Source organism: Devosia subaequoris, assembly GCF_014197055.1.
Classification (GTDB): Bacteria; Pseudomonadota; Alphaproteobacteria; order Rhizobiales; family Devosiaceae; genus Devosia; species Devosia subaequoris.
Window position 1 is genome coordinate 113,675 of record NZ_JACIEW010000007.1, and the last position, 111,144, is coordinate 224,818.

The window sequence follows — 111,144 nt, forward strand, 5'->3', positions numbered from 1 at the left end:
CGCCTCGATAAGATCTGCCCGTGAAGAAATCAGGGGCGAGGGGGTGTCGGCACCGGCCATATGGTCCTCATGTTCGAGGGTCTAAACTGGGGCGCGAACATAGCGAGAGCAAGACGGAAAGCAATCGCCTTTTATCGCCAATCACCGATGATCGCCTGTATGACTGCCAATCCGGCCACGGCCGCCGTGTCGGCGCGCAGGATTCTGGGCCCAAGGCTGATGGGAACAACGAAAGTCAGGGCGCGCAATTTTTCTCGCTCTGCATCTGAAAATCCACCCTCAGGTCCTATGATTAGTCCAATGCGTTGCCCGCGTAGCTGTTCCAACGCGGACACCGGTGAGGAGGAGGCCTCGCCTTCATCGGCAAACACCAGTTTGCGGTCGCCGTGAGTTTCAACCCAGCCATCGAGCAGGACATCGAGATCAATGGCAGGCGCAATCTGCGGCACGTTGAGGACTTCACATTGCTCGGCCGCCTCGACGGCATTGGCAGAAAGGCGCTCTGGCTTGAGGCGATGAAGTTGGGTGAATTGGGTCATCACCGGCTGAATAGTGCCGACGCCCAACTCGACCGCCTTCTGGACCATGTAATCCAGCCGCTCGCTTTTGAGCGGGGCAAAACCGTACCAGAGGTCGGATGGCGGGGTTTGTGGGACGATCTGCTCGACGATTTCCAGCGCGACTGATTTTTTCGAATCGCTGGTGAGCTTGCAAAGCCAGGCGCCGTCCCGGCCATTGAACAGTACGACCGCGTCGCCCACCGTTCTGCGGAGGACCGCAGCTAGGTAGAGCGACTGATCTTTGCTGAGGGTCAGTTGCGTCCCGGCAACCAGATCGGCTTCGACGAAAAGGCGCGGGAGACTGGCGTGACTGCGGGGCATGAATGGTCGCTGGTTAATTCCGCCGCCCAACATAGTTGTTGTGGGCGGACCAGCAACCCCCTCATCCGGCCTCCGGGCCACCTTCGCCCTGATTGGGGAGAAGGATAAAAGCGAACTCGGTCCACTTCGTCTCCCCGTCGGGCAGAGGGTTGATCGGTCGAAGGTCGAGTCGGGTGAGGGGTGGCTCCACCAAGAGACAGGGGTTATGAGGGGTAAAATGACACCAATAGGTGGACGCATGAATACCCCCAATTCCACCGGCACCGTTGCCGACGCGCAAAAGGACAACTGGCTCGATCGCCATGCGCCAGAATCAATGAAGCCCTATGGGCGGCTGGCTCGGTGGGACCGGCCTATCGGATTTTACCTGTTGTTCTGGCCCTGCGCCTGGGGCATTGGCCTCGCTGCGCTTTTTCAACCGGCCCTCGGGTTCGGCTGGTGGGCGGCTATTCTGATGTTTCTTGGCGCCATTCTGATGCGCGGGGCGGGGTGTACCTTTAACGACATTGTCGATCGCGATATCGATATGAAGGTTGCGCGCACGCGGTCTCGCCCGATACCTTCGGGCCAGGTCTCGTCCCGCGAGGCATTTTATTTTCTGGTGGCTCAGGCGCTGCTGGCCTCGGCGATCCTGTTTCAGTTCAACCGCTTCACGGTTTACGCGGCCATTGCTTCGCTGGTGCTGGTGGCGATTTACCCCTTCATGAAACGGATCACGTGGTGGCCGCAGCTTTTCCTCGGTCTCGCCTTTTCCTATGGGGCGCTGGTGGGTTGGTCGAGCCAGACCGGGGGGCTGAGCTGGGCGCCAGTGGTGCTTTATGCTGGCACCATTCTCTGGGTCATCGGCTATGACACCATCTATGCGCTTCAGGATATCGAGGATGATGCGCTGGTCGGCGTCAAATCCACCGCGCGTCTATTCGGCGATAATGTGCGCCCGGCCGTGGCGGTGCTTTATGCCGGCGCCTTCCTGCTCTGGAACGTCGCTTCGCTGATGGCGGGTGGCGGGGTGATCTTTGCGGCACTCTCACTGGTGGCCGCGGGGCTGCTGGCCTGGCAGCTCTGGACGCTGGACAAGGATGTCGAGCGCAACCCGTTCAACCGCTTTTACAACAACCATTATGTGGGCATGGCGCTGACCTTGGCGCTGCTGGCCGAATGGGTCTGGTAACTGCCATTAAAAAAGCCGAAAGGGCCGACCGCACCACCGGTCGACCCTTTTCGGCTTGCTTTGGAGAGCAATAGACTTAGCGCGCGTCAGCCTGGCCGGGCTTGCGGCGATTGAGAAAACGGGGCCGGCGCGAGGCATCGGCGGCAAGCTTGCGGCGCGGGGTCGTATCGCCCAGCATGACGCCATCGACCTGCTGGCTATAGGGCATGTAGGCGCCATCTCCGGCCTTGATGAACAGCGGCAGGCGGAGCTTCTTGCCCCAGTTCTGCCATTCGGCCACGACGTTGTGATTGCCCTCTTCTTCGAACACCTTGTAGTTCAACTCGGCGTCGGAATGGACCAGTTCGATCGAGCTGGTCAGCATACCGTCTTCGGAGATGGCGGTGGCTACAGCCACGCCGATGAACTCGGTGACGGGCACCTTGATTTTGATCGCCACGCCGCTCTGCTCGAGCATCTTGCGAACGGTAACGGTTTTGACCGGGTCCTTGGGACCGTTGTCGTTGGCCGCCATGAAGCGGCGCTCGGCTACGGCCGGGCGGCCAAAGGCCAGAACCACTGATGTGCCTTCCATCGCAACGCCATGAACCATTTTTGATGCCTTCCTGTAACTTCGAGAGCTTGTTTTTGTGCTCCGTTTGTAGGGCCAATCTAGCGCAGCCCCTTACCCACGGCCTTAATCCGTTGGGTTAAATTTATGTTGTTTTCCCGGAGGGTTAGCAGGGTATTGCACCTAGTCAGACCCGGTTAACCCAGCCTCTTGCGCTCCTGTTTACCCTGCCACATTTGCCACTGGACGACGCGCCCTTGTGGAAAAGCGCCGCCAAGCCTAAAAGGCCCGCACAATGCCGGCTTTCGCTCCACCTTATGAAGATGATCTCGAACTGCTCCGCTCAACGGCGGTGGCAGCGGGCATCATCGCCTCGAGTTATTTCAGGCGCGATATCAAGTCCTGGACCAAGGATAATGCCTCGCCGGTCAGCGAAGCCGACATCGTGGTTGATCGGTTCCTCGCGGCGAACCTGCTCCAGGCTCGGCCCGATTACGGCTGGCTGAGCGAAGAGACCGTTGATAATCCGTCCCGCCTGGACTGCGACCGGGTGTTTGTCGTCGATCCTATTGACGGCACCCGTGCCTTCCTGCGCGGCGAGGATTACTGGACTGTCTCACTGGCGGTAGTGGAGAACGGAGTTCCGGTTGCCGGCGTGATCTATGCGCCGGCGCGCGACGAGCTCTATGAGGCCAATAAGGGCGGAGGCGCACGGCTCAATGGTAAACCCTTGACCCGAACCCGCCGAGCCGGGACGCCGCCGCTGATCCCCGCACCCGGTGCCGTACACCAGGAATTACAGGCCGCCGGTCTCGACTATGCACGCGGGCCCGCTTTTCCCTCGCTGGCCTATCGGCTGGTGCAAGTGGCCACCGGCAGGCTCGATGCGGCGGTTGCCCGACGCGGCTCGCAGGATTGGGATATTGCCGGAGCGGCGGTCATCTTGAGCGAATGCGGTCTCGACTTCGCCGATGTCTGCATCGGGTTCCCACAATTGAACAAACGAGATGTGCGTCACGGGGCGCTTGCGGCCCTGGGCGACATCAGCCTAAAACCCCTCGTGCATGCTGCGCTGATCAAGGTGTATGGTTGCCCCCAAGCCCATGACGGCGCCGAAACTGCCGAAAAGCAATTGCCTCAAACGCGGGACTGACCGATGGCTGAAACGACCGAAAAGCAACTGTTGCACCTGGTGATTGGTGGCGAACTCGCCAGCACCGACGGCATTACCTTTGCCGATCTCGATCAAGTCGACATCGTGGGCGTCTATCCCAACTACGCCGCGGCCGAAAAAGTCTGGCGCGCCAAGGCGCAGCAGACTGTCGACAGCGCCCAGACCCGCTACTTCATCGTGCATCTGCACCGCCTGCTGGACCCCGATAGCGACAAAGCCGGGGCCTGAACTTGAAGCTTGATCCCTGGTCCGCCATTGGCGGACTAGCCCTTGTCGCCGGGCTCGGCTTCATGGGTACGGCGCCCTTTATTGCGGACTATGTGGTCATCGTCTGCGGATTGGTCGGGCTCGGCCTTGCCGCATTCGCCCGTAGCATGGCCCCCGTGGCGCCGTCGGCCTTGATGATCTATGCCGCATTGGTGTTGTTGGCAGCGACATTGCCCTTCGTCTATCGCTCCAGCATGGACTTGCTGCCGTTGGCGGCGTGTCTGCCAATGCTGGCGGCGCCGGGCATCGCAGCGCTGCTGGAGCGGAGGCAGGCAGACCTCGACAGGTTCGGCGCACACATCCTTCCGCTTTTGAGCCTCTTCGGCGTGAGCAGCGCGGTCGGCATGGGCCTATGGGAAGCGATGTCCACGGGCACGGCACGCGCCGGCGTTGGCAATAATCCTATCCACTTCGGCGGCATCACCACGATATTGGGCTTCCTGGCCCTTGTCGGCATGGTGTCCAACGCGGCGCGCTGGCGGGTGATCTATCTTGCTGGGCCGGCACTGGCCATGGTGGGCGTAGTGCTGTCCGGCTCGAGGGGGCCGCTACTCGCCTGGCTGGCGCTGGCTGTGGTCAGCCTGCCAATCCTGCTGATCGGCTTCAAAAGCTGGCGCCTCGCACTCGCGACCATTGCAGTTACGGTCGTGGGCGGAGTGTTGTTCGTTGTTCTGGCAGCGGATAGCTTGCTGGTTCAGCGACTGTTGACGGTGCCATCCACTCTGGCGGCGGCCTTTTCTGCAGAAGATCCGGTCGCGGCCCTGCTGGGGTTCATGACCGCCAACGACCCATATCGCACGGCTCTCTATGATGCGGGCTGGCAGGCGCTGCAATCCTCACCCATTATAGGGATCGGCTATGGGCAAATGATGCCGCTGGTGCGCGAACTCTATCCGGATATGATCTCGCTCCATACCCTTGAGAACCTCCATAGCGACATCGCGGACTTCGCTGCCTTGGGGGGCGCCATGGGCACTCTGGCCTATGTCCTGCTGTTGCTTTCGCCGGCAGCCGCCCTAAGGAGCTTGCGCCTGCGCGATTATCCGGGATTGTGGCTCACCGCTGTGGTGCTGATCGTCGGCTATGCCACGCTGGGTCTGACCAATGCCATGTTCGGCGTGTTGCCGCAGACCGCCTTATTCGCCGTAGCGCTGAGTGGCTTGATGGCGCTGAGCCATCGGGCGAAGGTCAGGAATCAAGTGCTGCCAGAACCTCGTCAATAGCACCCGGTCCGCCGATGCGCTGACGCCCAATGGTGCCGAGCCGTTCCCGTTCATCAGGGGAATTGATGAGCCTCCCGAGCGCCTTGGCAACCGCCTCGGCATCCCCCGGTACGGCGATGCGCGCCTCGCCGTAAAGGCGCTGTTCGTCTTCGAACCGGGACTGCCGGTCTTTCGGGCTGGTCATGTAGATGGCCGGCTTGCCCAGGCCCAGCGCCTGCGTCGTTGCGGTGCCTGCCTGCGATAGGACAATGTCCGAAACGGCGAGTGCATTGCCCATGGCCCGGCCGCGCAGTAGATGCACGGTGATCTTGCCATCCGAGAGGCTGCCCAGATCGTCGCCCTCGGCGCTGAGCAAATTGGTTCGGCTCAGGCCACTGGCTTCGGCCAGATCGGATACTGGTATTTCTCCGGCCACGGCTAGAAAGGCATCAGGGCGTTGCTCGGCCGGCAAGCGGCGCATCGCGTCCACCTGGCGGGCGAAATTCGTTGGTGTTTCACCCCGGCTGCCGGGCAGCAGTGTCACCGCGAGCGGCTGGCTGCGGCGGCTCTGGGCGTCGTAGTCACCAAAAGGGATGGTATCCATCATCAGATTGCCGGGCGCCGTCGCGTCAACGCCCGCTTGACGCAGCAGTTCCGCCAGATTGTCCGCCCGGCAGAAGACCCTTCGGCAGGTCCGGGCGATCACATGCTTCTCCAGGCCCGAATAGAGCCGGGCCGCGCCGGTCTTGTAGCAGTCCACATAATAGAGGCCGCGATGGCCGGTGATCCAGCCCAGCAAGGGCACGATGGCGTCACCCACCACCAGAATGCGGTCATAGCGATTGCGGATCGAGCGCATATAACGCAGCGCCGGGGGAATGGTGGCCAACCCGCCCTTGGTCAGGTCGCGGCGCAATGACCCCTTGGCCGTTCGCGCACCACCCGATGCAAGCCGGGCCCGCGGCCCCACGACCGGGCAGATGCCGGCATAGGCATTGCCGCTCCCCAGCACTGGCCAGGCTTCGACCAGATATCTATCGGTGAGATGCTTGGCAATCGCAGATGCGATCCAGTCCTCGCCGTGTCCATTCGAGATGATCAAGAAGCGCTGACGCGGCGCCGACCCGACCACTCCTAATGGCCCCGGCCGAAGCGTTCCAAGGCCGTATTGGCCGCAACAGCGTCCACATAGGGCTCCTGCCGGTCCACACTCCAATAGAACAATTCATCGAGCGGAATCGGCTTGCCGGTGGTGGCGCAGCGCACGAAGCTGCCGGGCTTGAGTACGACATAGTCGCCATCGAGATAGCGCAAGCTCGCTTCTGCGGGCGCAAACCCCTTGTCGAAAATATTCATGGTCTCATACCTCGGCTGTCAGGCTTCTATACCGAACCGAAATGCGCATCAAAAGAGGCTTTCCTGTGAACCATCGTCCGGACCGGGCCGGGTGGGTTTGCGACGGATGACGGGCGCCCCGGCCACAACAACCCCAACCTCGCCATCGGCAAAGCTCAGGTTGAGCGCTTCTCCGGGGCGGGCGTTCGCCCGAGTGGTGACGACAGCGCCGGTCTCGTCCTGTACCAGTGCATACCCGCGCGCCAAGACATTTCGATAACTCAGGGTTTCCAAAAGCTTGCCCAATTGCTCCCACTGCACGCGGCGCGCCTGTGCAGTTTGCGTCGCGGCGGCATCCAATCGGGCGACGAGCGGAGACAACCGTCCCTGAGCATGGCGCAATTCGGCACGCAGTGGTTTGTCGGAAAGTCCAGGCAACAGACGCGCTAAGGCCGTCTGCTTGCGCTCGAGTGCGGTGGCGGTGGCCGTGGGCAATTGGCGGGCGCACGGGTTCAGCCGCAACCGTGCCCGCTCCACAGTCTTGCTCAGTCCGGTTTCGCCATAGCGCTGCAGGACGGTGAGACGCTCGCCCAGTTCGGCATGCCGCTGGCGCACCAAGCGCGGCTGAACCGAGCTCGCAAGATTTGAGAAACGGATGCGCCGGGCCTGTACGAAGTGTCGGAGAGCGCCCGAGAGCTGGCTGCTGGCGAGGTCCAGGCTTTGCCGATGCGTTGAGACCAGATCGGCTGGGCGTGGCAGCCCGGCCGCGGCGGCGCGTAGCCGGTCCTTGAGGCTGGCCAATTCCCGCCGCATGGCCTGCCGCTGGCGCAGGCCGTGGTCATCGACATAAGCGATGAGTTCCGCGCGCACCGGTACCGACGCTTCGGCGGCGGCGGTGGGTGTGGGCGCGCGCATGTCCGAGGCGTAGTCAACGAGCGTGGTATCCGTCTCGTGTCCAACCGCCGTGATGACCGGGATCTCCGAGCCGGCCACGGCGCGAACTACGGCTTCTTCGTTGAAGCCCCAGAGATCCTCGATGGATCCGCCGCCGCGCGCCACGATCAACAGATCGGGCCGTGGTATCTGCCCTGCGGGCAAGAACGCGTTGAAGCCTTCGATCGCGTTCACCACCTCGGGGGCGCAGGTGTCGCCCTGCACGCGTACCGGCCAGACCAGGACATGGCTCGGGAAACGATCGTCAAGCCGATGCAGGATGTCGCGGATCACTGCGCCGGTAGGAGATGTGATGACGCCTATGACCCTGGGAAGATAAGGCAGGGGGCGCTTGCGCTCGCGGGCGAACAGCCCCTCGGCGAGCAGCTTCTTGCGGCGCTCTTCAAGCAGTGCCATTAGCGCGCCGGCGCCAGCCGGCTCGATGTTTTCGATGACGATCTGGTATTTCGATGAGCGCGGAAAGGTGGTCAACCGCCCGGTCGCAATGACCTCCAGCCCTTCCTCAGGCTTGAAGGCAAGGCGCGCATAATTGCCCTTCCAGACCACGGCGTCGATGGAAGCGGTATCGTCCTTGAGGGTGAAATAGGCATGGCCCGAGGAGTGCTGCCCGCGAAAGCCGGAAATCTCACCGCGCACCCGCACATGGCCGAATTCGTCCTCGACCGTGCGTTTGACCGCCTGGGCGATTTCGGAAACGGTGAATTCGGCGGCGTTGGTCAGAAGCTGGGACATATGCTTCTGGTGCGACAAAGCCGGGAATGGGTCAAGCCGCTACTCGGCGGCTTCCACCTGGACAACGCCATCCAGATTACCCATGGACTGGACGATGTGATTGGCCAGCGCGTCATAAATGCCGCCATAGGCATGGCTGGCGCGGGTAAGGGCGATCTGCGCGTCGGCCAGCCGTGGCAGGCCATATTCTTCGCCGATCACCCGCATGCCGGGCTGCAATGCGCTTTCGGGCAAAAAGCCGATGGCCAGGTCCGACAGAACCGCTGAGGAAATAGCGGTCGCGTTGGACGAGGTGTAAGCGACGCGATAATCCATCCCGCTGCGGTCGAGCTGTTCCATGGCGTCCTTGCGCCAGATGCAGCAATTGGGACCGCAGGCGATGGCCAGCGGCTCGCTGGCCAAAGCGCGGCCGCCATGGCTGGACACCCAGAACATCTTTTCGGTGCGGAACAGATCGCCGAAATTGTGATCGGTGCCCTGGGTGAAGACGATGAGATCGTATCGCCCCGCTTTCATGCCTTCGAGCAATTGCTCGGACGCCATGCAGGCCACATCTACCGCAATGCGCGGGTGGGTGCGCTGGAAACTGGAGAGAATGACCGGCAGCAGGCGCACGGCATAATCATCCGGTACACCGAACCGAATCGACCCGGCCAGGTCGCTGTCATTGAAGTGGTCGAGAATTTCAGCGTTGGTGCGCAGCATTTTGCGCGCCCGCTCATAAAGGACCTCGCCGTGATGGGTGAGGCTGACACTGCGCCCGTCACGGGTGAGCAGGGTCTGGCCCAGCCGCTCTTCGAGGCGCTTGATCTGCATCGACACGGCTGACTGGGTTTTGTTTACCCGACGCGCCGCTTCCGTGAAGCTGCCGCAATCGGCAATCGCGCAGAAACTCTGCAACTGGTCGAGGTCAAGAGGGGCAGCCATCGTTCCATCACCCAAATTGATCGAGAGGATGAAATCTATTTGTTGGACGAATGGAAGTCCAGAGCCTTATCTAGGGACCATCGATACACCGTCGTGTCGACGCCCGCCGGCCTCCCTCCGGCGGCCAGTCCTGTCCATTGGAGAAAAAGATGGCTCTCTCGCTTCCCGGCGAGCGGTCAGTTGTGGCCGGCTCGCACGTCAATCCTGTACGTGGCCTGTTCACCTGGTTCGCCCAGGCCAAGGCCGCCCGTGCCCGCCGCAAGGCGCTCCGGGAATTGCTGTCGCTCGATGCAGCGCTTCTCAAGGACCTTGGTGTGAGTCGCGCCGATGTGCTCGATGCCATGACACCTCGGGACGGCCGGACCGCCGGCATGGTCCTCAATGCAGCCAGGGCGCGCAACGCCCGCGGCTGAGGTAGAGAATTCGCGGCCGACATGCCGGTCGCACCCTGCGTTGGGATGAACACTTTTGCCTGTGCGCGTCCCATCTCCCGGGCCGGTTTTCCCACCGGTCCCGTTTCCTGAAGACTTGCCGGGCCATGCATTGGCATGTGCCCGGTTTTTTTCAGATGAACCGAACGCCGATCTCGGTTTCGCTGTGCCAGGCCAGTTCACAATCGAGCCTTCGCCCATCGGTCATGGCCAGGACGAAGCGATGTGGTACGCCAAAGGCGCTCGTCACGGTCAGTTTGGCGCCCGTATCAGAGAGATTGCGGATCACGCAGTCAAAGGTCGACCGACCGTCATTGAAGACGATCTTGCCGCTTTTAAGGGTTCGATGCCGCTGTGCTGAACGCTCGTCTTCACTCACTTAATAATGCCTCCGCGATCAGGGCAAGGCTTCAAAGCCCTCGGAGAACCCGTCTAGGGAAACCGGAATGCCGACGCCTTCCTCTGGGGTCTTGAAGACGACGAAGATCGCATCGCTTCCCTCGGAGAGCACCTTGATGATCTCATCATCAAGCTCGACTTCCGCGATACAGCCATTGGGCAGGCAGCGCACGAAGGCAACTCGCCCCATATCGGTGCCATCGACATTGAGGCCCAGGCCATTGGGTAGCAGCACGCCCAGCGGCGCCAACACGCGTAGCAGCCGCGCTTCACGATCTGCCGTGCGCAGGACGATGACCGAGAGGCCCACATTGGGCTGATCTTCGGCCAGCACATTCTGAATGATGGCACATTGTTCAAAACTGGCGCCCGGCGGCGTGTCGCAGCTCATCTGCCAGTCGCCATATTCCGCGCGTACCGTGCCCTGAGCCAGGGTGGGCGCCGCCAGAAATGCCATTGCACATGCACCGATTACACCAAACCGCTTTGCCCAGACCATCACTTCTTCCAACTCTCCCGTCGAATCGACGTTTTGCGCGTGGGGTCAGCCTGTTTCCGACACGCACTCGAAGCTGTCAACCAAACCCCTGCTGTCCGGCCCCTTTTGGGTAGAAACTGCGGCGCACATGAGGCGAGCGGGGCGCCGACCGGCACCAATATGCCGCAGCGTGTACCCCGATGCACAGAATAGACTCGGGGTAAGCAATGTGATTTAGGTCAAGCACGAGTTTTTGCGCTCCGAAGTTGAGTCGGGGCGGCGTTCGCTATGCCGCTATTCAACCAATCCTGCTTCGGTGCACGCCGCCAGAACGTGTCGATAGGGGGTATATGGTGACCGGACAGTTCTTCAGGAAGATGGGTGCCGCGATCGCGGCCGCGACGGCTCTGGTGCCGGCTGCGGTATCAGCCCAGGATGCTGCGGTTTTGACCCAGAATGATGCCGGCGGATACGCTGAGCCGGGCCAGTTCCACCTGCAGGAATCGGTGACGCCGATCATGGACTCCATCGTTGCCTTCCACGATGGCATCCTGATGTGGACCATTGCGCTGATCGTGCTTTTCGTTCTCGCGCTTTTGGTGGTCATCGTGGTGCGGTTCAATGCCAAGGCCAATCCAGTGCCGGCGCGCTTCACCCACAACACGCTGATCGAAGTGATCTGGACGGTCGTGCCGATCCTGATCCTGGTGGTGATTGCCATTCCGTCCTTCGGTGTCTTGTCCGACCAGATGACCGTGCCCGATGGTGAGCGCAAATATTTGGGCGCCAATATCTTCTCGCTCGGCGAGGTCGAGGTTCCGGAAGCTACCATCACCATCAAGGCTTCCGGTGAGCAGTGGTACTGGAATTACGAATATGTGGATCAGGGCGTTGCCTTTGACTCCAATATTCTTTCCGAAGCAGAGATTGCCGAGTTCAAACCCGGCCAGCCGCGTCTTCTGGCTGTGAACAACGAGTTGGTCGTGCCTGTCGACACCACCGTGCGCCTGCAGGTGACATCCAGCCCGACCGGTGTGATCCACGCCTTTGCGGTGCCTTCCTTCGGCATCAAGGTCGACGCTGTTCCGGGTCGCCTCAACGAAACCTGGTTCAACGCGCGCGAAACCGGCATCTACTACGGTCAGTGTTCCGAGCTTTGCGGCAAGGACCACGCCTATATGCCGATTGCGGTGCGTGTGGTGAGTGCTGAAGAATACGAAGCCTTCATCACCGCGTTCGCCGAAAGTCGCAACTATGCCGAAGCAGCGTCGCTGCTTCCGGCTCTCTAAGCGAAGGGTCAGAGGACAAGACAATGGCAAATACCGCTAACCTCGAAGCCCATGCCACCGGGCATGACCACGCCAGCCACGACCATCATACCCCCACGGGCTGGCGGCGCTGGGTCTATTCGACCAACCACAAGGACATCGGGATCATGTATCTCGTGTTCTCGATCATTGCCGGTGTGATCGGCGGCCTGCTCTCGGGCGCCATGCGCCTGGAGTTGCAGGAGCCGGGCATTCAGATCTTCCACGGTCTGGCCGCCATGTCCTACGGTCTTGAGGGTGATGCCGCTCTGGATGCGGGCAAACACATGTTCAACGTGTTTGTATCCGCCCACGCCCTGATCATGGTGTTCTTCACCGTGATGCCCGCGACCATGGGTGGCTTTGCCAACTATTTTGCGCCGCTGATGGTGGGTGCCCCCGATACAGCCTTCCCCCGCATCAACAATGTGGCCTTCTGGCTGTTGCCGCCGGCACTGCTGTTGACCGTGATGTCGATGTTCTTCGAAGGCCCGGCCGGCGCGCTTGGCTTTGGTGGCGGTTGGACGGCTTATCCGCCTCTCTCCACGAGCGGTCATCCGGGTCCTGCAACCGACTTCGTGATCTTCTCGCTGCACGTGGCGGGTGTGAGCTCGATCCTGGGCGCGATCAACCTGATCACCACGATCCTGAACATGCGTGCCCCGGGCATGACGCTGCACAAGATGCCGCTGTTTGCCTGGTCCGTTCTGGTGACCGCCTTCCTGCTGCTGCTGGCCCTGCCGGTGCTGGCCGGCGCCATCACCATGATGCTGACCGACCGCAATTTCGGCACGACCTTCTTCAATCCCGATGGCGGTGGTGATCCGATCCTCTACCAGCACCTGTTCTGGTTCTTCGGTCACCCTGAAGTTTACATCATGATCCTGCCGGGCTTCGGCATTGTCAGCCACATCGTGGCGACGTTCTCCCGCAAGCCCGTGTTTGGTTACATGGCCATGGCCTACGCCATGGTGGCCATCGGCTTTGTCGGCTTCGTTGTGTGGGCGCACCACATGTACACCACCGGCCTGAGCCTCGACGTTCAGCGCTACTTCGTGGCCGCCACCATGGTGATTGCGGTGCCCACGGGCGTGAAGATCTTCTCCTGGATCGCCACCATGTGGGGCGGCTCGATTACGTTCCGCATTCCCATGCTCTGGGCCATCGGCTTCATCTTCCTGTTCACCGTTGGTGGTGTGACTGGTGTGGTGCTGGCCAATGCCGGTGCCGACCGAGCGCTCCACGACACCTATTACGTGGTTGCCCACTTCCACTACGTGCTTTCGCTCGGTGCCGTGTTCTCGATCTTCGCCGGCTGGTACTACTGGTACCCTAAGATGTTCGGCTACATGTACAACGAGTTCCTGGGCAAGCTGCACTTCTGGGTCATGTTCGCTGGTGTGAACCTGATCTTCTTCCCGCAGCACTTCCTGGGTCTGGCGGGCATGCCGCGCCGCTACATCGACTACCCCGATGCCTTCGCGCTGTGGAACCGCGTCTCCTCCATCGGCTACTATGTGACCTTCGTGGCGATGATCATCTTCTTCTATGCCACTTGGGAAGCCAGCCGGAAGAAGCGTCCTGCCGGTGACAATCCCTGGGGCGATGGCGCGACCACGCTGGAATGGACCCTGAGCTCGCCTCCGCCGTTCCACCAGTTCTCGACGCTGCCCAAGATCGAGAGCAAGGACGCGCACTAGGCGCTCCGGACTGACGCCAATTGCGGATCGCGCCTCCGGTGCGATCCGTTCACCAAGGAAAGACCTGTGGCCTATATCGACAACAGCAGTGATGTACCCGCCGTCGCCGGCGGTGCGCGCGTCGAGGATTACCTCGCGCTGCTGAAGCCACGCGTCATGTCGCTGGTGGTGTTCACCGCACTGGTGGGCATGCTGGTCGCGCCCGGCGGGGTTAATCCATTTGTAGGCCTTGTCGCCATCGTCTGCATTGCCATTGGGGCAGGGGCCTCGGGTGCCCTCAACATGTGGTATGACGCTGATATCGACGCCGTGATGAGCCGTACCCAGAACCGCCCGATTCCGGCCGGCCGCATGACCGGCGGCGAAGCACTGGCCTTTGGCCTGATCCTTTCAGTATTCTCGGTAACTCTGCTGGGCCTGGCGACCAATTGGGTTGCCGGCGGTTTTCTTGCCTTCACCATTTTCTTCTATGCCGTGATCTACACGATGTGGCTCAAGCGCTCGACGCCGCAGAACATCGTCATTGGTGGCGCCGCGGGGGCCTTTCCGCCAATGGTCGGCTGGGCCGCGGTTACCGGCACGCTGAGCTGGGAGAGCTTTGCGCTCTTTCTCATCATTTTCCTCTGGACCCCGCCGCATTTCTGGGCGCTGGCGCTCTACAAGCAGGGCGATTATGGCGCCGCAGGCATCCCCATGATGCCAAATGTCGCTGGCGAAAAGTCCACCAAGTGGCAGATTTTTGGTTATTCCATCGCTCTGGCCGCCTCCAGCGTCCTGCCAAACCTGCTCGGTTTTTCGGGCTGGATCTACGGCGCGGTGGCGACTGTTTCCGGTCTGAGCTTTATCTGGCTGACGCTGCGACTGCTCCGCGCACCTGACAATGTCACCATGCGCCGCACTGCCCGAACCGTGTTCACCTTTTCCCTGAGCTACCTCTTCGTGCTGTTCCTGGCGCTGCTGACTGACAATATCGCCCTGCGGCTGGGAGTAATCTGATCATGGCTGAACAAACTGGATCCAAGCTCGCCCCCAATGGCATGACCGCCGAGCAGGAAGCAGCCTTCCGCAAGCAGCGTCGCCGCCGCTCGCTGGCCCTGGCCGGCGCCCTGGCCCTGTTTGCGCTGACCTTTTATGTGCTGACCGTCATCAAGATGGGTCCGGCACTGTTCGACCGGGGAATGTGATGGCCGATACGACCGCGTCCTATCATCATGCAGACCCGGACAAGCGCAACAAGCGCGTGGCCGTCATGCTGGCCGGCGTGGCGGCGGGCATGGTGGGACTGGCTTTCGCTTCGGTGCCGCTCTACCAGATATTCTGCCAGGTTACCGGCTTTGGCGGGACCACCCAGGTGGCCTCGGATAACCCCAAGGGCGTGATCGCCCGCGACATGAAGGTGCGGTTCGACGTCAATATCGATCACGCGCTGAATTGGACCGTGACCCCGGCAGCGCCGATTACCGACCAGATCGGACGCGTCGATACGGTCAACTACATCGCCACCAACCATTCCGACAAACCGGTCACCGGACAGGCGATTTTCAATGTGGTGCCCGAAAAAGCGGGCTACTACTTCAACAAGATCGAGTGCTTCTGCTTCACCGAACAGACGCTTCAGCCCGGTGAAACGGTGGAAATGCCCATCGTGTTTTTCGTCGATCCTGATATCGATGAAAACCGCGAACTCGACACCATCAAAGAGATCACACTCTCTTATACGTTCTACGCTTCAGACAGTGAGGGAAGCTGACCATGGCTGCCATTGAGAAGAACCATGACTATCACATGGTCGAACCCAGCCCCTGGCCGTTCGTAATTTCGATCTCGGTCTTCGTGATGATGATCGGTGCCATCGCCTGGATGCAGGACTGGACACCGTGGCTGTTCTTCATCGGCCTGGCCGGCGTGCTCTACACCTTCTACGCCTGGTGGGCAGACGTGGTGAAGGAAGCCAATAACGGCGTCGACCACACCCCGGTCGTACAGATGCACCACCGCTATGGCATGATGCTGTTCATCGCCTCGGAAGTCATGTTCTTCGTGGCCTGGTTCTGGGCTTATTTCGACGGCTTCTTCCGTCTCGATGACATCGAGCAATATGCCCGCGTTGCCGCCACTGGTGGGCACTGGCCCCCGATGGGTGTGGAACTGTTCGACCCGTTCCACCTGCCGCTGTTCAATACGCTGATCCTGCTCACTTCAGGTACCACCGTTACCTGGGCGCACCATGCGCTGCTAGAGAATGACCGCAAGGGCCTGCGCTGGGGCCTCGTGCTGACCGTTGCCTTGGGCATTCTGTTTTCCTTCGTGCAGTATCTCGAATACAGCCACGCCGCCTTCTCGTTCTCGGGCAACTACTACGGCGCGACCTTCTTCATGGCGACCGGCTTCCACGGCTTCCACGTGCTGATCGGGACGGTCTTCCTGGCCGTCTGCCTGATCCGCGCCGAAATGGGCCAATTTACCCCAGAACGTCACCTCGGCTTCGAATTCGCCGCCTGGTACTGGCACTTTGTGGACGTGGTCTGGCTGTTCCTGTTCGCCTCCGTCTATGTCTGGGGCGCCTGGGGCGTTGCCCTGAGCCACTAGGGCCCGTCGTATGATGACAAAGGGGCGCGGCATGGCTGCGCCCTTTTTCTTTGGAGACCCGCAATGAGCAAAGCTGAAGCGACGCGCCGACCGGGGCTACGCGGGACCGATTGGCTGTTTACCGCGCTGATGCTGGTGCTGGCTGTTATCTGCCTGTTCCTGGGCAATTGGCAGATGGCGCGGTTGTCCGAGAAGGAAGCCCTTGTGGCCGCGGTCGACCAGCGGCTGACCTCCGAACCGGTCCCTGCGCCGGAAGCCGCAGAGTGGCCGGTTCTGGATATGGAGCAGTGGAATTTCCAACCCGTCACTCTTACTGGCAGCTATCGCTACACGCAAACGGTGACGGTGTTCACCAGCCTCGCCAATGCGCGCGGCCGCTTTTCCGGACCTGGCTATTGGGTGGTCACGCCCTTCGAACTGGACACAGGTGGGACGGTCTTCGTCAATCGCGGCTTCGTGCCCCAGGAATTCCAAGAGCAGGCCGCCTTGGGCGACCTGCATGGCGACGATCCGGGCAGCGTGACTATCGCGGGCCTGTTCCGGCCCGGCGAGGCTGTCGGCTTCATGGCGCCGGAGCCCAACATGTCCGACCGCATCGAATGGATGCGCAATCCAGAGCGGCTGGCGGCCATGGTCGATCCCGCCCTGGCCCCGATCGCCCCCTACTATGTTGATTTGCTGGCCGCCGGCGCGGGCGATCTTCCCCAGGGTGGGGAGACTGTCGTGAGCTTTACCAATAATCATTTCGGCTATGCGCTGACCTGGTACGGTTTTGCCATTGTCGCGATTGTGATGCTCGGTTTCTGGCTGTGGCGGCAACGTCGAACGCCGGACCGTCCCGCTTGATGCCGGCCAAACCTTGCAGCTACGGTCTGGTTTGACTAGGTTGCGACAATTCTAGAAGGGCTCTTCCCCCCGATGCAGTTTGTTTCCACGCGCGGCCAAGCGCCGGCGCTCGGCTTCTCCGACGCAGTTCTTGCCGGTCTTGCCGCTGATGGCGGCCTTTATGTTCCGGCTAGCTGGCCCCAGATCGGCGCCGATGAGATCGCCGATTTTGCCGGTAAGCCCTATGCCGACGTCGCCTATGCTGTCATCTCGCGCTTTACTGGCGACGAAATTCCGGCCGACAAACTCAAGGCCATCATCGACGCCGCCTATGCCAGCTTTCGCCATCCTTCGGTTGCGCCGCTGGTCGAATTGGAACCCGGTCATTTCGTGCTTGAGCTGTTCCATGGGCCGACGCTGGCCTTCAAGGACGTGGCTATGCAGTTCCTCAGCCGGGTGATGGACCACATCCTGGCCGAACGGGGGCTGCGCGCCACTATTGTTGGGGCCACTTCGGGCGATACTGGTTCGGCCGCCATCGAGGCCTTCCGCGGGCGCGACACCACCGACATCTTCATCCTGCACCCCAAGGGGCGCACCTCTGAGGTGCAGCGCCGGCAGATGACCACGGTGCTGGACGACAATGTCCACAATATTGCGCTCGAGGGCACGTTTGACGACTGCCAGGACGCGGTAAAGGCCATGTTCAACAATCACGCCTTCCGCGACCGGGTGCGCCTGTCCGGCGTCAATTCGATCAACTGGGGCCGGATCGTCGCGCAGATCGTCTATTATTTCACGGCGGCCGTTTCCCTTGGCGCGCCGCAGCGCAAGGTCAGCTTCACCGTCCCAACCGGCAATTTCGGCGACATTTTTGCTGGCTATTGCGCACGGCAGATGGGGTTGCCGATCGAGAAGCTGGTGATTGCCACCAACGCCAATGATATCCTGAAACGCACGCTCGACAGCGGGCGCTACGAGATGGCAGGCGTTGCGCCCACCATCAGCCCTTCGATGGATATCCAGATCTCGTCCAATTTCGAGCGCCTGCTGTTTGAAAGCGTGGGGCGCGAAGCAGATCAGGTGAATCGCATGATGGCCGGGCTCAAGCAGTCGCGCGGCTTCGATCTGCCCGAAACGGCTCTTGCCGCCATTCGCCGCGACTTTGCCGCCGGCAAGACTGACGAGATCGCAACCCGCAAGGTGATTGCTGACACCCATAAGGCTTCGGCCTATCTGCTCGATCCGCATACGGCGGTCGGAGTCGGGGTAGCGCGCGATCAGGCGCAAAGCCAAGTTCCCATGATCACGCTGGCAACAGCGCATCCGGCCAAGTTTCCCGCCGCGGTAGCTGAGGCATCGGGCATCGAGCCTGCTCTGCCCGACTGGCTGGGCGATCTCTACGAACGGCCCGAACGGGTCACGGTGCTGGACAATGACCAGCGCCAGATTGAAGACTTCATCGCGGCCCGCAGCCGCGCCTGAACGACACGGAAGAGCCGCGGTCGTTTGGCCGCCGGTTCAGGAGGACCAGTGTGAGCGTACGATCGACGACCCTCAAAAACGGCATGGTGGTGCTCACCGATAATATGCCCCACCTCGAAAGTGCCTCCCTGGGCGTCTGGGTAAAGGCCGGGGCGCGGTCCGAGCGCAAAACCGAGCATGGCATCTCGCATCTGCTCGAACACATGGCCTTCAAGGGTACCGGCTCTCGGACCTCGCTCGAAATCGCCGAAGCGATCGAAAATGTGGGTGGTGATCTCAACGCTGCGACCTCCATCGAGCATACCGGCTACTTTGCCCGCGTTCTCAAAGACGACGTCGTCCTGGCCGCCGATATCCTGGCGGACATTCTGCAGAATTCGACCCTCGACGAGGGCGAGCTGGCGCGCGAAAAGCAGGTGATCGTGCAGGAGATCGGGGCGGCACGCGACAATCCGGACGATCACGTGTTCGACCTGTTCCAGGAAGCGGCATATCCTACTCAGCCCATCGGCCGCACAATTCTGGGCACGGTGGATTCGGTCCGCCAGTTCAATCCTGACACCATCCGCAAATATATGCGCCGCAACTATGTGGGGGACCGCATGGTGATTGCGGCTGCCGGCAATGTCGATCACGACGGTCTTGTACGGGTGGCCGAGCAACGCTTCGCGGAACTGGTTCCCAATGGCGCCCCCGATCCGCAGCGAGCCGAGTATCAGGGTGGTGAGGAACGACTGATCTCAGACCACGAGCAGGCCCACATCGTTCTCGGCTTTGAGGGGCGTGCGTATAATTCGGACGGGTTTTATGCCGCACAGGTGCTGGCCTCCATCCTTGGCGGGGGCATGAGCTCGCGCCTGTTCCAGGAAATCCGCGAAAGGCGGGGCCTTTGCTATTCTGTCTACTCCTTCCACTGGGCCTTTGCCGATAGCGGCGTGTTCGGCGTTGCGGCAGCCACGGGAGAGGATGAGGTGGCTGAACTCATGCCGGTGGTGACCGACGAATTGCGCCGGGCCACCGAGACCATCAGCGATGAGGAAGTGGTGCGCGTGCGCAACCAGATCCGGGCCGGGCTGCTGATGTCACTCGAGAGCCCGTCCGCTCGCGCCGGACAGCTTGCTCGCCAGCAAATTCTTTGGGGTCGCCCCATCGAGATGCACGAGACGGTCGAGCGCATCAACCGCATCACCGCCCAGCGGGTGCGGGACGTGGCCGAGCAGATCTTCACCTCGGGCACCCCGACGCTCGCCGGTATCGGACCGATCAGCCGCCTCGCCGATGTCGAAAGCATCGGCGGTACGCTCAAGCGCTGACCCCATGTTCTGGCCCTGGTCCTCGCCGGCGCCTCTGGTCACCCTGCACGGGCAACGCGTCTTGCTGCGCTTGCCGCAAATGCGCGACTATGAGGCCTGGCACAAGCTGCGCCGCGACAGCCAGGCGTTTCTCCGTCCCTATGAACCGCGCTGGACCGAGCTTGACCTGGCACGCCGCGTCTATGCCATGCGCGTCCGACGCGCCCGGCAGGAGGTGGAAGAAGGGACAGACTACACCTTCTTCATCTTTGTAAACGAGGGGCGGCGTGAGCAGTTGGTGGGCGGGATCACGCTCTCAAATATTCGCCGCCGCGCCGCCCAGTTCGTCAGCCTGGGCTACTGGATGGGGCAGAACCATGCCGGCAAGGGGCTGATGACCGAGGCTGTGGGCGTGGTCGTGCCGTTCATTTTCGAAGCGCTCGACCTGCATCGCATCCATGCCGCCTTTCTGCCCCACAATATCGCCTCCCGGCGCGTATTGGAAAAGAATGGCTTTGTCGAAGAAGGCTTCGCCAAAAACTATCTGCAGATCAATGGGCGTTGGGAAGATCACGTATTGATGGGGCTGACGCGAGAGCGCTGGGAATTGGCGCGGCTGGGCCAGCGCCACATCGATCAGTCTCGCTTCGCCTGACACAAATCCCTGTGTGTTGCGCGCCGGCAACAGGCAAGGACGCTTGTCGCAAGCGTCAATCTCTCGTACCAAGTGAACGCTCCGCTGGAGGATCGAGAAGACAAGGGCTTGTCCGCACCGCACACGCTGTCACCGGACTGCCGCCATAAAGAAGCCTAGCGCCGGATTTAACTGCTTTTGATGCGTCATTTTCTTGCATTCGCGTTCTGTCTAGCGTTCGCGCTGTTCGGCCTCACGCCCGCCAAGGGCTTCGAGGTCATCTCCGTTCCCGAGGATGTCAACGCCGTCAATCTCTCCGACGTGGTGGAAATCGTGGCCGGCCAGGGTGGGCGCGTGCAATTGTCCACTGCGCCTGACGCCGACGGCATTATTCGCCGCATCGAAGTGCTGGCCAGTGACCCGGAGACCAACCCCTATTTTGCGTTGATCGCGCTGCGCAATGACAGCGACCAGCAAATCCAGCGCCTGCTTGTGGCCCCCTTTTTCCGGCTGCCGGGTTCGGGCGTCTTTCAGCCCGATCTGGGAGAAAACCGCGTCAACGCTATCACCCCCAGCGCCGGCATTCGCCCCGAGCGCCAGCCCGATCCGGAAGCCGATGTCTTCGAGGTGACGCTGGACCCCGGTGCCACCATGACCGTGGTTGTCGAGCTGGCTTCAAACGATCTGGCCGAGTTCTATCTTTGGGAACCGAACGCCTATCGCGATTATATCAATGCCTTCACCTTGTTCCGTGGTGTGGTGCTGGGCGTGGCTGCACTCGCATCGGTGTTTCTGACCATCATGTTCGTGGTCAAGGGACGGGGCGTGTTTCCGGCCACGGCAGCCTTTGCCTGGGCCGTGCTGGCCTATCTGCTGATCGATTTCGGCCTGTTGGGACGCATTCTGGGTTTGTCGGCCAATGGCATGCAACCCTGGCGCGCAGCGGCCGAGGCAGGCATAGCCACCACTCTGGCCGGTTTCCTCTTCATCTATCTCAACCTGCACCGCTGGCATCTGCGGTTCATTCACCTGGCCTTGGGGCTGGCCGCGCTGTTTCTGGCGCTGTTTCTGTTCGCGTTCTTCCAGCCTGCCATTGCGGCAACCATTTCCCGGCTGGTGCTGGCCCTTTTGGGAATCTCCGGCTTCTTCCTGATACTGCTCCTGGCCCTGCGCGGCTATGACCGCGCCGTGCTGCTGGTGCCGACCTGGATTATCTACATCGCCTGGCTGTTTTATGCCTGGCTGGTGATCTCGGGACAGGTGACCAATGACGTCGCCCAGCCGGCCGTGGGCGGTGGCCTGGTCCTGATCGTCATGCTGCTTGGCTTCACCGCCGTTCAGCACGCCTTCTCGGAAGGTCAGGTGTCGATCGGCACGCTGAGCGAGGTCGAGCGCCGGGCGCTGGCCCTGACCGGTTCAGGCGATTTCGTCTTTGACTGGAATATCGAGCGCGACCGAGTCACGGTCAGTGACGAGTTGACCACGCGACTGGGCGAAAAGCGCGGCGCGCTGCGCGGGGCCATCAAGCGTTGGCTCGACCGGGTGCATCCAGATGATCGCGACCGCTTCCGCACGGCATTCGACACGCTGGTCGAATTGCGGCGCGGCAAGGTGTCCGCCGACATGCGGGTGGCCGGCCATGATGGCAATTACCGAAACTTCCGCATGCGGGTAAAACCGGTGCTGGGCGGGGACGGCCAAGTCAACCGCATTGTCGGGACGCTGCAGGATGTCACCGAGGATCGCGCGGCGCGCGAGCGCCTGCTGCATGACGCGGTGCATGACAGCCTGACCGGCCTGCCCAATCGCCAGCTCTTCCTCGACCGGCTGGAGCGCTCGCTGGTGCGTGCTCGCACCCCCGGGGGCACCAAGCCGGCCGTATTCCTGATTGATATCGATCGCTTCATGGAGCTTGAGGAACGCATCGGGCACTCGGCGGCGGATTCGGTGCTGCTCGCCATATCGCGCCGCATTGCCCGTATCATGCGGCCGCTCGACACGGTGGCACGCATCGGCGGGGACCAGTATGCCGTGATTCTGGCCTCCGAGCAGGCAGCGGCGAAGATTGCCGAGACCGCCGAGCAGATCCGCAAGGCGCTTAAGGCGCCGTTCAATTTCGGTGACCGTGACCTGATGCTGACGGCCTCGATCGGCGTCACCATCTATGACAGCAATCCCTCCACCGCTGCCGATGTGCTGCGCGACGCGGAGTTGGCGATGTATTACGCCAAGCGGCTGGGCGGCGACCGGATCGAGGCTTATCGTGCCTCGGCCCGCTCGATTGCCTCCTATAGCAAGGCCAGCGAAGAAGACCTGGAGCGTGGGCTGAAACAAGGGGAGCTGCATGTGCAGTTCCAGCCCGTGATGGATATCCAGTCCGGCCAAATCGCCGGGGCAGAGGCGTTGATGCGCTGGAACCATCCGACACGGGGCCTCGTGACCCCCGACGAGTTCGTGCCGCTGGCCGAGCGTTCGGGCCAGATCGAAAAGCTCGGGCGGCTGGCCTTCGAGCAGTCAGCCGCACAAGCCAAGGACTGGCTGACCACAATCGGCCTGCCCGAAGAATTCTTTATCTCGGTCAATCTCTCACCAACCCAATTGGCGACCGACACCCTGCTGACCGATATGCGCAATCTGGTGGCGCAGGATCGGGATCTGGCCAGCCATCTCAAGCTCGAGATCACCGAGAGCCAAGTGATGACCAATCCCGAGCACTCCGCCTATATGCTTGAGGCGCTGCGCAGCATGGGCCTGGGGCTGGCGCTCGATGATTTTGGCACGGGGCACTCATCCCTGAGCTATCTGCACCGCTTCCCCTTCGACACCATAAAGATCCCGGCACCCTTCGTACGCATGGGCAGCGAAACCGGCATTGCCCATACCCAGGGGCCGATCATTCGCGCGATTGTGGCCCTGGCCAACGATCTCGATCTGATGGTGATTGCCGAGGGCGTCGAAAGTCTCGATGAGATCGAACGCCTGCGCCAGCACAATTGTCGCTATGCCCAGGGCTTTGCCTTTGGCTCGGCAGTTGTGGGGGCCGAACTGGGCAAAAAACTGGCTGCGCAGATGGGTAAATGAGCGTACCGCGCCCAGCGCGGGGAATTACCCGTGCCCGGCCTCAGTACTCAATGTGGCCCGCGTGATATTGAGGCTCGCAAGAGCCTCGTCGTAGCGGCGCTCTACCGGCACCTCGAACAGCAAGTCGCGCTGAAACGGAACGGTCAGCCAACCATTGGCGCTGATCTCGTCTTCCAATTGTCCCGGTGACCAGCCACAGCATCCCAGAGCAAACAAGGCCGCCTGAGGCGCCGGGCCGAAGGCCATAGCCTTGAGAATATCGAGCGTGGCGGTCAAGCCGATTTCCTCGGTGATCTTATATGTGTTGCCGCTATTGTAATCGCCCGAATGCAGCACGAAACCACGGCCTTTTTCGACCGGTCCGCCGCGCATCACCGCACGGTCGCGAATGTCATCGGGCAGGCGGATGACCGCGTCCGGATCGCCTAGGTCCAGCTCATCCAGAATATCGGCGAAACGCAAATTGGCCAGTTCATGATTGACCACGAGACCCATGGCGCCCTCTTCACCGTGACCCACGATCAAGATCACGCTCTCGGCGAAGCGCTCATCGGCCATGTCGGGCATGGCGACCAGGAATTGACCTTCAAGTGATTTCATGGACCCAATTGTAGGCCCCGGGTTTCCGCCTGCCAAGCGCACGCCCCGTCACATCCTTCACGAAGGCCTGATGCGGCGCTATCTGGCTGTTCATGCTTACCTGCGCTAATGGCATGTCATGCGAATTTCCATCGCTCTTTTTATGTCTGCCGGCCTTGCCTGCCTGCCCATCCAGGCAGGTGAAACGGCGTGGCAGGAAATCGCGCCCGGTGTGGCCGTGCGGCTGATCAGCGCGGGCGCGCCGGATGCCTCCGGCAAAGCGCTGTTTGCGCTCGAAATCGACATGCCGGAGGACACCAAGACCTATTGGCGCGTGCCGGGGGAGACCGGCCTTCCGCTGGAGCTCGACTTCAGCGGGTCAAGGGGCGTGACGCTCATGGGCCAGCACTGGCCTCTGCCCCAGCGCGAACTGGTCGCCGGCTATCTCGACTATGTCTATTACGGTCATACCGTGTTGCCGCTCGAACTGGCTATAAATGGCGAGACTGCTCTGGTTGATATCGAGGCGACCCTTGGCGTGTGCTCGGACATCTGCGTGCCGGCTCAGGCGCGCCTGACCCTGCCGGTAACAGAATTGACTCCCGACCGCGCCAACGCCTTGCGGATAGATCAGGCCATGGCCGATGTGCCCATCGCTTGGGATGGCGCCACTCAGCCGATAGGGGCGGCGATGCTTCTGCCCGATGCTGGCACCATCGCCGTGGAAATCGATCCAGACATTGTCAATCCTTCCAGTCTGATTGCTGCTACCGACCTGAACGGCCCCCTGTTCGGGGCGCCGCAAAAAAGCCCGCAAGGCAATCTAGTGCTGCTTCCCATCCTGGGCAAAAGCGACAATAGTGCTCTGGATGGCATGGAGGTAGAGTTTTCCTTCATGTCGCCGAGGGGTGCCTTTCAGGTCAGCCGGACGCTGGAAACCGGCTCTGATGCGGATGTGGACGAATTGGTCGATTAGGCCAATGGCCTTGTGTCGGTGGCCAATGCCGCATATCGCAGGTGCAAGCGTAATGGAGTAGGGCGGCCCGGCCGCCAGTTATGGGGCAAATCCACTGATGATCGAACGCGGCAATCCGGTCCCGTCCGTTGGGACCAAGCTTGTGACGGCGGACGGTGTGCAAGACACCACCAGTGACGCGGTGCTGGGACAGGGGACAGCTGTGCTGTTTACCGTGCCAGGCGCCTTCACTCCGACCTGTCACGTCAACCATCTGCCCGGCTTTGTGACCAATGCCGCCAAGTTGCGCGCCGCCGGTGTCGACCGCATCATTTGCGCCGCCACCAATGACCACCATGTGGTCAAGGCATGGGCCGAAGCGACCCAGGCGCTCGATGACATTATCTTTCTCGCCGACGGCAATGGCGCCCTCGCCAAGGCTCTCGGCCTTGAAAAGGATATGAGCGGCTCCGGCATGGGGACGCGTTTTGCCCGCGCCGCACTGATCGCTCGCGACGGTATGGTCGATGCTGTCTTCGTGGAAGACGCGCCCGGCGTGACGGCCAGCGGTGCACCCGCTATTCTCATGGCTCTCGAAGCCGTTGCATAGTCGCCAGGAGCCAAGCAAGACAATGACCATGACCCTGACGTCCACCCTGCGTTTTTCCGCCCTTGGCGGGCTTGCCGTGCTGTTGGCCGGCTGCTCCATGGGCTCCATGTTCGGCGGCGGCACCGCCTCGAACACCAATCTGCAAAACGCTGCTGCGACCCCTGAGGCTGTCGCTCAGGCCCAGACCAGCGCACTGCCGGTCATCGCGACGGAATGCCCGCCCATCAAGGTGCGGCGTGGTGGCGAGGCCATGTATTATTATGGCGGCGGCCGCGTGGGTGACGCCAAAGCCCTGCAATATCAGGGCGTCATCGACGAGACCTCGCGCAATTGCGTGGTGTCGAACGGTCAGATTACCGTCAATATGGGCGTCACCGGGCGCGTGCTGCTGGGACCTGCGGGATCCCAGTCAACGGTCAACGCGCCGATCCGGTTCGCCGTCGAGCGTGATGGACAGGCGATCTTCTCGGAAAAGTACACGCTGAGCGTGCCGCTGACACCCCCAAGCCAGACCGCCGAATTCGTCAAGGTGGTCGAGAATGTCACCATTCCCTACCTGGGTGGTGAATCCATCACCATCTGGGTCGGTTTCGACACCAGGGGCTGAGAGCCGTCCCTGAAGGCAGAACTTTTCGGTGGAGAGAGCTGAGGCGAAGAGGCGCTGTACGCGAATGGCAGGCAGTCTCCCCCAAGAATGAATAGGCCCGGAGCGTGCTCCGGGCCTTTCTTTCACTCCGCGGCCTGCGGCAGATCCTCCGGGCGCTCCCATTTGAGAATGGGCTGGCGGGCGGCGCGGGTTTCATCCAGCCGCCGGCGCGGTGCTTTCATCGGCGCAGCGATGAACCGCTCGGCATTGCCGGATTTTGCATCCGTGGCCAGCTCCGCCATCACGTCGCAGAAGCGATCCAGCGTCTGCTTGCTTTCGCTTTCGGTGGGCTCGATTAGCATGGCGCCATGCACGACCAGCGGGAAATACATGGTCATGGGGTGGAAACCCTCATCGATCAGCGCCTTGGCGAAATCGAGCGTGGAGACATCCGTACCCTTGAGGAAGCTGTCGTCGAACAGCGCCTCATGCATGGTGGGATAGTCGGGGAAGGGCACCGAGAACACATGCTCAAGCCGCGCCTTGACGTAATTGGCGTTGAGGACGGCATCCTCTGCGGCCTGGGCGAGGCCGTCGGCGCCGTGGCTGAGCATATAGGTGAGCGCGCGGACATACATGCCCATCTGGCCGTGGAAGGCCGTGATACGGCCCAGAGCCTCGCCCTCGATATGCTCGACCAGCTCCAGTCCCTTTTCGCCCTTGCGGACGAAAGGGACAGGTGCAAAAGGCGCCAGCGCTTCGGACAACACCACCGGGCCCGCACCCGGCCCACCGCCGCCATGCGGGGTGGAGAAGGTCTTGTGCAGGTTGATGTGCATTGCATCGATGCCCAAGTCGCCCGGCCGTACCACGCCCATGATGGCGTTAAAGTTGGCGCCGTCGCAGTAGAAGAACGCCCCAGCATCATGCACGGCCTGGGCAATCTCGATCACCTGCGGCTCGAAAAGGCCGCAGGTATTGGGGTTGGTCAGCATGATCGCCGCGACGTCGGGGGAAAGGGCATCCTTGACCGCCTGCACATCAACCGTGCCGTCATCGCGGGCCGGGATCGGCTTGACGCTATAGCCGAGGAAGGCGGCGGTGGCCGGATTGGTGCCATGGGCGCTTTCCGGGACGAGGACTATCCTGCGATGCGCTTCGTTCTTGGCCTCCTGCGCCGCCTTGATCGCCATCATGCCGAGCAGTTCGCCATGCGCGCCGGCCTTGGGCGAAAGGGCCACTGCGGCGGTGTTGGTCAGCGTCATCAGCCAGTGCGAAAGCTGGTTCATCAGCTCCAGTGCCCCCTGCACAGTCGAGGCCGGCTGCAGCGGGTGAATATCGGCGAAGCCGGGGAGACGCGCCATCTTCTCGTTGAGCCGCGGATTGTGCTTCATGGTGCACGAGCCCAGCGGATACATGCCGCTGTCGATCGAGTGATTTAGGCGCGACAGGCGCACATAATGGCGCATCGCTTCCGGCTCGGTTAGCCCGGCCAGGTCTAGCTTGGTGTTTCGGCCAAAACCGCCGAGTCGATCCGTGGCGAGCTTTACCTCGGGCAGGTCGACGCCGGAGTGTTCGGTATCCCCGATTTCGAACAGTAGCGGTTCGTCCGGCAGCAATGCCGATCCTGAAGCGCCCGTGCCCGCGGTGCCGATGCCGGTTGGACGGCCCTGATTGTTCATGCTCACGCCAGTTCCTCCGTCAACGCTGCGCAAAGCGCGGCGATATCCGCATCGGTGGTCAACTCGGTTGCTGCTAGTATCAGGAGGTTGTCTACCTCCGGATCTTCGGGCAACAGGCGGCTTGCGGGAACACCGGCCAGGATGCCGCGTTGGGCGAGGCGCTCGACCAGACCAGCAGCAGGCTGGGGAACACGAATGGTCATCTCGTTAAAGAAAGTTTCGTTGAGCACGGTGACGCCGGGGACGCCCTCAAGGGCATCGGCCAGGCGGATCGCAGTGGCATGGTTGAGCCGGGCAAGACGCACAAAGCCAGCTTCACCCAGAAGACCCATATGGATCGAGAACGCCAAGGCGCACAGGCCCGAATTGGTGCAGATATTGCTCGTCGCCTTTTCGCGGCGAATATGCTGCTCCCGGGTCGACAGAGTAAGCACGAAGCCGCGATTGCCGTCGGCATCGACCGTTTCGCCGCAGATCCGGCCCGGCATCTGGCGGATGAATTCCTTACGCGTGGCCATGAGGCCCAGATAGGGGCCACCGAAATTGAGCGCATTGCCAATGGACTGGCCTTCGGCCACCACAATGTCCGCACCCAAGGCGCCCGGCGCTTCAAGCAGGCCCAGTGAAACCACCTCGGTGACCACCACGATCAGCAGCGCGCCCTGGGCGTGGGCTGCCTCCGTTGCGCTCTTGAGGTCACGCAAATGGCCGTAGAAATCCGGAGTTTGGACGACGATGGCGGCGGTGGTGTCGTCGATATGCTCGAGAATGTCGCCCTGGCCCTCCGGGGAGGGTGAGAGGCAGACGAGGTCCGCATCGTCCTTGAGATAGGATTTGACCACGTCCCGGTAATGCGGATGCAGACCCCCTGAAAGGACAATCTTGCTGCGACGGGTCAGGCGGCGGGCCATCAGAACCGCCTCGGCAGTGCCGGTCGAGCCGTCGTAGAGTGAGGCGTTCGCCACATCCATTCCGGTGATCTTGGCCACCTGCGTCTGGAATTCGAACAGCATCTGCAGCGTGCCCTGCGAGATCTCGGGCTGATAGGGCGTGTAGGCCGTCAGCCATTCAGAGCGCTGGATCAGATGGTCGACAGTGGCCGGCACATGATGACGATAGGCGCCGGCGCCGACAAAGAACGGGCCGTCGCCGCCTGCCTGGTTCTTGTTGGCGAGCGCGCGCATATGCGCCTCGACCACGAATTCAGGGCTGTGGTCGGGCAGGTCTAGCTTGAACGATTTAAGTGCCGTTTTCGGCACGGCGGAAAACAGCGCCTCAATATCGGCGGCGCCGATAATGCCGAGCATCTCGGCGCGCTCATGGGCGGAGTGGGGGAGGTAGCGCATGGACGTCCGGTATTGTTAGAGGGTCAGTTCGGCATAGCCGTCGGCATCGAGCAGTTTGTCGAGTTCGCCGACATCGCTGATCTCGATCTTGAACATCCAACCGCCAGCTTCCGGGTCAGCATTGACCAGCCCCGGCTCGCCATTGAGCGCGTCATTGACCGCGGTGATGGTGCCCGAGACCGGGGCATAGATCTCTGAAGCGGCCTTTACTGATTCCACGACTGCGGCTTCGTCCCCCTTCTTGAGCACTTTGCCCACTTCGGGGAGCTCAACAAAGACGATGTCGCCCAATTGCTCCTGGGCGTAATTGGTGATGCCGACAGTGCCGGTGGTGGCTTCAACGCGGATATATTCGTGATCGGGGGTGAATTTGGTGGTCATGGCAGGTGCCTCAGACTGACTTGCGGAAATAACGATGGGGAACGAAGGGCGTGGGCACGACTTCGGCCGCCTGCGCGCGGCCGCGCACCGAGACCTGGAGTTGCGTGCCAATGGCAGTGTGGCCGGGGGGAACAAAACCAAGGGCAATCGCCTTGCCGAGCGATGGGGCGAAACCGCCGCTGGTTACCACGCCAATGGCCGTGCCCGAAGCGTCGAGAATTTCAGCGCCTTCACGGGCTGGGGCGCCCTGAACGAACAGTCCAACCCGCTTGCGAGTGAGCTGGCCATCGCGCTCGGCGAGTATGCGGGGCGCGCCGGGAAAGTCCGCGGACTCGCGGCGACGCTTGGACACGGCAAAACCCAGACCGGCTTCGATCGGGGAGACGGTTTCGTCCAGGTCATGGCCATAGAGTGGCAAACCAGCTTCCAGGCGCAGGCTGTCGCGGGCACCCAGACCGATCGGCTTCACGCGTGGATCAGCCAGCAATTCGTCCCATAGACGGGGCGCGTTTCCGGATGAGCAGAGGATTTCGAAGCCATCTTCACCGGTATAGCCGGAGCGTGAAATGATGAGTTCCTCGTCGTTCCATTGGAATGCACCAAACTGCATGAAACCAAGTTCGACGACGCCTGGCACCAGGGCAGCGAGCACGCCGACGGCTTCGGGCCCCTGGAGCGCCAGCAGTGCATTGCCATCGACGCGCTGAAGATCCGCCTTCTCTCCCGCAGCTTTCGCCAGAAGTGCAAAGTCGGCTTCCTTGGTACCGGCATTGACCACGATGTAGAGGGCGCCGGGGAAGCTGGGCGAACGGGCCACCATGAGGTCGTCAAGGGCGCCGCCGTTTTCGTTCAGCAATAAAGTGTAGCGAACCTGACCCGGTTTGAGGCCGGCAATGTCACCGCAAATCAGCGGTTCGATCAGCGCGGCGACGGCGGTATGATCGGTCTGGGCATCGCCGCTGCGATCCTTGAGGGTGAAAAAGCTCGGGCCCATATGGCTGACATCGAACAGACCGGCCTGTTCGCGGGTCCATTTGTGCTCGGCCATGATGCCGGTGGGATACTGCACTGGCAGGGCATAACCGCCGAACGGCACGATCCGGCCACCGGCAGCCACATGACGCTCGTAGAGCGGAGTACGCAAAATATCTTCGGAACTGGCTTCAGCCATGGGCACCACTCGGGTTCAAAGGCGACACGTCAAGGCTCCGCTGCAAAGCGGAAATACGTGCCCCCTCTGTCCTTGCCCTGAGAGATTTCCCGGCTGAGCGCCGGTTGCTCCTTCGGAGAGGCGATTAAGCCTGCTTTCCAGAGTGTTGACCCAACTGCGGTCCGTTGGCCTGAGAGTTTCCGGGGCGGTTGCTCCTTCGGCGCCGGCGATGCCGGTCTCTCCCGCAGTTGTCGGCACCATGGTGGAGATTCACCGGGGCGTCAATCACCACTTCTTCCATCTCGCGCAAGGGGGAGTTGGGAGGGACTGGCTGCCGTCGGTCACATCAAACAAAAAAAGCGGGCATCGCTGCCCGCCTTTAAATCTGTCAGACCGGATTGGTCCTAATTGAGCCGGCTGCCGACATCGGCGATGGCCGCGTCGACGACCTTGCCGCCATTCTTGTTCATCTCGTCGGAGAGAACGCTGCGGGCAGCTTCGATGGCGATGTCTGCGGAGCGGGCCCGCACTTCGGCAATCGCCTGGGCTTCGGCCTGGGCGATCTTGTCTTCCACCGCAGCAGTGCGACGGGCAACCAGATCCGCCAGCGATGCCTGGGCTTCCACGGTCAGGCGCTCGGCCTCTTCCTTGGCAGCGGCAACAATGCCTTCGGCTTCCTTTTCGGCCGCGACGCGCTTCTGCTCATATTCAACGAGCAGGGCAGCGGCTTCCTCGCGCAAGCGCTTGGCTTCGGCGATGTCGGTTTCGATCTGCTTGATCTTCCCATCGAGCATCTTGGCGATGATCCCCGGCACGCCGAAGAACACCATCAGCCCGAGGAAAACCACCAGGCCGACCATGGCAAAGAAGCTGTTATCCAACCATTCTGGCATCAGACTTACCCCTTAACCTTGGCCACGGCAGCGCGAACGCTGTCGGCTGGAACATCGCCGACGATCTGGCCAACCACGGCCTGAGCCGTTTCAGCAGCAATCTCGTCGACATGGGTGAGCGCCTCGGCCTTGGTCTTGGCGATGCTGGCTTCGGCGGCACTGACCTTGGCGGAAAGATCAGCCTCGGCGGCAGCACGCTTGGTGCTCAGATCAGCCTGAATGGCTTCGCGCGTTTCGTTGGCAATGCCCTGAGCCTTGGCCTTGGCTTCCGCCAGGGCCTTTTCATAGGCGGCGATAGCAGCATCGGTCTTCTGGCGGTCCGCATCGGCAGCCGCCAGATCGGTGTCGATCAGCGTCTTGCGGTTGTCCAGAATGCCGCCAATGCGGGGCAGGGCCAGCTTGCTCATCAGCAGATAGAGCGCGCCAAAGGTAATGGCGAGCCAGAGAAGCTGGCTGGGGAAAGTGGCCGGGTCGAAAGGCGGGAATACGTCCGAATGGCCGGCATCGCCGTGCGCTTCGGTTGTGGCATGCGTGTCTGCGGTCGGATCGGCGTGAACGCCGTCCTCGACATGCACGGCATCAGCGGCGCCCGCGGCTTCTGCGCCGTGGTCGTCTGCTGGGGTTTCCGCTTCTTGAGCGTAGGCTTGCGTTACCATCTGGTGGAGGTCCCGTTAAATCCGGTCAACCGGCCGGGAGGCCGGAGAAGGGAACGCAGCCGAACGAATGTGTCCGGCTGCGGCAATCTTGGTGTAGTCGCGCTATTAGGCGACGAACAGCAGGATCAGGGCAACCAGGAACGAAAAGATGCCCAGAGCTTCGGTCACGGCGAAGCCGAAGATCAGGTTACCGAACTGGCTCGGAGCAGCCGACGGGTTGCGCAGAGCACCCGAGAGGAAGTTGCCGAAGATGTTGGCCACGCCCAGGGCGGCACCAGCCATACCGAAGGTGGCAATACCGGCACCGATGAACTTTGCGGCTTCAGCTTCCATTTTAATGTCCTTTCAAGCGACTTTTGGGTTCCGGTGGGTCATCCACCGGGAATGGGTGGTTAGTGGGACGGGTGGATCGCGTCGTTGAGATACATGCAGGTCAGGACCGCGAAGACATAGGCCTGGACTGCACCGACGAGAAACTCGAGGCCCGTAAGGGCGATTGCCATCAGCATGGGCAGGATAGCGGCGGCCCAGCCGAAAGCGCCAAGGCCCGCAATCATCATGACCGCAAAGCCGGTAAAGACTTTGAGGGTGATGTGGCCGGCAAGAATATTGCCGAACAGACGAACCGAGAGGCTGATGGGACGCGAGAGGAACGAAATGACCTCGATCGGCGTCACAATGGGGAGAATATAGCCCGGCACACCGGCCGGCACGAAGAGCTTGAGGAACTTCGGACCGTTCTTGACGAAGCCGTAGATGATGACGGTGAGAAACACCAGCATCGACAGAGCAAAGGTGATGATGATGTGGCTGGTGACGGTGAAGAAATACGGCACCATGCCGAACATGTTCGCCGCAAAAATGAAGGTGAACAGGCTGAAGACCAGCGGGAAGAACTTCATGCCGGCGGTGCCGGCGGAGCTTCGGACCATGCCCGCCACAAACTCGTATAAGAGCTCGGCAGTGAGCTGGGCCCGTGTTGGAACGAGCTTCTTGCCGGAGGTGGTCAGCAAAAGGAACAAGGCGATTGTGGCTACCGTCAGCACCATGAACAGGGCTGAATTGGTGAAGGCAAACGTCGTTCCCGACCCTTCAGTGCCGTCACCACCAACGGTGAACAACTCGAAGATGTCATAGATGACAAACTGGTGGATCGGGTCAGTACCGGCCATGGAGCCCTCTAAGCGTCATCAATTCTCAATCCGCTCTTCGTCTTCCGCCTCGGGGCCAAGATCGGCACCCTTGGGGGCAGGCGAGACGGCATTCATTTCCGCCACCACTCGGATGACGTTCAGGATTCCAGCGGCAAAGCCCATCAACAGCAGGATGAGCAAGCCCCAGGGGCTGGTTCCCAGGCCAAGGTCGATGAGGTAGCCGAGACCGGCGCCCACCAGAACCGCGGCGATGAATTCGGTGCCGATGCGCATGCCGCGCGCCATACCGCTCATCTCCGGGGAAGCATCTCGAGCGGATCTATTGTCCTCCCGGTCGCGCTCCCGCTTGGCAGAGGCGATACGCGATGCAAGATCGTGCGTCACCCCCTGGGCGCTGTCTGATCGGCCCTGGTCGTCTGGCGAACTGGTCATCCGCTGCTCCCTTGGCCGGTCATTCTCCGGAAAATCCGGACGCCCTTTTAAGTCGCGCGCAACATAGTGGTGGCCCCAATTGGTGTCAAGGCGCGCGAGGCTTGGGTAAGTAATTGTTTTAACAAGAAGATTTGGTGTGAGGCGGGGGTGCGGCATGCTGTCCACGCCGCGATGATGGCAGAGTCAGGGCAGGGTGAGGAGAATCTGCGCCCGATCGCATCCACCAGGCGGCGCGAAGTACGGCCCATTGGCACATCAGCTGGCTTCCCGGAAGCTCTCTGCCGTCGTCAGATCGACCGACACGAGTTGCGATACGCCGCGTTCGGCCATGGTCACGCCGAACAGGCGGTCCACCCGGCTCATGGTGATCGGATTGTGGGTGATGACCATGAAGCGGGTATTGGTGCGCTGGCGCATCGAATCGAGCAAATTGCAGAAGCGCTCGACATTGGCGTCGTCGAGCGGCGCGTCGACTTCGTCGAGCACGCAAATCGGCGCTGGATTGGTCAGGAACACCGCAAAGATCAGGCTCATTGCGGTCAGCGCCTGTTCGCCGCCCGAAAGCAGCGTCATGGTCTGCGGCTTCTTGCCCGGCGGGCGGGCGATGATCTCCAGACCCGCTTCAAGCGGATCATCGCTTTCCACAAAACTCAGTTCGGCCGTGCCGCCGCCGAAAAGGGTGGTGAACAGCTCCTGGAAATGCGCATTGACCTTGCCAAAAGCATCGTTGAGGCGCGCCCGACCTTCGCGGTTGAGCGCGGCAATGCCGCCACGCAGCTTGGCGATGGCCTCGATGATGTCGTCTCGGTCGCGCACCATGGTGTCCAACTTGTCCTGGACCTCCACGGCTTCCTTTTCGGCCGACAGATTGACCCCGCCCAGTCGCTCGCGCTCAGACTTTAGCCGGTCGAGCTTCTGCTCGGTCGCTTGCTCATTAGGCAGCGCCTCCTCGGGCCGTATGCCTGAGGCTTCCAGTGTTTTCGACGCTGGAATGCCCAGCGATTCCTCGACCTGGCGTTCGATCTGCTGGCGCTGAGCAATGGCGCCTTTCAGCCGCTCCTCGATGCGGGTCAGCTCGATGCGAACCGCGTTGAGCCTGTCACCTGCGCCCTTGAGCGTCTTTTCAGCGTCACGCCAGGTGAGTTGGGCCGCGCTTAGGCGGTCGCCGGCGGCCTTGTGATCGACCTGCGCGGTTTCGATCTGGTCATCCAGTTGGGCCTTGCGGCTTTCGAAGCCCTCCGGCGCTTCGGCGAGATTCGTGAGCTGGGCCCGTGTCTCGGCCAAACGCTCGTCGAGCGTGGCCAATTGCGCTTGCGCGCCATCGCGGCGGCGCTGCCAGGCAACGCTGTCCCGCTTGAGCTGGTCAAGCCGTGCCGTTCGCATGCGCGCCGCCGATTCCACCGTGCTGAGCTTAAGTCGAGCTTGATCGGCCGCCTCGCGCAAGGCTGAGAGCTTTTGCTGGCCAGCTGCTGCGGCGGCGGCCATTTCAGCTTCGTCGCCAGCTTCGGCCAGAGAGGTCTCGGCCTCCGCCAGCATGGTTTCAGCCTCGGTGACGCTGGCGGCAAGCCGGGCCTGCGCCTCTTCGAGGGTCGAGCGGCGTGTGGCGAGGTCGCCCATCGCGCGTTGCGCCTTGTCGAGTTCTGCCTGGGCGGCGCCGATGGCATGCTGGGCCTTGCGCCAGTCTTCGCGGCGGCCGCGTTCATTCTGGCGAGCCGTGTCGAGCGCGGCCACCAGGGCATCAACATCCCGGCGCCAGCTATTGCGCTCGCCCTTGGCGCGCATGATTTCCTCGTCGAGTTCGGCGAGGCGATTGCGTTGGGCCAGCCGCTGGGCGGCGGCGCTCGGGGCGTCGGCGGCTGCAACGAAACCGTCCCAGCGCCACAGTGCGCCCTCCAGCGTCACCAGTCGCTGGCCTGGCTTGAGCGCCTTCATCAACGCCGGACCATCGACCGCATCGACGAGGCCGATCTGGTCAAGCCGACGCTTGAGCAATTCGGTGCCGGCAACATGGCGCGACAGCGGTTCGGCACCCTGCGGCAAGGCCGGGTCATCATTGCCATCAATGGCGATGGACCAGTGCACCGGCGCCCCGGCATCCGACGAGGCTTCAAGATCGTCGCCCAGTGCGGCGCCCAGCGCGGTCTCATAGCCCGGCTCGACCGAAAGTTCATCAACAACGGCGGGCCAAAGGCTCGCATCGGTATTGAGCATCTTGCCCAGCGTTGAGGCCTCCGTCTCAAGTCGGGTGACCAGCGCGTCGAGTTCGGACAGCCGCGGCCGGGCCGCGTCGAGCTTGCCCTGAGCAGCGCCGGAAGCCTCCTCGGCAGCGAGCGCCGCGGTCTCTGCCGTCGCGGCGGCCGACTGTGCTGATTCCAGCGCCGAGCGACGAGCTGCAAGCGTTTCATCAGCCTCGAGGGCGGCAATGACCCTGGCCTGGTCGGCTTCGACTTCGGCCAGTTGTTGTGCCAGCCGGGCGCGGCGATTGCGGGCATCGCTCAGATTGCGTTCGGCCTGGACGCGGCTGGCGCGCATTTGCGCCAAAGCCTCGGCAGCCTCCCGAGAGCTGACGTCTGCTTCAGCAACGGCAGCTTTTGCCGCCTCGGCTTCCGCGCGCGCTGAGTCGAATTCGGCCTGCGCAGCCTGCTGTTCAGCGCTGAGTTGCGTCTGCTCCTGCGCATAAGCGGCCAGAGTAGCCTCAGCCTCACCGACCAGTTCGCGTTCGCGGGTGCCGTCTGCCGTGATCTGCCGCAGCCGGTCTTCGAGCTCGGCCCGGCGCTGGCCCATGCGGCGCGCTTCCTCGGCCAATTGTTCGCGCAGAATGGTGTAGCGCTGCAAGACGGCCCCGGTGACCGCTTCACGCTCGCGCAGTGGCGTCAGCGCGGCCTCCGCCGTTTCAACGGATTTTTGTGCGTCGAGTTCGGCATGGGTCGCATCCGCCAATTGCCGGATCAGCACGGCCTGGTTGGCTTCGTTTTCCTTTTCTGCAGCGCGTGTGGCCACCCAGCGAATGTGAAACAAGCTCGCTTCGGCACGGCGAATGTCGCCCGAGAGGCCACGATAGCGATTGGCCAGCCGGGCCTGGCGCTTGAGGGTTTCAAGCTGGCTTTCCACCTGGGCGATAACGTCATCGACCCGTTCGAGATTGCCTTCGGCGGCGCGCAGCCGCAATTCGGCTTCGTGGCGGCGGGAGTGCAGGCCCGAAATGCCGGCGGCCTCTTCGAGCAGGGCGCGGCGGGCTGTGGGTTTTGCCGCAATCAGCTCGCCAATCTGCCCCTGTCGCACCATAGCGGGGGAATGGGCGCCGGTGGAGGCGTCGGCAAACAGCAATTGCACGTCGCGGGCCCGCACTTCCTTGCCGTTGACGCGATAGACCGACCCGGACTCGCGCTCGATGCGGCGCGTGACTTCAAGCACGTCGGCAGTGTTGAGAACGGCAGGCGCTGTGCGGTCGGAATTGTCGAGAACGAGGGTGACTTCGGCGCTGTTGCGCGCGGGACGATTGCCGGAGCCCGAAAAGATGACATCGTCCATGCCTGACGCGCGCATCGCCTTGTATGAGCTTTCGCCCATCACCCAGCGCATGGCCTCGACCAGATTGGACTTACCGCAGCCATTAGGCCCGACAATGCCGGTCAGGCCAGGCTCCATGACAAGCACGGTTTCATCGGAAAAGGATTTGAAGCCATGCAGCTTGAGGCGGGAGAACTTCATGCGTTCACCCGCCTCAAGGCGGTATTAGTTGGCAGGCGCCATCGCGTCGTCTGCCGACTCTGCAGCAGCGGGCGCAACGAAATCGGCGGGCACAAGCGGGTCGATCTCGGCAGCGAGCTGCTCGAGCGTCTTGCCTCCCGAAAGCGTCTTGCCATTGACATAGAAGGTTGGTGTCCCCGTCAGCCCGAACTCATCCAGTGCCTGCTCGCGCTGGGCTTCGATCCCGGCGAACACCTCTTGATTCGTCAAGGCGGCCGAGAAGCTTTCCTCTGTAAAACCGAGCTGCTGGGCCACCGTGTAGATGGCGTCGCGCGGCTTGTCGGACATGCCCCATTCGTTCAGGGTCTTGAAATAGGTGGCGATCACGTTGTGATAGTTGTCTTCGCCAGCTGCCTCGGCGAGCAGGAATATGGCGGCGTCCAGTGCATTGCGGGCGAATGGCCGCAGGATGAACTTGACCTTGCCGGTGTCGATATACTGCTCTTTGAAGGGCTCGTAGGTCGTATTGTGAAAGGAAGCACAATGCGGGCAGGTGGGCGATGCGTACTCGATGACTGTGACCGGCGCATCAGGATTGCCTTCGACCTTGTCCGTGAGGCCGCCTGCCGGCGCCATCAAAGCCGCCTGATCGACGATGTCGCCCTCCGCAGCGTGGGATGCCGAGATGCCCGCAAAGCTCACCGCGGAAGCGGCAGCGGCCAGGATGATTGTTTCGCGGCGGTTGAATTTCACGTCTCAGGCTCCTGAATATTTTTCGTTGGGCGACACTACACACAGGGATGGTGTCGGCAAGTGGGCACGCTCATCACTTGGGGGTGAACAGTCTTACTGGTTCTTCATGGGCGACCTGCGCGAGAGCGCCAGACCCAGGGTCCTTAACGCTTCCCGCAGATCGTCATCTTCGACCATCTCGGTCGCCTTGCCGACCTTTGCGAGTTCGCTCTGGCTCGGTTGATACGGCTTTTGCGCCTTTAGGCCTGAACCGGGGGTGAATGGCGCGGCCGACAATCTGACATCATTGACCAGTACATAACCGAAATAGCGATTAACTGCGGCAGCGATAGCCGGCGCTTCGTGCTGGGCAAACAGCGCCTGCCCCGGCGCGCAACGCAAATAGAGCGTGGCGCCCTCGGCTCCATGATTGCTGCGCGGCCAACTTAGTTTGTCCGGAAGGGTGGTCTGGTCGAAGGGCGGGGGGGCAATGTGGCGCCACTGGGCGATGATGTCGCGCCCGGCAAAGCCACGTTTTTTCAGCACCGGATCGAGCGCGCCCGAAAGCGCGTCGGAAACCGACAGCGTCTTGTTGCGGCGTTTGGGTTCGGGCAGTTCGTCTTTTGCCATCCCTGTGCAGTAGCGCTATGCGAGGCAAAACGCTATCCCTCGACCATGCCCCTCGCCAACCCCCATCCCATCGATTCTACATCCGTGCTCGCCTGGTATGATAGCCATGCCCGCGAACTGCCCTGGCGGGTCGCGCCATCGGATCGGCGCCAGGGTGTGCGGCCCGACCCCTACCGGGTGTGGTTGAGCGAAGTGATGTTGCAGCAGACCACGGTGGCGGCGGTGAAGGCCTATTTTGTGCGCTTCACCACGCTCTGGCCGACGGTGCTGGATCTGGCCGCCACCCCGCTCGAAAGCGTGCTGCGCGAGTGGGCGGGACTTGGCTATTACGCCAGGGCGCGCAATCTGCATGCTTGTGCGAAAGCGGTCGTGGCTGAGCATGGCGGCGCCTTCCCCGATAGCGCCGCCGGCCTGCAGAGCCTGCCCGGCATCGGCCCCTATACCAGCGCCGCCATCGCCGCGATCTGCTTTGATGAACGCGTTGCCGTGCTCGACGGCAATCTCGATCGGGTGCTGGCGCGCTACTATGCGCTCGAAGTGCCGGTGCGCGATGCCAAGGAGGCATTGCGCGGCGCCCTGCAACTGGCCGTGCCCGAGCGGGCCGGGGATTTTGCACAGGCCATGATGGATCTGGGCGCCACCATCTGCGCCCCGCGCGCCGCCATGTGTCTGGTCTGCCCCTTGCACAATGACTGCGAAGCCCGGCGACAGGGCGAGCCGACGCGCTATCCGATCAAGCCCGTCAAGACAGAGCGCCCGGTTCGCAAGGGCCATGCCTTTGTGATGCGCGACGCGGCTGGCGATGTTTACCTGCAATCCCGCCCGCCCAAGGGCCTGCTCGCTGGCATGACCGAGGTGCCGACCTCGGACTGGAGCGATGATTTGGGAGAACCGAACTTCCCAGCTGAAGGCGATTGGCGCCGACATGAACAGGTGGTCCATGTGTTCACCCATTTCCGGCTGGAGCTGGAAGTGTGGTCGGCCCAGGTGGCGCCCGATGGTCTCGATGCCGGGTGGTGGGCGCCGACAAAGGCCCTCAAGGGCGAGGCGCTGCCGACTTTGTTCCGCAAGGTGCTGGCGGAAGCCGGGTTCAGCTGAGCAGTAGACCCATCATCACGATATCGTCGTAAACGCCATCGCGCAGCAGTGCCTGGCGGCGGCGGCCCTCAAGGGCGAAGCCGACCTTTTCATAGAGCGCAATGGCCGGGGTGTTGGAGGCATAGACATCCAGCTCCACCCGTTCGAAGTGGCCGCGTGCGGCGTTGAGCGTCGCAGTCACAAGCTTGGTACCGATTCCCATGCCGCGATGGTCGGCAACAACCCCCATGCCGAGACCGCCACAGTGCTCTGAATCTTGCTCGCTGCTACGGCAAATATCGCACCAACCCACGATTGCCTCCCCATCGGCAGCAACGAATTGCGGATTGCCGCTCTCAAGATTGCTGGCGATAAATTGCAGTGAGCGTGCCAGCGGCGGCGCTTCGGTCAGGCGTAGATACCGACGTTCACGGGCGACGCTGTCGAGTGCGGCGTGGAATCCCCCTGCATCGTCCAGGTTTATCGGGCGGACGGTGATGTTCATCGCTCCGGGCTACAGCGCGGACGCACGGAAGGCAACGGCCAACAAAAAGGCCGCCGGGGCAAACCGGCGGCCAGTTTTAGAGCCTGAGGATAGATTGGAGGTCAGGATCAGGCAGAAAGCAAATCAAGTTTTTGACGAATGTCGGCGCGAAGTGTGTCGATTGGCTCCATTCGTCCGGATTGTTCGTGGTGCCAGAAGGTCCACCCGTTGCATGACTCAGACCCCTGGACCAGCGCGCCGACCCTGTGGATCGACCCCTGGTGTGGACCCGAGACGAGCGAGCCGTCTGCACGAACCATGGCCCAGTAACGTCGCTTGGCATCGAAAAGTTGCGTACCCACTTCGAGGACGCCCTGTTCGACCAGCGAACCGAAGGGAATGCGGGTTTCCTTGCGCTTGGGCGTCACCGATTGCAGCGCCTCAAATACGCCGGGCCGGATGGTCGCGATGCGCTGGCGGGCGCCCGCGATATAATCGGGCTCTCGCTCGATGCCGATAAAGTGACGACCCAGCTTGCGGGCGACCGCGCCGGTGGTGCCGGTGCCAAAGAACGGGTCGAGCACGATATCGCCGGGCTTGGTGGTGGCGTTGAGAATGCGGAACAGCAGCGCTTCGGGCTTTTGCGTCGGATGCAACTTGCCGTCGTCCTCGTCCTTGAGGCGCTCCGATCCGGTGCAGATTGGGAACAGCCAGTCGCTCCGCATCTGCGTATCGTCATTGGCCAGCTTCATGGCCTCATAGTTGAAGGTAACGCGGCTCTTCTGGCTTTTTGCGGCCCAAATCAGCGTTTCATGCGCATTGGTAAAGCGCGTGCCGCGGAAATTGGGCATCGGATTGGCCTTGCGCCAGATCACGTCGTTGAGCATCCAGAAGCCCAGATCCTGCAACGCCGCGCCAACGCGGAATATGTTGTGATAGGAGCCAATCACCCACATCGCGCCATCGGGCTTGAGCAGCCTTTTGGCGGCCGCCATCCAGGCGCGGGTGAACTGGTCGTAATGGGCGAAACTTTCGAACTTGTCCCAATCGTCATCGACCGCATCGACCTTGGATTGGTCGGGGCGAGTCAGACCCTGCTCGAGTTGCAGGTTATATGGAGGATCTGCGAAAATCAGATCGACGGAGCCGGCCGGCAAACTATTCATGTGGTCGATGCAATCGCCCACAAGGATAGTGTCGATCGGCAGGCGTGTGGCCTGCCTTTCCGCATCGGCCTTTTTGGCCGTACGCGCGGTACGCAACATACACTTAACCCTAACGCAGTACTAACAAGACCGTTATAGGGCAGCGAGGTTAATGGAGCGTTCGCAAGGGGTTAGCGAGGAGTTAATCCGCCATCTCAATCACCGTTTCACGCACCAGCAGCGCTGCCACCGGGGCAAAGTCGTGGCGGTGGTGTCGGCTGGGGCCGTGCAGGTTGAGCGCGGCCAGATGTGCCGCCGTGCCGTAACCCTTGTGGCCAGAGAAGCCGAACTGGGGCGCGTCGCAATCCATGATGGCGCACATGCGATCACGCGTGACTTTGGCGATGATCGAGGCGGCCGCGACCGAGACGCTGCGCCCATCCCCGCCGATCAGAGCGATGCCAGGGCATGGGAGTTCGGGCGGTATGTCGCGCCCATCGATTAGCGCGCGATCGACTGTGCAGGGCAGAGCTGCGACCGCTCGCGCCATGGCCGCAAGGGTCGCACCGCGAATATTGCGGGTGAAAATGTCGCCAGGCGGTGCAGAGACGATGGCCACTTCTGCCGAAGCCATAATGGTTTCAAAGAGGGCATCGCGACGCTCTGCGGTGAGCTTTTTGGAATCGTTGAGCCCTTCGGGAATATTGTCCGGATCGAGTCGCACAGCCGCCACGACGACCGGCCCGGCCAGGGGACCGCGCCCGGCTTCGTCTACGCCGGCCACAAATCGTGCCCCGCGCGCCAGCAGCATTTCTTCATGGCTGAAATCGGGAAAACCGGCCTCGGGCGCAAAGAGTGTTTCGGTTGTAGGCTCTGATGGGCGACGCCGTGCCATGCTTGGGCTTCGATCTTTCAATTTTTTTGGGCGGTATTGAGTTCCGTGAACTTGGCAAGGAGCGCTAGTTACTTTTGCCAAGCACACATCTGCTGATACAAGAGTCTGGCCGGGGGGCAAAGGCGAGAGTGACTTTGATGCGCAAAGCAACAGGCGTTGCGGCATTTTTGCTGCTGATCGGCGCCGTTTCGGCCGAACCCTTCCACCATCCCTATGGCGAATGGCGCGAATACAATCGCGATTGGTTGGCCGCCTGCCCCGATGTCATCGACGAGGACGCCGCCCACTATTATGGCTATTCCTGCTTTGCTAGCACCGGCAGCCAGGAACTCAACGGCGCGGGGCTGCCCGCCTATAAACTGACCCTGATCCGCAATCGGCTCGACGGCGCGATCGATATCGCCATTACGGTGTCACCGGAGAACGGCCAGTATGATCCCGCCCGCCCGATTTTGCTGCACTTTGGCGGTGAAGCGCCAATCGAGATGACCATGGCGGCGGGGCTCGAAACCCGGCACAACACGATCAATCAGTTCTTCATCGCCGGTCCCCGAAGTGCGGACATTCTCGAAAAAATGAAGGATCGCAACGCATTGACGCTGTCCGTGCCGCTGTTGGGGCAGGATGAGCCGGTCAAAACCTGGCTGTCGCTGCGCGGCGTACTGGCATCTCTCGATTTCATGGCCAACTATGCCCGCCGTGTGGCGCAGTACTGAGTCCGCCAGATCAGAACAGGCTCATCTGTGGACTCTCTATTTTCGGTGCCTCGAACAGGTCAGCGCGCAACGGACGCAGCTTGGCATCAAGACCGTAGCGTTCGCGGGCCTTTTCGAAACGCTGGCGCAGCAGGGTGGCATAAGGGCCTTCGCCGGTCATCCGGCTCCCGAAACGCGGATCATTGTCACGTCCGCCTCGCGTATCGCGTACCAGAGAGAGCACGTGACGCACGCGGTCAGGGAAATGCCGCAGCAGCCATTCGCGGAACACGTCACGCACTTCGCCAGGCAGACGCAAGAGGATCATCTGCGCGCTGATCGCGCCCTGAGCCTTGCCCGCGTCGAGAATGCGTTCAAGCTCCATGTCGTTGATCGCCGGGATCATGGGCGAAGCGAAGATGGCTGTTGGAATACCAGCTTCCGAAAGCAGGCGAATGGCTTCCAGCCGCCGCGCCGGCGAGGAGGCGCGCGGCTCCATCTTGCGGCTCAGCTTGTGGTCCATCGAGGTGACAGAAATGGCGACCTTTACCAGCCCCAGCTTGGCCAGTTCGGTAAGAATATCGAGGTCCCGCACGATCAGCGCCGACTTGGTGGTGATCATCACCGGGTGCCTGGTTTCCAGCATCACTTCCAGAATGCCGCGCGTTAGCTTGTGGGTGCGCTCGGCCGGCTGATAGGGGTCGGTATTGGTGCCCATGGCAATGGGCTTAGGGCGATAATTCTTCGCCGACAATTCGCCCCGCAGCGCCTCGACGGCATTCGCCTTTACGTAGATGTCGCGCTCGAAATCGACCCCGGCCGAATGTCCCAGATAGGCATGGGTTGGCCGCGCGAAACAGTATGAGCAGCCATGCTCGCAACCGCGATAGGCGTTGATCGAGCGCTCAAAGCCGATATCGGGACTGTCATTGCTGGTAATGATGGTCTTGGCCCGCTCGATATGCTCGACCGTTTCGAACGTCGGCATCGGCTCCACGCTGCTGCCCCAGCCATCATCGAAACCGTCGCGCTGATGCTTCTCAAACCGGCCCGCGCGATTGCTCTGGGCGCCACGGCCGCGCACGCGGTCCGGCTGCTCCAGCTCGCGCCGGGCAAGATCCGCGTCACGGCTGCGGCTCAGGCGTTCAAGGGCTTCAAAAGAGGGCGCCTGATATAGGGCCATGGTTCTGTCTCCTGCCTCGACGCGGGAGGGAATCGTCTTTCCTCCAACGCAGGAAAACGCTATCAGGTTGCTCGGAACAGAACAAGAACAAAGCGGCGACCGTGTGGGGCATTGCGACGGATATCGGCATGACGCCCTTGCATTACGAGACTTTACCGTAGACCGAGGTGGGCGTAGGAAAGCGCGCCTTGGATGAGGCAACGTGGCGCCCCGCAATTATCCGCCCTTCCAATGCCTGAAATCGGGTTGGTTCGGCGCGTTCCGATTTTCGCTGCTGACACGCGCTGTCGCACATTTTTTGCATTCCCCGTGTCGAAGGCTGGCGGCTTCCGCCGTCGCATGGGCGACACACTATTCGTGATGAGGGTTACGACAAATGACACTGCAAGCCACTTTGGATGAGACGGCCGGGATCGCGCCGCACCATCCCGACAATGCCGCCCGCAACCGCCTGGTCATAGCCATCCTGCTGGTCTCGACCTTTGTGGTGTTTCTCAACGAAACCATTATGAGCGTAGCCATTCCGCACCTGATGGGGGACCTCGGCGTCACCGCCAGCGCGGCCCAGTGGTTGACCACCGGGTTCCTGCTGACCATGGCCGTCGTCATCCCGGTCACCGGTTTCCTGCTGCAGCGCATTAACACACGGCCCATGTTCCTGCTCGCCATGTCGATCTTTTCGACCGGCACGCTGGCCTGTGCGCTGGCGCCGGGCCTTGAATTGCTGATCGTCGGGCGGGTCATTCAGGCGGTGGGCACAGCCATCATGATGCCTTTGCTGATGACCACCGTCATGACCCTGGTGCCACCCGAGTCACGTGGCAAGACCATGGGCAATATTTCCATCGTGATGTCTGTCGCTCCAGCCATCGGTCCGACCATTGGTGGCTTCATTCTGGCCAATTTCGACTGGCGCTTCATGTTCTACTTTACCCTGCCTATCGCTATTGCGGCGCTGGTGCTTGGTGGCTTGCGCATCCGCAATGTATCGGCCCCTCGCTATGCTCCGCTCGATGTGCTCTCGGTTATCCTGTCGGCCTTTGCCTTTGGCGGGCTGGTTTACGGCTTGTCGAGCTTTGGTGAGAGTTTTGCCCACACCGGGGAGCCCGGTCCGGTGCCACTCTGGCTGCCGATCGCCGTCGGCGTGATCGCCATGGGTCTATTCGCCTGGCGCCAATTCGGCCTGCAACGCGAAGACAAGGCGCTGCTGGACCTACGTGTCTTCCAGTCGCGCAACTATACCGTGTCAGTCTCGATGATGCTGGTTGCCATGATGGCCCTGTTCGGCACGGTCATCCTGCTGCCCATCTACACCCAGAACGTGGTCGGTCTCGACACGCTCGAAACCGGTCTTCTGCTATTGCCCGGCGGCCTGATCATGGGGCTGCTTGGCCCGGTAGTCGGCCGTCTCTACGACCGTGTCGGTCCGAAGGTCCTGGCTGTGCCGGGCGCCATTCTGGTCTCCGCTGTGCTCTGGGCGCTGACCACGGTGGGGCAGGACACCGCGCCTTGGGCGTTGCTGGCGGGCCATGTAGTGCTCAGCGTTGGACTCGCCCTGATCTTCACCCCGGTATTCACCTCGTCAATGGGTTCGGTGCGTGCGGAGCTTTACTCGCACGCCTCGGCCGTACTCGGCTCGATCCAGCAACTGGCAGGTGCAGCAGGCATTGCCCTGTTCGTGGCGCTGATGACCATTCGCACCGCGGCCCTGACGTCCGAGGGTGTCGACCAGGTGGAAGCGCTGGCCGGCGGTATTCGCGCCGCTTTCCTCGTAGGGGCGATCATCTCGCTCTTTGCCATTCTTGCGGCTTTTTTCATCCGCAAGCCCGAGGGTGGGGCGCCCGGGCATGGCGGCCACTGACGCGAACCACAAATGAAAATGGGCGCCGGATCGCTCCGGCGCCCTTTCCTTATGGGCCCGCCCCCAGCGCCTGCTTCAGAAAGTCTATGACCACCCGGACACGCCGGGGCTGATAGGGCCGCGATGGATAGACCAGCCACGCAGCGTTCTCCCCGATCGAAGGAGAAAGCCTGTCATTAGGAAGCAGCGCAATGAGCTGGTTCATCCGAATACCGTCATTGACCAGCCAGTCGGCCAGAAGCGCAATACCGGCCCCGTCGAGGCAGGCGCGCCGCAGCGCGAGGGGCGAACTGATCGACATTGCGGGTTCGACCATGAAAGGGACCGCCGGTCTCCCCTCGCCAAGTCGGAACCACCGCTCGCCCATGCCTGGGAGGGCATAGGCAAGGCAGGCGAACCCCTTGAGGTCGCCAAGGGTCTCCGGCGTGCCATGTCGCGCCGCAAATGCTGGCGAGCAACAAAGGATATAGCTTGTACCATGCAAGCGGGCCGCCACGACATCACCCGACACATGCGGGGCGTGCCTGAGGGCCAGGTCGATCCCTTCCGATACCAGGTCCTGCTGGGTCTCGGTGAGAACAAGCTCGAGCTTGAGCTCGGGATGCCTTTCCTGCATTCGCCCCAATAGCGGCACCACCCGCCTTTCGCCATAGGCCACCGATGCCGAGAGCCGAACTTTACCCCGCACCTTGTTGGCCGCTTCACCCACGCAGTCCCGAAGCGCCTCCATTTCGGTCAGGATATGGCGCGCATGCACCAGCACATTGGCACCGGTTTCAGTCAGCGACAGATGCCTCGTATTGCGCTCGAACAACCGTCCGCCCAGATGCCTTTCAAGCGCGGCAATCTGGCGCGAGACCGTTGAGGGGTCAGTTTGATGCCTGTCGGCGGCAGCGGCAAAGCTGCCCGCATCTGCAGCACTCACCAGCAATTCGAGCAGACTGAGCTTCATTGATGCAGCTTCGGAATGAGTGAGTGGGTATCGCGTCCATTTTTCCAGATTTCTGCACGCGCTACCAGAGCGCTTGTGAACATCTGGAGTATACAAGACGATGCCTTCCATCGAGCCCGGCGGTGCCTTTCCGCCAATATCCCTCACCCTGCTGACAGGGGAGGACATGACCTTCGGCGCTGGTCACTGGCACCTCCTCGTCATCTATCGCGGCGCCCATTGCCCGATGTGCAAGGCATACCTCACCGCGGCCGAAGCCCTTCGCCCGCGCTTTGCCGCGGCCGGTTTTAATCTGGTGCTAGCATCGGCAGACAGCGCGGAGCGCACACGGCCGCTGCTGAGCGAAACGGGCTATAATGGACCGGTCGCCGCGGGGCTGTCCGTTGACCAGATGCGAGAGCTTGGGGTCCACATGACCCCGGCTGGCGATACAGGCGCTGCCGGCCCCTTTGCCGAACCGGCGGCCTTTGCGGTGGATGCGGAGGGTCGCCTGCACCTGGTCCAGATCGGCAACGCCCCTTATGCCCGGCCCGATCTTGAAGCCTTGCTGGCTGGCCTTACTTACGACCGGGACAATGCCATCCAGCCCCGGGGTGGCGCACGATGAGCTCCGATATGCGACTTGCCTTGGCGGGAAAACGCGTCGTGATCACCGGCGCCAATCGTGGCATTGGTGCCGCGATCGTGGATCTGTTCGCCCGGAAGGGCGCGCATCTTGCCATGGTGAACCGGCGGCCTGCCGCTCCGTCGGGAAATGCGGGGGTTGTCGAGGTGCTCTGCGACCTCGCCGATTGGTCGGCAGTACCGGTCGCAATTGGCGCAGTTAGGGCGGAACTGGGTGGGATAGATATTCTCATCAACAATGCGGGGACTATCGAGCCCATAGCAAGGGTCGAAGACAGTGATCCGGCCGCCTGGGCAAGCGTTGTGCAAACCAATCTGGTGGGCGCATTTGCCGTTACGCATGCGGTTCTGCCCGCGATGCTGGAGGCGGGCGGCGGCACCATCGTCAATGTCAGCTCCGGCGCGGCAATTGCCCCGCTGGAGGGTTGGAGCCACTACTGTGCCAGCAAGGCGGGCTTGTGCGCCCTGACTGCGTGCCTCGATCTGGAGCTGCGTGCCAAGGGCATTCGTGCTTTGGGAATCAGTCCCGGTACCGTGGCCACGGATATGCAAGGGGCCATTCGACGCTCGGGCCTCAACCCCGTCAGTCGCCTGGACGCCAACGTCCACATCGCGCCGCTTTGGGTGGCTCAAGCGATCGCGTGGCTGTCGACGCCGGAGGCAGACCGTTTCCTGGGAACGGACTTTTCACTCAAGACCGAAGAGGGGCGCAGACTGGCCGGCTTGCCGCACAGCCGAGTGTCGCGCAGCTAGCGACCCGAGCTGGCGGGACAAATGCCGCCAGCTCGGTTTGGCTTTAGTTGGGCCGCGACTTACCGCTCGTCGAGCCGCGGCATCAGTTCGACAAAATTGCACGGCTTGTGTCGGTAATCGAGCTGGTGGCTAAGAATGCCTTCCCAGGCGTCGCGACAGGCGCCACGCGAACCGGGCAGGCAGAACACGAATGTGGTGCCGATCAATCCCGCTGTGGCGCGCGACTGCAGTGAGGAGGTGCCCACCGTGGTGGCCGAATATTGGTGAAACAGCACCGAAAAGCCTTCCATGCGCTTATCGAATAGTGGCTCGACCGCCTCCGGCGTGATGTCGCGCCCGGAAAACCCGGTGCCGCCGGTGGTCAGGATCACATCGACCTTGGAGTTGGCCACATAGGTCTGCACTGCGGCGCGGACGAGCTGAATTTCGTCGCGCACCACCTGCCGCTCAAAGCACTGATGCCCATCTGCCTCAAGCAGGGACTTGAGCAGAGCGCCACCGGTATCGGTTTCCAGCGTACGCGTGTCGGATACGGCAATGACGGCGATGGATAATGGCTTGAAGTCCCGGTCCTCAAATTTTGCCGTTTTGAACATCGCCATTACCCTCCAGCGTCTCGATCAGTTCCTCTGGCACCGGCGCTTCCCCGGCGGTGGTGAACTCGTCCGCCTCCATATCAGCGCGCGGGTCGAGGGCAAAGGTTTCGGGTGTCACCTGTTTATCGCTCATTGCCTGGAACGGCGCGCGCTCAGCAGCATCCACGCTCTTGCGCACCCGCATCCGCAGATAGGCTGCCCCGGCCAGAGCACCATGGAAGCTGGCCGTGACCAGGAACAGGCCGACAGGCTGCCAGGCCCCCATGATCAATGAGGCAACCGCCGGGCCAAGGGCAAGGCCAACGCCCAGGATCAGCAGCATGCCTCCGGCGATCTTGGCAAAATCACCGTCGCGGGCAAAATCGTTGGCATGAGCCACCGCCACCGCATAGATGGGGTTGGCCGCAAAGCCATAGGCGGCAAAGAGCACATACATGCCCCAGCCGGCGCCGGGGTTGATCAGGACGGTCATCGCCCCGACGACGGCCGCAAATCCGGCCAGCCCGATCAGCACCAGTCGCCGGTCGATGCGGTCGGACAGGCGTCCGAAAGGCACCTGCGCTACCGCGCCGAGGATCGCCGCTACGGCAAACAGCAGGGCGATCCCACTCGCATCCAGCCCCTGCTCGTACCCATAGACTGGGGCCAGCGTGCCGAATGCGCCATTGGCCATGCCGACCGAGAAGGCGGCAATCGCGGCGACTGGTGAAGTGCGATAGAGCAAGCCAATGTCGACCCGCGCCGATTGCAATGGCTGGGGTTGCGGGCTCGACGTCAGCGCGGTGGGCAACACCGCGCAGATAAAGCTGATTGCGCCGATGACGAAAGGTATGTAGCCCGCCGTGCCGGTAACCGACATGGCAACCTGTCCCAGGGTCGAGGCTGCCATGTTGATGGTCACATAGATCGAAAAGATCGTGCCACGGTTGCGGTTGTCGGACACCTCGTTGAGCCAGCTCTCAACAATCATCGCCGCCCCGGCAAAACAGAAGCCGGAAAGCGCCCGCAGCATGATCCAGCTAAAATCATTGATCCAGAGCAGGTTGAGCAGGATCGTGATCGTGCCGATGGCCGCCATCACTGAGAAGGCGCGAATATGCCCCACCTTGCGCACGACCAGCGGCACCGTCAGTGAACCGGCGACGAAGCCGATCGACCAACCCGTGCCGATCAGGCCAAGTGCCAGTAGCGAGAAACCTTCTTCAGCGCCGCGAACCGACAGCAGAAGCCCCTGCAGGCCGCCACCGAACATGAGCAGGGCCGACCCCAGGAACAGGGCATAAATCTTGATGACGGAAGCCATGACGCTATTCGGCCTTCGGATAGAGCTTGCAAATCACACGAACGCGACCATAGCGCGTTCAGTTGCCCTGGATAGTCAGGAATTGCGGGTCAGGCGAGACCGAGTTCTTCCACGCGCTGCTTGAAGCTCAGCAGGTCTCGCCATGCCTGTTGCTTGGCCGGCGGATTGCGCAGCAGATAGGCCGGATGCAGAGAGGGCAGAGCTGGCACGGAATGGGAGCCGATGGTCACGTCCTGCCATTTGCCGCGCATCTTGATAATGCCGCTGGTGGTTTTGAACACGGTCTGCATGGCCGGGCCGCCCAGCGTCATCACCAGTTTGGGTGCGACCAGTTCCACCTGCCGGTTGAGGAAGGGCAGGCACAATTCCATTTCCTCGGGCGTCGGCGTGCGATTGCCGGGCGGGCGCCAGGGCACGGTATTGACGATGTAGACCGAGGTGCGGTCGAGCCCAATGGCGCCCAGCATGCGGTCGAGCAATTGACCCGATCGGCCCACAAAGGGCTTGCCCTGCCGGTCCTCTTCGGCACCGGGAGCCTCGCCGATCAGCATGATCTTCGCTTCCGGATTGCCATCGGCAAATACCAATCTGGTGGCGCGAAACTTCAGGCCGCAGCCATCGTAGTTTTCAAGCGCAGTGCGCAGGGCGTCGAGCGATTGGGCCGAAGCTGCCAACTGGCGTGCTTCGCTCGGGTCGCCGCCAACCGGACCAGAAAGGGGCGGGGGCGCCGCGGGTGCATCGCCGGGCAAAGGGGCACGCGGCGGCATGGCGGTCGGAGCAGGTGGCTTCTGGGCAAAGCGATCGGCCGGTTCATCAACCACGGCCAAATCCACTCCGGCGGCCCGATACCAGTCGAGCACCGAGAGCAGTTCGGCATTGTTGAGCGGTCGATCTTGAGACATTGGGCCCGTTATGTCACACCCCGTTCGAGGCGACCAGTCGCACATCAGGCCCTAAAGGTGCATTTTCAATGGCAGAAGCCGGTAATCGCGAAACGCTTCCGACCGATGTACTGATCGTCGGTGCCGGACCGTCCGGTCTGGCCGCCGCCATTCGTCTCAAGCAGCGTCATCCCGACCTCGCTGTGACGGTCGTGGAGAAGGCCGCCGAGATTGGCGGCCATATCCTTTCGGGCGCGGTGATGGACCCCGTGGGTCTTGACGCGCTGATCCCCGATTGGCGGCTCAAGGCTGCACCGGTCGGTCCCGACGTCACCAGGGACACTTATCACTTCCTCACTCAATCGGCCGATTTCGCCTTCCCCCATGCGCTGGTGCCGCCGCAGATGCGCACGAAGAATGGCATCATCGTCAGCTTGGGTGATCTGGTGCGCTGGTTGGGCGAACAGGCCGCAGAATTGGGCGTCGATATTTTCCCTATGACGGCAGCGGTCGATGTGCTGCGGAGCGGCGATGGCCCGGTACGCGGCATCATCACCGGCGATCTTGGTCTGGATGCAGAGGGCAAACCCAAGTCGGGACACGCTGAGGGCATTGCGCTCGAAGCAAAATACACTTTGATTGCGGAGGGTGCGCGCGGCTCGCTGGCCAAGCAGATCATCGGCGACTTCGCGCTCGACAAGAATGCCAGCCCGCAGAAATTCGGCCTCGGTATCAAGGAAGTCTGGGAAATCCCGGCAGACCGGCATCAGCCGGGCCGGGTCGACCACTTTCTGGGCTTCCCGCTCGACAAGCGGACCGGTGGCGGCGGCTTTGCCTATCACGCCCAGGACAACAAGCTCTATCTCGGGCTGGTCGTGCACCTCGATTATGCGGACCCCACACTCTCGCCATTTGACGAATTCCAGCGCTTCAAGACTCATCCGCGCATTGCCAGCTTGCTCGAAGGGGCAACCCGCATCAGCTATGGCGCGCGCGCGCTCACTGCCGGCGGGTTGCAGGCCGTACCGGACCTCGCCTTCGAGGGGGGCGGACTGATCGGCTGTGCGGCCGGGTTCATGAACGCGCCGCGCCTCAAGGCCATCCACAACGCGATTCTTTCCGGCATCGGCGCGGCAGACGCAGTGGGCGATGCCATTGCCGCGGGGCGTCAGCATGACCGGATTGCCGATCTCGGCCATCACGTCCTTTCGACCGGTATCGAGAAAGAACTGGCCGGGGTCCGTAACCTCAAGCCGCTCTGGAGCCGGTTCGGCACACTGCTCGGCGCATTCCTCGGCGGCTTCGATATGTGGTGCCAGAACCTGCTGCGCTTTTCGCCCTTCGGCACGCTGCGCTGGAGTACGCCTGATTCGGCCCAGCTCAAGACTCTGGACAAGGTCAAACCACGCCAATATGCCCGCCCCGATGGCAAGACGACCTTTGATAGATCATCCTCGGTGTTTCTGGCCAATCTGGCCCATGACGAGGACCAGCCGGTTCATCTCGTGCTGGCAGATCCGTCCGTGCCAGTCAGCGAAAACCTGCCGCGTTATGGCGAGCCCGCACCGCGCTATTGCCCTGCCGGCGTTTACGAAATGGCTGAGGAAAACGGCGCGCCGGTGTTCCGCATCCACGCGGCCAATTGCGTGCATTGCAAGACCTGCGACATCAAGGACCCGGCCCGCAATATCACTTGGGTGCCCCCCGAGGGCGGTAGTGGGCCGAACTACAGCGGAATGTGACCGGGCAAAATGGCCCTGCCCTTGCGGCGCAGTCGCAAAACGGACAATCTTTGCGCCCACACGCGCCGGCAACGGCATAGGGAGAATTTGAGCACGTGACCCTGCTTTCCAATCGACCGGCATGGCGCCTCGCCGTGGCTGCAATGCTTGCCCTTATGGCCACCCCCCTTGCGGCACAAAGCGAGGCATCCGCAGGGCTGCGGCAGGCTGCGCAGGACATGCTCAAGCTGTTCCGCCCCAGTGTTACTGGCTCCTATATGGCAGGGCAGCAGGCGCTCAAAGATCTGCGGACCGACGAGGCCGCGCGCTATTTCTCTGACGCGGCCCAAGCGGACTGGGACAATCCCATTCTGATAGAACGAGCCTTTGTGGCGCTGGCGACCGATGGGCAGATCGGCAAGGCCGCCTCCACGGCGCGACGCATGCTCGAACTCGATCCGGCTAACGAACTGGCCGAACTTGTCGTCGCCTCCGAGGCGCTCAAGGAGCGTCGCTATGGTTCGGCCGTGCGCCAGCTCGGCCAGATCTCGCAGGACAGTTTCAGCGGCATCACCGCCGGCATATTGCGCGCCTGGGCGATGGTCGGGGACAATCGTGGCGACGACGCGCAGGCCCTGATGGAGAAGCTTGGGGCCAACGGGCTCGATGAATTCCTCGTGTTCCATCGCGCGTTGATGGCCGAAGCCGCAGGCGATACCGAACTTGCACTGGAGCTGGCCGCACGCGCCTTTGAGGCGGAGCCCTATGTGGCGCGCATGGCCGAAGTCTATGCCCGCATGCTGGCCAATGCCGGACGCTTCGACGAGGCCGTGGCCGTGCTCGACGCCTTCGAGGGCGAAGGTCTGACCCACCCGATTATCGAAATCGTCCGCGAATCGATCGAGGCCGGACGGCGGCCTGGCGTGTTTGCCGCCAACGTGCAGATCGGCGCAGCCGAAATGTTTCACGGCATTGGGGTGGCCCTGTCGCGCGATGGCAGCTCCGATCTGGCCCTGGTCTTCCTGCGGCTCGGCGTCTATCTCGATCCCGGCGCCGATGTGATCTCGCTGGCGCTTGGGCAATTGCTCGACATTGCCGGACAGCACCAGGCCGCCAACCAGATTTATGACGCCATTCCGGCCAATTCGGCCATGAAGCCCATGGCCGTCGTACGCATAGCTCAAAATCTGGATGCCACCGGCGACCGTGCAGAGGCCATCCGCCGCCTCCACAACATCATCGCGACGCGCCCTGACGATCTCGATGCAGTGTCCGTGCTGGGCGATTTGCTACGATATGACGAGGATTATTTGGCTGCCGCCGAGGCCTATACCAAGGCTTTGGAGATCACCGGCGGCGAGTCCCCGGCCGATTGGCGCTTCTACTATGTCCGCGGCATTGCTTATGAGCGTGCCAAGGAATGGCCCAAGGCCGAAGCCGACTTCCTCAAGGCTCTCGATCTCAATCCGGACCAGCCCCAGGTCCTCAACTATCTGGGCTATAGCTGGATCGACCAGGACATGCATCTGGTGCGGGCGCTCGAAATGATCGAGACGGCGGTCGCCGCCCAGCCGCAGGATGGCTACATCATCGATTCGCTGGGTTGGGCCTTCTACAAGCTCGACCGCATGGAAGAGGCCGTGGAAACGCTGGAACGCGCCGTTATGCTGCTGCCCAACGACCCCGAGATCAACGACCATCTGGGCGACGCCTATTGGAAGGTTGGACGCAAGCTCGAAGCGCGCTTCCAGTGGAACATCGCCCGCTCGGTCGACGAGACGGGCAATGTTGCTGAACGGGTTGGACCCAAGCTGGCCGAGGGGCTGACGCCCGCCTCCGAAACCCAGTAGCCCGCCCATGGTCCAGGCCATTGTTCAGACGGCGCCCGCCAAGATTAATCTGGCGCTGCATGTCACACATCGGCGCGAAGACGGCTATCACGATCTCGAAAGCCTGATCGTCTTCGCTAATATTTTTGACGAGCTCGAAGCGACCCCGGCGGACGAGGACGGTCTGACCATATCCGGGCCGTTCTCGAAAGGGCTCGGTGCTGGCCCCACCAATCTGGTGCTCAGGGCCGTAGCAGCTTTCCGCGCCCGCTGGCCGGATCTGTCGCCACCAGGTCTTAGCTTGCATCTGGTCAAGAACCTGCCGGTCGCCGCCGGCATTGGCGGCGGTTCGGCCGATGCCGCGGCGGCGCTGCGCATCATGGCCAGCCGAGCTGCTGAGCCTGTGTCGGTCGCGGAACTGGCTGATCTGGCGGCAACACTGGGCGCCGATGTGCCCGCCTGCCTGCTCTCGCGGCCGTTGGTGGCGCGGGGGGTGGGGGAGATCCTTTCGCCCTTGCCAGCATTTCCCCGGCTCTATGTGACGGTTGTCAATCCGGGCGTCGCTGTGGCCACCGCAGATGTCTTTCGCCGCCTGCGTGCCCATGACAACTACTCTTTGCCGGCATTGCCCGAGCCCCTGACGCGACCGGCCCAGCTTGGCCTGTGGCTCAACGAAACCCGCAACGACTTGCAGCCGCCAGCAGTCAAACTGGTGCCAGAGATCGGTATCCTTATCGAGGAACTCGCCGAGACCCCCGGTTGCATGATGTCGCGCATGTCCGGCTCCGGAGCCACGGTCTTCGGCCTGTTTGGCTCGGAGGGTCAGGCGCATGAGGCGGCCAATCACGTTCGGCGGAGGTATCCGGAATACTGGACCGCCGCCGCCGCGATATCCTCTCCGGCCATCTGACCCCCTGTTTGATGCAAATGTGATCGCTATAAAACGGTTGGACGGTTTTGAGCCTTAGCGGCTTCTGCTAATAAATCTCGGGGGCGAATCTTATTTTTGAATGTGCGGACGGAAGTCGGCGCTTTCTGGCTATCTGGATCCTGACGGCATTGCCTTTCCCAACCCTGCTCAAATCCATCGCGGTGGTCGGCCTGACCATGGCGCTGGCCGCCTGCTCCGGCGGCGGATCGTCCTCATCAAGTTCCAGTTCGAGCAGCGGTTCGGGCGGCGGCGGGTCCAGTTCGGTCCCAAGCTATGTGTTTACGCCAGCGCCCGGCGCGACCTGGGGCACACGCAGCGTCACCTTCAATGCCGCGCAAGCTGCTGCGTTTGCCGCCTCGGCCGAGTTCCGTGCCAGCGATGCACTCTGCGCCACGGTTGGGTGTGGTGTCACGCCGACTGGCACCGAGTCGGCGGCCTTCTTGCTGCATGGCGTCAACTGGGCTCACTCCGCCGGACTGACGGGCACGGGCGAGACAATCGCCATTGTCGATGACGGCTTTCGCCTGTCCCATCAGGAATTGGCCGGCAAGACCATCACGCAGACCGGCATATTGCCCAACAAGGGACACGGAACCTTTGTCGCCTCGCTCGCTGCGGGCCAGAAGGATGGGGTGGGGATGCACGGCGTCGCACCCGGTGCCGATCTGCACCTGACCTCCTTTGCGCCCTCCGGCTCAGGGTTCAGCATTGCCAATGTCACAGCCGGCACTCTGGCGTCCGCTAGTCTGAATGCAGTCGCACAGAACAATTCGTGGGGGTTCGAAGTCTCGTCCCTGACCTTGGACACCTACCTTAAGAACAATCCCGGCGCCACAACTGCACAAGGCCTGAACGCCACCCTCGGCCATGGCTCGGCCAATTGGCAGAGCTATATCGATGCTTTGGATAGTTTCCAGAACACGGGCGTCATTGTCTGGGCGCTGTCGAACAGCAACAGCTTTACTTCCGGCGATGTCATGGCCGCCTTGCCCTATTTCGAACCGCGTCTGGCGGAGTCCTGGATAGCGGCAGCCAATGGCTATTTTGAGGTCAATGGCAGCGGCGACATTACCCGGGCGGTTCGGCTGTCGGCGGCCTGCGGTCTGGCAGCCAAATTTTGTCTGGCTGGCGACGGCATCACCACTGGTGCCTGGAACAGCAGCGATAGCGCTTATGGTAGCAGCCTTGGCACTTCATTTGTCGCGCCGCAGGTCTCAGGCGCTGTCGCCTTGCTCGCCGAGGCATTTCCCGACATGACGCCGTCCGAATGGGCGCAGCGCCTGCTGGCCAGTGCAGACAATTCCTGGTTCGCCGCCCAGGGCGTCCCACTTGCCGGCACGATCGACTATGGCAATGGTGTTACGCATTCCTATTCGACCGAATGGGGCCACGGCGTGATGGATATTCGGGCCGCGCTCAGCCCAATCGGCTCGGTCTCGGTATTGAGCGGCTCCAGCGTCGCCAGCGCGGAACGCCATAGCTTGTCCGAGAGCACCATCGTGGCGCCGGCAAGCTTTGGCGATTCTCTTAGCCGCGCGCTCGAGCCACAGCAAATGGCGGTGTTCGATGCGCTCAACCGCGCCTTTTCCGTGTCGTCGGCCAGCGCGGTGCAGACAGCACCGACAACTGTGCTGCCGCGCCTTCCCGGTCAGGCCAGCGTCGATCAGGGAGATGATGGGCTTAATCTGTCCCACACCCATGACCTGGCCGGCACCGTGACCGGCTTTGGCGGAGCGGGCGGGGAGACCTCGGTACTCTCCATAGCCGGGGAAAGCCTACTCGTGGCTTCGATTGCCCCTGTCGGTGCGGCAGGCGAACTGACCACCTATGGCTTCGCCGCCGAGCACGGCGCGGTAGACAATGGCGCGCTGGCCGGAGCTGGCATGACTCTCTCCCTGCCGCTCGGCAGCGGGCAGGTCCGGCTCGGCGCTACCTTGGCGGGGGAAGAGGGAGCGGTGATGGGGCTCGATGGCGGAACAGCCTTCGATTTTGGGTCCGGAAGCGCCATCGGTGCACTGAGCCTGGCACTGGAACAGCCAATGTCGCCGGGCCTGTCGCTGTTCGGTCACCTCGAATATGGCGCGGTCGCGCGCCAGGGCGGCGGCAATAGCTTGGTCTCTGACCTTTCGGGCCTGACCTTTTCCGGCATGGAGATCGGCGCCAGTTTCGCCGATGCACTCGTCGCCGGCGACCGTCTGACCCTGTCAGTGTCGCAGCCCCTGAAAATCGAATCCGGCACGGTGGAATTGACCCGGCCAGTTGCGCGCGTGGCCGATGGCAGTATCGTCAACCAGACCTCAAGCGCTGAGCTCGCATCATCGGGTCGGGAGATCGATTTGGGGCTGTCCTATCAGGCCAGTCTGCCCAACCAGGCTTCACTCAGCCTTGGCTTCAAACACGCTATCAGCGCAGGACACGTCGCTGGACAGATCGGCTCGGGGCTGATGATCGGCTATCGCCAGAACTTCTAGGGCTAACTTGCGCGGCTGACGCTGTGGACCACCACATCGGCCAGAATGGATTTCATCTCGCTTTCAGGCAGATGATCCAGGGCCGAGATGGCGGCCTTGGCGTGTTCCTGCGCCTTTTCCAGGGTCTTCTTCAGCGTCTCGTAGCGGTTGAAGATGGCCACCACCTGATGCACTTCGAGGTCGGTGGCTTCGGCATTGCCCAAAGCGGCAGCGATCAGCGCGCGCTCGCTTTCACTGGCGGACTGCAGCGCCAGGATCACCGGCAGGGTCATCTTGCCCTCGCGCAGATCGTCGCCGACATTCTTGCCCAGCGTACCCGACTGCCCGCCATAATCGAGGGCATCATCGACAAGCTGGAAGGCATTGCCTAATTCCAGACCATACAGCGCCAGCGCTTTGCGACCGGCCTCGTCGGCCCCGCCCGACATGGCGCCCACCTCACAGGCTGCTTCGAACAGCACTGCGGTCTTGGCGCGGATCACTTCGGCATAGTCGGCGGCGGTCGTCTCGAGATCGCCCGTTTTGGCGAGCTGAAAGACTTCACCTTCTGCCATCACCGCAGAAGCGGCGGACAGCACTCCGAGCGCATCAACGTCGCGAGTTTCCACCATCATCATGAAGGCCTGGCCGAGCAGGAAGTCGCCCACCAGGATTGAGGCCTTATTGCCCCAGACCATACGGGCGGCCGGCTTGCCGCGGCGCATGTCGCTTTCGTCCACCACGTCGTCGTGCAGCAGCGTGGCATTGTGCATGAACTCGACGGCGGCGGCGAAATTGGTGGCGCTGCCATCGCCCTTGCCGAACAGGGTCGCAGCGGCGACTGTCAGCATGGGCCTCAAACGCTTGCCACCACTTTCGATCAGATAGCGGGCCAGTTCGGGCACCATGTCCACATGGCTTTCGGCGCGCTCCAGAATAAGCGCGTTGACGCGCGCCATGTCGTCCGCGGTGGCAGCTATCAGCCGCTCCACCGGGTTCACCTCTGGCACTTCATTGATCTGGGGCAGAACTGACACCGCCATAAAGTCCTTGATGCCTGAAGGGCAATTTGGGTTGAGACCGTAGCGCCCAGCCATGTATGGTCGGGCAAAACCAGCCTTCCGGTTGCGATGTCCCTAGACCAGCCTGCCCAGTTTGTAAAACATCAAACCATCACGCGCGACGCCTTTTTGGGCGGGCGGCTCACTCTGTCGCAGCCCCGCAACGGTTTTCGCGCCGGACTGGACAGTGTCCTGCTCGGCGCCGCCGTTCCTGCGGGCACGCGCAACCTGCTCGATATGGGGGCGGGCGTGGGAGCGGCCGGGCTGAGCGCCCTGGCTATGGGGCTCGCGGAGAAGGCATGTCTGGTTGAACGCGACGACGCGACGTTGGGGTTGGCCCGGGACAATATTGTGCAAAATGGCTTCGCCGACCGTGCCGATCTGCTGGCGCTCGACATTCTCTCCAAGGGTGCTGAGCGTCGCGCCGCTGGTCTTGGTGATAATGCCCACGATGTAGTGATTGCCAATCCCCCCTTTTTCGGTGCGGGGCAGGGCACGCGAGCGCCCGATGCCGCGAGGGCCAATGCGAGGCACATGGACGCCGATAGTCTTGAAACCTGGGTGAAATGCGCTGCGACAGCCGCCAGCGCCGGTGGCAGGGCAATCTTCATCTATCCTGCCGAAGGTCTCGCGGCCCTCCTGACGGCCTTCGATCGTCGCTTTGGCGACATCAACGTGCTGCCGCTCTGTCCGCGGCCGGCACAATCGGTCACTCGCATTCTTGTGCGCGGGATAAAGGGCTCGCGGGCGCCTGTAAGATTGCTGGCGTCGCGACCCCTGCACGGCGAATTTGGCAACGGTTTTGCCCCCGAATTCGACGCCATTTTGCGCGGTGCGGCGGTGCTGGACTGGTAATGGCGCCACCGCCTGCCTAAATGTCCTGAACATGCAAGGGAGCACACATGAACGAGACGCCCGCAGGCACCAAGCGCAATTGGCTGAGTCGCCTGATCCATCGCCCGCCCGTGGTTCCGGTGGTGCGCCTGCAGGGTGTGATCGCCGCCGAACAGCGTCCCGGCCGACTCAATATCGCTACGGTGGAACCGCTGCTGGCTAAGGCCTTCAGCATCAAATCAGCGCCCGCCGTGGCTGTTGTCATCAATTCACCTGGCGGATCGCCGGTGCAGAGCCGGTTGATTTCAAAGCGCATTCGCGATCTGGCCAACGAGCATAACAAGCCCGTGCTGGTTTTCGTTGAGGACGCTGCTGCCTCGGGGGGTTATTTTATCGCCGTGGCCGGAGACGAGATCTTTGTCGACCCGTCCTCGATTGTGGGCTCGGTCGGCGTCATCATGGCAACCTTCGGCTTCGTGGGCGCCATCGACAAGCTCGGCATCGAGCGCCGCGTGCATACGGCGGGCCGAAACAAATCGACGCTCGACCCCTTCCTGCCGGAAAAGGCTGAAGACGTGGAGCGCATCAAACGCTTCGAACTCGACATCCATCAGGTCTTCATCGACCATGTGAAGGCCGGGCGCGGAGAACGGCTCAAGGCCGACGACGATACTTTGTTCACCGGCGAATGGTGGACCGGCGTGAGGGGTGTGGAACTGGGCCTTGTCGACGCCATTGGCGATCTGCACACCGTCCTGCGCGAGCGCTTTGGCCCCGAAGTGGTGCTCAAGCCCATCGCGCCCAAACGCCCCTTCTTCGCTTTGCCCCGCCTGGGATTTTCGGCTCAGGGCATGGTAGAGGACGTCACCACCTCCTTCGAAGATCGCGCCTGGTGGGCGCGGATTGGTCTCTAGGTCTTAAAGCATGCTCCTGCGCATTCTGCTCTTTGTCGGCCTCGGCCTGTTGATCTACTTCGGCATTCGCCGCATCTGGAAGGATTGGACTAACAAGTTCAACCACGACGCAGAGGAAGCCAAGCGCGTCGCCCGCGAACGCGACCGGGCAGAGCGCGCCAAGCCCGGCGTTATCGACCTCAAGCGCGGCGAGGACGGCACTTATCGACCGAAGGACGGGGATCGCGACTAGCGGCTGTCCAGGATGCGCCGGCACCAAGCCATCAGCGCCAGATCGTCTGTTGCGAAGGACCAGTAGGCGGCTAGCCAACGCCTGGCGTTCGGGTAGTGGGCCGTAAGATTGTGTTCTGCAAGCCAGCCCATTGCCAGCGCGCGGTCTGTATCGGTTACTTCTGGCGAGATTTCTCTGTCGAGATAGGCGACCGCACTCCAGGCTTCCATGCGTGAGTCGCCCTTGATCGTTGACGCTCCAAAGTCGAGCACTGCCGAGACGGTACTGCCATGCGCCAGCACGTTGGCAGGGAAATAGTCCATATGCACGAGCGCCGGCCGGAATGGCTCCGGCAGCTCGAGATGACGCATCGCCGCTACGGCCGGGCGCAGGTCGGCTGGACAGCAGGCCAGGCTGCGCTCCAGCCTGACGCGGAGAAAGCCTGTCCAGTCAGTGGTGTGCAGCCCCTGACCGCCCAAAAGTGGACCATAACCCGGACGGTCGACTGATATGGTTTTGATCTGACCGGCCGTATCGAGATAGTCGTTGAGCAGCTTGGTGCGCTCGGTCCCGGACACGCTCCCCAGGAGCTGGGAGACCGGTTGCCCAAATAGTCGGGGTTCAATGCTGAAGACCCGCCCATTCAGCGTCTCCACGCGGTCCACCGATGGGACTTGAAACGTCAAATGCCGGGCCCCGGTCTTGATCTCGGCCATCAAGCTGGCCCTTTGTTCGGCAGCTGCCACCACGGCCCCTGCGCGCAAAATGCGAACGACACGCGCATCGTCCAGCGCATAGACACACGCTTCGCCTCCCGCTCCGAGCAGGGTCGCCTCCGGATAGCCGAGATAGGCCAGTATGTCGCGGTCAGTGGCGCCCATAGCTGCATCTGCGTGTGACTGAGATTGCGTGTCAATGCAGGCTTTGTCCTCCGCGCCATTGACCACTCCGGCGTGCCCCACTAGAGCTTTGTCCCGCTTCAATGCAGGACTTTTGACATGACCTCTCGCCCCGCCCACATGGACCCGAAGAATTCCTTTCAGGGTCTGATTCTGACGCTGCAGCAATTCTGGGCTGAGCAGGGTTGCGTGATCCTACAGCCTTACGACATGCAGATGGGCGCGGGGACTTTCCATACGGCGACGACGCTGCGCTCCCTGGGTCCGAAGCACTGGAAAGCCGCCTATGTGCAGCCATCCCGCCGGCCAACCGATGGGCGCTATGGCGAGAACCCCAATCGGCTGCAGCACTATTACCAGTTCCAGGTGATCCTGAAGCCCTCGCCGGACAATATTCAGCAGCTCTATCTCGACTCGCTGGCCGCCATCGGCCTCGACCAGAGCGTGCATGATGTGCGCTTTGTCGAAGACGACTGGGAAAGCCCAACCCTGGGCGCCTGGGGGCTGGGTTGGGAATGCTGGTGCGATGGTATGGAGGTGAGCCAGTTTACCTATTTCCAGCAGGTCGCCGGCTTTGAATGTTCCCCCGTGCCGGGCGAGATCACCTATGGCCTGGAACGCCTCGCCATGTATGTGCAGGGCGTCGAGAACGTCTATGATCTCAACTTCAACGGCCGCGAGGGTGACGAGAAAGTCTCATATGGCGACGTCTTCCTGCAAAATGAGCAGGAAAGCTCGAAATACAATTTCGAAGCCGCCGACACCGAAATGCTGTTCCGTCATTTCGAGGATGCGGAAAAGGAATGCCGCTCTATTCTCGAAAAAGGCGCCGAAGGCAATCGCCAGACCATGGCCATTCCGGCCTATGAGCACGTCGTCAAGGCCTCGCACAATTTCAACATGCTCGACGCGCGCGGCGTGATCTCGGTCACCGAGCGCCAGAGCTACATCCTGCGCATCCGCGAACTGGCCAAGGCCTGCGGTGAGGCCTGGCTGCAAACCGCCGGCGGCGGCGCGGAGTAAACCGCGCCGCTTGGCGTCAAGCCTCTACCGACGTTTCCACCTTCAATACCGTGAGCTTGTGTCGCTTGTCGGCGCGGTCGTGCCAGGTGATCGACTGGCCGGCCTTGAGGCCGATCAGCGCTACCCCGATCGGGGTCATCACAGAAATGCGGCCTTCCTCGATATTGGCATCCACCGGATAGGCCAGGGTCACAGTCTGCTCCTGCCCCGAATTGGTTTCAAAGGTCACGCGCGAACCCATACGCACCACGCCGTCGGGCAGCTTGGCGTCATTGACCACCTTGGCGCGGTCCAGCTCGGTGAGCAGGACTTCGGCCAGGTCCGGATTGCGGTCGAGACCGGCTTCGCCAAGTGCATAGAGCTTGGTGTGGTCGGTCTGGCCAAGCGTCAAGGGCGGGGTCAGGTCGCGGCGGATCTCAGTCATTTGAGCGTCCTTTCTAAAAGTCGGCCGCGCGCGCAAGGGGGTGCCGCGCAGGCGGGAAATACGAAGTTGAAAAACGGAGAACGGTGCGCCGGCGGCGAAACAGAACTGTTCAAGAGCCCTAAGCAGGCTCCGGCGCGGGCATGCCTAGGGTAGATAGCTTGCGTGAAGAAAGCTGCAGCGATGCCATTGGCGCGTGTTCATACACTGAAAGCTAGGGATTGGCGGCGGGAAGTCAAGCCCACCAAGCAAGTCGGCGTTGCAAAGCCCCAGCCACAATGCCAGTTTGCGCCCCACATTGCTTGAGGGAGCGCTGAAAAATGGAATGGGTCATTCTTCTGCTCGTGGTCGGCGTCGCGGGCTACGCTATCATCATCTACAATTCGCTGGTATCCAACCGGCAGATGGTGCGCGAAGGCTGGTCCGGCATCGATGTGCAGCTCAAGCGCCGCACCGATCTGATCCCAAATCTCATGGAAACGGTGAAGGGCTATATGGCCCATGAGCGCGAAACGCTCGACGCCGTGGTCAATGCCCGAGCCAAGGCCACCAGCGCTGCGGCGGCGGGCCCCGAAGCCCGGGCCAAGGCTGAAGGCGAACTCTCCGCAGCTCTGGGCCGCCTGCTGGCCATTGCCGAGGCGTATCCTGACCTCAAGGCAAATACCACCTTTCTCGAATTCCAGACCGCGCTCCAGAGCGTAGAGGATGAGATACAGATGGCTCGCCGCTACTACAACGGCGCCGTGCGCAACCTGAACATCCAGGTGGAGAGCTTCCCCTCAAATCTTGTCGCCAATGCCTTCAAGTTTGAACAGGCCGAATATTTCGAGCTTGAGAACGAGGCCGAGCGTGCCGTGCCGCAGGTGAAGTTCTAAGCTCCATGCCTGTTCTGCCCCGTCTGATCGCCGCTCTAGCGCTGTTCGTTGCGCTCGCCGTGCCCACCCTGGCGCGCGAGGAAATCCGCACCTTTGCCTCCGATGTCGAACTGTTGACTGATGGATCGGTCAATGTGCTCGAGACCATCGAGGTCAATGCCGAAGGCAACCAGATCCGGCGCGGCATCTATCGCGACATTCCGGTCACCATGATCGGGGAAAGCGGCAACAAGATCCGCATCACGCTCGATGTCGAGGCGGTGACACGGGGCGGCCAATCCGAAATGTTCCGTGTCGAGCGGATGGGCGATTTCCAGCGCATCTGGATCGGTGACCCGGACGTTTTCCTTGGCCGCGGCGAACACCTCTATACCATAGCGTACACCATGGATCGCATGGCGCGCCCCACCGCCGATGGGTCCGGTGATGAGCTCTATTGGAATGCCACCGGCAATTATTGGGACTTTCCCATTTTGAGCTCAGTTGCGCGCGTGCGTCTGCCCGATGGGGCGGTGATAGAGGATATGGCGGCCTATACCGGCGTTGCCGGTGCCACCGGCCGCGATGTCTCCATGACCCGCGAAAATGACAACACCGCGATTTTCCGCACCCTGCGGCAACTGGCCCCCGGCGAAGGCATGAGCTTTGCGGTGTCCTTCCAGAAGGGCCTGGTGACCTATCCCGAAGGGATGGACGCCCTGCTGCAAACCGCCTCGGACCTGCGCGAAGTTTGGCTGCCGGTACTCGCGGTCATCCTCCTGCTGGCTTACAATTTCACTGCTTGGCTGCATGTGGGCCGCGATCCGCCCAAGGGCACCATCATTCCGCTGTTTCATCCGCCACGCGACTTTTCGCCTGCGCTGACCCATTTCGTGCACAAATGGGGCTTCTCCAATTCGGGCTGGACCGCCATGACGGCCGCGATTTTCAATTTGGGCGTCAAGGGGCTGGTCACCGTCCGCAATCCGGGCAAGACGCTGACGGTGTCCGTGACCGGCAAGCAGCCAGACCACAAACTGCCCGTCGGTGAACAGATTCTGTTCTCCTATTTTGAAGGCAAGGGCGCCGTCACCTTCAACAAGGCCAATGGCAAGGATCTGGGCACCAAGCGCACCGAATTCACCAGCGCCATCGGAAGCGAAAACCGCAAGATTTGGTTCAACCACAATTGGGGCTATGCAGGTTTCGGTTTCCTGCTTGCTGTGGCCCTGATCGTAGCGATGGTGGTGTTCGATGTGCTCGAGCCGGTCTGGCTGTTCATCGCCGTCTTCGCGGGAATTTTCTTTGGCGTGATTGGAAGCGTGATTTTCGGGGCCATCAAGTCCGGAGGGGCCGTCCGGCGCTTCATCACGTTAGTATTCGTGGCGGTTTTTGCGTTCAATTTTGCCGGCGGGGCGCTGGGAACCTTCACCAGCTTCCCCATCAACTCTGCCGCATTGGCGGCCGCCTCCATGGTGCTGATTTGTGTTGTCTTCACGGTCTTGCTGCGGGCCCCGACCGTGCAGGGGCGGAAGCTCATGGACCAGATCGACGGGCTCAAGCTCTATCTCGAAACCGCCGAGAAAAACCGGCTCAACATTGTCGATGAGCCCCCCATGACCATCGAACGCTTCGAGCGGCTTTTGCCCTATGCGATTGCGTTGGAGGTCGAAAAGCCATGGTCCGAGCATTTCGAGGCTGAGCTGGCCCGTAACGCAGTTGCCGATGCAGACCAGGGCACCTATTCGCCGCACTGGTATTCGGGCCGCCGATCCTTCAATTCGGGCAACATCGCCAAGGCCGTGTCAGGCGCATCAGCCGGCATGGCCGCTGCGATGGTTGCAGCCCAGCCGGTCCAGGCCAGCTCGTCCGGTTCCAGCGGTGGCGGTTTTTCCGGCGGGGGCGGGGGTGGTGGCGGCGGCGGCGGCTGGTAGACAACGCACCGCCCCCACGCTAAGCACGCACACGCCTTCAAACACCGGTTGCCTTCCATGCCCGAACTGCTGCTCGAACTGTTCTCAGAAGAAATTCCCGCCCGCTTTCAGCGCCGCGCGGCCGAGGACCTCAAGAAAGCCGTGACCAACGCTCTGGTCGATGTGGGTCTGGTCTATGATGGTGCGAAGGCATTCGTCACCCCGCGCCGTTTGGCGCTGTCCGTTTCCGGCCTGCCGGCTCGCTCGCCCGACACGCGCGAGGAAAAAAAGGGCCCTAAAGTCGGGGCACCCCAGCCGGCAATCGATGGTTTCCTGCGTTCGGCAGGCCTTAGCTCCATCGAGCAGGCCAAGGTGGAAAGCGACCCGAAAAAGGGCGAGTTCTATGTCGCGGTGATTGAAAAGCCCGGCGCCGACGCCGTTGATCTGCTTTCAACCATCCTGCCCAAGGTAATGACCGATTTTGGCTGGGCCAAATCCATGCGCTGGGGCTCGGGCAGCTTCAACTGGGTGCGTCCGCTGCGGGCCATCACCGCCACCTTCGGCACCGAAAATGACGAGCCCATCGTCGTGCCCTTCTCGGCGGCAGGCCTGGGGTCCGGCCAGACCACATTCGGCCACCGCTTCCTCGCGCCCGACGCCATCCGCGTCAAGCGGTTCGAGGACTACCAGATCGCGCTGGAACGGGCCAAGGTGGTGCTCGACATTGATCGCCGCAAGGACATCATCCGCACCGACGCCGACAACCTCGCCTTCGCACAGGGCCTTTCCGTGATCCATGACGAAGGCCTGCTCGAAGAAGTGGCCGGGCTGGTGGAATGGCCCAATGTAATGATGGGCTCGTTTGATCCCGAATTCCTCAAGCTGCCCGAGGAAGTCATCATCGCCACCATCCGCGCCAACCAGAAGTGCTTCTGCCTGCGCGATGCGTCCGGCAAGCTGGCACCCAATTTCATCATCACCGCCAATACCATCCCCGCCGATGGCGGCGCCGTGGTGATCGCCGGCAATGAGCGCGTCATCCGCGCCCGCCTGTCGGACGCGGCTTTCTTCTATCAGGGCGATCTGGCCATTCCGCTCGAGCACGGCCTGCCCAAGCTCGAAAACATGGTGTTCCACGCCAAGCTGGGCAGCCAGTTCGCCATGGTCGAGCGCCTCGTGCATCTGGCGGCGCAGATCGCCCCCAAGGTCGGCGCAGATGTTGATCTCACCAAGCGGGCTGCGATGCTCGCCAAGGCCGATCTGGTGACCGACATGGTTGGCGAATTCCCCGAATTGCAGGGGCTGATGGGTCGCTACTATGCGACCGCCCAGAAGGAGCCGGCCGCGATCGCCAATGCCATCGAGATGCACTACAAGCCGCTCGGCCCAACCGACCGCGTGCCGACAGAGCCGGTCTCGATTGCGGTGGCTCTGGCCGACAAGCTCAACGTACTCACCGGTTTCTGGTCGATCGATGAAAAGCCGACCGGCTCGCGCGATCCGTTTGCGTTGCGCCGCGCCGCCCTCGGGATTATCCGCATCATCACCGAAAACGGGCTGAAATTCCCGCTCGAGGTCGAGCCGGATCTGTTGTCATTCTTCCATGACCGCCTGAAGGTGTCGCTGCGCGACGCCGGCGCCCGTCACGACCTGCTCGACGCCGTTATCTCAGCCAATAGTGACGACATTCTGCAGATCACCCAGCGTGTCGAGGCTCTCTCTACCCTGCTCGCCACCGATGACGGTGCCAACCTGTTGGCCGGCTACCGGCGCGCCGCCAACATCCTGGCCGCCGAGGAAAAGAAAGACGGCAAGGCCTATGCCGGTGCGGTCGATCAGGCTGCACTCAAGCTGCCCGAGGAAACAGCTCTGGCGTCGGCCGTAAATGCCGTGAACGGCGCAGTTTCCGAGCTGGTGGCCGAGGACGATTACAAAGGCGCCATGGCCGAGCTTGCCACGCTGCGGGGCCCGGTGGACGCGTTCTTCACTGCAGTTCTGGTCAATGATGAGGACGCTGCAGTTCGTTCCAATCGCCTGAACCTGTTGGCCCGCTTGCGCGACACCATGCATCTGGTCGCCGATTTCGCTAAGGTCTCTGGCTAGACCAAGGGAACCGGACGGGGACCGTCCGGTTCATCTGTCTCCACGCCACGATAACGCACAGGTCAGTCATGTCGGTCGGTCTCCTCGCTTTCCTTGATGACGTCGCTGGTCTGGTCAAGGTCGCTGCGGCCTCCCTGGATGACATCGCCGGACAGGCCGCCAAGGCCAGTGCCAAGGCTGCCGGGGCCGTCATCGACGACGCGGCGGTGACCCCAAGCTATATCAAAGGGTTCAAGGCGGAGCGGGAACTGCCAATCGTCGGGCGCATTGCTTGGGGCTCGGTCAAGAACAAGCTGATCTTCCTGTTGCCAGCCGCCTTGCTGCTCTCGGTCTTCCTACCCTGGCTGATCACGCCGCTGCTGATGATCGGTGGTGCCTATCTCTGTTATGAGGGGGCAGAAAAGGTGTTTCATCTTTTCGCGCCGCATGAAGCCGAAAAACATGAGGCCTCGATAGAGCACACCGCCATATCGCCAGCTACGCTTGAGGAACGGAAGATCGCCGGCGCGATCAAGACCGATTTCATTCTCTCGGCCGAGATCATGACCATCATCCTCTCGGCGATCGAGGTGGACGATTTCTGGAGCCGTGCCGCCATTCTGGCCTTGGCCGGCGTGGGCATAACGGTAGTGGTCTATGGCGCGGTGGCCCTGATCATCAAGGCTGATGATGTGGGGCTGTGGCTCGCCAATTCCGCGCGAACCGGTTTTGGTCGGGCGACGGGGCGCGGCATCGTGATCGCCATGCCGGTTTTCATGCAGGCGCTTAGCCTGATCGGGACTGCCGCTATGACCTGGGTCGGCGGCTCCATCATCGCCCATGGCCTTTATGAATTCGGCATCTCCGGTCCCGAGCATATCATCGAAGCGGCAGCCCATTGGGCCGAAGGCGCATTCCCCGCCATTTCCGGCCTTGCTGGCTGGCTGGCCACAGCATTTGTGGATTTCATCATCGGCCTTGCCCTTGGCGCCCTGCTTATTCCGGTGGTGGGCTACGCCATCAGCCCGGTCTGGGCGGCAATCAAGAAAATGCTGCCCAAAAGGACTAAAACGGCGGCGTAAAGCTTTCCGTTTTCTTCTTTTTGAACGGCGCCATGCCTTCACGGGCCAATTCGTCCGCGCGTTCGTTCAATTCGTCCCCGGCATGTCCCCTGACCCAGTGCCAGGAAATTTCGTGGCGCTTGGTGGCCTCGTCGAGCGCCTGCCATAGCTCGACATTCTTGACCGGCTTCTTGTCTGCCGTGCGCCAGCCATTGCGCTTCCAGCCGTGAATCCAGCTCTGCACGCCGTTCTTGACATATTGACTGTCGGTATGGAGATCGACGCGACAGGGGCGGCTCAGCGCATTGAGCGCCTCGATGGCCGCCGTCAGCTCCATTTTATTATTGGTGGTCAGCACCTCGCCGCCCTTCAGTTCCTTGCGATGCGGCCCGAATTGCAGAATGGCACCCCAGCCGCCAGGGCCGGGATTGCCTGAACAGGCGCCGTCGGTATGGATGATCACCCCATCAGGCATGGTCTGGCCGCTGGTAGACATGGAACTGGCAGGTGAGCCCGTTCGGCTCGACCTCGACATGCGTTTCTTTCATGCCGATCTTTTTGAGGACGGCAAGGGAAGGGGCGTTTCTGGTGTCAGCGAAGCCGATGAAATGGGGCGCGGCGGTTTCCCGGAAGATCCAGTCCCGCAATCCGCTCGCCGCCTCCTTCGCATAGCCGGCCCCGTGATGCTCTTCAAACAGGGCGTAGCCTATCTCGGGTTCTCCGGTGCGGGGATAAATGCCGTATCCGGCGCGGCCAATGAATTTGCCATCGCTCTTGCGCGTCAGTCGCAGCTTGCCCAATTGCCGGGTCTCGAACAGTTCGATCCAGCCGCGCAACGCTGTCTCGGCCTGTTCGCGTGTCCAGGGCGCCCCGTCCAGGCTCAGATATCGCGATACATTGGGATTGCCGTGCAAAGCCACCAGATCGTCAAGCTGGTCCATCCGCCAGCCGGACAGCACCAGCCGCTCGGTTTCGAACAGATCAAGGCTCATCGTCCCGAAGCCACTTCCAGATTGCGCAGGACGCGGGGAATGTTGAACGCAATGTTCTCCTCGGCCGTGGTCTTGGTCTCAACCTGCACATCATAGCGCGCCGCGAAGGCATCGATCACTTCTTCGACCAGGCTCTCGGGCGCCGAGGCACCCGCGCTGACGCCAAGTGAGGTGATGTCACCATATAATGACCAGTCGATTTCGCTGGCCCGGTCGACCAGCGTCGCGATTCGGCAGCCATTGCGCAGGGCCACTTCCACAAGGCGCTGCGAATTGGACGAATGCGGCGAGCCAACCACGATCATGGCATCGACCAGCGGCGCCACGGCCTTGATGGCCTCCTGCCGGTTGGTCGTGGCGTAGCAGATGTCCTCTTTGTGCGGGCCATTGATTGCCGGAAAACGCGCCTTGAGGGCGGCGACGATTTCGCGCGTGTCATCCACAGAAAGCGTGGTCTGTGTCACAAAGGCCAGTGTCGCGGGGTCCTTCGGGGTGAAGGTCTGGGCATCCTCTACCGTCTCGATCAGTGTGACCGCTCCTGCAGGAAGCTGGCCCATGGTGCCGATCACTTCAGGGTGACCCGCGTGACCGATCAGCACGATCTCGTGTCCTTCCTCATGGTGGCGGGAGGCTTCGACATGCACCTTGCTCACCAGCGGGCAGGTGGCATCGAGGAAGAACATGTTGCGCGCTTTGGCATTCGCCGGCACGCTTTTGGGCACGCCATGAGCGGAAAAGACCACGGGTGCCTCGGTCTCGGGGATTTCGTCGAGTTCCTCGACAAACACCGCACCCTTGGCCTTCAGGCCCTCCACCACATATTTGTTATGCACGATGGCGTGGCGCACATAGACGGGTGCGCCATATTTTTCGAGCGCCAGTTCCACGATCTGGATCGCGCGGTCCACGCCGGCGCAGAATCCACGCGGGGCACAGAGAAGAATGTCGAGGTGCGGCCTTTTTTCCATGCCAGATCAGATGCTTTCCCAACACTTGCAAGTCAAGTGCTGTTGCAGCCGGGGCTGGGCATAGGCAATATGCGCTAGAGTGTGTGACCGGGACGGTTCCAGGTGAGTTTGGCGCAGGAAATGTTTGCGATTGCCCCGGCGACGGGGAAAGCGAACCTGAGCGCTGGTCAGCTCAAGCTGCTCACCGGCAAGTCCCGCTGGATTTTCCGCGTTGGCGAAGCCGGCTTCCCCACCGTGCCCACCATTGCCATCACCCGCGCCGCCTGGGAGGAATTGCAGGCCGAACGCACACGGCGCGATACGCGGCTGCGTACCCATTGGGTGGCATGCCTGTACAAGCTCGTCTCCAAGGACGGTCCGGCCCCTCAACTGGTGGTGCGCACCTCGGCCTCTTCGCACAATAGCGGACTGGCCCCCGCGCGGCTGGGGATAACCGCGCCGACGGCGCCTGAAGATTCGGTGGACCCCACCCGGCCCCTCGCCAAGGCGATCAAGCAGGCTTTCGAAAGCTACGGATTTTTTGGGGGCGGCTGGATTGCGCCACGCAACGAGGATGATCGCGCCCGTCAGATCGTATTAGTTCAGGCCGTTGCCGGGGGCGAAATAGAGCAATTCCTGACCCGCAATGCCAGCACTGGGGCCATGGGGCCGGCGCCGCTCAATGGTGCGCCCTTGCCACGTCTGCCCGATGATGTGAACGCGCTGGTTGATCTGCTTGATGCCAAGGCGGGGCGCCACATGGCGTGTCTGGTCGCCATCCAGAAAGGCAGGGTGACCTTCCTGTCCGCGCGACCGGTGCAGGCGAGCGCCGGGGCCGATCTGCAAGCGGCGGTGGATCGGGTCGAACGCAAAGTCTGGACGCCCCAGGGCGCGGTGTCGCGCGTTGACCCCAGCCGCCTGGCGCTGATGCTGCACCCGCGCCTGAAGGCACCGGAAGAGGCGACACCCATTGCCATGGGTCTGGGTGTTTCGCCGGGCGCCGCCAGCGGCGTCATCACCTTCAACCCGGATGACGCGGCACGCCTGCGGGCTCGCGGCAAGCATTGCATCCTGGTGGTCAACGAAACCGGCCCCGCCGATATCGAGGGCATGAAGGCGGCCACCGGCATTCTGACAGCGCGTGGCGGCATGTCGAGCCATGCCGGCGTGATCGCTCGCATCACCGGCAAGCCCTGTGTCGCGGGAGTGCGCAGCCTCACCGTCGATACGCTCGAAATGATCTGCCGTATTGGCGAGCGCGAGTTTCACGCCGGGGACCGGCTGACCATCGACGGCACCGATGGCGCGGTGTATCTGGGCAATCTGCCGCTCGCCCAGCCCCAGATCGGCGGCGCCATCGGCACGCTGCTGGGCTGGTCCGACGCCAGCCGAAGAATTGCCGTGCGTACCAATGTCGAAACCGTAGAGTCGGCGCAGACCGCTCTCAGCTTCGGCGCCGAAGGCATTGGCCTGGCGCGCTCCGAACACATGTTCTTTTCGCCCGAGCGTATGGTGGCGCTCAGGCGCATGATCCTCTCGGAAGACGAGGATGCCCGGTCGCGCGCCATCGCCGGGTTGGTCGATTTTCAGACTGGCGACTATTCGGCTCTGTTCTCGGCCATGCAGGGCCTGCCGGTCACCGTGCGTCTGTTCGATCCGCCGCTGCATGAATTCTTGCCCCGCACGGATGAGGAGGTCGAGGAGACGGCGGCGTCGTTGGGCGTGGCTGTGCGTGCCTTGCGCCTGCGGCTCGAGCGCATTGCCGAGATCAACCCGATGCTGGGCCATCGCGGCGTGCGCCTGGCCATCACCTATCCCGAAATCCTGCAAATGCAGATGCAAGCGGTGGTCGCTGGCGCCCGTGCGGCCAGCGAAACCCAGACACAGCCGGTGGTGGTCGAGGTTATGGTTCCCTTTGTTTCCACGGCCACCGAGGTGTCCTGGGTGCGCGAGCGGATCATGACCATTCTCGACAATGCTGGCATGGGCCGGACTGATCGCATTCGGGTTTCTTTCGGTACCATGATCGAATTGCCCCGCGCCTGCCTCCGCGCTGGTGACATTGCCTCCATGGTTGATTTCATCTCCTTCGGCACCAACGATCTGACGCAGACCACTTTCGGCATTTCGCGTGACGACGCGCCGGCCTTCCTCGCCGCCTACCAGCGCAAGGGTGTTTATGAGCGCGACCCCTTCGTCACCATCGACGAAAAGGGGGTGGGCGAGATGATCGCCATTGCTATTGCGCGCGGCAGGGCGGCCAATCCGCGTCTCAAGGTCGGGATTTGCGGTGAACACGCTGGCGATCCGGCATCGCTGCGCTTCTTTGCCGGTTTGGGCGTCGACTATGTCAGTTGCTCACCCTATCGTGTACCGGTGGCGCGGCTGACCTTGGCCCAGGCTTCGGCTTAAATAGCTGCCATCGCATACCTATATGCGATGTATGACAAAACCGGCCACAACGTGCCGGGACAGACGGGAAGGGGCCGTGGTCTACGTGAGAAGTTTTGCAGTTGTCCTCGTGTTGCCAGTGCTTTTGGGTCTCGTGCAGCCATCACTGGCGCAATCCGGTGCGCAATGCGCGCCCATCGAAAATGATGCCGAGCGTCTGGTTTGCTATGACGATGTCTTCCGTCCCGGCGGCATCGTGCCCGAAGGCGTAAGCGTCACCTTGCAGTCCCAGCAATTGATTCCTGCCCGGCCAAGTGGGCGGGCACCGGCGACCATAACCGTCTTCTGCGAGCTGGATACCCTGCAGGTTGCTTTTGCCTTCGCTGGTAATTCCATGTCGGCCCTTGGCCGCGGTGACACCGGCATAACCCTGCAATATGATCTGCAGCGCGCCAGAAGCTCGACATTGCCAGTCAGTGAAGACAATACCGCCATCCTTATCGACAATACGCAGGATGCGCGCGCCTTCCTTGATGGGCTGATCGGAGCGACCAACTTGACGGTGCGGGTGACTCCAGCCACCACGCGCTCGCTCACAGTCCGCTTTCGCGTAGCCGATTTCGCCGACGAGGTTGCGCCGGTCATCGCCGCCTGCGGGCAATAGCGAGCACGCACATTTTGCCGCACCCTATGCCGCAACACGGTCACAAACGCGCCCTTTGCGTGCCGCGAACCCCATTTACCCAGCGCTAACCTTAATAACCGATCATCACAACCGTCGGCATTTGAGCGTCACATTTGCCGGGCTGAGTTGTGTTGCGTAGCGTTGAGTAGAGTATATGGCCCTTTCCCACCGGCCGATGGCGCCCGAGCGTCCGGTCAGAGCGGTTAGCCGAACAGCAATTGTCGCCCGAGGGGCGATGCTGCTGCTTGTTGCCCCCCTAGTCTATATTGGTCTCGCTGGCGCAGCGTTCGGACCCGGTTCAGCACCCCTTGGCAGTGCAGGCTTGCCTGGTCAGCCCCAGCCCGTTGAGGTTGCAAAGGCCAGCCTGAGCTATAACGGCGTCGATCCCATCATTACCGGCTCAGTCAATCATCTATTCGAAAGCGCCAGCTTCACCGGTCCTAACCGCGCGCAAAAGACAGATCGCGTGCGCCCGGCGGTCGACGCACTGACGATTTCAAAGAGTTTCGAGCAAGCGCGTACGCAGATCGCCGCCCTGCGCGCCCCTGCAAATTCGGCCGCAATTGAGCGGACCAATGTTGCCGATGCCGGCGACCCGGCCGATGTCGAACCTAGCCCGCGCATCGCGGTCGCTTCGCTTAACCCCACCGCAGCCGCTGCGCTGGACGCCATTGCCGGCATCGCGCCCAAGACCGAGGGGGAAACCCTTACCGACGTCACCTTGCCTGTCTCGGTGCCCGAACAACTGGCGTACGCACGTGCCAGTGCGCCCGCGACGGTCACGGAATTGCAGGGTGAGCCGATGGCTGACCTGTCGGACAAAGAGCTTTGGTGCCTGTCCACCGGCATCTATTTCGAGGCGCGCGGTGAAGTTTATCGCGGCCAGGTCGCAGTGGCTCAGGTCATTCTGAACCGCGTCAAGGATCATCGTTATCCTGATACCATCTGCGGGGTCGTGTTCCAGAACCAGAACCGCCGCAATGCGTGCCAGTTCTCTTTTGCCTGCGATGGCATTCCCGAGACGATCACCGAGCGTAAGCCCTGGGATCAGGCCGAGGAAATCGCGGCCAAGGTCACCAGCGGCGAGCTCTATCTGACGGAAGTGGGTGACGCGACCCACTATCACGCCACCTATGTGCGACCCGCCTGGGCCCCGCGCATGACCAAGGTCACGCAGATTGGCCTGCATGTGTTCTACAAGTTCAAGCGCGGTTGGCTGTTCGGCTAGCCGCTACAGAAGGTCAGGGCAGGGCAGGTCCGCTCAGGCGTATTAAGGAATTGCCGGCGCGGCTTTTGAAGCTATACCAATCCCCATTGGTCCAGTACCGCACAAGGGTACCCGAGCCAGGGCCCATTGCAGTCACGTCGATGCCTGGATAGAGCACGTGCTTTGAGGTCAGGCCATCGGTGGAATATGTGCCCGTTGCCGTAGTGGTGATGCTCACATGGCTCACCCGCCCGGCCTCGATCTTTTTCACCGTGGTGCTCGAAAGCGGATCGGTCGACACCCAGTCGGCGTAGTCGACCTCGTATTCCCGGCCGTCGAACATCACCAATTTGCTGGTATCAAAACCGGCTGGCATCTCGTCGGCAAAACTCTCCAGCACGAAGCCCGGTCCGATGGCGGCCAGAGCCGTTGCGCAAATGGCGCCCAGCGTCATGCCCATCAGCATATGGCGTGTCGGCAGGTTCATGGCAGGCGCTCCGGACTGTTCCACTTCGGCACACTTGGCTTAACGAAGCAGTAACCATGAAGTGCCGAGCCCGCACCGTCATACTTAATTTATGGTTAATGTGCACAGCCCGGTCAGGCTGGAGAAATATCGCGGCTAATCTGCTCGAACGCCCCAATAAAACGCTCATGCGCCTGCTGGGTTGGCCAGGGGCGGATGAGTTTGTCGAAGGCCTCGACATCGAAGGCAGACTGATTGGGAACGCCGAACAGGCGTCGAGCCTCGGGCGGGTCGAATCCTGCCAGATTGGTAGCTTCGAAGAACGCTGCTTCCTGGTCCGCTTTCTTCACAAGCTTATTCACCGCAGCCGGCATGGTCGCGGGCAGCGAAAAACGCAGGAAGATAGCGGCCAGCAGGCCCTTTTCCACATCCTTGTAGCTGCCGCCGATTACCGCCTTAAAGGGTGAGATGATGTCACCCACCACATATTCGGGCGCGTCATGCAGCAGGCACTGCATCTGCGCCACCGGGTCGGCCTCAGGGTTGGCGGCACGGAACAGTTCGAGCACCAGTACCGAATGCTGCGCCACCGAAAAGGGATAATCCCCGATCGTCTGCCCGTTCCATCGCGCCACGCGCGCCAGGCCATGGGCGATGTCGGACAACTCCACATCGACAGGCGAGGGGTCGAGAATGTCGAGACGGCGCCCGGACAGCATACGCTGCCAGGCACGAGTGCTTTGGCGGGACATCGGCATTAGACGCAGCTAGTGGACTGGTGCCACCAGCTTTAACAGATCAGCGCGATTCGAGAATGGAGACTACTCGTCTGCCGAAACCGCGTCGCCCAGACGATAATCGGCCCAGACGGGCAGGGCGATCTCGACCGGCTTGCCGTCGACCGTCACGGTGCCGGGATCGGTGATCCGATCGAGCCGCACGATCGCGACTGCCATCCCGTCCGCCACCTGGCCGATTGTTCCGGCCTCCTTGCCCCCTGCGACAACGGCGCTGCCAGCCGGCGCCTCCACGCCCGAAACGATGACAGGACGGCGACGCGCCGTGCCGCGATGCTTCATGCGCGAAACCACTTCCTGACCGACATAGCAGCCCTTCGCGAAGTCGATTCCCTCGAGAATGTCCATGCCGATATCGTGGGCGAAGGCGTCATTGGCAGGGAAGTCATTGCCCTGATGGACAATGCCCAGGGCGATACGTTGCTGCTGGTAGGATGTATCGTTCTGCACCCAGTCCGCGGTCGCTTCTATCGGAGCAATGACCCGCCAGCCCATATCGACAGGCCCCAGCCGGTCCATATGCCGTATGCCTTGGGGTTCCTCGTCCTGCGCAAATCCCACGCGATGGGTATCGCGCAGATCATCGATCACGACCTGAGCCCGCAGCCGATACATCTTCATGCGCTTGAAGAAATCATCGGCGACCGACTGGTGCACGTCGAGCCAGAGGGCGTCGTCCGCGTGTCCGGCAAGGCCCTCGGCCAGGATCTTGCCCTGCGCCGACAGCAGCGCCCAGGCCGCAGCTGCCTCGCCGGTGCCCTCGCCAGTACTGGGAATTTCGCCGGTAACGACGTCATTGAGCAGACGATGTGCCTCGGGGCCGGAAAAGCGGAACAGTGCGCGGTCTGCGCGCAGATGGATTGTCATGAGACTTGCCTCGTCGGACGCCCGTGTTAAACCGACCCTGAACATGGACCAGCGGCGGGACGAAAGACATGGCGCAGTACGACACGATTTTCAAGAATGCCACCGTGGTCAATCAGGATGGGGAGGGCCTGGCCGATATCGCGGTCAAGGACGGCAAGATTGTCGCGCTCGGCTCCGTCGAGGGCAGCGCGGCGGAAACGGTCGACTGCAAGGGTCTGCACATCCTGCCCGGCGTCATCGACACCCAGGTGCATTTCCGTGAGCCTGGCCTGACCCACAAGGAGGACCTTGAGAGCGGTTCGCTGGGCGCTGTCATGGGTGGGGTGACGGGGGTGTTCGAAATGCCCAATACCAATCCGCTGACCACCACGCGCGAAACCTTTGAAGCCAAGATCGCCGCCGGCACCAACCGCATGCATTGCGATTTCGCCTTCTATATCGGCGGCACGCACGAAAATGTCGGCGAGCTGCCAATACTCGAAAAGCTGCCCGGCTGCGCGGGTGTGAAGGTTTTCATGGGCTCGTCCACCGGCTCGCTGCTGGTTGCCGATGACGATGGCGTCGAGGCCATTTTGCGCGCCATTTCCCGCCGCGCCGCCTTCCATTCGGAAGATGAATTCATGCTCGAAGAGCGCAAAGACCTGCGCGTTGAGGGCGACCCGTCCAGCCATCCGGTCTGGCGTTCGCCCGAAGTCGCCCTGCGCTGCACCAAGCGGCTGGTCGATCTGGCCCGCAAGACCGGCAAGCGCATTCACGTGCTGCATATCTCGACCAAGGAAGAGATCGTCTATCTGGCCGATCACAAGGATGTCGCTAGTGTCGAGGTGACCCCGCATCACCTGACGCTCGACGAAACGGCCTATGTGCGCCTTGGCACCTACGCGCAGATGAATCCCCCCGTGCGCGACAAGATCCATCGCGAGGGCATCTGGGCAGGTGTGGCCAATGGTGTCGCAGATATCCTCGGCTCCGACCACGCGCCTCACACGCGCGAGGAAAAGGACCATCCCTACCCGCAGAGCCATTCGGGCATGACCGGAGTGCAAACCCTTGTGCCGACCATGCTCGACCACGTGAACAACGGAAAGCTGAGCCTGCAGCGCTTTGTCGACATGACCAGCCACGGCCCCAATCGCCTGTTCGGCATTGTCGGCAAGGGCCGCATTGCCGTGGGCTATGATGCCGACCTGACCATTGTCGACATGAAGCGGCGTGAGACCATTACTAACGACTGGGTAAAAAGCCGCGCCGGCTGGACGCCCTATGACGGCGTCACGGTCACCGGCTGGCCGGTCGGCACCATTGTGCGCGGCAACAAGGTGATGTGGCAGGGCGAACTGGTAACACCGTCAAAAGGCCAGCCCATGCGGTTTTCTGAGGCGCTGGCACCTGAGGCCTAGGCTCCCGCCAGTTTGGGTGGCCGGCCGGTGAAAGGTGATGGAGCTTATCGCGGGGTTGTTGCGTTAGGCGGGCATTTGACTGGAGAGCATTCAATGCCCAATACCAAAGATATTTACACCACCGGCCTGCGCAACGCTCATGCAATGGAAAATCAGGCGCTCTCGATCCTGCGTCCCCAAGTCAAACGGATCGAGCACTACCCCGAAGTGGCCGAGCGGATCGAACAGCATATTGGCGAGACCGAGAAACAGATTGAGCGTCTCGACCAGTTGCTGGAGCGTGTCGATGGCGACCGATCTGCCTTAAAGGATACTGCACTGAGCATGGCTGGCTCAATGGCGGCCATCGGACACACCATGGCGCCCGATGAGATCGTCAAGAACAGCTTTGCCAATTTCGCTTTCGAAAATTATGAAATCGCCGCCTACAAGTCGCTGGTAGCGCTCGCCGAAGGTAGCGGCCAAGCCGACGCCGTCTCGCTCTTGCAGGCCAATCTCGACGAGGAATTGGCGATGGCCGAATGGCTGGACAAGCATATTCAGCCTCTGACAATGCGCTACGCGTCGCTCAGTAGCGGCGGTGTCGACGCGAAGAACTGATGGAACAGGCCGATGAACAGCAGCCGTCATGAAGGCGATGTGAGGGCAGAGACCGACCGCCAGATCACCGAAAACGGGCAGAGCGCCGCCGAGAGGGTCGCTCTGGGTCGCGGCTATTCCAGCATTTTGCGCATCGCCGCCTTCGTGCTGCTGTTCATTGTCATTGGCGGCACGATCTTTTACCTGGTGGGCAGTAGCGGCTGAGTGCGGAGCGGTGGCAGGGCGCTACTGCAGGATCCGATCCAGATTATATTCGCCATTGCGGATGCGCTCAGGAAGCTGGGCGATCAAGTCGGCCGTGGCCTCGTCGCCATGCATCTTCACAAATGTGGCCAGCGCCGCGAACAGCGAGGCATGTGCGAGCGAAGCGGATTCCAGCCCGTCTTCTTCGGCGCTGTTCCAGGCCTCCGCCAGATATTCCAGAGCCAGTTGACGCTCCGACTGGCTACGGTCGAACGGGCCGATCCCTGAGGCGGGCGAGAAGATGGTTTTGGGCGTGCTCATGATGCGGGCATAACATGGCGCGGGCGCCACTTCTTGGAAGAAGTAAGCCGAAGGTTAACAGCCGGTAGGCAATTGCATGGAGTGGGGCTGCCGCCCTATTCGGCAAAGCGCGTATGAATGTCCCGCGCCAGCTTCTGGGCCTCGTCCAGCAGCCGCGTCAGGGCCGCGCGCGAAGAGGGGGTGCAATGCCGGTGCAGGCGGGAAAAGGCAGTGTATCCGGTGTTGAACGCACCGGCCAGGCGCTGCCGCCGGTCATCGTCCGGTTCATCCAGCGAGATCAGTTCGGAAGCCTGCTGTCGCCAATCCTCAGTGCCCGTTTCACACAGCGGTTCGAGAAAATAGAGGCTGCCCATGATCTCGGTCAGCCGTTCCATCTGGCGCTGGTAGAGCGGGTCTATCGCCTGCGCGGGCGAGGCGAGCAGAAGGGTGAGGACCAGGGCCAGGATACCCCCGTCCAGCTTCCCCCTTGAGGGAGAGGCTGGGTGGCGGTGGGGCAGCGCACGTCGGAGCATTCGTTCGATCACTTCCATGCCGGCCTTCTACCAGCTTTGCCCCAAAACCTTGAAGCATTCTTTGATCACCTCATCCAGCCGTGATGTGGTGCGCAAGGCCGGCAACATGCCCGGATCGGCCCATTTATGGTCGCTGATCTCGTCGGACGGGCGGACCACGCCGGAGAAGTCCGTGGTGGCGAATACGGCCAGCCGATAGGTGCCGTCGCGGCCCAGCGCCTGCACCATTGCAAGCTGCGGATTGCGGATCGTGATCCCCAGTTCCTCCTGCAGTTCGCGAATGGCGCATTGCTCCACGGTCTCGCCCGGATCCATCCGCCCGCCGGGGAAAGTCCACAGGTTCTGGTAGGGCGCATAGGCCCGCTTGATAATCAGCACCTTGCCGTCGCGGACAAGGGCAACGCTGGCGGCGTTGGGAAAATCTGTCATGGTTGGAACGGTGTCCGCCGGTTTGCGATTCGTGATCCAACAGCCTACCTCTCCTCGGGTAAAGGAGACATGCCATGTGCGGACGCTATGCCTCGACGCTGCCGCCCGAAATGATGGAGGAGCTGTTCAAGCTTCTCAATAACGTCGAAACCGTGCCGCGCTACAATATCGCGCCCACCCAGCCTATCGTCGCCATCTGGGAAGCTGAAGCCCGGCGCGAGGCCCATCTCGCACGCTGGGGCTTCGTGCCCCACTGGGTCAAGGATCCGCGCGATTTCCCCCTGCTGGTCAATGCGCGCGCCGAGAGCATGGCCGAAAAACCGGCCTTTCGCGACCGGGTCAAGCATGGCCGCTGCCTCGTTCCGGCCAGCGGCTATTATGAATGGCACACGGGTCCCGACAAGAAGAAGCAGCCCTACTACATCACCCGCGCCGACGGACAGCCCATGGCGCTTGCCGGGCTCTACTCGGTCTGGATGAGCCCCAATGGCGAGGAAGTCGACACGGTCGCCACCATCACCGTGGCGGCCAACCCGCAACTCTCCGTGATCCATGATCGCATGCCCGCGATCCTGCTGGACGAAGCCGCGCAGGATGCTTGGCTCAATGTGGGCGAGCACGGTGCCGATCGGGCAAAGCAAATGGCGCTGCCGCTTGAAGATGGTGTGCTGAAGTTCCACCCGGTTTCGACCCGGGTCAATTCCGCCCGCGACGATGATCCCGGTCTGATCGAGCCGGTGGATCTGACAGAACCTGAGCCGCCGGTGCAAAAGCCGAAGCCGAAGAAGGCCGCGGGCGGCGGCGGACAGATGGACCTGTTCTGAGACACCGGCCTCCCTCCGTGCCGCATGGAACAGGTGATCGAGGGGCCGATAAGGTGGCCTAGACCCCGATGTCGAAATAGCCCAGTGCGTCGCCGATGGATTCTTCCTCATAGTGGAGATGGCTGAGCAGAACTTTTTCCAGCGCCCGGAACACGGTCACGGCATCCTCGAAATTCGATGCGCCCGGCGCATCGGCCAGCTTGATAAGCGCATCGATCAGGCGTTCGAGCAATTGATGCACCACCACATGCTCGGCCTGGAGGCGGTCGGCAATGGCCTTGAATGCCGGACCCTGCGCGGCGATGCCGGGGAAAATCGCATAGTCTTCGATGGAATGGTGGCCATGCACGAACTGGCAATATTGTCCGCATAGCGTGCCGAAGCGCCGATAGTTCGAGACCATGACGAGGTCAGCAGTTTCGGACCTGATCTCCTCCGCGCTCGCCTTGCCTTCCGAAGCGCGTTCGATCAACCGGCCGAGCACCACCATATTTTCGCGCAGATGGTTGTGGATCTGCTTGAGGTGTTCGCCCGGCGCCTTTTGCGCCTCGGTCACACCGTCAAGCTTGGGAATGGCAGGACGCGTGGCGTCGTCGAGGAATTGTATATCTTTGAGCAGCATGGCCCAGACATGGTCCGGGCGGGCGGTAGGTGCAAGAAGGCACACGGGAGTGACCGGGGCGGCAGCCTACCCCAGCAACTTCCCCGGATTGAGGATCCCCTTGGGGTCCAGCGCCGACTTGATCGCCCGCATCATCTCTAGCGCCACTGGATCCTTAACCTGTCGCAGCAGCTCGGTTTTAAGCTGCCCGATGCCATGTTCGGCCGAAACCGAGCCGCCCAGTTTGAGCACCACCTCATAGATGATCTCGTGCACCGCCTCGTCATATTCCGCCATGAAGGCCTTGGGATCGGCGCCGACCGGCATCGAAAAATTGAAGTGAATATTGCCATCCCCCATATGCCCGAACGGCACGGGGCGAATGCCGGGCGCGAATTTTTCTGCCGCTGCGGAGCCCTCGGCAATCAGCGCCGGGACAGCGGCAACGGGCACTGAAACATCGTGCTTGATCGAGGCACCTTCGCGGCTCTGGCACTCGCTCATCTGCTCGCGGAAAGCCCACATGCGGGTGCGGTCCACAAGTGCCTCGGCCATTACCGCGTCGGAAATAAGCGTCTTGTCGAAAGCCACCTCCAGCGCTGCTTGCAAGGCGCCCGGCTCCGTCCCGGCCATACGGGTCAGTTCGATCAGCGCGTACCAGGGGGACGCGCTCGCAGTGGGGTCCTTGTCCAGCATGCCGTGGCGAAGCTGGATGTCGAGCCCAATCCATGGGATCAGTTCGAAAGCGTTCAGGCGCGACCCAACGCGTTCACGCATCAGCTGAAACAATTCCAGCGCCGTTTCGGGAGAGGCCACGTTGACGATGGCGGTCTCATAATCCTGGGGCAGGGGATAAAGCTTCAGGCTTGCGGCCGTAATGATGCCGAGCGTGCCTTCCGCGCCTACCAGCAAGTCCTTGAGGTCATAGCCGGTATTGTCCTTCTTGAGTGCGTTGAGCCCCTGATAGAGCCGCCCATCAGCCAAGATGGCCTCGACCCCCATGGTCAGTTCACGCGCATTGCCATAGGCCAGTACATTGACGCCCCCGGCATTGGAGGAGAGCACGCCCCCAATCCGGGCCGACCCCTGTGATGCCAGCCATAGCGGGAACATCGCCCCCTCGGCTTCTGCCGCCTTGTGGGCGTTTTCGAGAATTACCCCGGCCTCGGCCGTCATCACCCCGGCACCCGCGTCTATCGAGCGGATGCGATCGAGCTTGTGCAGACTCAGGATCACCTCCTGGCCCGAAAGCGGGACCTGAGCACCAACCAGCCCGGTATTGCCGCCCTGCGGAACAATGCCGATATGGTTCTCGTTTGCCCACGCCATCACGTTTTGAACTGCTTCCACACTGGGTGGTGTCACCACCGCTGCAGCGGTCTGGTGGAAGCGCTTGCGCGGCTCGTTGAGCCAGGCACCCATCTTGTCCGTATCGGTCACAACCCCATCGCTCCCGACAATTTCGATCAGAGCGTCGCGAATTTGGGTGGCGGTGAGAGACATGGGAGAACTCCAAAACGGGTGAGCTGTGAAGGCGGTGCGCTTGCTTGGCCGGTCTTGGGTGTGCCACAAGCGGGACACAGACTCCAGACGAACAAAGGCCGTGCCGGTCGGCACGGAAGTGCCCATGACTGCCCCTTCCTGGCCAGATTTCTATTTCGCGCGCCACGGTGAAACCGACTGGAACCGTGAACAGCGCTACCAGGGCAGCCGTGATATTCCGCTGAATCGCACCGGCCAGTTGCAGGCCGATGCCAATGGCTTGTTGCTGCGCGACCTGCTGGAACGCGACGGTGTAGATCCTGCGTCGCTCAACTGGTTCGCCTCACCGCTCAGCCGGGCATCGGAAACCATGGACCGCATGCGCGCCGCCTTCGACATTGAGCTCCCGCCGGTCATTCACGATAACCGGCTGATCGAAATTTCCTTCGGCGACTTCGAAGGGCGCCTGCACGCCGAGATTGCCCGCGAATACGCCGCAGTGGCGCCAGGTGAGCGCGACGAGAGCTATTGGGGTTTCCGGCCCGAGAATGGCGAGAACTATGACGATGTCGCTGCACGCTTGCTCGATTTCGCCCGCGAATTGACCCATCATGCCGTGGTCGTTGCTCATGGCGGCGTGCTGCGCGTGGTCCGCCATCTGGTGGAGGGCGCACCGCGCAGCGACGTGCTCAACTGGCCGCCGCCACAGGGAGTGATTGCTCATTTTGCGGGTGGGCGGATGACCTTGCACGCAGCCGAGAACACCTGGGACGAACCGGTCGATTGACCTGACGCCCCGGCCTGCCTAGAACGCTGGCAACCACGGGGTCGCGCCATGTCTTTCAATACGTTCGGGCATCTTTTCCGTTTCACCACCTGGGGCGAAAGCCATGGGCCAGCGCTGGGGGTTGTGGTCGACGGCTGCCCGCCGGGCATCGCCCTCGCTCCCGAGATGATCCAGCGCGATCTCGACCGCCGCAAGCCGGGACAGTCGAAGTTCACCACGCAGCGCCGAGAGGCCGATGAGGTGAAAATCCTCTCCGGTGTGTTCGAGGACGAACGCACCGACGGCCCGCGCACCACCGGCACGCCGATTTCGCTGATGATCGAAAACACCGATCAGCGCTCCAAGGACTATTCGGAGATCCGCGACAAGTATCGTCCCGGCCACGCCGACTACACTTATGATCAGAAATACGGCATTCGCGACTATCGCGGCGGCGGTCGCACCTCGGCGCGAGAGACTGCCGCGCGCGTCGCGGCCGGGGCCGTGGCGCGCCAGGTGCTCACGGGCGTCACCATTCGAGCCAGCCTGGTGCAGATGGGCCCGCACAAGATCGACTATGCCAATTTCGATTGGGGCCAAGTGGGACAGAACCCTTTCTTCTGCGCCGACTCCAAGGCGGCCGAACTCTGGGCCGAGTATCTTGATGGCCTGCGCAAGGACGGCAATTCGGCCGGCGCTGTGATCGAAGTGGTCGCCGAGGGGGTGCCCGCAGGCTGGGGTGCCCCGATCTATGGCAAGCTCAGCGCTGACCTTGCTTCAGCGATGATGAGCATCAATGCCGTCAAGGCCGTCGAGATCGGGGCCGGCTTCGAGGCGGCTGGCCTCACCGGTGTGGAAAATGCCGACCAGATGCGGGCGGGCGAAGAACGACCCTATTTCCTCTCCAATCATGCCGGCGGCATTCTCGGCGGCGTCTCCAATGGTGACCCGGTCGTCTGTCGCTTCGCGGTCAAGCCGACCTCCTCCATTCTCACCCCACGCCAGACCGTGACCACCGAAAACGAGGATGTCGACATCGTCACCAAGGGCCGCCACGACCCCTGCGTCGGCATCCGCGCCGTGCCGGTGGGCGAAGCCATGATGGCGCTGGTCCTCGCCGACCATATGCTGCGCCATCGGGGGCAGACCGGTCGCGAGGGCGGCGTCGGCTTTCAGCGGAACTAGGTGCGCGCCAAGGTCAAGCGCGGCCCCAATAGTCCACGTTGCACCTTCAGCTGTCCCAAATCCTCAAGATATTCCACATGCGCCATGATGGTCATGCGCGCCGCCATGCGCACCTTGGCGGGCTGCGTAGGATAGAGTGCCTCGACCACCGCGCCAACGCTCCGAGCGCCACCACCGACGGCGTCGAGCACTTGCTGGTTGCGCATTGCCCGATGCGCCTTGAGAGCCGCCGCATGCGACGGGCCATCCGAAATTGCCCCGCCATGCGCGGGGAGATAGCGCCGATAGGGCAGGGCGGTGAGCTTGTCCAATGAGGTGAAATAATCCGCCATCGACCCATCCGGCACCGATACCAGAGTAGAGTTCCATCCCATCACATGGTCGCCTGAGAACAGCAGATCGCTGCCCGCCACCCCGAAGGCCAGGTGGTTCGCGCAGTGCCCCGGCGTTGTGTGAACACTGACAGCCATATCGCCGGCCGGGATCGTCTCTCCATCGCGCAGGGTTCGGTCTGGCATCAGATCCCAATCGCAGGAATTGCGGATCGGGTTGATTTCGAATCGGCGCAAGGGCCGTGACAGCCGATGCGGTCCGCCAAACCAGAGCGGCGCCCCGAGCTTTTGCGCCAGCGTTTTCGCCGATGCGCTGTGGTCGCGATGGGTATGCGTGAGCAGGATGGCCGCGACCGGCCGTCCGCCGATGGCCTTTAACAGCGCGGCCTCGTGCGCCGGATCGAGTGGGCCGGGGTCGATCAGCGCAAGTTCGTGATGCCCCACAAGAAAACTGTTCGTGCCGGTGAAGGTGAACGGCGACGCATTGGGCGCGGTAACCCGGACAATGCCCTCGGCAATGGCGATGGGTCCCCCCGCCTGGGCGTCGAATTGAGTGTCGAAGTGCAGCTCATGAGTGGTGCGGGCCATTGCGTGCCGTGTAACGAAACCGTAATAGATTGTGGTCCGGACCCGACCACCCGGGAGGCGGTTGGTCCCTATCAATTACGGAAGGTATGAAATGGCTGTGACTTTGACCACGCCCAACACGCTGCTCGGTGCATTCCAGCCCAAGGGCAACGTCGCCAAGCTGGCAACCAATGCCGCTATCGTCCTCGTCGGCACCATGCTGATTACCGCTGCTGCCAAGGTCAATGTTCCGGTCTGGCCAGTTCCGGTGACCCTGCAGAGCTTTGTCATCGCCGCGCTGGCCGCAGCTTTCGGCATGCGCATTGGTGTCGCCACCGTTGCCGCATACCTCGTTGAAGGCGCCATGGGTCTGCCGGTCTTCGCCACCGGCGGCGGCATGGCCTACCTCGTGGGGCCGACGGGCGGCTTCCTCATCGGCTTCCTCGCTCAGGCGGCGATCATTGGCTATGCTGCCGACCGTGGCGCCTCGGGCCGTCCCCTGGCCCTGTTCGGGGCCATGCTGGTGGCGACCGCTGTGCTTTATGCCTTCGGCTTTACCTGGCTCGTGACCATGGCCGGTCAGGCCGCATGGGTGGACCAGACCAATGTGGTTGCTTCCGCCTTTGCCAAGGCGGTGCAGCCTTTCCTCGTCTGGGACGTCCTCAAGATGGCTTTCGCTGCCCTGACTGTGACCGGTCTGTGGAGCTTCTTCGGCGCCAAGCGCTGAAGCAAATCAAAGAGATTAGAAGAAGGGCCGGTGGGAACACCGGCCCTTTCTTTTGGGGAACCTTGGGACCAGATCGGCTGGTTGCTTGCGCTCGCCGTCATCAGCATACCCAGCGTGCTAGCCCCCAGCAGAGTGAGGGCTCTGGTCTCCACCATGGTCTTCCTCCCAATTGAGATCCGATAAGCATCGTGCACTTGCCGCATGTCATGCGGATGTTCAGTTCGCCGGCGGCCGTCTGCTGCAGGGCGCCAAGCGTCCCGATGCAATCTTCTGCTGGACCGACTTCATCGCGCTCGAAGTGATCAGCGTGGCAACCGAATTGGGACTGCACGTGCCGCAGGACGTGGGCATTTTCGGCTATGACAACACCATGTACCCAGAACAGCCTGACCAGCATCGACCAATCCGCCGAATCGCTGGGACTGCAGGCGACACGGCTGGTTACCGAACGCATCAATGGCCGGACAGAGGTCGCGCACTCCGTGGTACCGGCGCGCCTCGTGGCCCGACACAGCGCCAGCCGCAAGGAAGGCTGAATTCGCTCGAGCCGAGAGTCGCAGGGGATATGTCAATGAAAACCCCGACGTCCGAAAGACGCCGGGGTTGATTGGTCGGAGTAGCAAGATTCGAACTTGCGACCCCCTGCTCCCGAAGCAGGTGCGCTACCAGGCTGCGCTATACTCCGTCAGACTCGCGACATGTCGGGAAAGGCCGGCCCCGAACGGGTCCGCCCTGCCGCGATGTGGCGGCTTTATAGCTGTGGTCTTTTCCGTGTTCAAGCGCTTGTCACAACCTTTTACACGTGGTGCAGAGCGTGTTGCACGGCGCGTCCGAACCGTGTAGGAACCGGCACCAAGTTGGGGCGTCGCCAAGTGGTAAGGCACCGGTTTTTGGTACCGGCATTCCCAGGTTCGAATCCTGGCGCCCCAGCCAAACAGTCTCGCACAATCTGGCGACACGCTGGTACCCCAGAGGAAGGTTAAATACTTCCGCGGGTTAGAGGGCCATTGTCCTCCCGTCAATCTCTCTCCGTTTCAGAAACTGAGCCTTATAGCGCGATCGTTAGCCTGGTTTCTCCAGACGCGAAATTCCCGACATGCTCCGCGTCGATCCGGAGGTATGCACCATTGCGGAAACGTCGATGGGCTGGGGGCTTTTGACTGTGCCGAAGAGCGAATGGGAATGGGATGAGCTACGCCCTCTATTGGCGATCAGACGAGCAACTTCAGACGCTGGAGGTCCCAGTCGAGTGGTAGTGGCCGCGCTGCTTTCAAGCGTTCTGGTGTGAGCGTTATGGGCTGCGTTCCTGCCAGGATCATATCGGCGATATCTGGAGCAAGGAACGCAAGCGATAGAGTACGGCTAACGTGAGAGACTTGTTGGTTGTCGCGCTTTGCAATAGCCGCAATTGTTTTCGCCCCCCCTTGAGAAAGTTCCGCGAACCAACGATGGCCGTCGCATATGAGTTGGATGAGCTGTGCATCCGGCGATCTTGTCTTGCTCGTGGCTTCACCGACAATTAGCCGCACCTGCTTGCCGCACCGAAGCGCCTTGGCAGGGACAGTGATGCAGATCATCTGACTATCAGGCAGGGAAATGTCATCACACACAGGGACGCCAAGTGCCGCTACAAGCGCCGCCCGATCGAGTGAGATGACTATTGTATCCGTTCGAACGTCGACACGTCGAAGGAATGGCGGCATGTCCAGGGATGGGCAGTCGCCATCTGGGCATCGCACTGATTTTGCAAGCTGATCAGCCGCAGTGATGATCCTAGGGAAGTTGGTGATCTCGATTTCACCGATCAACGCCGCCAACCATTGCTGGTCGATGAGGCGATTGGCAATGCTCCCATTGATCAGTTGCTCCAAGTCGGGTGCTGGCAGGCGGACACCCTTGCCGCCGGAGCTACCGCGAACAAGGGGTGCAGAGGTATAGTACCGATAGTGTCGCCCGGCCTTCTTTGAGTAGGTGGGTGTCATGCGTTTGCCGTCGGCGTCGTAGATCATCCCGGCCAAAGGTGCCGATGTTGCTCTGGAGCTTGATCCACGAGGCCGCTGGCTTTGTTCTTCCAGACGCCTTTGAACCTCGTTCCAGAGGTGTTCCGGTACAATCGCCTGGTGCTCGCCCTGATAGATGGCGCCTCGGTGCTCGATCTGGCCCAGGTATATGCGGTTGCGTAGAATTTGATAGAGCGCACCGCGGCTCAGACTGGCGCCGCCCATGACCTTGCCAGTCTGGAAGCGACGATGCTTAGACACTATGCCATCGGCATCGAGGGAGTGTTTCAATTGCGCGATTGAGCCAACCTTGCAGTAGCGCCGAAAGATGAGTCTCACGGTGTCGGCTTCCACGCTGTTGATGATGAGCTTGCCCTCCACCCCATCGTAACCCAGCGGTGGCAGGCCGCCCATCCACATGCCCCGCCGTTTCGACAGTGCAATCTTGTCGCGGATCCGCTCTCCCGCGACCTCGCGCTCAAACTGCGCAAAGGACAGTAGAACATTGAGCGTCAGCCGCCCCATGGAGGTCGATGTGTTGAAGGCCTGGGTCACGGAGACGAACGACGCGCCGTGTGCATCAAACAGTTCGGTGAGTTTGGCAAAATCGGCGAGTGACCTGGTCAGGCGGTCAACTTTATAGACCACGACAATGTCGACGAGGCCATCACGGACATCTTGGAGGAGCCGTTGGAGAGCAGGGCGCTCCATCGATCCACCAGACAGCCCACCATCATCGTAGGCCTCCGGGATGAGTCTCCACCCCTCGTGCACCTGGCTGGCGATGAATGCCTCGCATGCGTCCCGCTGGGCGTGAAGCGAGTTGAAACTCTGTTCCAAACCTTCTTCACTCGACTTTCGCGTATAGACGGCACACCGCAATTTTGGCCGTGGCACAGCAGATGGGGGCGATCTATCGTGTGCCACGTGGCTTCTCCTCCTTTAGACCAAAGAAGGCGGGGCCTGACCATCGTGTGCCGGTGACTGCCCTGGCGATAGCGCTAAGGGATTTGTATGTCGAACCGCGATAAAGGTATCCGCCTTTCTCATTGGCAATCACCTCTATGGTTCTGCCTTGCCATTCCCGAATGAAGAGCGTGCCAGACTTAATGGTACGATCGACCCGAGCTGGCGCGTCTCGCAGCGGCGTATCGCTTCGGCGAAGCTTGGTGCGGCTGAGGTCAGAAAGTGCTCCCAGCGCCTCCTCCTGGATGCGGTATGCAATTGCCTGAACCATCAGCTCCCGGCTCATATGCTTTGGTGCCATAGTGCCGTAGTACCGGAGCCAATAGTTTCGCAGGGTAGCAATCTCAAGATCGGCGAGAGCACCGATCTCCAGCTGCACACGAGTGTTTGACACGGCCCGGCCCTACGCAACGATCCTGTAGCGTCGTATCCCTTCAATGGTCTCGCTTGTAACGGTAAGGCGGCATCTCTTCCGCACTGTTCCGGATAGGAATCCGCGAACTGAATGGACTTGCCAGCCGCTCGCCGCCATCATGTCTGAAACCGAAGCGCCCTCTTTCCTTCGCAAAAGCTCAACCAGAGCGGCCCCTTTCGTCCCAGGCTGGAGCTCAGAGCCAGCCGCTGTTCTTGCCTTGGTTGTTGCAATATTCTCGGCCGTCAGGTCAGGGGTGTCCCCTTTCTTGCCTCGTCCCTGTGCAGAGGGGAGACCGGGCAGGCCAAGTATCTGTAATGCGGCCTTCGCAATCACCAGCGTTACGCGGTCCCCAGTAACATTCCGTGACCACTCCTGGTCGTCGTCGGCTGCCAATTTTTCTTGGACAAGCTTGCGGTGAACCATTGCTCTAAGCGCTCTGGTCGCCCCTCCGCCTTTGTTGGACACTTTTGGAGGAAGAGGAAAAACAAGGCCGCCTGGGCGAGCGGCGGCATTGATCAGGATGCATGTCTGAGTATTGGAGAGAGGCTGGGTATTCATGGTAGCTCCATCTGTGGGCGTCCGCTTCATGCTGACGCTGCTACCAATCTGGGCCCGGGGTCTCCGGGCTTATTGGACACCAATGCTCGCTTTGGCGACGAAGTCCAGTCGAACCAGTGAGTGGGCCCTATCGCTACTCGGTGAGAGCTCCGCCCGAGCGCTGGTAGCTGCCCTTCAACAACGCGCCCCAATGCGGGTCGTTTAGCCCCTTCGGATCAGCGCGCATAGCTGACGTAGCCGCAAGGACTGCGAACGCAACCAATCGTAATCTGACGGTCAGTGCGGCGCCTAGGGCGGGCCACAGGATACAGGCAAGCCGTATCGACCAGAGGAACTCTCCATGGGCCTAATCGTTGGTTGACTAACAATCATAAGGAGACCGGCATGGCGATAAACTCGCTCAAAGACATTTACCTCGAGCAGCTGCAGGACATCTGGAGCGCCAACACCCAGTCCCTGCCAGTCGTGACCGAACTCGGCCGCGCCGCCCAAGACGAGGAATTGTCCGAGGCGCTGATCGATGGCGGCAACGGTATTGCCGGTGGCATCGCCGAAATAGAAAAGCTGTGCAACGACCACGGCATCAAGCCGAACGCGGAGCATTGCAAGGGTATGGAAGGCCTCGTGAAGGAAGCGCGCGCGCATGGCTTGTCCGACGAAATCACGGACGCTGACGTGCGCGATGCAGCCATCATCCCGCAGTATCAGCGCATGGTACATTACGCACTCGCAGGTTACGGGACCCCAGCCGCCTTTGCCAACCGCCTCGGTTTGGATGGTGACGCGGCGGTGTTGAAAAAATGCCTCGATCAGACTTATGACGGTGACCGCCGCATGACAGCGATCGCCATGAAGGGCGGGGTCAACAAGGACGCCGCCTCCTGAATTCTGTCCGCAATGAGCGAACTGGGCTGCACGAAAACTCGTACGGCCCCTTTCATGGCGTCGACATTCGTAGGGTGGGACTTCTGTGCGGTTGCTCCGAGGTCTCGATTAGCCTGCCAGCCGAGTGTTTTGTCCGTTTTACTGTTGGTTATTCGGAAACCTGCCTGTCAGCCTCCGCCACCTCCTAAGGCACTGGCGCGAAGGATTGTAGGCAAGGGGCTTCTATGACCCGCCGGGCAGGTACGCGCCCCATTTCGGACATCTGGCGTAGAGTGTCGGGCTCCCAGTAACTGCCGTTCCTCGCTGGCAGACTCTTTAGTTGGCCGAGCAGTCTTTTGACGTGGATTGTCCCAAGCGCGGCCTGCTGGGCAGGCCAAATCACCGCTCTTATGCCGTCCAGCGTGGTGCAAAACCGACAAGGAGGTGTTCGCCTACGGCCAATCCAGCATCTCTTCGAAGCCGATCGACGACGTCTCTCGCTTGGAAGCCGGTCTCGGAGTGCTGCCCAGCGGCATTTTGCTGGTGCTTATCTTCTTCTTAAAACAGACAGTTCTTCGCGACGCGACCATTATTCATAATAATGGACATATGCGCGCCATCGTCTTGCAACAGGCCGATATCGCCAAGCGGGTCGCCGTCGACCACCAGCAGATCGGCGAATGCACCTTGCGCAATAACCCCAACCTGGCCTTCCAGACGACACAGTCGCGCACCGATCGTTGTGGCCGAACGAATGATGTCGGCTGGTGTAAGCACCTTGGCGAGAATCTCGAATTCCATGCAATGATACTTGCGCAGTTCGCCCAGCAGATCTGACCCGAACGCCATGGGCAGACCGGCATCGCGCATGATCTCAAGCGAGCGAAGCCCGCCGCCGCGGACCGTCTCGATCTTGGCAAATTCAGCCGCGCCCAGACCCAGCGTTTCGCCTTCAAGGGCCAGGGCGTCGTAGGCCACCAGGGTGGGCACGGCTATGCAGCCGTTCTGCGCTGCCAGCCGTGCGGTTTCCGGTTCGATTAGATTGCAGTGCTCGAGCGAATGCACACCAAGCTCGACGCAGCGACGGATGGACTTGTCGGTATAGACATGGGCAGCCACATACAGTCCTGCATTGTCGGCTTCCTCGACCATGGCCGCGATTTCATCGCGGGAATATTGGATGGAGTGGATCGGATCATTGGGTGACGATACTCCGCCATTGGCCATGACCTTGATAAAGGTGGCCCCTTCCTTGACCATGGTGCGGCAGGCGGCGCGGACGTTGTCCACACCATCAACGATCAGGCCCATCGAACCCAGGCGATCTGAGAACAGGCCGGGACGGTCATCGGTGCGGGTGCGTAAATCGGCATGGCCACCCGTCGTCGTCAGTCCCTTGCCGCAGATCACCAGGCGCGGACCGGAAATGACACCCTCTGCCACCGCGCGGACCATTCCGTAGTCGGCGCCACCGAGATCGCGCAGGGTGGTGAAGCCGCGCAGTAGCGCCGCGTTCATCACCCGTGCCGAGCGCAGGGCCGACAGCGATGCGGGCGCGGTCATGTTGGCCCACAGATCGAGCGTTTCAGCCACCACATGGACGTGGCAATCGATCAGACCAGGCATGATGGTGCGGCCGGCCAACGCCATCTCGGTCGTCCCGGGTGGCACCGACAGCCCCGTTCCGACAGCGGCAATAGTGTCACCACTCACCAGAACATCAAGACCATCGCGCAGCAGACCCGCTTCGGCATCCAGCACGCGGCCGCCAGTGAAAAGATAGTTCGCAGTCATGATGTCCCTGTCGGCTTACTTGTTGTGGCAGGCAACCAGCCGGCCGTCGGCGCGGGTGGTCAATTCAGCGTCGACGCGTTTGCAGATATCGCTCGCCAAAGGACAGCGGGTGTGAAAGGCGCAGCCGCTGGGCTTGCGCGTGGCGCTGGGAATGTCGTCGCTGGTGGCGCTGAACTGATGGCGCTGGCGCGGATCATGCGATGGCGCCGAGCGCATCAGCAATTCGGTATAGGGGTGGGTGGGGCTTGCGAAAATATCGGTCTTGGGCGCGATCTCCACGATGCGGCCCAGATACATTACCGCCACCCGGTGCGAGATGTATTCGACCACGCCCAGATCATGCGACACCGCTAGATAGGACACGCCCAGATCACGCTGCAGATCGCCTAGCAGATTGAGGATTTGCGCCTGCACCGAAACATCCAGCGCCGACACTGGCTCATCGCAGACGATGATATCGGGGCTGAGCGCCAGGGCGCGGGCAATGCCGATGCGCTGGCGCTGACCACCGGAAAACTGGTGCGGGAAATTGTCCGCCTGATCAGGCCGCAGGCCGACGCGCTCCATCAGCTCGGCGACACGCGCACGCCGTTCGGCCTTGCTGCCGATGGCATGGATGTCGAGCGGCGCGCGAATGATGTCACGCACCCGCTGACGCGGATTGAGCGAGGAAAACGGATCCTGGAAGACAATCTGCATGCGGCGCCGATAAGCCTTGAGCGCCGCGCTGCTGAAGGAGCGGATTTCCTGTCCGTCGAAATTGACGTGGCCGCCGGTCGGCTTGACCAGCCCCATCAGCGCCAGACCCGTGGTGGACTTGCCGCACCCGCTCTCCCCGACAAGGCTGAGGGTTTCCCCGCGCTCCAGTATAAAGCTGACGCCGTCGACGGCTTTGACCGCCCCGACCTGACGCTGCAGCACGCCGGCGCGAATGGGAAAATGAACTTCGAGATTGTCGACGCTCAGCAGCGGCGTGCCATCAGGCTGCATCGTCGTGCTCCCAGCAAGCGGCCCAGTGACCGGGGCGTTTTTCTTCAAAGGGCGGCCGCTCTTCAAGGCAGCGCGGCGCCGCATTGGGGCACCGCGGCGCAAAGGCACACCCCTTGGGCAGGTTCCACAGCGCCGGCACGGTGCCGGCGATATCGGCGAGACGATCCCCGGCCTGAGCGGAGGCGCCGCCCCGCGGCACCGCCCCCATCAGCCCGATCGTGTAGGGATGGAGCGGATGGTCGAACAACTCGTAAATGCTGGCTTCCTCAACCTTGCGGCCCGCATACATGACAATGACCCGGTCGGCGACTTCGGACACCACGCCCAGATCATGGGTGATCAGGATCTGCGCTGTTCCAAGGCGCTTTTGCAGGTCCGAGATGAGCCCCAGGATCTGCGCCTGAATGGTCACATCGAGCGCCGTCGTCGGTTCATCGGCAATGATGATCTTGGGATCACACGCCAGCGCCAGCGCAATCATGGCGCGCTGGCGCATGCCGCCCGACAGCTCGTGCGGGTACTGGACGGCGCGACGATCGGGATCGGGCATCTGCACCAGTTGCAGGGCCTCGATGGCGCGGGCCCGGGCCTGCTGGCGCGAGCAGCTACGGTGCTGACGCACCGCTTCGGCAATCTGCTCGCCAATGGTGAGCACCGGGTTGAGCGCGGTCAGCGGCTCCTGGAAGATCATGGCGATCTGCTCGCCGCGAAAATCCTCGACCTGCCGCTGGTCCATATCGAGGAACTCTGCGCCATCGATCCTGATCGACCCCGAGCCGACCCGCACCCCTTCGGGTAGCAGGCGCAGCAGTGACAGGGCCGTCATGGATTTGCCGCAGCCCGATTCACCCACAATGCACAGCGTCTCACCGGCATCGACGGTGAAGCTCATATCGGAGACGACCGCGAACGGACCGGTGCCGCTGTCGATCTCGATATTGAGATCGGACACCTGGAACACGGGCACATGCGCAGCACTGGTTGAAGCAGTCATTATGGGTGATCCTTGCAGGGACATCGCCGCGAAAGCGGCGATGCCGGATTCGAGCTAGTCGGTAGCACCGTCGAGATTGCCGACCATGAAGCCGTAATCGCCGCTCTGGACCAGATTGCGGGTCAAATGCTGCATGATCATTACGCCGTTCTCAAAGGGCGTTGCGATCTCTTCGAGCACGTCGAAATTGTATGGGCTCACCACGCGACCCAGCAGCTGCCCACCCTTGATGACCTCGCCATTGGCCGGGCAAAGCGGTTCAAGCCAGCCGCCCTGGCTGGGCCGGATGCCAGCCAGTTCATTGACCACGATCTGTTTGGGCTGAGGCGCCATGTCGCCGGGGATGGCGCCCTTGAAGCGCAGCATGTTGAGCACGCCGTCGACCGTGCGGCGGATATAGGGGGTCTGGTCGAGAATGCCGCCGCCCAGTTCGATCACGGATACGGGAATATTACGCTTGTCGAGCGTGACCGACTTGGTGGTGCCGCCAAACACGGTGCCCTGCTTGTTTTCAACCGGGCGATAGAGCAGCTTGGAGCCAAAGGCACGCGACAGGCCTTCATCATTCCAGATATAGACATAATCCACTGTCGGCCGGTCGGTGCCGCTATGCAGATCGATATGCACGTCGATGACGTTGAAGAACTCTTGCGTCAGCGCATGCGCCAGCTGCTGGCTATAGGTCCCCCTGGGATTGCCCGGGAACTGGCGGTTGAGGTCGACCTTGTCGATGGTGGCGTAGCGCTCATTGACCGCGAAGGCTGAAGGATTGGCCACCGGCAGCAGCAGGATACGACCCTTGATCGGCATATCCTTGAGCAGGTTGAACAGCTCGAGAATGGCCTGCGAGCCGGTATTCTCATTGCCGTGGATCGCGGCCGAAATGCCGATGGTGGGGCCATCCTCTTCGCCCACCAGCTCGTGCATGAACAGCACGGCATCGCTGCCATCGGCATTGGTGGTGAATTTGGGCCGCAGCTGGTTGATGGACTTTACCATTCGAATTTTCCTCTAGTTGTTGGCCTTGCCGGCCTTGGATCCGCTGCGTGAGAGCTGGCGTGGATCGAGAACGTCCCTGAGCCCGTCGCCCAGAAGGTTGAAGCCGAGCACGGTGACCATGATGGTGGCGCCCGAAACGATGGACAGCCATGGCGCATCGCGCATGAACTTGGTGCCGTAGGCCAGCGTCCAGCCCCAGGTCGGGGTTGGCGGTGGCAGGCCAAAGCCCAGGAAGCTCAGGGCGGATTCCGAGATGATCGCGGTGCCCAGACCCAGCGAGGAGAGCACGATGATCGGCCCCAGCGCATTGGGCAGGATTTCCCTGAAGATGATCCGGGCCGGACTGGCGCCCAGGGCACGGGCCGCCTGCACATAGTTCTGTTCACGCAGCATCAGCGTGGTGGCGCGCACCACCCGGGCATATTCAGTCCAGGCAATGATGATGATGGCGAAGGACACGTTGAGAATACCAGGGCCAAGCACGGCCACAATGGCCAGCGCCAGAACGATGGCGGGGAAACCGAGAAAGATATCGGTGACCCGCATCAGCAACTGATCGACCCAGCCGCCGAAATAGCCGGCCACCACGCCGACCACGGTGCCGATGATGGCCGCGCAGGTGACAGAAATAATGGCAATGGTGAGCGATACGCGCGCTCCGAAGACCATCCGGGACCAGAGATCGCGGCCGAAATTATCGGTGCCCAGAATGTGCTCGGGCGTGGGCAGTGCGAAGCGGTTGCGCATATCCATCTGCTCGACGCCATGGGTTGCCACGTAGGGGGCGAAGATCGCGCATAGGATGATGGCCAGGGTGATAGCGGCACCGACCACCAGCGAGGTATTTTTGAGGGCTTTTGGCAATTGCATGGCGCTCACCCGAGCCGGATGCGCGGATCAACCGCAGCGTAGAGGAGGTCGACCACCAGATTGACCAAGGCGTAGATGATGGCGAAGGTCAAAACGATACCTTGAATGAGCGGCAGATCACGCTGGGAAATAGCCGCGATGGTCAGCTGGCCCAGACCGGGCCAGGCAAAAATGGATTCGGTCAGCACCGCGCCACCGAGCAGAGCACCGAAGCGCAGGCCGATGACACTGAGCACGGGCAGCAGGGCATTGCGCAGGGCATGGCGGATGACCACCCGGCCCTTGCGCAGGCCCTTGGCATAGGCCGTGCGCACGAAGTCCTCACGCAGCACTTCGAGCATGGACGCGCGTACCAGCCGGGAGATGATGGCCGCGGAATTGGCCGCCAGTGCCAGCGCCGGCAGCGCGATATGGGTGATGGAATCCCAGAGGACATCGGGCCGTCCGGTGACGGCGGCCCAGACCGCGGCGTGCAGCGGCTCGCCGCGCCCAATGGCGGGCAGCCACCCCAGTTGCACCGCAAACAGCAGCATCAGCAACAGACCCAGCCAATAGACCGGCATGGACACGCCCAGTTGGGCAAACAGCATGGTGGCGGTGTCGATCCACGACCCCTGCCGGATGGCGGCGATCACACCCAGTGCCAGCCCGATCAGAGTGGCCAAGACGAGCGAAACCACGGCAAGCTCGATGGTGGCCCCCAGGCGTCCGGCGATGATCTCGGCCACTGGCTGGCTCTGGAAGATCGAACGACCCATATCGCCCTGCAGCAGCTCGGCGAAATAGTCCCAAAGGCGGACATGCCAGGGATCGTTGAGCCCCAGATTGTTACGCAGATTCAAGATGGCTTCGGGTGTGGCGTCCTGGCCAAGCAGCACGGCCGCCGGATCTCCGGGGATCAGCAGCAACAGCCCGAAGGTGACCACGACCATGCCCATCGCCATGGGAATGAGCAGCAACAGGCGCCGGATTACGTAGGCGAGCATGGCATGCGCTCCCAGGCTGTGCGCGGGCCGGAGCCGACACTGCGGACCGGATATGGATGACGATGGCTGGTCATCAGGCGATCACAACGTCTTCGATTTTGCGGGGATAATGGGTCATGCTGTCAGGGCCATCGCTGGTAATCAGCACCGTGTCTGCGAGCCGATAGCCGGCAAAGTTCGGGACGAAGATAGCCGGCTCGCTCGAGGTGATCATGCCGGGCTCGAGGATGGTCTGGTCGCCCGCCTCCACCCAAGGTGGCTCGTGGAACATCACGCCCATTCCGTGCCCCACGCGGTGCAACAGGTATTCCTCCATGCCGCTATCGCGGATATAGGCCAGGGCTAGATTATCGGCGGACGCGCAGGTGTGACCGGCGACTAGCGCGGCGGTGGCCATGCGCTGGGCCTCGTATGCGACGGCGTAATGCTCGCATTGGCGCGGGCTGGGATCGCCAATGAACAGAGTGCGCTCGCTTTCGGCGGCGCGCCCACCGACACGGCAGCCCAGAGAAAGAATGATGCTTTCACCCCGCTTGACCGGATTGCCGGTGGGCATGCCGTGCGGAAAAGCCGAGCGGGCGCCCGAGTAGACCAGACCACTGGCCAGTCCCTGCACCAGCAGGAGATCGTCATGCTCGGCGTGCATGATGTTCATGGCGTGTCGCGAGACGAAGGATTCGATCTCGATTTCGCTGGGCAGAACGCCGCCCGACGCCATGGCATCGGCGATCAGGCCGACACCGGCAACCACCATGGCATCGGCAATGCGCGATGCCTCGCGGTGCAGGACGATCTCTTCAGGGTATTTGACCAGACGCATCTGCTGGACGAGGTTGGATGGGATAGCGCGTTTCGCATTAGAAAACGCGGCCTCGATCTGGCCAACCCGCGCCAGCGAAATCGCGTGGCTATAGGCCACTGTTCCGGTCAGATTTGGGAAGCTGCGCCCCAGCACCTCGAACGGATTGTCCACACCGGGAAACTCGAAATAGACGATGGGTTCGGCGGCGATGTTCTGGTGGGCGGCATGCGCTTCTTCGAGCTTGGGCATGAGAAGCCAGGCGCCATCTTGGGTGATGGCGAAGACGACGGGGCGCTCGGTGGTGTAGTGCGAAAACCCAGTTGTGTAGATGACATCGTCGTTGGTATCGAGCAGCAGAAGATCAATGCCGGCAGCGGCCATCCGGGTGCGGATATCGGCATGGACCTTGGCGTAGAAATCGTGTCCCAGGATTTGGTGAAATGCCATCTGCGCTCTCATCAACATGCGGAAAAACCGACCGGCGTCGCCAGGCGACACCGGCCGTAGTCGTCAGGACACTTAGTCAGACAAGCCGATCAGACCGCGCAGATTGCCGCGCGGGGTGGCCTCGACATCGACCGGCAGGTCCTTGTCGTAGAACATCTGATAACCCTGGGCCGAGATGATGTAATATGGCAGCTCTTCGGCCAAAATGGTCGCCGCTCCCTGATAGGCCTGGGTGCGTTCGGCTTGATCGAGCGTGGAGCGCCCGGTCTGCAGCAGTTCATCGAGCTCGGCATTGGAGTATCCACCCCAATTGGTCGGGCCGCCCGTGGTCAGCTGGGCAAACAGCAGCCGGTCCGGATCAACAATGTTGAGCCAGCCGAGCAGGGCGATCTGATGCTGACCCTTCTGCACATAATTGGTGGAGAAAGAGGGCCAGTCGGAGATCTGGGCCGTCGCCTTGACGCCGTTCATCTCAAAGATGGCCTGAAGATACTCCACCGATTGCACGCGGTTGGGGTCTTCGCTGTGGGTGGCCAGAGTGATGGCCAAATCTTCGCCATCCTTATCCAGAATGCCGTCGCCATCGCTATCGGACCAGCCCAGCTCGTTGAACAGCGCCTTGGCGCCTTCAGGATCGTAGGTAGGCTGGGAGATATCGGGCGAATAGGCCCACGAGGACGGCAAGATTAGCGAATGGGCGACCTCGTCGACGCCCTGATAGATGTCGTTGACGATGGTGTCCTGGTCTACCAGCATGGCGAATGCCCGACGCATCTTAGGATCTTCGAGCAGCGGGTCGCTGACATTGAAGTTGAGATAGGTCACGCCCAGACCGGCAGTGATGACATTGCCGAAGCGATCATCGCCTTCAAGACGCTCGATATCCTGGGGCGAAAGCGGGGACTGGATGACGTCCAGATCGCCGGCCTCGAAGGCCTGAGCACGGGCCGAATTGTCGCCGATGATCTTGAGTGTGAGCTGGTCGATTGCTGGGGCACCCTGCCAGTAATTCTCATTGGCTTCGAGAACGATCTCGCTACCGCGGTTCCAGCTGGTCAGCTTCATGGGGCCGGCGCCAATGGGGTTATTGGCCAGATCGGCACCTCCCTCAATCAGAGCCTTGGGGACGATGCCGATATCGAGATAAGTCAACAACGGCGCATATGGCGCGTCGAGCGTGAACTTGACGGTACGTTCATCGACCGCTTCGACGGCGGTAATGGGCGTATAGAGGGCGCGCGATGGGGCGCTCAACTCAGGGTCGGTCAGCGTGGTAAAGGTATAGACCACGTCCTCGGCGGTCAGCGGGCTGCCATCGGAAAAGGTTAGATCCGGTCGCAGGGTGAACACAACGGTCTGCGGATCGGGGTTTTCCCAGCTCTCGGCCAGGTCGGGTACGGCTTCGAGCGAAGGCGTGATGTGTACCAGGCCGGCGTAGATCAGATCAGCGGTGCGTGCAGCCGTAGTGTCACGAGTCAGGCGCGGATCGAGCGTGCCCGCATCGACGTCGGCGCCCACGACAATCTCGGTCATGTCCTGTGCAGCGGCGATGTGCATGGGTGCAAAACTCAGCGCGACAATGGCGCTGGTGGTCAAAAGAAAGCTTTTCATTCCCTGTTTCCTTCTTGGTCTTACGAAGCGGCGGTGAGTCGTGTGGAAAGGCGGGCCATCTCCTCTTTACCCCCCCTTTTCGACCCCTGAGCGACCCGCTGCTGGCGCAGATCTGCCAGATGCGGGGCGAAGATGTTTTCGAGAGCGCCAGGATCGGGCGCGTGACGATATTCGAAGCAGCGCACGCCGGGCCGGACCAGATCAGTGATGTGGTCGGCACCGGAGGCATAGATCACCGCGTCACAGCTGGAGAGCACCTCGCGCAGATCATCCGCGGACGACCAGGTGACGATGATGTCCGAGACGTGCGGCGCAAATTCGCGCACGCTGGGGCGCATGATGGCAATGTATTCCTGAAAGTGGGTGACAGCGGCGACACGGGCCCGCGGGTCCAGCCCAGCCAGGCTCTGGCGGGTGGCCTGCGATGGCAGGAAGCGCAGGCCGAGTACGTTTTCCTGGCCGATCATGCTGCGCACCTCGGCCTCGCGATGGGCGAAGGTGATGACCAGGTCGGCGGCGCGACAGGCTTGGCGCTGCGGGCCATCTTGGCGCAGGCTTTCAAGGGTCACCAACTGCATGGTGTCGTTGACGCTCAGGCAGGGACGGATCTGCTCGACATAGTCCCGACCGGGACCTTCGAAGATGCAGACAAAAATGGTGTTCAGGCCGATGGTGGGGCGGCGCAGTTGGGACTGGGCATTGATCATGGAGATCAGCCCCATTGTTGACACGCCTAGAGCCTCGGCGCGGCCGATAATAGCTTCGATATCATCGCGCAGCACATTGATGGGCTGATGATCGCCGACATGTGCGGGGCGGCCTGGAACGGTGAAGGCGCCCAGGCCATGGCGCATTTCCACCAGGCCCTCATCGCGCAGTTGCTGATAGACTTGGCTGACCGTCATGGGCGCAATACCCAGATCGGCCGCGAGTTGGCGTACCGATGGCAGTTTGGTGCCGTCTTTCATGCCGCCAAAAGCCAACGTGTAGCTGAGCAGGCCATGCAGCTGGGTGCCCACCGGAACGGGAAGCGACTTGTCGATGCTGCTGGCGTCGATGGGGAACATGGTGTGTTCTATCCGTTCAGTACACCCCGACCGTAGCACTGGATTTTCAACGCGCAAGCCCCTTTGTGCTTTTCTTGTCCCAGCGTTTGCCAAAGCTCCAAATCTATGCACATTTGAACGCGATAGTACCGATTTTGGGCGCCAAGGCGCGTCAGACGGTGCGGCGGCCCGGAGTCGGACAGCACAATCAGCGGTAACCACGAGCGCTACGGTGTACTAATGGAATATAGCAACTTGGGCCGTACCGGCCTCAAACTCTCCCGGCTGGCCATGGGCTGCATGACCTTTGGTTCGTCAAAATGGGCACCTTGGGTGCTTGATGAGGAGCAGTCCCGCCCGATCCTGGAAAAGGCTCTCGACCTGGGGATCAATTTCTTCGATTTGGCCGATATGTATTCGGCTGGTGAAAGCGAGCGCGTGGTGGGCCGGGTGCTGGCAGACCAGCCGCGACACAAGCTGGTGCTGGCCACCAAGCTTTACAATCCCATGAGTCAGGACCCCAATGATCGCGGCCTGTCGCGCAAGCATGTGTTCGAGGCTGTGGACGGCAGCCTCAAGCGGTTGGGTACGGACTATATCGACCTCTACCAGTTGCATCGTTTCGACTATGAGACGCCGCTGGAGGAAACGCTGGATGCGCTCAATGATGTGGTCCGAGCCGGCAAGGTGCGCTATTTGGGGGCATCCTCGATGCATGGCTGGCAGTTCATGAAGGCGCTGGGCCTGCAGCGCGCCAATGGCTGGGCACCCTTTGTCTCGATGCAGCCGCACTATAATCTGATTTACCGCGAGGAAGAGCGCGAAATGCTGCCGCTGTGTCGCTCCGAAGGGATTGGCGTTATCCCTTGGAGTCCGCTGGCCCGCGGTCGCCTGGCCGGGCGCGGCGGCGATGCCGCATCAACCCGCGCTCAGACCGACAAAACCGCCAATGCGCTTTATGACCGCTCGCGGGAGCAGGACGATGCTGTGATCGCGGCGGTCCGCGGCGTGGCCGAGCGCCATGGCCGATCGCCCGCACAGATCGCCTACGCGTGGGTGGCCAGCCGGCCTGGCATTACCGCGCCAATCGTGGGCATCTCCAATCTGCATCAGTTCGATGATGCCGTTGCCGCGCTGGAGGTGACGCTGAGCGAGGAAGATGTGGCGCAGCTGGAGGCACCTTATCAGCCCAAGCCGATAGCCGGACACCAATAGGAGGGCGCGGTATGGAACTGGGTCGTGAACTTGCCGAGCTAACGGCGGGCATTGATGCGCTTTATCGCAACACGCCGCGCAGTGACGGCTTCTTGGACGAGGAAGGGCTAATCCCCGTGGCGGTGGCGCCGGTAACGCCCAAGCCGCTCGAGAACTACGACGCCGCTGCCGCAGCGCTTCAGGACCTGCGTCAGCGCGTGCCTGCGGCCGCGGAGAGCGCGCTGCGTCGCGACTATGTACTGGCCATGATCGATTCTCTATTGGCCCTAATCGACACCTTTGCGGGCAAGCCCATCAGCTTTGCCGAGCGTCTGCGGCGACAGATCGGCGTTGAAACCACGCTGATCGGCGCGGAGGTGCTGGAGGACTATCGTGTCACCATGCGCACGGCGCTCGACGAAATGGGCTTTTCTGGTGGTGCGCTCGAGGCCGATCTTGGGCGCTGGGAAGCCCAAGCGCGGGTGCCCGCCGATCAGGTGCTGGACACACTGAGCGCCCTAACGCTTGAAGCGCGCAATCGCGTTTCGGCAATGATGTATCCTATGGCGTGCGAGTGGATGGAGCCAGTGGGTGTGCGGAACGTACCGTTCTCGGCCTATTGCGACTATCCCAGCCGCAAGGTGCTGCTTAATCTTGATTTTCCCTATACCCGTTTCTCGCTTAAGCACCTCGCTACCCACGAAGTGTTTCCGGGTCATCTGGTGCATCTAGCGCTGCGCGAAAAGGCGGTTGCCGAGGGCACCATGCCGCTCGATGGTGCGCAGGTGGTCACCAGTTCAGCCAGCAGTGCGCTGTTTGAGGGTATTGCCGACAACGGCTTGTTCTTCATTGACTGGATCGAGGGGCCCGAGGATCGGCTGGGCGTGGCTCTGCAGCGGCTGCGCAGCGCCATGCGCTGTAATGCAGCCTGGATGCGCCACGAGCAGGGGCTGAGTATGGATGAGATTGTTCCGGTGATTGCCGCGGCGAGCTTTCAGGATCCAGTCGATACCAGGTCGCGACTGGCTTTTCTTGATCACGATCTGCGCGCTCCATTTGTCTATGCCTATTGGTGCGGCGAGGTGGCAGTCCATGACATTTGGACGACTATTGCGCCAGATCGCTGTGCAGAGTTTTGGCAATATCTGTATCTCAACATGCATACTCCCATGACCCTCAAGAACTACTGGACCTGAGGACTTTTCACAGGGCCAGTTGTCGTTCGCGTTCCACTGAGGATCATTCTGCATTTGAGGGTGCCAGCTTGGGAGCGGTCACACAGCCCGGCTATGGCGCTACCGAGGAATTGAGGGGCAGGGGGCACCATTCTCTCGAGGCGGCATTTGCGCTGCCTGACGAACCGCTCGTCTTATTTGTTCTCTGTAGGCTCAGAGACCGGCGTGCCGGCGCCGAGTACAACGGAGGCTACGTGCGCTGCGAGGCAGCACCCCCTTGACGCCCGCAAGGAAAAGGGAATGAATTCGGTCAGCTGCACTTAACACGTTCCGCTTAGAGGACGAGGTGCTCGAGGAGGGTTTATGAAGTCTAGGCAGGCATCGCCGACTGGCGCCCTGTTGGAGGCACGCGGTATCTCCAAATATTTTGGCGCAATCACCGCTCTGCATGACGTGAATTTCCGAGTCGCGCCGGGGGAAGTCTTGGGTGTGGTTGGAGACAACGGCGCCGGCAAGTCGACCTTGATGAAAATCCTTTCTGGGCTATTCGTGCCCAGTGAGGGGCAGTTACTGTTCAAGGAAGAACCGGTTCGTTTTTCCAGCCCAAAGGAAGCTCAGCGGCGCGGTATCGAGATGGTCTACCAGGACTTCGCGCTCGCCGGTAATCTTCCAATCTACGAGAATATTTACCTGGGGCGCGAGCCAGGCAGAAAGCTTGGGCCGTTGACCCTGGTTGATCACGCCAAGGCGAGGCGCATGGCCAGCGAGCATCTCGACCGGCTCCATATCCACGTGAAATCGGTGGATCAAAACGCGGAAGACCTCTCCGGTGGCCAGCGCCAGGCTGTGGCAATAGCGCGGGCGACCGCCTTCGACGCCAAGCTCGTCATTATGGATGAACCCACCGCCGCCTTGGCTATCAAGGAAGTTGGCAAGGTACTGGACCTAATCCGGTCTCTGAAGGAACACGGCGTTGCTGTAATCATTATCTCGCACCGGATGGACGATATCTTTTACTGCTGTGATCGAGTGATGGCGCTCTATCAGGGGTCAAACTTCGCCGAAGCCCCTCTTGATGCCACCCATCGCAACGAGGTCATCGGCTGGATCATGGGCACAAAAGGACACAGTGAGGCCTTGGCGCATGACCAACTCCACTGACAATCTAGGGGCCGGCGGGTTCAGCATGGGCAAGTTTCTCGAAAACTACGGCATTCTAATTGTTGTCTTAGCGATGATGCTGGTACTTGCAGCAATTCGGCCGGACGTTTTCCTGAGCGCGCAAAACCTCACCAATATCCTAAAACAGAATGCGAGCCTTGCGCTGCTTGCGCTGGGCATGCTCGTCGTAATCATCACGGCGGGAATTGATCTTTCCGTAGGCTCCACGATGGCGCTTTCCATGGTCACCATTGCCATTGCAAGCCGCGCCGGCGTTCCATGGCCGCTGGTGCTTTTGATCGGGCCTGCGGTTGGACTCGCGGTGGGGTGGGTCAACGGTGTCGGGCTGACCTGGCTACGACTTCCTCACCCCTTCATCATGACTTTGGGCACCCTCAATATTGCCCGGGGGCTCACCTTTCTGGTTACTGACGGCGCGCCGGTATCCGGCCTCCAACCAGAAGTGCGCTATGTTGGCCAGGCCTACTACGATTTTGGCATTCTCGCTCCGCCAGCTGGTCTGCCTGCCAGCTTGATCGTCGTTGCTATATGCGCATTCGCACTCTGGTTTTTCCTCACCCGCACCTCCATGGGCCGGCACATTTACGCCATCGGCGGCAATCCGCATGCCGCACGGGTGTCTGGCATCAATGTGGATGGCGTGCTTGTCGTCGTCTACATGATCTGTGGCTTTTTTGCCGGGCTTGCTGGCCTGTTGCTGGCGGGACGCACCGATAGCGGGTTCCCCAACGCAGGCATCGGGATCGAGCTGGATGCCATAGCTGCCGTTATCATCGGTGGAGCTTCCTTTTTTGGCGGGCGCGGCAGCGTCATGGGCGTCCTGGCTGGCGTGCTCATAATGGGAATCCTGCGAAACGGGCTAAACATCAACAATGTAAGTGCCTTCTGGCAGCAAATCCTGATCGGGCTGGTCATTATCGTGGCCGTCTATATCGACGTGCTGCGGCGAAGGGCTTCGCTTAGGCATTAAGAGCACGGCGCAATCTACGAACAAGCTGCCGGAGAAGTCTCCCGGTCGGCAGTCAAGGTAGAGGGAGACGTAAGGGAGAGTAGAATGAAAAAGTGGCTATTTGCTAGTGTGGCGCTCTTTGCCATGTCCGGTGCAACGATCTTAAGCGCGCAAGCGCAACCCTATGTGCTGGGCATGAAGGGCCCGGGCGCGGGAAATCCCTTCTGGGCCGCCGTCGAGGCCGGCGCCAAGGCCAAGGGTGAGGAACTTGGTGTCGAGGTCGTAGTGGTGGCGCCCCCGGCAGAATCTGACGTGCAGGCTCAAATCAGCCAAATGGAAGACCTCATCGCCCAGGGCGTTGCCGGCATTGCCCTGGCGCCAACCGATCCTAATGCGCTGGCCCCAGTAGTGGAAGCGGCAAGGGCCGCGGGCATCCCGGTGGTCTTTGTCGATACCCGCGGGACCAATGAAGGTGTGACCTTTATCGGCACTGACAATCAAGCCGGTGCTGAACTCGCCGCCAACTATATTTGTGACAACGTCGAATCCGGCTCCGATGTCGCAATCCTGCAGGGACTCGTCAGCCAGTCGACTGGCAAGGCTCGCGCCGACGGCTCCAAAGAGGGGCTGGAAGCGTGTGGCCTCAACGTCGTGGCCGAACAGACCGCTGAATGGGACCGCGCCAAGGGCCTTTCCGTGACAGAGACCATCCTTGCGGGCAATCCCAATATCAAGGCGATCTTTGGCTCCAACGACAACATGGCGCTGGGCGCCGTGGAAGCACTCAGAGCGGCAGCAATGCTGGATTCGGTAATGGTGGTGGGCTTTGACGCCAATCCTGATGCGGCGGCCTCGATCCTGGCCGGCGAAATGACCGCGACCATCGCACAGGCCCCAGCCAATATGGGGGGCTTTGGCATCCAGGCACTCGTGGATCTCGCGGCGGGCAAAACACTGGACGCCTGGATCGACACCGGGACGGTGCTGGTGACAAGTGAGAACGCGGCCGAATATCAATAGTAAAATTGCGTCGTACAGAAGGGAAAGCGCGCCGCGAGGGCGCTTTCCCGGGGCGCACTGCAGAACACCCAAGCCGAGGAGTTTGTCTTGACCGGCCAGTCCAAACCGCTGGTGATAAGCGTGCCCGAGCCGCGCACACTGGACCTCATTTTCACTCCCGGTCAAAAACAGGTACTATTTGATCGCTACGAGGTGGTGGAGACCGGTGCAAGTGGCGTCGCCGCTTTGCCCAACCACATCTTGGCGCGGGCCAAGTATATACTTGGACAGCCCCCTATTTCTGAGCAAACGCTGGAAAAACTGGGTCAGTTGCGCTGCGTGCTCAACGTGGAGAGCAATCTCATCGACAACATGCCTTACGAAAGACTGTTTCAGCGCGGTATCTACGTACTCACGACGGGCGCCGTCTTCGCCGAGCCTGTGGCCGAATTGGGCCTCGGTTTGGCACTGGACCTGTTTAGGGGCATCACCAATGGCGACAACGACTTCCGCCACGGTAAGGAGCGCTGGGGCGGTGAGGGAAATGCTTCGGCGCGCCTGCTGTCGGGCGCCGAAGTTGGAATCATTGGCTTCGGCGATCTTGGTCGCGCGCTCAATCGCCTGTTGAGCGGCTTCCGCGCCAAAATCAAAGTCTTCGACCCCTGGTTACCAGCCTCCCTGCTGGCCGACAACAACGTGACCCCCGCATCACTCGAGGAGGTCCTGTCTCAATCAGATGTAGTTTTTGTGGTTGCCTCGGTAACAACGGAAAATGAGGGATTTCTCGGTGGTGAAAGCTTCCGTAGCATGCGCAAAGGCGCAGCCTTCGTTCTCCTCAGCCGTGCAGACGTCGTTGATTTTGAGGCTTTGATGGCAGCCGTTGTGAAGGGCCATATTGTGGCAGCCAGCGACGTGTTTCCAGAGGAGCCTTTGGCGAGCGATCATCCAGTTCGCGAGCTTAAGGGGTTCCTGCGCTCGGCTCATCGCGCAGGCGCGCTGGACATCGCCTTCAAGCGTATGGGTGACATGGTTCTTGAGGACATGAACCTCATGGATCGCGGTCTTCCTCCCATGCGCTGCAAACGAGCCGAGCGCGAGACGGTCTCGCGCATGCGCTCCCGACCCGTCGACAAGAACTAACCTTGAGATCCGTAGCGAGTGGAAATGCGCTGGCGCGTTAATCCTGCTCCGCGTTCTCAGTACCTCCAAGTTGCGACCAGCGATTGAAGCCGATGGACAAAAGTACTGCAAAGCTGAAATGCATGCCTACCCAACTGACACGGCAAAAAACAGAATGAAAGCTTCAGATTGCGGAGAGGGAACCACCCAAGCGACAGTTGGCGTAGGCCTCATTGGCACCGGCTACATGGGCAAGTGCCACGCGCTAGCCTGGACCGGGGTTAGATCCGTGTTTGGCACCGGCCGCAGGCCAATACTCAAGCATCTGGCCGAGATCAACGCAAAGATCGCACGCCAGAAAGCCGATGAATTTGGCTTTGAGAAAGCCACCGGCGACTGGCGGGACGTCATAGCTGACCCGGCAGTCGATGTTGTTTCGATTACCACACCCAATGCCTTTCACGCCGAAATGGCAATTGCCGCACTGGAGGCCGGGAAACATGTCTGGTGCGAAAAGCCTATGGCTGTGGCGCTGGCGGACGCAGAACTGATGGCTGCAGCCGCGAAAGTATCTGGAAGGGTGGCGGTTCTGGGTTATAACTATATACAATCCCCGTTGATCCGGCACATCAGCGTCATCCTGGCAAATGACACCATCGGTGCCGTGAATCATGTCCGCCTCGAGATGGACGAAGACTTCATGGCCGATCCCCAGGCCCAGTTCTATTGGAAGAGCGAGGCCAGTTCCGGCTATGGCGCGCTAGACGACTTCGGTGTGCATCCGCTCAGCCTGTTGCAGATATTGTTTGGTCTTCCGACCAAAGTCATGGCGCTTCTAGCTAAGCCTTATGCCGCCCGCCCGACCAGGGATGGCGATACTCGCGCCGTTGAAACTTTTGATATCGCCAGTGTACTGTTCGAGGTCGGCGCAGGTATTAGCGGCGTCATGGCGCTCAACCGCGCTGCCTGGGGTCGCAAGGGGCGCATTGCGCTTCAGATTTTCGGCAGCAAGGGCGCGATCCTCTATGATCAGGAGAGAATGAACGAGCTGCAACTCTATGTAGCGGCCGACGAACCAACTCGGCAGGGGTTTCGCACAATCATCTCTGCGCCACATCATGACCCCTATGATCGATTTATCCCAGCGCCGGGTCACGGCCTGGGCTTCAACGACCTCAAGATTATTGAATGCCACGAACTACTCAACCGGATTGCCGGGCGGCCCGCGAGAGTGATTGATTTTCAGGCCGGACTAAACATTGAGCGAGTTGTTCACGCTATGGCTCAAAGCCATCTTGGACAGCGCTGGGTACACATTCCCTGCAACTAGCAAGCATACCAATTATCCGTCCTTGCGTTT

The 111,144-nt window shown here is 61.6% G+C and carries 111 protein-coding genes, 2 tRNA genes, 1 pseudogene and 1 riboswitch (1 of these 115 running past the window's edge); of the genes and pseudogenes, 56 read left to right on the top strand and 58 right to left on the bottom strand.

Features of this window, described 5'->3' with window-relative positions; all coding sequences use genetic code 11:
• Together GGR20_RS14200 and GGR20_RS14205 are read right to left on the bottom strand one after the other, a co-directional pair.
• On the bottom strand, positions 1–60 hold the 5' portion of the coding sequence (locus GGR20_RS14200) for a glutamate--cysteine ligase (protein WP_183312035.1). 1,311 nt of this gene lie to the left of the window's left edge; 60 of the gene's 1,371 nt are visible here — the first part of the coding sequence; it begins with the start codon at positions 58–60; the stop codon falls past the left edge of the window.
• Positions 61–131: 71 nt separating this feature from the next.
• On the bottom strand, positions 132–881 hold the full coding sequence (locus tag GGR20_RS14205) for a 16S rRNA (uracil(1498)-N(3))-methyltransferase (protein ID WP_183312036.1): 750 nt from the start codon (positions 879–881) through the stop codon (positions 132–134).
• Positions 882–1,119: 238 nt separating this feature from the next.
• Between GGR20_RS14205 and ubiA the strand changes: the two genes are divergently transcribed.
• Positions 1,120–2,052, top strand: a complete 933-nt coding sequence (gene ubiA, locus GGR20_RS14210; RefSeq protein ID WP_210283191.1) for a 4-hydroxybenzoate octaprenyltransferase — start codon at positions 1,120–1,122, stop codon at positions 2,050–2,052.
• Positions 2,053–2,128: 76 nt separating this feature from the next.
• Here the strand turns inward: ubiA and GGR20_RS14215 are convergent, their stop codons facing one another.
• Positions 2,129–2,644 carry a DUF6101 family protein gene (locus tag GGR20_RS14215; protein WP_183312039.1) on the bottom strand — a complete coding sequence of 172 codons (516 nt, stop codon included), beginning with the start codon at positions 2,642–2,644 and terminating at the stop codon, positions 2,129–2,131.
• Positions 2,645–2,897: 253 nt separating this feature from the next.
• On the opposite strand from GGR20_RS14215, the gene GGR20_RS14220 reads away from it, so the two are divergent.
• Genes GGR20_RS14220 through GGR20_RS14230 form a run of 3 tightly spaced genes read left to right on the top strand, consistent with a single transcriptional unit; the run spans position 2,898 to position 5,266 of the window.
• Complete coding sequence (locus GGR20_RS14220; RefSeq protein ID WP_183312040.1) at positions 2,898–3,755, top strand: 3'(2'),5'-bisphosphate nucleotidase CysQ; 858 nt, start codon at positions 2,898–2,900, stop codon at positions 3,753–3,755.
• Positions 3,756–3,758: 3 nt separating this feature from the next.
• Positions 3,759–4,004, top strand: a complete 246-nt coding sequence (locus GGR20_RS14225) for a DUF4170 domain-containing protein (RefSeq protein ID WP_183312041.1) — start codon at positions 3,759–3,761, stop codon at positions 4,002–4,004.
• A gap of 2 nt (positions 4,005–4,006) precedes the next feature.
• On the top strand, positions 4,007–5,266 hold the full coding sequence (locus GGR20_RS14230; protein ID WP_183312042.1) for an O-antigen ligase family protein: 1,260 nt from the start codon (positions 4,007–4,009) through the stop codon (positions 5,264–5,266).
• Here the strand turns inward: GGR20_RS14230 and GGR20_RS14235 are convergent.
• Genes GGR20_RS14235 through GGR20_RS14250 form a run of 4 tightly spaced genes read right to left on the bottom strand, consistent with a single transcriptional unit; the run spans position 5,232 to position 9,193 of the window.
• Positions 5,232–6,347, bottom strand: coding sequence for a glycosyltransferase family protein (locus GGR20_RS14235; protein WP_183312043.1), 1,116 nt, complete (start codon positions 6,345–6,347; stop codon positions 5,232–5,234). The genes GGR20_RS14230 and GGR20_RS14235 overlap by 35 nt on opposite strands.
• Positions 6,348–6,379: 32 nt before the next feature.
• Positions 6,380–6,601 carry a DUF2093 domain-containing protein gene (locus GGR20_RS14240; RefSeq protein WP_183312044.1) on the bottom strand — a complete coding sequence of 74 codons (222 nt, stop codon included), beginning with the start codon at positions 6,599–6,601 and terminating at the stop codon, positions 6,380–6,382.
• Positions 6,602–6,649: 48 nt separating this feature from the next.
• Complete coding sequence (xseA, locus tag GGR20_RS14245) at positions 6,650–8,266, bottom strand: exodeoxyribonuclease VII large subunit (RefSeq protein WP_183312045.1); 1,617 nt, start codon at positions 8,264–8,266, stop codon at positions 6,650–6,652.
• A gap of 39 nt (positions 8,267–8,305) precedes the next feature.
• Complete coding sequence (locus tag GGR20_RS14250) at positions 8,306–9,193, bottom strand: LysR family transcriptional regulator (protein WP_183312046.1); 888 nt, start codon at positions 9,191–9,193, stop codon at positions 8,306–8,308.
• A 149-nt stretch (positions 9,194–9,342) separates the two neighbouring features.
• Here GGR20_RS14250 and GGR20_RS14255 point away from each other — a divergent pair, with 149 nt between their 5' ends.
• Positions 9,343–9,606, top strand: a complete 264-nt coding sequence (locus GGR20_RS14255; protein ID WP_183312047.1) for a YjiS-like domain-containing protein — start codon at positions 9,343–9,345, stop codon at positions 9,604–9,606.
• 151 nt (positions 9,607–9,757) lie between these two features.
• Here GGR20_RS14255 and GGR20_RS14260 read toward each other — a convergent pair whose 3' ends face one another.
• On the bottom strand, positions 9,758–10,003 hold the full coding sequence (locus tag GGR20_RS14260; protein WP_183312048.1) for a PilZ domain-containing protein: 246 nt from the start codon (positions 10,001–10,003) through the stop codon (positions 9,758–9,760).
• Positions 10,004–10,021: 18 nt separating this feature from the next.
• A complete protein-coding gene (locus GGR20_RS14265) occupies positions 10,022–10,522 on the bottom strand; it encodes an invasion associated locus B family protein (RefSeq protein ID WP_183312049.1) in 501 nt (166 codons plus the stop codon).
• A gap of 329 nt (positions 10,523–10,851) precedes the next feature.
• Here GGR20_RS14265 and coxB point away from each other — a divergent pair, with 329 nt between their 5' ends.
• The 11 genes from coxB (at position 10,852) to GGR20_RS14320 (ending at position 23,414) form a co-directional block, all read left to right on the top strand.
• Positions 10,852–11,790: a cytochrome c oxidase subunit II gene (gene coxB, locus GGR20_RS14270; protein ID WP_420827449.1), complete on the top strand. Its 939-nt coding sequence runs from the start codon at positions 10,852–10,854 to the stop codon at positions 11,788–11,790.
• A 23-nt stretch (positions 11,791–11,813) separates the two neighbouring features.
• Positions 11,814–13,508 (top strand): cytochrome c oxidase subunit I, encoded by a 1,695-nt coding sequence (gene ctaD / locus GGR20_RS14275; RefSeq protein ID WP_183312050.1) that lies wholly within the window; start codon positions 11,814–11,816, stop codon positions 13,506–13,508.
• A 66-nt stretch (positions 13,509–13,574) separates the two neighbouring features.
• Positions 13,575–14,504, top strand: a complete 930-nt coding sequence (locus GGR20_RS14280; protein ID WP_183312051.1) for a heme o synthase — start codon at positions 13,575–13,577, stop codon at positions 14,502–14,504.
• A gap of 2 nt (positions 14,505–14,506) precedes the next feature.
• A complete protein-coding gene (locus GGR20_RS14285) occupies positions 14,507–14,692 on the top strand; it encodes a cytochrome c oxidase system small membrane protein (protein ID WP_183312155.1) in 186 nt (61 codons plus the stop codon).
• On the top strand, positions 14,692–15,258 hold the full coding sequence (locus GGR20_RS14290; protein WP_183312052.1) for a cytochrome c oxidase assembly protein: 567 nt from the start codon (positions 14,692–14,694) through the stop codon (positions 15,256–15,258). The genes GGR20_RS14285 and GGR20_RS14290 overlap by 1 nt, the downstream gene beginning before the upstream one ends.
• A 2-nt stretch (positions 15,259–15,260) precedes the next feature.
• Complete coding sequence (locus tag GGR20_RS14295) at positions 15,261–16,097, top strand: cytochrome c oxidase subunit 3 (protein WP_183312053.1); 837 nt, start codon at positions 15,261–15,263, stop codon at positions 16,095–16,097.
• Positions 16,098–16,160: 63 nt separating this feature from the next.
• Positions 16,161–16,943 (top strand): SURF1 family protein, encoded by a 783-nt coding sequence (locus tag GGR20_RS14300; RefSeq protein ID WP_183312054.1) that lies wholly within the window; start codon positions 16,161–16,163, stop codon positions 16,941–16,943.
• Positions 16,944–17,015: 72 nt separating this feature from the next.
• Complete coding sequence (gene thrC / locus GGR20_RS14305) at positions 17,016–18,407, top strand: threonine synthase (RefSeq protein ID WP_183312055.1); 1,392 nt, start codon at positions 17,016–17,018, stop codon at positions 18,405–18,407.
• Positions 18,408–18,457: 50 nt separating this feature from the next.
• A complete protein-coding gene (locus tag GGR20_RS14310) occupies positions 18,458–19,720 on the top strand; it encodes an insulinase family protein (RefSeq protein ID WP_183312056.1) in 1,263 nt (420 codons plus the stop codon).
• Positions 19,721–19,724: 4 nt separating this feature from the next.
• A complete protein-coding gene (locus GGR20_RS14315; protein WP_183312057.1) occupies positions 19,725–20,354 on the top strand; it encodes a GNAT family N-acetyltransferase in 630 nt (209 codons plus the stop codon).
• A gap of 180 nt (positions 20,355–20,534) precedes the next feature.
• Positions 20,535–23,414, top strand: a complete 2,880-nt coding sequence (locus GGR20_RS14320) for an EAL domain-containing protein (protein WP_183312058.1) — start codon at positions 20,535–20,537, stop codon at positions 23,412–23,414.
• A 24-nt stretch (positions 23,415–23,438) separates the two neighbouring features.
• Here the strand turns inward: GGR20_RS14320 and GGR20_RS14325 are convergent, their stop codons facing one another.
• Positions 23,439–24,014, bottom strand: a complete 576-nt coding sequence (locus GGR20_RS14325) for a YqgE/AlgH family protein (protein ID WP_183312059.1) — start codon at positions 24,012–24,014, stop codon at positions 23,439–23,441.
• Positions 24,015–24,156: 142 nt separating this feature from the next.
• Between GGR20_RS14325 and GGR20_RS14330 the strand changes: the two genes are divergently transcribed.
• From GGR20_RS14330 to GGR20_RS14340, 3 genes are all read left to right on the top strand, one after another.
• On the top strand, positions 24,157–24,969 hold the full coding sequence (locus tag GGR20_RS14330) for a protein-disulfide reductase DsbD domain-containing protein (protein WP_183312060.1): 813 nt from the start codon (positions 24,157–24,159) through the stop codon (positions 24,967–24,969).
• 97 nt (positions 24,970–25,066) lie between these two features.
• Positions 25,067–25,558 carry a peroxiredoxin family protein gene (locus GGR20_RS14335; RefSeq protein ID WP_183312061.1) on the top strand — a complete coding sequence of 164 codons (492 nt, stop codon included), beginning with the start codon at positions 25,067–25,069 and terminating at the stop codon, positions 25,556–25,558.
• A gap of 28 nt (positions 25,559–25,586) precedes the next feature.
• A complete protein-coding gene (locus GGR20_RS14340) occupies positions 25,587–26,165 on the top strand; it encodes a hypothetical protein (RefSeq protein WP_183312062.1) in 579 nt (192 codons plus the stop codon).
• Between the two features lie 122 nt (positions 26,166–26,287).
• Here GGR20_RS14340 and gcvPB read toward each other — a convergent pair whose 3' ends face one another.
• The 12 genes from gcvPB to GGR20_RS14400 all read right to left on the bottom strand — a co-directional run bounded on the left by gcvPB (position 26,288) and on the right by GGR20_RS14400 (position 38,890).
• Positions 26,288–27,826, bottom strand: coding sequence for an aminomethyl-transferring glycine dehydrogenase subunit GcvPB (gene gcvPB, locus GGR20_RS14345; RefSeq protein WP_183312150.1), 1,539 nt, complete (start codon positions 27,824–27,826; stop codon positions 26,288–26,290).
• 2 nt (positions 27,827–27,828) lie between these two features.
• Complete coding sequence (gcvPA, locus tag GGR20_RS14350) at positions 27,829–29,172, bottom strand: aminomethyl-transferring glycine dehydrogenase subunit GcvPA (RefSeq protein WP_183312063.1); 1,344 nt, start codon at positions 29,170–29,172, stop codon at positions 27,829–27,831.
• 15 nt (positions 29,173–29,187) lie between these two features.
• Entirely contained in the window at positions 29,188–29,553 is a 366-nt protein-coding gene (gene gcvH, locus GGR20_RS14355; protein ID WP_183312064.1) for a glycine cleavage system protein GcvH, read from the bottom strand.
• A gap of 10 nt (positions 29,554–29,563) precedes the next feature.
• On the bottom strand, positions 29,564–30,724 hold the full coding sequence (gene gcvT, locus GGR20_RS14360; protein ID WP_183312065.1) for a glycine cleavage system aminomethyltransferase GcvT: 1,161 nt from the start codon (positions 30,722–30,724) through the stop codon (positions 29,564–29,566).
• Between the two features lie 147 nt (positions 30,725–30,871).
• A riboswitch (glycine riboswitch) is annotated at positions 30,872–30,958 on the bottom strand.
• A 149-nt stretch (positions 30,959–31,107) separates the two neighbouring features.
• A complete protein-coding gene (locus GGR20_RS14365; protein WP_183312066.1) occupies positions 31,108–31,596 on the bottom strand; it encodes a F0F1 ATP synthase subunit B family protein in 489 nt (162 codons plus the stop codon).
• A gap of 5 nt (positions 31,597–31,601) precedes the next feature.
• Positions 31,602–32,252, bottom strand: a complete 651-nt coding sequence (locus tag GGR20_RS14370; protein ID WP_183312067.1) for a F0F1 ATP synthase subunit B family protein — start codon at positions 32,250–32,252, stop codon at positions 31,602–31,604.
• Positions 32,253–32,357: 105 nt separating this feature from the next.
• Positions 32,358–32,585, bottom strand: a complete 228-nt coding sequence (locus GGR20_RS14375; protein ID WP_067459640.1) for a F0F1 ATP synthase subunit C — start codon at positions 32,583–32,585, stop codon at positions 32,358–32,360.
• Between the two features lie 59 nt (positions 32,586–32,644).
• Positions 32,645–33,424 (bottom strand): F0F1 ATP synthase subunit A, encoded by a 780-nt coding sequence (locus tag GGR20_RS14380; protein ID WP_104891797.1) that lies wholly within the window; start codon positions 33,422–33,424, stop codon positions 32,645–32,647.
• Positions 33,425–33,442: 18 nt separating this feature from the next.
• Positions 33,443–33,838 carry an AtpZ/AtpI family protein gene (locus GGR20_RS14385; protein WP_183312068.1) on the bottom strand — a complete coding sequence of 132 codons (396 nt, stop codon included), beginning with the start codon at positions 33,836–33,838 and terminating at the stop codon, positions 33,443–33,445.
• Positions 33,839–34,093: 255 nt separating this feature from the next.
• Entirely contained in the window at positions 34,094–37,549 is a 3,456-nt protein-coding gene (locus GGR20_RS14390) for an AAA family ATPase (protein ID WP_183312069.1), read from the bottom strand.
• Positions 37,550–37,573: 24 nt separating this feature from the next.
• Entirely contained in the window at positions 37,574–38,281 is a 708-nt protein-coding gene (locus GGR20_RS14395) for a thioredoxin domain-containing protein (protein ID WP_183312070.1), read from the bottom strand.
• Positions 38,282–38,374: 93 nt separating this feature from the next.
• Positions 38,375–38,890, bottom strand: coding sequence for a DUF721 domain-containing protein (locus tag GGR20_RS14400; RefSeq protein ID WP_183312071.1), 516 nt, complete (start codon positions 38,888–38,890; stop codon positions 38,375–38,377).
• A 45-nt stretch (positions 38,891–38,935) separates the two neighbouring features.
• Between GGR20_RS14400 and GGR20_RS14405 the strand changes: the two genes are divergently transcribed.
• Positions 38,936–39,988, top strand: a complete 1,053-nt coding sequence (locus GGR20_RS14405) for an A/G-specific adenine glycosylase (protein ID WP_183312072.1) — start codon at positions 38,936–38,938, stop codon at positions 39,986–39,988.
• Here the strand turns inward: GGR20_RS14405 and GGR20_RS14410 are convergent.
• The 3 genes from GGR20_RS14410 to GGR20_RS14420 all read right to left on the bottom strand — a co-directional run bounded on the left by GGR20_RS14410 (position 39,981) and on the right by GGR20_RS14420 (position 42,491).
• Complete coding sequence (locus GGR20_RS14410; RefSeq protein ID WP_183312073.1) at positions 39,981–40,472, bottom strand: GNAT family N-acetyltransferase; 492 nt, start codon at positions 40,470–40,472, stop codon at positions 39,981–39,983. The genes GGR20_RS14405 and GGR20_RS14410 overlap by 8 nt on opposite strands.
• A 107-nt stretch (positions 40,473–40,579) precedes the next feature.
• Positions 40,580–41,716: a site-specific DNA-methyltransferase gene (locus tag GGR20_RS14415; RefSeq protein WP_183312074.1), complete on the bottom strand. Its 1,137-nt coding sequence runs from the start codon at positions 41,714–41,716 to the stop codon at positions 40,580–40,582.
• A gap of 82 nt (positions 41,717–41,798) precedes the next feature.
• Entirely contained in the window at positions 41,799–42,491 is a 693-nt protein-coding gene (locus GGR20_RS14420; protein ID WP_183312075.1) for a ribonuclease HII, read from the bottom strand.
• A gap of 137 nt (positions 42,492–42,628) precedes the next feature.
• Here GGR20_RS14420 and GGR20_RS14425 point away from each other — a divergent pair, with 137 nt between their 5' ends.
• On the top strand, positions 42,629–43,207 hold the full coding sequence (locus GGR20_RS14425; protein ID WP_183312076.1) for a hypothetical protein: 579 nt from the start codon (positions 42,629–42,631) through the stop codon (positions 43,205–43,207).
• A 10-nt stretch (positions 43,208–43,217) separates the two neighbouring features.
• On the opposite strand, the gene GGR20_RS14430 is transcribed toward GGR20_RS14425, so the two are convergent.
• Entirely contained in the window at positions 43,218–44,369 is a 1,152-nt protein-coding gene (locus tag GGR20_RS14430; protein WP_183312077.1) for a PA0069 family radical SAM protein, read from the bottom strand.
• A 376-nt stretch (positions 44,370–44,745) separates the two neighbouring features.
• Here GGR20_RS14430 and GGR20_RS14435 point away from each other — a divergent pair, with 376 nt between their 5' ends.
• On the top strand, positions 44,746–46,230 hold the full coding sequence (locus GGR20_RS14435) for an MDR family MFS transporter (RefSeq protein WP_183312078.1): 1,485 nt from the start codon (positions 44,746–44,748) through the stop codon (positions 46,228–46,230).
• 49 nt (positions 46,231–46,279) lie between these two features.
• Here GGR20_RS14435 and GGR20_RS14440 read toward each other — a convergent pair whose 3' ends face one another.
• On the bottom strand, positions 46,280–47,182 hold the full coding sequence (locus GGR20_RS14440) for a LysR family transcriptional regulator (RefSeq protein WP_183312079.1): 903 nt from the start codon (positions 47,180–47,182) through the stop codon (positions 46,280–46,282).
• Positions 47,183–47,282: 100 nt separating this feature from the next.
• On the opposite strand from GGR20_RS14440, the gene GGR20_RS14445 reads away from it, so the two are divergent.
• On the top strand, positions 47,283–47,789 hold the full coding sequence (locus tag GGR20_RS14445) for a redoxin family protein (RefSeq protein ID WP_183312080.1): 507 nt from the start codon (positions 47,283–47,285) through the stop codon (positions 47,787–47,789).
• A gap of 38 nt (positions 47,790–47,827) precedes the next feature.
• Positions 47,828–48,559, top strand: a complete 732-nt coding sequence (locus tag GGR20_RS14450; protein ID WP_253560246.1) for an SDR family NAD(P)-dependent oxidoreductase — start codon at positions 47,828–47,830, stop codon at positions 48,557–48,559.
• Positions 48,560–48,618: 59 nt separating this feature from the next.
• On the opposite strand, the gene moaB is transcribed toward GGR20_RS14450, so the two are convergent.
• The 3 genes from moaB to GGR20_RS14465 all read right to left on the bottom strand — a co-directional run bounded on the left by moaB (position 48,619) and on the right by GGR20_RS14465 (position 51,360).
• Positions 48,619–49,155, bottom strand: a complete 537-nt coding sequence (gene moaB / locus GGR20_RS14455) for a molybdenum cofactor biosynthesis protein B (RefSeq protein ID WP_183312082.1) — start codon at positions 49,153–49,155, stop codon at positions 48,619–48,621.
• On the bottom strand, positions 49,133–50,458 hold the full coding sequence (locus tag GGR20_RS14460) for an MFS transporter (protein ID WP_183312083.1): 1,326 nt from the start codon (positions 50,456–50,458) through the stop codon (positions 49,133–49,135). Before GGR20_RS14460 ends, moaB begins: the two co-directional genes overlap by 23 nt.
• An 89-nt stretch (positions 50,459–50,547) precedes the next feature.
• Positions 50,548–51,360, bottom strand: a complete 813-nt coding sequence (locus GGR20_RS14465; protein ID WP_183312084.1) for a uracil-DNA glycosylase — start codon at positions 51,358–51,360, stop codon at positions 50,548–50,550.
• Positions 51,361–51,428: 68 nt separating this feature from the next.
• Here GGR20_RS14465 and GGR20_RS14470 point away from each other — a divergent pair, with 68 nt between their 5' ends.
• The 4 genes from GGR20_RS14470 (at position 51,429) to GGR20_RS14485 (ending at position 58,291) form a co-directional block, all read left to right on the top strand.
• Positions 51,429–53,081, top strand: coding sequence for an electron transfer flavoprotein-ubiquinone oxidoreductase (locus GGR20_RS14470; RefSeq protein WP_183312085.1), 1,653 nt, complete (start codon positions 51,429–51,431; stop codon positions 53,079–53,081).
• Between the two features lie 95 nt (positions 53,082–53,176).
• Entirely contained in the window at positions 53,177–54,910 is a 1,734-nt protein-coding gene (locus tag GGR20_RS14475; protein WP_183312086.1) for a tetratricopeptide repeat protein, read from the top strand.
• Positions 54,911–54,917: 7 nt separating this feature from the next.
• Positions 54,918–55,799, top strand: a complete 882-nt coding sequence (locus tag GGR20_RS14480) for a 4-(cytidine 5'-diphospho)-2-C-methyl-D-erythritol kinase (protein ID WP_183312087.1) — start codon at positions 54,918–54,920, stop codon at positions 55,797–55,799.
• A 149-nt stretch (positions 55,800–55,948) separates the two neighbouring features.
• The gene (locus tag GGR20_RS14485) at positions 55,949–58,291 is read left to right on the top strand and encodes a S8 family peptidase (RefSeq protein WP_183312088.1); all 2,343 of its coding nucleotides are present in this window, start codon (positions 55,949–55,951) and stop codon (positions 58,289–58,291) included.
• Between the two features lie 2 nt (positions 58,292–58,293).
• Here the strand turns inward: GGR20_RS14485 and GGR20_RS14490 are convergent, their stop codons facing one another.
• On the bottom strand, positions 58,294–59,313 hold the full coding sequence (locus tag GGR20_RS14490; protein WP_183312089.1) for a polyprenyl synthetase family protein: 1,020 nt from the start codon (positions 59,311–59,313) through the stop codon (positions 58,294–58,296).
• Positions 59,314–59,400: 87 nt separating this feature from the next.
• Between GGR20_RS14490 and GGR20_RS14495 the strand changes: the two genes are divergently transcribed.
• The 3 genes from GGR20_RS14495 to GGR20_RS14505 are packed head-to-tail and all read left to right on the top strand — an operon-like array spanning position 59,401 to position 61,311.
• Positions 59,401–60,186 (top strand): tRNA1(Val) (adenine(37)-N6)-methyltransferase, encoded by a 786-nt coding sequence (locus tag GGR20_RS14495; protein ID WP_183312090.1) that lies wholly within the window; start codon positions 59,401–59,403, stop codon positions 60,184–60,186.
• 47 nt (positions 60,187–60,233) lie between these two features.
• Positions 60,234–61,079 (top strand): S49 family peptidase, encoded by an 846-nt coding sequence (locus GGR20_RS14500; RefSeq protein WP_183312091.1) that lies wholly within the window; start codon positions 60,234–60,236, stop codon positions 61,077–61,079.
• Between the two features lie 10 nt (positions 61,080–61,089).
• Positions 61,090–61,311, top strand: coding sequence for a hypothetical protein (locus GGR20_RS14505; RefSeq protein WP_183312092.1), 222 nt, complete (start codon positions 61,090–61,092; stop codon positions 61,309–61,311).
• Here GGR20_RS14505 and GGR20_RS14510 read toward each other — a convergent pair.
• Entirely contained in the window at positions 61,308–62,171 is an 864-nt protein-coding gene (locus tag GGR20_RS14510; RefSeq protein ID WP_183312093.1) for a phosphotransferase family protein, read from the bottom strand. The genes GGR20_RS14505 and GGR20_RS14510 overlap by 4 nt on opposite strands.
• 117 nt (positions 62,172–62,288) lie before the next feature.
• Between GGR20_RS14510 and GGR20_RS14515 the strand changes: the two genes are divergently transcribed.
• Positions 62,289–63,212, top strand: a complete 924-nt coding sequence (locus tag GGR20_RS14515; protein WP_210283192.1) for a glycine--tRNA ligase subunit alpha — start codon at positions 62,289–62,291, stop codon at positions 63,210–63,212.
• Between the two features lie 16 nt (positions 63,213–63,228).
• On the opposite strand, the gene rnk is transcribed toward GGR20_RS14515, so the two are convergent.
• Positions 63,229–63,636, bottom strand: a complete 408-nt coding sequence (gene rnk, locus GGR20_RS14520; RefSeq protein ID WP_183312094.1) for a nucleoside diphosphate kinase regulator — start codon at positions 63,634–63,636, stop codon at positions 63,229–63,231.
• 317 nt (positions 63,637–63,953) lie between these two features.
• Here rnk and GGR20_RS14525 point away from each other — a divergent pair, with 317 nt between their 5' ends.
• The 4 genes from GGR20_RS14525 (at position 63,954) to GGR20_RS14540 (ending at position 69,564) form a co-directional block, all read left to right on the top strand.
• Positions 63,954–64,508, top strand: coding sequence for a LemA family protein (locus GGR20_RS14525; protein WP_183312095.1), 555 nt, complete (start codon positions 63,954–63,956; stop codon positions 64,506–64,508).
• A gap of 5 nt (positions 64,509–64,513) precedes the next feature.
• Positions 64,514–66,421 carry a DUF2207 domain-containing protein gene (locus tag GGR20_RS14530; RefSeq protein ID WP_183312096.1) on the top strand — a complete coding sequence of 636 codons (1,908 nt, stop codon included), beginning with the start codon at positions 64,514–64,516 and terminating at the stop codon, positions 66,419–66,421.
• Between the two features lie 57 nt (positions 66,422–66,478).
• The gene (gene glyS, locus GGR20_RS14535) at positions 66,479–68,503 is read left to right on the top strand and encodes a glycine--tRNA ligase subunit beta (protein ID WP_183312097.1); all 2,025 of its coding nucleotides are present in this window, start codon (positions 66,479–66,481) and stop codon (positions 68,501–68,503) included.
• Positions 68,504–68,571: 68 nt separating this feature from the next.
• Positions 68,572–69,564, top strand: coding sequence for a DUF808 domain-containing protein (locus tag GGR20_RS14540; RefSeq protein WP_183312098.1), 993 nt, complete (start codon positions 68,572–68,574; stop codon positions 69,562–69,564).
• Here GGR20_RS14540 and rnhA read toward each other — a convergent pair.
• The 3 genes from rnhA to ispH are packed head-to-tail and all read right to left on the bottom strand — an operon-like array spanning position 69,548 to position 71,503.
• Positions 69,548–70,039 (bottom strand): ribonuclease HI, encoded by a 492-nt coding sequence (gene rnhA, locus GGR20_RS14545; protein WP_420827450.1) that lies wholly within the window; start codon positions 70,037–70,039, stop codon positions 69,548–69,550. The two genes, GGR20_RS14540 and rnhA, sit on opposite strands and share 17 nt — an antisense overlap.
• The gene (locus tag GGR20_RS14550; RefSeq protein WP_183312099.1) at positions 70,011–70,535 is read right to left on the bottom strand and encodes a GNAT family N-acetyltransferase; all 525 of its coding nucleotides are present in this window, start codon (positions 70,533–70,535) and stop codon (positions 70,011–70,013) included. The genes rnhA and GGR20_RS14550 overlap by 29 nt, the downstream gene beginning before the upstream one ends.
• Positions 70,532–71,503, bottom strand: coding sequence for a 4-hydroxy-3-methylbut-2-enyl diphosphate reductase (ispH, locus tag GGR20_RS14555; protein WP_183312100.1), 972 nt, complete (start codon positions 71,501–71,503; stop codon positions 70,532–70,534). The genes GGR20_RS14550 and ispH overlap by 4 nt, the downstream gene beginning before the upstream one ends.
• A 120-nt stretch (positions 71,504–71,623) precedes the next feature.
• On the opposite strand from ispH, the gene GGR20_RS14560 reads away from it, so the two are divergent.
• The 3 genes from GGR20_RS14560 to GGR20_RS19135 all read left to right on the top strand — a co-directional run bounded on the left by GGR20_RS14560 (position 71,624) and on the right by GGR20_RS19135 (position 75,786).
• Entirely contained in the window at positions 71,624–73,894 is a 2,271-nt protein-coding gene (locus GGR20_RS14560; protein ID WP_183312101.1) for a putative PEP-binding protein, read from the top strand.
• A gap of 76 nt (positions 73,895–73,970) precedes the next feature.
• Positions 73,971–74,537: a hypothetical protein gene (locus GGR20_RS14565; RefSeq protein ID WP_183312102.1), complete on the top strand. Its 567-nt coding sequence runs from the start codon at positions 73,971–73,973 to the stop codon at positions 74,535–74,537.
• Between the two features lie 343 nt (positions 74,538–74,880).
• A complete protein-coding gene (locus GGR20_RS19135) occupies positions 74,881–75,786 on the top strand; it encodes a cell wall hydrolase (protein ID WP_338084730.1) in 906 nt (301 codons plus the stop codon).
• A 13-nt stretch (positions 75,787–75,799) separates the two neighbouring features.
• Here the strand turns inward: GGR20_RS19135 and GGR20_RS14575 are convergent, their stop codons facing one another.
• The 3 genes from GGR20_RS14575 to ygfZ form a co-directional block, all read right to left on the bottom strand.
• Positions 75,800–76,252, bottom strand: a complete 453-nt coding sequence (locus tag GGR20_RS14575) for a hypothetical protein (RefSeq protein WP_183312104.1) — start codon at positions 76,250–76,252, stop codon at positions 75,800–75,802.
• A gap of 113 nt (positions 76,253–76,365) precedes the next feature.
• Entirely contained in the window at positions 76,366–76,983 is a 618-nt protein-coding gene (locus tag GGR20_RS14580; RefSeq protein WP_183312153.1) for an HD domain-containing protein, read from the bottom strand.
• Between the two features lie 69 nt (positions 76,984–77,052).
• Positions 77,053–77,895, bottom strand: a complete 843-nt coding sequence (ygfZ, locus tag GGR20_RS14585) for a CAF17-like 4Fe-4S cluster assembly/insertion protein YgfZ (RefSeq protein ID WP_183312105.1) — start codon at positions 77,893–77,895, stop codon at positions 77,053–77,055.
• Positions 77,896–77,963: 68 nt separating this feature from the next.
• Here ygfZ and GGR20_RS14590 point away from each other — a divergent pair, with 68 nt between their 5' ends.
• From GGR20_RS14590 to GGR20_RS14600, 3 genes are all read left to right on the top strand, one after another.
• Positions 77,964–79,295 carry a dihydroorotase gene (locus GGR20_RS14590; protein WP_183312106.1) on the top strand — a complete coding sequence of 444 codons (1,332 nt, stop codon included), beginning with the start codon at positions 77,964–77,966 and terminating at the stop codon, positions 79,293–79,295.
• A 93-nt stretch (positions 79,296–79,388) separates the two neighbouring features.
• Complete coding sequence (locus GGR20_RS14595) at positions 79,389–79,895, top strand: ferritin-like domain-containing protein (RefSeq protein WP_183312107.1); 507 nt, start codon at positions 79,389–79,391, stop codon at positions 79,893–79,895.
• 12 nt (positions 79,896–79,907) lie between these two features.
• Positions 79,908–80,099: a hypothetical protein gene (locus tag GGR20_RS14600; RefSeq protein ID WP_183312108.1), complete on the top strand. Its 192-nt coding sequence runs from the start codon at positions 79,908–79,910 to the stop codon at positions 80,097–80,099.
• A gap of 21 nt (positions 80,100–80,120) precedes the next feature.
• Here the strand turns inward: GGR20_RS14600 and GGR20_RS14605 are convergent, their stop codons facing one another.
• The 3 genes from GGR20_RS14605 to GGR20_RS14615 all read right to left on the bottom strand — a co-directional run bounded on the left by GGR20_RS14605 (position 80,121) and on the right by GGR20_RS14615 (position 81,340).
• Positions 80,121–80,399 carry a hypothetical protein gene (locus GGR20_RS14605; RefSeq protein WP_210283193.1) on the bottom strand — a complete coding sequence of 93 codons (279 nt, stop codon included), beginning with the start codon at positions 80,397–80,399 and terminating at the stop codon, positions 80,121–80,123.
• A gap of 95 nt (positions 80,400–80,494) precedes the next feature.
• Positions 80,495–80,929 (bottom strand): TIGR02301 family protein, encoded by a 435-nt coding sequence (locus GGR20_RS14610; RefSeq protein WP_183312109.1) that lies wholly within the window; start codon positions 80,927–80,929, stop codon positions 80,495–80,497.
• Positions 80,930–80,938: 9 nt separating this feature from the next.
• Positions 80,939–81,340 carry an NUDIX hydrolase gene (locus GGR20_RS14615; RefSeq protein ID WP_183312110.1) on the bottom strand — a complete coding sequence of 134 codons (402 nt, stop codon included), beginning with the start codon at positions 81,338–81,340 and terminating at the stop codon, positions 80,939–80,941.
• A gap of 74 nt (positions 81,341–81,414) precedes the next feature.
• Here GGR20_RS14615 and GGR20_RS14620 point away from each other — a divergent pair, with 74 nt between their 5' ends.
• On the top strand, positions 81,415–82,164 hold the full coding sequence (locus GGR20_RS14620; RefSeq protein ID WP_183312111.1) for an SOS response-associated peptidase: 750 nt from the start codon (positions 81,415–81,417) through the stop codon (positions 82,162–82,164).
• Between the two features lie 58 nt (positions 82,165–82,222).
• On the opposite strand, the gene GGR20_RS14625 is transcribed toward GGR20_RS14620, so the two are convergent.
• On the bottom strand, positions 82,223–82,786 hold the full coding sequence (locus GGR20_RS14625; RefSeq protein WP_183312112.1) for a hemerythrin domain-containing protein: 564 nt from the start codon (positions 82,784–82,786) through the stop codon (positions 82,223–82,225).
• Positions 82,787–82,852: 66 nt separating this feature from the next.
• Positions 82,853–84,268 (bottom strand): FAD-binding oxidoreductase, encoded by a 1,416-nt coding sequence (locus GGR20_RS14630; protein WP_183312113.1) that lies wholly within the window; start codon positions 84,266–84,268, stop codon positions 82,853–82,855.
• A 124-nt stretch (positions 84,269–84,392) separates the two neighbouring features.
• On the opposite strand from GGR20_RS14630, the gene GGR20_RS14635 reads away from it, so the two are divergent.
• Positions 84,393–85,034: a histidine phosphatase family protein gene (locus tag GGR20_RS14635; RefSeq protein ID WP_183312114.1), complete on the top strand. Its 642-nt coding sequence runs from the start codon at positions 84,393–84,395 to the stop codon at positions 85,032–85,034.
• A 48-nt stretch (positions 85,035–85,082) separates the two neighbouring features.
• Complete coding sequence (aroC, locus tag GGR20_RS14640) at positions 85,083–86,198, top strand: chorismate synthase (RefSeq protein ID WP_183312115.1); 1,116 nt, start codon at positions 85,083–85,085, stop codon at positions 86,196–86,198.
• On the opposite strand, the gene GGR20_RS14645 is transcribed toward aroC, so the two are convergent.
• Entirely contained in the window at positions 86,195–87,118 is a 924-nt protein-coding gene (locus GGR20_RS14645) for an MBL fold metallo-hydrolase (RefSeq protein WP_183312116.1), read from the bottom strand. The two genes, aroC and GGR20_RS14645, sit on opposite strands and share 4 nt — an antisense overlap.
• A gap of 91 nt (positions 87,119–87,209) precedes the next feature.
• Between GGR20_RS14645 and GGR20_RS14650 the strand changes: the two genes are divergently transcribed.
• A complete protein-coding gene (locus GGR20_RS14650) occupies positions 87,210–87,824 on the top strand; it encodes a biotin transporter BioY (protein WP_183312117.1) in 615 nt (204 codons plus the stop codon).
• A gap of 169 nt (positions 87,825–87,993) precedes the next feature.
• Positions 87,994–88,360 (top strand): annotated as a pseudogene (locus GGR20_RS19140) (substrate-binding domain-containing protein).
• 72 nt (positions 88,361–88,432) lie between these two features.
• On the opposite strand, the gene GGR20_RS14660 reads toward GGR20_RS19140, so the two are convergent.
• Positions 88,433–88,509: transfer RNA gene (locus GGR20_RS14660), tRNA-Pro, on the bottom strand.
• Between the two features lie 173 nt (positions 88,510–88,682).
• Here GGR20_RS14660 and GGR20_RS14665 point away from each other — a divergent pair.
• Positions 88,683–88,757 (top strand) — tRNA-Gln (locus GGR20_RS14665).
• A 278-nt stretch (positions 88,758–89,035) separates the two neighbouring features.
• Here GGR20_RS14665 and GGR20_RS14670 read toward each other — a convergent pair.
• From GGR20_RS14670 to GGR20_RS14680, 3 genes are read right to left on the bottom strand one after another with little or no spacing between them, the layout of a single operon-like run.
• Positions 89,036–90,751 carry a recombinase family protein gene (locus GGR20_RS14670; protein ID WP_338084933.1) on the bottom strand — a complete coding sequence of 572 codons (1,716 nt, stop codon included), beginning with the start codon at positions 90,749–90,751 and terminating at the stop codon, positions 89,036–89,038.
• Positions 90,738–91,184, bottom strand: coding sequence for a DUF2924 domain-containing protein (locus GGR20_RS19265; RefSeq protein ID WP_183312119.1), 447 nt, complete (start codon positions 91,182–91,184; stop codon positions 90,738–90,740). Before GGR20_RS19265 ends, GGR20_RS14670 begins: the two co-directional genes overlap by 14 nt.
• A 9-nt stretch (positions 91,185–91,193) precedes the next feature.
• Positions 91,194–91,793, bottom strand: a complete 600-nt coding sequence (locus GGR20_RS14680) for a DUF3489 domain-containing protein (RefSeq protein ID WP_338084934.1) — start codon at positions 91,791–91,793, stop codon at positions 91,194–91,196.
• 354 nt (positions 91,794–92,147) lie between these two features.
• Between GGR20_RS14680 and GGR20_RS14685 the strand changes: the two genes are divergently transcribed.
• On the top strand, positions 92,148–92,648 hold the full coding sequence (locus tag GGR20_RS14685) for a DUF892 family protein (RefSeq protein ID WP_183312121.1): 501 nt from the start codon (positions 92,148–92,150) through the stop codon (positions 92,646–92,648).
• Between the two features lie 537 nt (positions 92,649–93,185).
• Here the strand turns inward: GGR20_RS14685 and GGR20_RS14690 are convergent.
• From GGR20_RS14690 to GGR20_RS14730, 9 genes are all read right to left on the bottom strand, one after another.
• Positions 93,186–94,421 (bottom strand): metal-dependent hydrolase family protein, encoded by a 1,236-nt coding sequence (locus tag GGR20_RS14690; RefSeq protein WP_183312122.1) that lies wholly within the window; start codon positions 94,419–94,421, stop codon positions 93,186–93,188.
• A gap of 15 nt (positions 94,422–94,436) precedes the next feature.
• Positions 94,437–95,411, bottom strand: a complete 975-nt coding sequence (locus tag GGR20_RS14695) for an ABC transporter ATP-binding protein (protein WP_183312123.1) — start codon at positions 95,409–95,411, stop codon at positions 94,437–94,439.
• Positions 95,401–96,405, bottom strand: a complete 1,005-nt coding sequence (locus GGR20_RS14700) for an ABC transporter ATP-binding protein (RefSeq protein WP_183312124.1) — start codon at positions 96,403–96,405, stop codon at positions 95,401–95,403. Before GGR20_RS14700 ends, GGR20_RS14695 begins: the two co-directional genes overlap by 11 nt.
• A 54-nt stretch (positions 96,406–96,459) precedes the next feature.
• Positions 96,460–97,404 carry a succinylglutamate desuccinylase/aspartoacylase family protein gene (locus tag GGR20_RS14705; protein ID WP_183312125.1) on the bottom strand — a complete coding sequence of 315 codons (945 nt, stop codon included), beginning with the start codon at positions 97,402–97,404 and terminating at the stop codon, positions 96,460–96,462.
• 12 nt (positions 97,405–97,416) lie between these two features.
• On the bottom strand, positions 97,417–98,274 hold the full coding sequence (locus GGR20_RS14710) for an ABC transporter permease (RefSeq protein WP_183312126.1): 858 nt from the start codon (positions 98,272–98,274) through the stop codon (positions 97,417–97,419).
• A gap of 5 nt (positions 98,275–98,279) precedes the next feature.
• Positions 98,280–99,260 (bottom strand): ABC transporter permease, encoded by a 981-nt coding sequence (locus GGR20_RS14715; protein WP_183312127.1) that lies wholly within the window; start codon positions 99,258–99,260, stop codon positions 98,280–98,282.
• Positions 99,261–99,333: 73 nt separating this feature from the next.
• Positions 99,334–100,509 (bottom strand): M24 family metallopeptidase, encoded by a 1,176-nt coding sequence (locus GGR20_RS14720; protein WP_183312128.1) that lies wholly within the window; start codon positions 100,507–100,509, stop codon positions 99,334–99,336.
• 72 nt (positions 100,510–100,581) lie between these two features.
• Entirely contained in the window at positions 100,582–102,120 is a 1,539-nt protein-coding gene (locus GGR20_RS14725) for an ABC transporter substrate-binding protein (protein WP_183312129.1), read from the bottom strand.
• Positions 102,121–102,140: 20 nt separating this feature from the next.
• Entirely contained in the window at positions 102,141–103,187 is a 1,047-nt protein-coding gene (locus GGR20_RS14730) for a GntR family transcriptional regulator (protein ID WP_183312130.1), read from the bottom strand.
• 219 nt (positions 103,188–103,406) lie between these two features.
• Here GGR20_RS14730 and GGR20_RS14735 point away from each other — a divergent pair, with 219 nt between their 5' ends.
• From GGR20_RS14735 to GGR20_RS14765, 7 genes are all read left to right on the top strand, one after another.
• Positions 103,407–104,381, top strand: a complete 975-nt coding sequence (locus tag GGR20_RS14735) for an aldo/keto reductase (protein WP_183312131.1) — start codon at positions 103,407–103,409, stop codon at positions 104,379–104,381.
• 11 nt (positions 104,382–104,392) lie between these two features.
• Positions 104,393–105,556, top strand: a complete 1,164-nt coding sequence (locus GGR20_RS14740; protein ID WP_183312132.1) for a hypothetical protein — start codon at positions 104,393–104,395, stop codon at positions 105,554–105,556.
• 342 nt (positions 105,557–105,898) lie between these two features.
• Positions 105,899–106,696 (top strand): ATP-binding cassette domain-containing protein, encoded by a 798-nt coding sequence (locus GGR20_RS14745; RefSeq protein WP_183312133.1) that lies wholly within the window; start codon positions 105,899–105,901, stop codon positions 106,694–106,696.
• Complete coding sequence (locus GGR20_RS14750; protein WP_183312134.1) at positions 106,680–107,687, top strand: ABC transporter permease; 1,008 nt, start codon at positions 106,680–106,682, stop codon at positions 107,685–107,687. Before GGR20_RS14745 ends, GGR20_RS14750 begins: the two co-directional genes overlap by 17 nt.
• A gap of 84 nt (positions 107,688–107,771) precedes the next feature.
• Entirely contained in the window at positions 107,772–108,686 is a 915-nt protein-coding gene (locus GGR20_RS14755; RefSeq protein ID WP_183312135.1) for a sugar ABC transporter substrate-binding protein, read from the top strand.
• A gap of 87 nt (positions 108,687–108,773) precedes the next feature.
• On the top strand, positions 108,774–109,805 hold the full coding sequence (locus GGR20_RS14760; RefSeq protein ID WP_183312136.1) for a hydroxyacid dehydrogenase: 1,032 nt from the start codon (positions 108,774–108,776) through the stop codon (positions 109,803–109,805).
• A 154-nt stretch (positions 109,806–109,959) separates the two neighbouring features.
• Entirely contained in the window at positions 109,960–111,114 is a 1,155-nt protein-coding gene (locus GGR20_RS14765; protein WP_183312154.1) for a Gfo/Idh/MocA family protein, read from the top strand.
• Positions 111,115–111,144 lie beyond the last annotated feature (30 nt).

Bases quoted from the DNA above. Each gene is read 5' to 3' on its own strand.
- GGR20_RS14745 (WP_183312133.1), top strand. From the start codon at position 105,899: ATGAAGTCTAGGCAGGCATCGCCGACTGGCGCCCTGTTGGAGGCACGC.
- GGR20_RS14590 (WP_183312106.1), top strand. From the start codon at position 77,964: ATGGCGCAGTACGACACGATTTTCAAGAATGCCACCGTGGTCAATCAG.
- GGR20_RS14635 (WP_183312114.1), top strand. From the start codon at position 84,393: ATGACTGCCCCTTCCTGGCCAGATTTCTATTTCGCGCGCCACGGTGAA.
- GGR20_RS14255 (WP_183312047.1), top strand. From the start codon at position 9,343: ATGGCTCTCTCGCTTCCCGGCGAGCGGTCAGTTGTGGCCGGCTCGCAC.
- GGR20_RS14470 (WP_183312085.1), top strand. From the start codon at position 51,429: ATGGCAGAAGCCGGTAATCGCGAAACGCTTCCGACCGATGTACTGATC.
- glyS (WP_183312097.1), top strand. From the start codon at position 66,479: ATGCCCGAACTGCTGCTCGAACTGTTCTCAGAAGAAATTCCCGCCCGC.
- ygfZ (WP_183312105.1), bottom strand. From the start codon at position 77,895: ATGACAATCCATCTGCGCGCAGACCGCGCACTGTTCCGCTTTTCCGGC.
- gcvT (WP_183312065.1), bottom strand. From the start codon at position 30,724: ATGGCTGAAGCCAGTTCCGAAGATATTTTGCGTACTCCGCTCTACGAG.
- ctaD (WP_183312050.1), top strand. From the start codon at position 11,814: ATGGCAAATACCGCTAACCTCGAAGCCCATGCCACCGGGCATGACCAC.
- GGR20_RS14755 (WP_183312135.1), top strand. From the start codon at position 107,772: ATGAAAAAGTGGCTATTTGCTAGTGTGGCGCTCTTTGCCATGTCCGGT.
- GGR20_RS14205 (WP_183312036.1), bottom strand. From the start codon at position 881: ATGCCCCGCAGTCACGCCAGTCTCCCGCGCCTTTTCGTCGAAGCCGAT.
- GGR20_RS14215 (WP_183312039.1), bottom strand. From the start codon at position 2,644: ATGGTTCATGGCGTTGCGATGGAAGGCACATCAGTGGTTCTGGCCTTT.
- GGR20_RS14500 (WP_183312091.1), top strand. From the start codon at position 60,234: ATGAACGAGACGCCCGCAGGCACCAAGCGCAATTGGCTGAGTCGCCTG.
- aroC (WP_183312115.1), top strand. From the start codon at position 85,083: ATGTCTTTCAATACGTTCGGGCATCTTTTCCGTTTCACCACCTGGGGC.
- GGR20_RS14695 (WP_183312123.1), bottom strand. From the start codon at position 95,411: ATGCAGCCTGATGGCACGCCGCTGCTGAGCGTCGACAATCTCGAAGTT.
- GGR20_RS14750 (WP_183312134.1), top strand. From the start codon at position 106,680: ATGACCAACTCCACTGACAATCTAGGGGCCGGCGGGTTCAGCATGGGC.
- GGR20_RS14730 (WP_183312130.1), bottom strand. From the start codon at position 103,187: ATGTTCCCCATCGACGCCAGCAGCATCGACAAGTCGCTTCCCGTTCCG.
- GGR20_RS14445 (WP_183312080.1), top strand. From the start codon at position 47,283: ATGCCTTCCATCGAGCCCGGCGGTGCCTTTCCGCCAATATCCCTCACC.
- GGR20_RS14530 (WP_183312096.1), top strand. From the start codon at position 64,514: ATGCCTGTTCTGCCCCGTCTGATCGCCGCTCTAGCGCTGTTCGTTGCG.
- GGR20_RS14740 (WP_183312132.1), top strand. From the start codon at position 104,393: ATGGAACTGGGTCGTGAACTTGCCGAGCTAACGGCGGGCATTGATGCG.
- GGR20_RS14385 (WP_183312068.1), bottom strand. From the start codon at position 33,838: ATGACCAGTTCGCCAGACGACCAGGGCCGATCAGACAGCGCCCAGGGG.
- GGR20_RS14380 (WP_104891797.1), bottom strand. From the start codon at position 33,424: ATGGCCGGTACTGACCCGATCCACCAGTTTGTCATCTATGACATCTTC.
- GGR20_RS14725 (WP_183312129.1), bottom strand. From the start codon at position 102,120: ATGAAAAGCTTTCTTTTGACCACCAGCGCCATTGTCGCGCTGAGTTTT.
- GGR20_RS14440 (WP_183312079.1), bottom strand. From the start codon at position 47,182: ATGAAGCTCAGTCTGCTCGAATTGCTGGTGAGTGCTGCAGATGCGGGC.
- rnhA (WP_420827450.1), bottom strand. From the start codon at position 70,039: ATGTCTACCAGCGGCCAGACCATGCCTGATGGGGTGATCATCCATACC.
- GGR20_RS14580 (WP_183312153.1), bottom strand. From the start codon at position 76,983: ATGTCCCGCCAAAGCACTCGTGCCTGGCAGCGTATGCTGTCCGGGCGC.
- rnk (WP_183312094.1), bottom strand. From the start codon at position 63,636: ATGACTGAGATCCGCCGCGACCTGACCCCGCCCTTGACGCTTGGCCAG.
- GGR20_RS14410 (WP_183312073.1), bottom strand. From the start codon at position 40,472: ATGAACATCACCGTCCGCCCGATAAACCTGGACGATGCAGGGGGATTC.
- thrC (WP_183312055.1), top strand. From the start codon at position 17,016: ATGCAGTTTGTTTCCACGCGCGGCCAAGCGCCGGCGCTCGGCTTCTCC.
- GGR20_RS14465 (WP_183312084.1), bottom strand. From the start codon at position 51,360: ATGTCTCAAGATCGACCGCTCAACAATGCCGAACTGCTCTCGGTGCTC.
- GGR20_RS14650 (WP_183312117.1), top strand. From the start codon at position 87,210: ATGGCTGTGACTTTGACCACGCCCAACACGCTGCTCGGTGCATTCCAG.
- GGR20_RS14685 (WP_183312121.1), top strand. From the start codon at position 92,148: ATGGCGATAAACTCGCTCAAAGACATTTACCTCGAGCAGCTGCAGGAC.
- GGR20_RS14290 (WP_183312052.1), top strand. From the start codon at position 14,692: ATGGCCGATACGACCGCGTCCTATCATCATGCAGACCCGGACAAGCGC.
- GGR20_RS14540 (WP_183312098.1), top strand. From the start codon at position 68,572: ATGTCGGTCGGTCTCCTCGCTTTCCTTGATGACGTCGCTGGTCTGGTC.
- GGR20_RS14550 (WP_183312099.1), bottom strand. From the start codon at position 70,535: ATGAGCCTTGATCTGTTCGAAACCGAGCGGCTGGTGCTGTCCGGCTGG.
- GGR20_RS14295 (WP_183312053.1), top strand. From the start codon at position 15,261: ATGGCTGCCATTGAGAAGAACCATGACTATCACATGGTCGAACCCAGC.
- GGR20_RS14715 (WP_183312127.1), bottom strand. From the start codon at position 99,260: ATGCTCGCCTACGTAATCCGGCGCCTGTTGCTGCTCATTCCCATGGCG.
- GGR20_RS14240 (WP_183312044.1), bottom strand. From the start codon at position 6,601: ATGAATATTTTCGACAAGGGGTTTGCGCCCGCAGAAGCGAGCTTGCGC.
- GGR20_RS14335 (WP_183312061.1), top strand. From the start codon at position 25,067: ATGATCGAACGCGGCAATCCGGTCCCGTCCGTTGGGACCAAGCTTGTG.
- GGR20_RS14365 (WP_183312066.1), bottom strand. From the start codon at position 31,596: ATGCCAGAATGGTTGGATAACAGCTTCTTTGCCATGGTCGGCCTGGTG.
- GGR20_RS14420 (WP_183312075.1), bottom strand. From the start codon at position 42,491: ATGGCACGGCGTCGCCCATCAGAGCCTACAACCGAAACACTCTTTGCG.
- gcvPB (WP_183312150.1), bottom strand. From the start codon at position 27,826: ATGAACAATCAGGGCCGTCCAACCGGCATCGGCACCGCGGGCACGGGC.
- GGR20_RS14510 (WP_183312093.1), bottom strand. From the start codon at position 62,171: ATGGGCGCCACTGACCGCGACATACTGGCCTATCTCGGCTATCCGGAG.
- GGR20_RS14600 (WP_183312108.1), top strand. From the start codon at position 79,908: ATGAACAGCAGCCGTCATGAAGGCGATGTGAGGGCAGAGACCGACCGC.
- GGR20_RS14690 (WP_183312122.1), bottom strand. From the start codon at position 94,421: ATGACTGCGAACTATCTTTTCACTGGCGGCCGCGTGCTGGATGCCGAA.
- GGR20_RS14315 (WP_183312057.1), top strand. From the start codon at position 19,725: ATGTTCTGGCCCTGGTCCTCGCCGGCGCCTCTGGTCACCCTGCACGGG.
- GGR20_RS14265 (WP_183312049.1), bottom strand. From the start codon at position 10,522: ATGGTCTGGGCAAAGCGGTTTGGTGTAATCGGTGCATGTGCAATGGCA.
- GGR20_RS14300 (WP_183312054.1), top strand. From the start codon at position 16,161: ATGAGCAAAGCTGAAGCGACGCGCCGACCGGGGCTACGCGGGACCGAT.
- ubiA (WP_210283191.1), top strand. From the start codon at position 1,120: ATGAATACCCCCAATTCCACCGGCACCGTTGCCGACGCGCAAAAGGAC.
- GGR20_RS14370 (WP_183312067.1), bottom strand. From the start codon at position 32,252: ATGGTAACGCAAGCCTACGCTCAAGAAGCGGAAACCCCAGCAGACGAC.
- GGR20_RS14220 (WP_183312040.1), top strand. From the start codon at position 2,898: ATGCCGGCTTTCGCTCCACCTTATGAAGATGATCTCGAACTGCTCCGC.
- GGR20_RS14615 (WP_183312110.1), bottom strand. From the start codon at position 81,340: ATGACAGATTTTCCCAACGCCGCCAGCGTTGCCCTTGTCCGCGACGGC.
- GGR20_RS14405 (WP_183312072.1), top strand. From the start codon at position 38,936: ATGCCCCTCGCCAACCCCCATCCCATCGATTCTACATCCGTGCTCGCC.
- GGR20_RS14505 (WP_183312092.1), top strand. From the start codon at position 61,090: ATGCTCCTGCGCATTCTGCTCTTTGTCGGCCTCGGCCTGTTGATCTAC.
- GGR20_RS14645 (WP_183312116.1), bottom strand. From the start codon at position 87,118: ATGGCCCGCACCACTCATGAGCTGCACTTCGACACTCAATTCGACGCC.
- GGR20_RS14480 (WP_183312087.1), top strand. From the start codon at position 54,918: ATGGTCCAGGCCATTGTTCAGACGGCGCCCGCCAAGATTAATCTGGCG.
- GGR20_RS14415 (WP_183312074.1), bottom strand. From the start codon at position 41,716: ATGTTGCGTACCGCGCGTACGGCCAAAAAGGCCGATGCGGAAAGGCAG.
- GGR20_RS14705 (WP_183312125.1), bottom strand. From the start codon at position 97,404: ATGGTAAAGTCCATCAACCAGCTGCGGCCCAAATTCACCACCAATGCC.
- GGR20_RS14325 (WP_183312059.1), bottom strand. From the start codon at position 24,014: ATGAAATCACTTGAAGGTCAATTCCTGGTCGCCATGCCCGACATGGCC.
- GGR20_RS14700 (WP_183312124.1), bottom strand. From the start codon at position 96,405: ATGACTGCTTCAACCAGTGCTGCGCATGTGCCCGTGTTCCAGGTGTCC.
- GGR20_RS14425 (WP_183312076.1), top strand. From the start codon at position 42,629: ATGCGCAAAGCAACAGGCGTTGCGGCATTTTTGCTGCTGATCGGCGCC.
- GGR20_RS14285 (WP_183312155.1), top strand. From the start codon at position 14,507: ATGGCTGAACAAACTGGATCCAAGCTCGCCCCCAATGGCATGACCGCC.
- GGR20_RS14515 (WP_210283192.1), top strand. From the start codon at position 62,289: ATGACCTCTCGCCCCGCCCACATGGACCCGAAGAATTCCTTTCAGGGT.
- GGR20_RS14375 (WP_067459640.1), bottom strand. From the start codon at position 32,585: ATGGAAGCTGAAGCCGCAAAGTTCATCGGTGCCGGTATTGCCACCTTC.
- GGR20_RS14430 (WP_183312077.1), bottom strand. From the start codon at position 44,369: ATGGCCCTATATCAGGCGCCCTCTTTTGAAGCCCTTGAACGCCTGAGC.
- GGR20_RS14625 (WP_183312112.1), bottom strand. From the start codon at position 82,786: ATGCTGCTCAAAGATATACAATTCCTCGACGACGCCACGCGTCCTGCC.
- GGR20_RS14460 (WP_183312083.1), bottom strand. From the start codon at position 50,458: ATGGCTTCCGTCATCAAGATTTATGCCCTGTTCCTGGGGTCGGCCCTG.
- GGR20_RS14765 (WP_183312154.1), top strand. From the start codon at position 109,960: ATGAAAGCTTCAGATTGCGGAGAGGGAACCACCCAAGCGACAGTTGGC.
- GGR20_RS14595 (WP_183312107.1), top strand. From the start codon at position 79,389: ATGCCCAATACCAAAGATATTTACACCACCGGCCTGCGCAACGCTCAT.
- GGR20_RS14575 (WP_183312104.1), bottom strand. From the start codon at position 76,252: ATGAACCTGCCGACACGCCATATGCTGATGGGCATGACGCTGGGCGCC.
- GGR20_RS14680 (WP_338084934.1), bottom strand. From the start codon at position 91,793: ATGAAGCGGACGCCCACAGATGGAGCTACCATGAATACCCAGCCTCTC.
- GGR20_RS14320 (WP_183312058.1), top strand. From the start codon at position 20,535: ATGCGTCATTTTCTTGCATTCGCGTTCTGTCTAGCGTTCGCGCTGTTC.
- gcvH (WP_183312064.1), bottom strand. From the start codon at position 29,553: ATGACCACCAAATTCACCCCCGATCACGAATATATCCGCGTTGAAGCC.
- GGR20_RS14250 (WP_183312046.1), bottom strand. From the start codon at position 9,193: ATGGCTGCCCCTCTTGACCTCGACCAGTTGCAGAGTTTCTGCGCGATT.
- GGR20_RS14400 (WP_183312071.1), bottom strand. From the start codon at position 38,890: ATGGCAAAAGACGAACTGCCCGAACCCAAACGCCGCAACAAGACGCTG.
- coxB (WP_420827449.1), top strand. From the start codon at position 10,852: ATGGTGACCGGACAGTTCTTCAGGAAGATGGGTGCCGCGATCGCGGCC.
- ispH (WP_183312100.1), bottom strand. From the start codon at position 71,503: ATGGAAAAAAGGCCGCACCTCGACATTCTTCTCTGTGCCCCGCGTGGA.
- GGR20_RS14390 (WP_183312069.1), bottom strand. From the start codon at position 37,549: ATGAAGTTCTCCCGCCTCAAGCTGCATGGCTTCAAATCCTTTTCCGAT.
- GGR20_RS14735 (WP_183312131.1), top strand. From the start codon at position 103,407: ATGGAATATAGCAACTTGGGCCGTACCGGCCTCAAACTCTCCCGGCTG.
- xseA (WP_183312045.1), bottom strand. From the start codon at position 8,266: ATGTCCCAGCTTCTGACCAACGCCGCCGAATTCACCGTTTCCGAAATC.
- GGR20_RS14630 (WP_183312113.1), bottom strand. From the start codon at position 84,268: ATGTCTCTCACCGCCACCCAAATTCGCGACGCTCTGATCGAAATTGTC.
- GGR20_RS14720 (WP_183312128.1), bottom strand. From the start codon at position 100,509: ATGGCATTTCACCAAATCCTGGGACACGATTTCTACGCCAAGGTCCAT.
- GGR20_RS14435 (WP_183312078.1), top strand. From the start codon at position 44,746: ATGACACTGCAAGCCACTTTGGATGAGACGGCCGGGATCGCGCCGCAC.
- GGR20_RS14490 (WP_183312089.1), bottom strand. From the start codon at position 59,313: ATGGCGGTGTCAGTTCTGCCCCAGATCAATGAAGTGCCAGAGGTGAAC.
- GGR20_RS14495 (WP_183312090.1), top strand. From the start codon at position 59,401: ATGTCCCTAGACCAGCCTGCCCAGTTTGTAAAACATCAAACCATCACG.
- gcvPA (WP_183312063.1), bottom strand. From the start codon at position 29,172: ATGCGCTACCTCCCCCACTCCGCCCATGAGCGCGCCGAGATGCTCGGC.
- GGR20_RS14560 (WP_183312101.1), top strand. From the start codon at position 71,624: ATGTTTGCGATTGCCCCGGCGACGGGGAAAGCGAACCTGAGCGCTGGT.
- GGR20_RS14605 (WP_210283193.1), bottom strand. From the start codon at position 80,399: ATGAGCACGCCCAAAACCATCTTCTCGCCCGCCTCAGGGATCGGCCCG.
- GGR20_RS14620 (WP_183312111.1), top strand. From the start codon at position 81,415: ATGTGCGGACGCTATGCCTCGACGCTGCCGCCCGAAATGATGGAGGAG.
- GGR20_RS14340 (WP_183312062.1), top strand. From the start codon at position 25,587: ATGACCCTGACGTCCACCCTGCGTTTTTCCGCCCTTGGCGGGCTTGCC.
- GGR20_RS14525 (WP_183312095.1), top strand. From the start codon at position 63,954: ATGGAATGGGTCATTCTTCTGCTCGTGGTCGGCGTCGCGGGCTACGCT.
- GGR20_RS14710 (WP_183312126.1), bottom strand. From the start codon at position 98,274: ATGCAATTGCCAAAAGCCCTCAAAAATACCTCGCTGGTGGTCGGTGCC.
- moaB (WP_183312082.1), bottom strand. From the start codon at position 49,155: ATGTTCAAAACGGCAAAATTTGAGGACCGGGACTTCAAGCCATTATCC.
- GGR20_RS14225 (WP_183312041.1), top strand. From the start codon at position 3,759: ATGGCTGAAACGACCGAAAAGCAACTGTTGCACCTGGTGATTGGTGGC.
- GGR20_RS14330 (WP_183312060.1), top strand. From the start codon at position 24,157: ATGTCTGCCGGCCTTGCCTGCCTGCCCATCCAGGCAGGTGAAACGGCG.
- GGR20_RS14610 (WP_183312109.1), bottom strand. From the start codon at position 80,929: ATGGAAGTGATCGAACGAATGCTCCGACGTGCGCTGCCCCACCGCCAC.